This is a genomic window from Negativicoccus succinicivorans (genome assembly GCF_014207605.1).
Classification (GTDB): Bacteria; Bacillota; Negativicutes; order Veillonellales; family Negativicoccaceae; genus Negativicoccus; species Negativicoccus succinicivorans.
Genome location: NZ_JACHHI010000004.1, coordinates 1 through 87,287, shown reverse-complemented (window position 1 = coordinate 87,287; position 87,287 = coordinate 1). Strand labels below are relative to the sequence as shown.

Sequence of the window (87,287 nt, the reverse complement as noted above, 5' to 3'; positions counted from 1 at the left end):
CCAAGGAATAAACGCCCTCTGCTTTTGCCATGTATCCTAATGCTGTCGCCCGATTCGCGCTTGCCTTTGCCTTGTCGCCCGCCGCCAAGGAAAATTTACCGCTCGCATCAGCAAAGGCGCCCACTGCCGTAGCAGATTCTCCCGTCGCGTTGGCAGCGGCACCGAAAGCAGATGCATTCGCGGCGCCGGCAACGGTATTGCTTCCTGCCGCTATCGCATCCCTTCCGCTCGCATTGGCCGCCACGCCGAAAGCGCTCGACTGATCACCGACCGCTTGCGCAGATGCGCCGAAAGCGGCTGCGCCTTTTGCAGTTGACTTTGCACCTTTTCCCGCCGCCAAGGTATAATCGCCGACCGCTTTTGCATAGGGTCCTACCGCCGTAGCATATTTTCCCGTCGCATTGGTCATCACGCCGAAGGCGTTCGCGTATTTACCGTCCGTTTTAGCCCAGGGCCCTACCGCCGCCGAGAAATCTCCCTGCGCGCCTGCAGACGGTCCGACTGCTATCGAAGCGGCACCTTTAGCGCCGTCACTTTCCCAGTTCGTCCCTGCGGGTTTGGCGCTGTTATTGGCATTAACCGAGAAGTAGGGAATTTTTTTATCCGGTGCCGCCGGCGGCGTCGCGGGATCTTCCGCGTAGGCGAGACCGCCCGCGGACAACAAAGACAAGATCATCGCGGCCAGCACCGCTTTGTTGCGGCAACCGGAAGTTTTGCCGAGATTTTTCGCCATTTCCGATACCACGGAACAACTGTTTTTACTCTTGTTCCAAATGACTTCGTATATTCTGTTCATAAGTACAGCCCTCTCCTGATTATAATAAAAAGATAATAACGGGTACTTCTTGCCTTAATGTTATCCCCCTATTTTATTTTCTTCTTATTGATTTGTCTTTGAACTCGTAAAATTTGATCGGCGCAGTTGTTCATTTTTTTACAATACGTGAAATCCGACTTTTCTTTTTCCGTACGCGCCGCTGACGCTTTTTCTGGCGAACGGGGCCGGCTGACCGAGCGGGTTCTTTTTATTTTCCCATGGGCAGGTGCCGGCTGACGATATGCACGAGATGATGTAATAAAAATCTTTTGACTTGTATTTTTTCCATAGAAAAAACCTCAAGTTTTTTTATTTCCTTGAGGTTTTTCCATAATCGGCGATGCCGCGTTTATGAAATTTTATTTCGCTTGCTTTTCTTCATTCACACGGACGCGTTCGATCACCGGTTGTCCGTCGTCATCTTTCGTGACGACATCAACACGGATTCGCGCCAGTTCGGGAGCGAATTCTTTGACCGCGCGGGCATCGAGGCTTACGCCCTTAGACAGTGCTCTGTAAAGCATGGCGGCGAATTCGTAACGCGTCATGCTGCGGTCTCCGGCAAAGTTGCCGTCCGGATAACCTTCGATAATGCCTTGTTCGCAAAGTCCTTTGACATATTCATAGGCCCAATGATTTTCCGGTACGTCCGGGAACATGGCGGCTTGCGCATCCGCGCCTGTCAGCGCGCCGATGAAGCCTTGCAGCTTCGCCATCTGCGCTTCCATTTCCGCCATGCGTTGTTGCATATCCAGCATATCTTTCGCCATCGCGACTCGAGATGTCGATACGTTGTTGCCCTGGCCGAGTTTTACGGAAACGCCCGCGTTCACCATGTTTTCACCGCCGCCGAACGAACCGCCGACGCTGAACATGGTGTCTTCATTCGGACGGTAGTACGCGCCGATAGCGACGGCGTTCGCGCCGCTGTAGTTGCCGTAGCCGGCCGCGAAGTCCCATTTGTCATCCGGATCGAAATCCAGCGGATGGAGAGCGGCAAGCGCAGCTGCGCCCGCGCCGACTCTGTCGACTCGGTTGCCCAGTTCTCCGATACGACCACCCATGTCGTAAATGTTATTTTCCAACTTGGTGATGTTGGTCGTATTGGCGTCGACCTGCTTGTCCAAGACGGTCAGGTTCTGACTTGCCGTGTTTTCGGCTTTGATGTAGTTACCGTCTTTTTCAATTCTTGTTTCGTTGTAAACGGTGCCGCCCGTGACAATGCCTTTATTGTCTTTCTCGACCTTACCGTCCGTCTTGACGTTCAGCTTGTATTCGTTGCTGCCGTCTGCTTGCGCTTTGGCTTCTACGGTCACGGTGTCACTGTCCACGATGGTGTTTCGCGTGTCCGTCACGTTGCCTACAAAGTCGGCAAGGTCTACATAATAGGTCGCCTTGTCATTTCGCGTGAATGTCAGTTTCTTGGTCGTCGCGTCATACGTGCCGCCGGTCGTGTACGTGTTGGTAGCCGAAAGTGTGTAGGTGCCGTTTCCCTTGTCCGGTTTTACTGTGATATTATCGCCCGCTTTGATCTTCGTCTTAGTCTTCGCGATTTCCTCTACTGCTCTCAGTTGCGCTACGTTGACCGCATCGGTATTGTCCGTACCCGCGGCTACGCCTGTAATCTGACGGGTCGCATCAGCATTTCCTACCGAAACGGCCGCCAAATCTCCTTTTACCGTAGCTTTTACACCTGCATCTTCATGGAGATATACTTTTTCTGCATCCGCTTTTTCACGGTTCGCCACGGAGTCGCTCCCGAGAGCTACGCCGCTCGCGACGGTGGTGTTGGCGTTATGTCCGATGACGGTGGCGTCTTTGACGTTGGTTTCCGCGCTTTCATCCGCCGAGCCGAGAACGATGCTTCCGTCCGCTCCCGTCAGTTTTCTCTTGTCGCCGAGAAGAACGGCGCCGGTCGTGTCTTTCACTTCATTATCCGAGCCGATCATGGTGACATGGGTGACATTTTCCGCTTTATTTTTGAAACCGTCCACGAGGTTATAGGTGCTTACCTTATCCTCGGTTCCCGTGAGAGTATTATTGACGCCCATAATCTGAGACGCCATGGTGTAGTCCGCGGTATTGCCGCCGCCGACCACCATGGTCGAGCCGCCGGACTCGCTGTCAATAGTCATTTTGCGGAGCTTTTCGATCATTTCGTCCGGCGTAGCTGCGCCGCTACTAAAGCTGTCGGGCAGTCCGGATATGTACTTATTCGAATTGGTCACTTTATTGCCCGCGCCGAAAATCAAAGTACCGTTCGTATTTTCCGTCATATTGGCGAGACCGACAATGCTGTTGGCAATGCCTGCCTCATTGCCATGTCCTTTGGACTGGATCGTATTCAAAGAGCCGACGACGGTGGAGCCGAAATTTTGTGTTGTAGAGCCGCCGGTGCTGATGGAATAAGCGCCGATCATCGTGCCGAAAACACCTTTATTAAAGGTATTCGTACCCACCGTAGTCTGATTAACGTAGTTCGCTTCCCCATTCGTTTTATCCGTGATATCGACGCCGCCCATCTTGCCCAAGTAGGTATGCGCGCCGATCTGGATACTGCCCGTGCGGGCGTAAGAGTAAGCGCCGATAGCAATTCCTGTCGCGGACCGTTGCGGATCATTCAGTGTGCCAAAACCTAAGAGTCTTTCCTGCCTTCCGCCACCGTTGAGAACATACGCGTTCTTGCCGATCGCCACGCCGCCGGACAATTTCGTATTCGATGCTACTCCGGCACCATCACCGATCGCCACGGTGCTTAACGAATCGGCGCTCGCGCCATGACCGATCGCCACGGCGTTTGTACCCGTCGCGAGGGCATTGTGTCCGATCACTGTGACATCTTCTACTTTGATTTCTTGAAGGGTATCGGAAACACCGAGCACGACGCTGCCATTGGCTTTCGTTAATTTTCTTTTATCACCGAAAACGAGCGCATTCTTCGTATCGGTGACTTGGTTTTCCGAGCCGATAACAGATACATGGCTGATGTTTGTGCCCACATTTTTAAAACCGTTAAGAAGATTGTAGTCACTTGCGGTATTTTCCGTGCCGGTCAGTGTATTATTGACACCCATCAGCTGGGAGGCCTTGGCATAATTCGCCTTATTTCCCCCGCCGATAGCGAGAACGGCGCCACCGCCATTGGAAGATTTTACGGTCTTGCGAAGCGTATCCGCGAAATCCTTGGCGGAAGCTCCACCGCCCGCAATTCCGGAAAGCGCGCCTATCGAATTTTCAATTTCATTCCCGGCGCCAAAAATCAGCGCGCCATTCGCGTTATTCGTTCTGTTCGCAATGCCCACCACACTGTTGGCGATCCCGGATAAATTGGATGATGAACTCGCGGATTCGATGCTGTTGAGCGAGCCTACAATACTGGCGCCCATATTTTGCGTACCATAGGGTGACCACTTACTGCCATCGTATTTTCCGGAAATAATCGAATACGTCCCGAGGACGGAAGAAAACGCGCCCTGATTATAGCTGTTCGCGCCGATTGTCGTGGCATTAATGTTGATGTTTTTGGATTTTACGTTTTGCACCTTGGAGCCGTCGACGTCTGTATCTCCCAGTTTGCCTATGTATTTATGGTCGCCGATCATGGTGCTGCCGGAGCGGGCATACGCGTTCTGGCCGATGGCGATGCTGCTCGCCCACTTTGTCTCATCTTGCTGATTAAATTTGAAATTTTTTTCCTGATTGCCATACAGATTTTCGACAAAGGCGTTCTTGCCGATGGCAATACTGCCTTCCTGATGGACATAATCATCAATTTGCACATGATCGCCAATGGCGACAGCCCCGTTTTTGCCGTCATTATTCCGTAACGAAATACCATTGCCGATTTTGACATTCTGGTTGCCCGATTCGACAAAGGTCGTCACTCCGTCAAGCTCCGCGTATGCCACGCCGGGAATGAAGCCCAACGCAAGAACCGTCATGACGGCCGCGATGGATTTTCTTTGCCGACTTGAGATCGCTTTCCCGTAACCTCTGGCGATTTCAGATGTCACTACCCAAGCGCCCCTTACTTTACTCCAAACAAGCTTGTAGATTTTATTCATGTTTTTCTCCTATACTTTTCTGAATGCGTTCCAAATAACCATTCTGTCCGATAGAAAATGAACCTTCCGGGGGATTTCCCGATATGCTTTCTTGCATACTTTATCGTCTTAGAGTAAGCACTTCCTTTCAGAAAAACTTGCGCTTGCTTGGAAGTTGTGACTATTTCCACCATCTGCCAAGTCCGGCATGCATTTTTGAGATCCTGACATATAACTATGACTCTATATACAAATCTTTCTTATTTGTATTATAGATGTATTACAGGTTAATTACCCCCCCCTATCTCTATATAAATTTCGCATGTTATATATGATTTTAATGCATTGGTACGTGAGCATGCATTCTAAGCGCTGACAGAATTTGAGGGATCCGCCTTTGTGATAACGGATGCCCGTTTTTGTAGTCGAAAGAATAAAAAAAGAACCTCTTAACAGATTCCTTGTGTTTTATTCTTTATAAAAACAGTTTTCTAAATCTAAAACTTATGGTATTCTAATCACAAATGGTTTTGTCAGATGCCATGGTTGATTCTGCAAAAAATACACGCGGCATTCGCGACAAAAACGGAAAGCGTTACCAGAAAGGGGTGCTACTATGGATGAAAACAACCGAAAGTCGGAGCAGGTAAACGAGGAAGTTCATTCTTCAGTAATGGATGATGTCTCCGCGAAAGAGACCGAATCGCAGGCAGAACCGGTAGAGGAACGTATCATCGAAAGGACGACGATCATCAAAGAAGTCCCTGTGAACAAAGGTGTAAATCGGGTAGTGTATATCTTGTTAGCTTTTTTCTTCGGCACGCTAGGAGTGCATCGCTTTTATGCGGGGCATGCTTTCGCCGGAATATGCTATCTTCTTTGCAGCATCATCGGCTGGAGTCTGACGTGGTTCTTAGGAATCGGCTTTATTATATTGGGCATTGAACTGATATTTTGTCTGTATGACATCGTGCGGGCCGCTTTCGCATCCGCAGATGCGAACGGCCAGATCCATGTATAAGCCGACATACCGATTTAATGGGTACGGTTCAGGTGCATGTTTTTCTTTTCTTTAGCTTTTTCAAATGATCAATAACGGAACACGAAAAAGACCGTGAATGTGCGTTCACGGTCTTTTTGTTTCGCGGAATAATCCGCATCCTCTTTGATTAACCTTTTTTCTAAGCTGCGTGTTCTTCAAGCTTCTGTTTGATCGCTTTGAACTTATTCAGATGCACTTCGTGGCTAAAGTTTTCTGTCAATATTTCATACGAGGCATCAAAAAATTTCTTGACATCTTTTTTAGCGCTCATCCCCGCCATCATATAAATGATATAAATGCCCTGTAAAATCGCCTTGGTCACCATCGGATCTCCACCGGAGTAGGAAATAATCTGGCTGAATGCAAGGTATAACTCATCTTTGACAGAATAACTTTGGTAGATTATTTTGGTATCTTCACCTTCTTTGAGAACTATAAATTGATTATCTGTGGCCAAGAGCTTCCCCAGCAACGATGACATTTTATTGATACATGTAATCGCGGTATTGGGATCATTTATCCCGGGGCTCAACGCCATGTTCGCAATTTCGGTAAGTTTGACAATGCCCTGATGATAGTCTTCTTCTTCATTGTTGTACATGTTTATTAAAAACAATGCACTGATTTTTTCTTTCAGCTCTTCCGTTTTTTCAGTATTTAATTCCCCTTGAAAAATTTTTAAATCGCCCAAGGATTCGCCTTCGGCTGCGTATTCACTAATTCTCTTATCGATGACCAGCTCCGCTTTGATCCCTTTAAGCTCTTTTAAAATATCATCCTCATTTATTTTGAACAGATACCCCGAACTCCCTGCTACGATAGGGATCTCGGTTGCTTGTTCATCTTCTTTATAATGTTCCGCCTTTTTTCTGAGTTCTACCTGTTCGTCAATAAGCTTGTCACAGTCAGCATAGACCGCTTCGATAATATTTGAAATTTTAATGTTATCGATAACCTGTTTGGAAAACGTGATAAACCCCATCATTGCAATGATTAGATACGCGATCCCGAAACTTCCGGCAACGACACGTTGATCCGGTCCGAGGCCTTGTAAAAGCAAAATACTGATCGCGGAATAAAAGAAGCCGCTGACAAATACACCGTATAAACCGATTACTCCCGTTCTGTCGATAAACGCCTGCAGCATTCGCGGCGATATGCTGCTGCTGTATTTGTTGAGCACAGTAACGATAATGGTAAAACAAAAAATGCTGATGGTTAAAAATACACCCGAGATGTTCGAAAGAAAATCAACAGACACTTCCACCGACAGCAGTAACGACCTCGGGATATAGGATTTCATGAAAGGATATCTGAGATCAAAAACCCAAGTGATTAAAAGAAGCAATAACGTCCAAATGATAAACTTTGACATCTTTAAAAGGTTTTTTTGATTAAAAAACCACATCCTGATTTCAGATACCATGTTTTCCTCCCGCAGTAAAGCATTTTTTATCATCATTATCTTATCATATCTGCTTACATTTTATCCCGATCTCCTTACGATCAATAAAGAAACACGAAAAAAGACCGTGAATGTATTCACGGCCTTTTTATTTGAGGTAAGTACTTTGAAACTATGACTCAAATTATTCCCGTTCTTCTTTTCCAAATGTACGACATATCTCAAACCATTCAAAATACTACACTCTGTTTTTTTAGAGTATCACTAAATCCACCTAATTATAGGACGTTTTCAAATTTCTAGTCCCGTCCCAGTCCCAGTACCGGAAGAAAATTCGTACCTCACTAATATACCGACAACACCCTTTAGTTGTGAATAGAATGGCTGAAATAATCTTCAGCTAAATAAACCAAGGCATAAAATGAGGAACTAAATCATTCATATTTTGTACTTTTCCTAAACAATATTCAAAGTGTTTTTTATTTCTATTTTCTGATATATATTTAAACAGATCATCTTTTGTCTCAAAGTAGTTCTCTTCATATATAAATAATGGAGGTATCTTTGCTTCTTCCGGATTGTTAACAAATAATAATAGCGATAGCAAACCATCACAATATCCCAGATTGTAGAACGCTTGATCGTAATTTTCTTCTGACATACGCTTTTCATAATAACTCTCGTATGATTGAATCTTAGGCTGAAAGTAACCAGGAATCAAATATTCTCCATTACTTCTATGCGCAACACACCTCTCTAAAGCATGTATAAATGCATCTTGATAAGCTATTGATAATAGTAATTCAGGAAAATCTTTAATCTCGTTTCGATAAGTATTTGATTCAAAAAGCTTAATATGCTCTTTTTTAATGAAACACAAAAGTTCTTCTGCATAATCATAAATATCACTTGAAACAAGTCGACCTTCTGCTATTAATATATTGTTTAATTGGTGAATAAAATATGTTCCATCAGTAATAATGGGGATTACTCTTGAGTCTACATTTACTTTCCATTTTTCATCAATTGTGACTAAATAAAATTGATTGCTAAAATCCCCCATCTTTTCGGTTAATATATCTAACAACCTATTAAGATCCTCATCTCCAAAGGAAAAACCAATAAAGACAACAGTACTACTTGCCAGAATAGTTTTTAGCCTATCTCCTATTAATTCGCTAGAAAGTCTACTATATGATTTCTCATAATCCTTTTCGGTAGCTACTATTGACCCAACATTATTAATTGATCCATGTATTTTAAATACTCTTTTTTTAAACACATTCCACAAAGTAACATCAGTATCATTAATTACGGGAGTACAATCACAATAATCTTCAAAATATGTATCCCAATTTGTTGTAATTATCGTTTCAATGAAAGGATTTGCAGCAACTTCTCTATGAAAACTAGTAGCTGCATTTAATAATTGAGGAAAAGAATCTATGAAATCAAATTTTTCTTTAATTTTATTTAGCAATTTCCTACGACCATTGGGAAATGTATCAATATATAAACTCATTAGCCTAGAAAAACTGGTGTCTAAATCAACTTTCTTATTTGTCTTATCTTCTATCTCACATAAAATACTTGTGTAAAATGATTCAGGAAAAACAGATTTTGACTCTGTGCTTATACCTGCACCACAAAAAAGAACTAAATTGTTTTTCAAAACGGACTCAATAATCTCTTTAGGCATATCAAAATTTTTATTATTTTTACAAATCATACATTCACAAGGTTCATACACATTCAAACTTTATCCTCCTATTCTCTTCATTTCCATCAATTTTATAAAAATACTAGTGACAATTTTTTACTAACTTTCTTCTATTTACTAGTCCTACTCCCACTTTTCTTTTTTTTTACCATTAGTAAAAATATCCCTTCTAAAACATCTATCTATTACCATTATCTTTTACTATTTTATTAATGAAATAATCATCTTCATGAATTTTAATATCTTTGAAAAATACTCTTTTTTCACCTTTTGAAAGGCCACTACTAATCATCTTTAAAATTTGCCTTTCTTCCCATTTATCTGCGCGATAATAGTAATCTCTAATTTCAAGCAATTCTCCTCTCGATAGCTTTCCATCTAAAGCCTCCAATAATGCTCTCCCAATATAATCTCCTGAATTTCTCTTCAAATTTCTAAACGAATTTAACAAAATTTCTTTATTTTCAAGTAAATGAGTAGAATATATTCGCACTAAATACACTTGAATATATTCTGGTACGTCCACATCTGTCATCCATTCCTCAAAATCATTTTGAATTTTAATTAAATATTCCTTACAAATACCTTCACATTTTATTACAGTATCAATAAAATAAGGTATAAATTGAGGAAACTTTTTTATTATATTAGGAAGTTCCGTCAATCTTCTGTATTCTTCTTTTGCAATTATAGTACGCATAATTGTTGTAATCGCTTTTTCTTCAATAAGCATGCTATTATTAGCATCATTAATAAGCTCATTCAAGTCATTCTCTTTTAATTTTTCAATTTCTGCGTTAGATAATTTTCTAAATTTGCTAGGAATCAGACCTGAATAACCTCTTATTATTTTAGGAAGATTTGGCTGCTTATCATCAACTTCGTCAAAAGTAACATCATTTTGAGCATTATTCACATCACTACTAAGATTTTGTTTGTTATAGTTTGAAATATCTTTAACTTTAGTTTTTTGAGTGTTTAAAAACATACCTTCTTTGCTTAATTTTAAAGTTAATAAAGCAAGATTACTGTGAGCTTCAAATGCGTTTTTAGCAAAAATCCTATAATCATCCACAAATCGGCAGAAATCAATTCCTTTTGAAAAAAGATAGTTATCTACTTCGATTAAAGCAACCTCTGCAAGTATCCTTGAAGCATTAGAACCAACTGGTAACCCATAAGAATCTCTATTTGCCCAGTACAATAACAATTCATTAATTAAAGATATTATATCAACATCAATCTTTGGATTAGATCTTAGAATAGATTCAATTCTATGAATATTTAATCTATCATAAAAATTTGATATGTCACACTCCACTATAACTTTATTCTTAGTATATTTGCTTTTTTCCAAGGTTCTTTGTCTAAAGGCAGTGTAATGAAATTTGCCATCAAAAAGTTTACCTTTAAAACTTCCAAATCTATAAGAAAAAACTCTATTTTTACTCTTGTTTATTCTCATTTTTTCTATCTCGTCAGCAATACTAATTACCAATGTCAAATATACAATTTCATCATAAATGTCAATTAAAGCACATTTCCTATAATCTGACAAACTCTTCTTTGGCACCAATACATGCCCTAATTTATGAACTTTTAGCTCTGAAAATTTATTTTTTTGAATATTCGAGCAAACCATACTGCATAATTCTTCTCTTACTTCCTCATCTTTTAGATAATCAATTTCAAAAGCTCGATTAAACAATTCTACATCTGTCGTTCCTTCATACAAAATGTTGTCTATAGCTCTAAAACAGGATTTTCGTAATATCGCTTTCTTTAACATATCCTTCTAAAAAACCTCCTCTATAACACCCAACTACTGTCATTCTTTTAAATCCTAATTCATTATAAAATTTTTTAGTCCAATAAATATCAAAAACTGATAATTCAGGAATCATTCTATTAAAATCTATATTCCTCCTCGACAAATAAAATTCACTATTTGTTACTTAAAATTATTATTTCTTCCCTTCTAATTTTTTAATACTACTATCACCAAGCTTTTTAAGTGACATCAATTGTGTTCTAGCAAGTTTTCTAAGTTCTATCATTCTTTCTTTTTGTTCCATTCCTTTGCTAATAAGAACGGCATTGTAGCTTTCTATATTTGCAAGCACCAATAACTCATTAATACTTGCATAGTCTCTCATATTTCCTTTTAGGTCAGGATTTTCTTCACGCCAATCTTTAGCGGTTCTATTAAATAATGCTACATTTAACATATCCGCTTCACTAGCATACTTGAATGATAATTGTTCACTGGTCAAATCTTTAAGTAAGCATTCTTTAATTGCATCTGTGTGGATTTTATAATTAATCTTTGATATTTCTCGATGCAGATTCCAAGTTAATGATAATTTTGAGTTTTCATCTTCTTTTAGTCTTTTATAATCTTGAATAATATATAGCTTAAATTCTGGAGAAAGCCAAGACGCAAATTCCATCGCTATATCATAATGAGCATAAGTTCCACCATATCTACCAGATTTTGAGACTATTCCAATAGCTCCAGTAGATTCTATCCATTTACTTGGTGTCATTGTAAATCTATTTAAACCTGCTTCATTTCTAAACGTGTCGAATTGCACACGGTTAAAATTTGGATTATTAAGTGTTTCCCATAATCCTATAAATTCAAGCGTGTTTCTATTTCTCATCCAGTTTTGGATTACAAATCTTGGATCATCTGTGTTTTTATACTTTGCTATATCCGTTAAGCTTATATAATCATTTTTAAAATCTTCAGTATAAACTTGAATTGAAAATCCCTTAGCAGAAATTTGCTCTTTATTTATTTTTGACAATTTACTCCCTCCTTACACTAGTGTACTCCTTACAATAGTCATTATATAATCATTACTCTAAGCAGCACACCAACTATTAATTTTCCGAGTTTTAAGCTTTGGTAGAAATCTTGAGCTCCTCATATTTACATAACTATTTGTCTCCATCTATATTATGACATGAAACCCTCAAAAAAATCCTATAGTATTATTAATGATTGCAGACACTATCTTTTCAATCTATTCAGGCGGATTGTTAATCGCATTAACCGAAAAATTTATACTTTGAAAATTTATTTAGATACTTTTTACCATTGTTATATTATTGTATCGTGTTCCATCCTTCAAAATAAACGCTTCCGGTATTTCTCTCACTTTGACGAATCCTAATTTTTCATAAAGAATCTGACCTCTTTTATTACCTGAGAAATAGTGCAGTTCAATTTGGGTAAGTCCCCATTCCTTAGCATAGTCTTCAAGACAAAGGAGCATCTTCTTTCCTATTCTTAGGTTCCAAAATTCTTTCAGAACTGTAACAGCGACATTTCCTCGATGACGCATTTTCAATTTTTTTGATCTTGAAATCTGAACACTTGCAATCAATCTTCCATCAAACTCAGCTATAATCATTAGAATATCTTCAGATTCATTAAAACTTTTTATCATCTTCTCTTCCTGTTCAACAGTCAAAGTTATTTCTTCTGGATAAGAGTATAAAAAGTTAGATTCTCCCATAACGGTTTTCAAATATTCAATAGTTTCTGCAGCGTCTTTTACTTGAATTTCTCTAATTTCGCAAATCCTACCATCTTTCATTTCAAAACTTACTGGTATGTATTTCATATTTATACCTCACTTATTTTTTTTGTAATATTTTCTTCTTCCTAAATCATTTTACAAATGTGTGTAAAAATCATTCAATCCTTATTTTTATTTTTTGTTTCTACTAATATAAATAATCTATCATTTTCAAATCTTATATCTAAGTATTGATGGTTTGTGTCTGTATCTCCTTTTTAGTAATCTTTTATATTTTTCCCAACTGTTTTAAGTGCTTGAACATAACTAAATTCCCCTGATTCAGTATTGCCGATCTGATACATGTTACCTATTTTTTGAATTATTTCGTATCTATTCATTTAATTACCTCACATAATCCATAATGTCTTCAACCTTACACTCGAGAACATAACAAATCTTTGCTATTGTTTCCAAGTCAATTCTCTTAACCTTGTTATTGCAATAAGAATTAAGTTGCGTCCTTTGAAGATTTGCTTCTTTTTCCAATTTATTTTTGCTTATATTTTTCTCTTCTAAAACTTGGTCTATTTTAAAAATAATTTTGCCAAAGTTTTGCATAAATTTCTCTCCCTTGTCATTTTAAAAATCGGCATTTCATTTGAATATATTATATCATATTTTAAAAACTTCTTACAGGTCTAAGATTTTTTAGATAAATTCTATTTAGTTTTTTTAATAACAGGGAATGTATATCCCATATCTCTTTTGCCAAGTTTCTATTTTTTCTCTCATATAATCTATATCTTTCTTGTAAATGACTCCCGTTGTATTAGTTGCTTTTGCAATCTGGTTTATATTATTTGTTGCATTTGAAAGCAACCATTGGAGATTTCTAAATGGTTCTAGATCTACAATATAAATTTCTTTTTCTTCATTTGTTAAATATATTTTTAGTTGATTTTTTTAATTTATTTTATACTAGATGTCGCTTTTGATTGTACAACCTATCAAATAAAAAAGACCATAACGCTTAAGTTACGGTCTAATTTTTTGTCCAAATGTAAACCACTTGGAACTATTATTCAATTTATTCTTTTTTACAAATGTTCCCATTTTAATCCCAGTTACAGTTTTTCATCTTCTGTAACAGTTGATTTTACAAGGTTTTTTAGTTTTTTGCGACTATTCCCACTCGATCGTCGCCGGGGGTTTGCCGGTGATGTCGTAGACAACTCGGTTGATGCCTTCGACTTCATTGACGATGCGGTTGGATACGATGTCAAGGACTTCGTACGGGATGCGGGCCCATTCGGCGGTCATGAAGTCGGTGGTGGTGACGCCGCGCAGCGCGAGCGTGTACGCGTAGGTGCGGCTGTCGCCCATGACGCCGACCGAACGATTCGAGGTGAGTACGGCGAAATATTGGTTCACTTTGCGATCCCAGCCGGCATTTTTGATTTCTTCCCGCCAAATGGCGTCGGCTTCCCGCAAGGTGTCGAGTTTTTCTTTGGTGACTTCGCCCATGATGCGGATGCCCAAGCCGGGCCCCGGGAAGGGTTGCCGCCAGACGAGGTAATCGGCGAGGCCGAGTTCTTCACCGAGCGCGCGCACTTCATCTTTGAAGAGGTCGCGCAACGGTTCGATCAGGCCTTTGAAGTCGACAACGGCCGGAAGGCCGCCGACGTTGTGATGGCTTTTGATGACCGCGGCGTTGCCGGTGCCGCTTTCCACGACGTCAGGATAAATGGTGCCCTGCGCGAGGTAGTCGACTTGACCGATTTTGCGTCCTTCTTCTTCAAATACGCGGATAAATTCTTCCCCGATGGTTTTGCGTTTTTGTTCCGGATCGGTAATGCCTTTTAAACGTGCGAGGAAACGATCGGCGGCGTTGACGCGGATGAAGTGCATGCCGCTGTCGGCAAAGGCGGCTTCGACTTCGTCGCCTTCATTTTTACGCATCAAGCCGTGATCGACGAAGATGCAGGTAAGTTGCGAGCCGACCGCGCGCGATAAAAGCTGCGCGCAAACGGACGAATCGACACCGCCCGAAAGGGCGAGCAATACTTTGCCGTCGCCGACGGTGTCGCGAATTTCTTGAATGGCCGTCTCGGCGAAATGTTCCATCGTCCAGTCGCCGCGGCAACCGCAGACGTCTAAAATGAACGAGCGCAGCATCTGCATGCCCTCTTTGGAGTGGTTGACTTCCGGATGGAATTGCACGCCGTACAGTTTACGACGGGTATCCGCCACCGCCGCGACCGGCGTGTGCGCGGTTTTGCCGATGACTTCAAAGCCGGTCGGCGGCTCTTCCACGTAGTCGCCGTGGCTCATCCACACATCGGTTTCCGCGGAAACGTTGGCGAAGATATCGCCGTCCGCCAATTTCTGCACTTTGGCATAGCCGTATTCACGGGTAATCGGCCGTTTGACGTCGCCGCCGAGTTCCCGACACATCCACTGCATGCCGTAGCAAATGCCGAAGATCGGGATGCCCGCTTCAAAAATGCGGGAGTCAAGTCGCGGCGCGCCGTCTTCGTAAACGCTCGCCGGTCCGCCCGTAAAGATAATGCCTTGCGGTTTTTCCGCCAATATCTCGTCCAAGTCGCGCGTATAGGAAACAATTTTCGAATATACGCCGCATTCACGCACGCGGCGCGCAATCAGCTGAGCGTACTGCCCGCCGAAATCAACGATGATAATTCGTTCTGTCGGTACCATATGAATCTCCTCTAATACATAGTTATTTTACTGTTTTATTATAGCATGACGCACGTCGCGTATACGACTGTCGCGTCAACGGAACGCGGGGTTGCTTTTCGCCTCATGCAGTCGACGGCGCCTTGTATTGCGCTCAGCGACATCCCGATACCAGGCGATCAGCAACGGTACCGCCCGATACGTTTCGCGCGCGACGCCATGCACGGTGCCGCGGCCTTTTTTATATTGATACGTTTTCCAGCGAACGAGGTAGCGCTTTCCCAAGTGATCCATCGCAAGCGCCAGTAATGTGTGCCGCCGCAACCGCTCCGGCTCGGTCAAGGCCAACGGCGCGTCCTGATCGGGCAGGTAAATTTCCCAAATGGCGGGATCCGCCCAAGCGGATTGACTGTCGCGGTAACCGTCAAAATATTGAAATTCGACGGTCGGACGAAATTCAAGCGGCCCCAAGTTACGATGAAAATCGTATTCGCGAATAGCGCGCCGCAAGGGCAGGCGTTCGCAAATTTGCGCCGTATACGCCGCGTCATTGACCGCGCGATGCGCGTCGTCCGCCATCGCCACGCCCATGTACTCGGCCGCGCGCGCCAAGCCGTACTGCTCGTAAGTGTCCAAGCAGTAGCGACCGAAAATTTTTTGCGCATCGTACCAAGGTTTGAGCCACGTCCGCGGCAAATGATGCAGACGCAGGTTTTCCGCCAGCACCTGTCGATCGGAGGTCCCCCATGAAAGCAACAACGCGTCGTCGCCGCACCAGCGGTTAAATTCCGTCATGACGGTTTTGAAATCGTCTTCCTCCTGCAGCATCTCCCAGGTAATCCCCGTCAATCGCTTGACGTGCGGATGCATACGGCGCAGAAAACTCGGCTTCACCAAGCGATCGAAGCGATCGCTCAAGTCGCCGTCGCCCGTCATGCGAACCGCGCCGATCTCGATGATTTCGCCGGAAAGCGGAAACCCGATCTCGTTTTGCATCGCCAGCTGGTACGGTACGATTTCGTTCCATTCCAAGTCGAAGATAATGCAGTTCATGCGTCGTTCTCGCGTTCAAAATCCTTGTACAAAAGACTCGGCTGAATGCCTTCATTATGCTGGTATTTGCCGCTCTTGTACGGCTCGTAGTCGCCTTCGATCAAATGGTAATAAATTTGGCAAAGTTCCACGTTGGAGTAAATTTTGATCGGCTGCACGCAAAACATTTCCAGCGTCCAATACCCCGCGAAACCGACGTCGCCGAAACCTGCTGTCACATGGATAAAAAGTCCCAGCCGGCCGACCGACGAACGCCCTTCGAGCATCGGCACAAGTCCTTCCGTGCGGGTGTATTCCGCCGTACGCCCCAAGTAAAGCCGCTGCGGTTCCAACCACAAACCGTCGTCGGGGATCACAATGCGATGCGCGGTATTTTTCTTTTTCATATCGAGCTTCGGTTCATCATAAACGAGCAATTCGTTCGCCAAGCTCAAATTGTAACTGTTCGGGTTCAATTTTCGCGGATCGAACGGATCGATAAAAATATTTTTGCCCAGTCGCCGCTCGATTTCTTTTCCGGATAAGATCACTTTTGCCCCACCTTGCCGCTATACAACTCTTTCATGCGCCAGATTTGCGCCGCCACTTTGTCCGCGCGCCGCGCGCCGACCGGCAAACGCCACCATTCGACCACGCTTTCCGCCCGCGGGCTGTAGCCGCGACAGACGACGTAACGCTTTTTCGCATTCTCGTGTTCACCGTCGATAAAAGGCTGCACATTCACTTCATAGATATAATTCCAGGGAATTAAAATATTGCTCGCCAGCAACTTCGCTCCCTTACTGTCCAAGCGCAACAGCTTGGTCGGGAAAAAGTAGCCGTACAGGCAATACAAAAAGGCGATCGCACACGCCGCGACAAAAATTTCACTGCCGCGCACTTTCATGATCTGCCAAACCGCGACCGAGACGGCCGTCACAAATGCGAACGCGCCCATTTTCTGCAAATAATCCCGCTTGTCTTCACGAATAAAAACCGGTTTCATGCGCACACCCTTTCTTCTTTTGATGTCTTTTATTATACCTTTTATCGCCCGCCCCAACAACCGCCCGCGCGCTTTCAAGGAAACGCGGATCATGTTATAATTTGGAGATATGAAGGAGTGACAGTATGAACTTTACGCAAGAAATCAACCGTCGCCGTACGTTTGCCATTATTTCGCATCCGGATGCCGGTAAAACGACGCTGACGGAAAAATTATTACTTTACGGCGGCGCGATCCACCTCGCCGGTTCGGTCAAGGCTCGCAAAACGGCGCGGCACGCCGTTTCCGACTGGATGGAAATCGAAAAGCAGCGCGGCATCTCGGTCACGAGTTCCGTTTTGCAATTCGATTACGAAGGACACCGCGTCAATATTTTGGATACGCCGGGTCACCAGGACTTTTCGGAGGATACGTATCGCACATTGATGGCGGCGGACAGCGCCGTCATGCTGATCGACGTGGCGAAAGGCGTCGAAGCGCAGACGGAAAAACTCTTCCGCGTATGCGCGGATCGCGGGATTCCGATTTTTACTTTTGTCAACAAAATCGACCACTTCGGACGCAATCCGTACGACCTGATGTCCGAGCTTGAATCGATGCTCGGTATTCGCGCCTGCCCCATGAATTGGCCGGTCGGCATCAACGGCAAATACCAGGGCATCTACGAACGCGAAACGGATACCGTGCACGTGTTTGAACGCTCGGGCGATCATGGTCAGAACAAACTCGCCGTGACCAGCGGCAAGCGCACCGCGCCTGAAATTCAAGCGTTGCTCAGCGAGGACGTGCTCGCTCAACTGGAAGAAGATATTGAGCTTTTAGACGTCGCGGGAGATCCGTTCGACGCGGAAAAAATCGCGCACGGCAAGCTGACCCCGCTCTACTTCGGCAGCGCGATGACGAATTTCGGCGTGCAGCCGTTTCTCGAAAGCTTTTTGAAAATGGCCCCCGCGCCGGCGCCGCGTCGGGCGCTGGAGGAAACCGTCTCACCGCAAAATGAAGATTTCTCCGCTTTCGTCTTTAAAATCCAGGCGAACATGGACCCGAAACATCACGATCGCATCGTCTTCATGCGTATTTGTTCGGGACAGTTTGAAAAAGGCATGAGCGTCTTGCATCGGCAGTCGGGCAAAACGATCCGCCTGACCCAGCCGCAGCAATTTTTGGCGACGGAACGCACCATTATCGAATCCGCCTATCCCGGCGATATCATCGGCGTATTTGATCCGGGCACGATGGGCGTCGGCGATACCTTGTGCGATCCGAAACACGTCGTCACCTTCGCCGATTTTCCGGTATTTCCGCCGGAACTTTTCGCGCGCGTCGCGCCGAAAGACAGCCTGAAGCGTAAACAATTCTTAAAGGGAATGCGCCAACTGTCGCAGGAAGGCGCGATTCAAATTTACACGCAGGGCGAAGGCCGTGAATCCTTTATCATCGGCGCCGTCGGTCAATTGCAATGGGACGTGCTGCAGTATCGTCTGCAAAACGAATACAACGTCACGGTGGAGCTGATTCCTCTCCCCTACAGCGTCGCGCGTTGGGCGCTGAACGCTACGCCGGAAGACCTCACCGGGCTCGGCACGTCGATGATCGTCTACGACAACAAGCAACGTCCGGTCATTTTGCTCGCCAATGAATGGCAAACGAATTGGCTCACCGAACGCAATCCGGGCGTGACTTTTGTAGCGTCGCCCCCGATCGTCACTGTGGATCAGGAAGAAAAATAAAAAAGAGTCGCTTGACTCTTTTTTTATTGCGCCCCTTTTCCCGCGGGAAACCGCCGTATATTTCAACAAAAAATCCGTAAACCGAAGTTTACGGATTTTTGATTTGGTGGAGATAAGCGGGATCGAACCGCTGACCTCTTGAATGCCATTCAAGCGCTCTCCCAGCTGAGCTATACCCCCATGTGTAACGCTCATAGTATACAGAAATCATGTCTTTTTGTCAAGATTGCATGACAAAGTAAAACCCCGCGGTAGGACGGCCGCGGGGAAAAGGGTGGTGGACCACCAGGGGTTCGAACCCTGGACACCCTGATTAAGAGTCAGGTGCTCTGCCAGCTGAGCTAGTGGTCCATGACAAAGTATATTATATTACGCAGGGCGCCTTTTGTAAAGAAATAATTTAGCACCTCGCGCACCGTAGCAGGTATTTCGGCCTTGCTTTTTCGCATTGCCGGTCTTTTTCACGCCGCAGCGCGCCAGTCATATAACGCTTTGCCTATCGCATTGTTTCTCGCCAATGACTGCTTTCAACCCCTCTTTCTCGTATTTATGCGCCGCCACCGACCGCGTTTTCGTTTAGTTGATGCTTTTGGCTCACGCTCACGTTGATAGAAAAATCATGAACAAAAGATACAAGATCGGTTGGTGCAGTAAATAAATCGGTAATGTATGCCGGCCGAGCAACGCCAAGATCGGAAAATTCGTCGTGACGAGTTTTGAAAGCTGTCCCTTCGCGGCGCCATGACGAAATAAAAAGTATCCGTTCAAAAATAAAAATATCCACGGAAACAAGGGGAAATAATCAAGCGACTGAAACTGCGGATCCGGCAAACCGAAGTACGTTGCTATCATTCCGCTGTACCAATATTCCGGCAGCGCAATCGAAAACAAGAACGCGTTGCCCAATATGCCGTCAGCTACTTGAAATGTCAGCGCAAAGAACAGGGCGCTGAGCCACCAACCTGCTTGGGCGGGAACGCGACGCAGCAGAGGCAACAGCCAACTTGTCAGCAGCATGCACGAACCGATGCAGGTCAAAATGCCGAACCAAATCGCCATCTCCGGCCATACCCACAGCGTCGTCAGAGTCACCAAGGCGCCCGCCAACAGGATAGTAATGGCGCGTCGTAACGGTCGCTTACCGATACCGACCACAAATCCCGAAAGCCAAATAAAGGACCAGCAGATGGCTTGTTGCCAAATGACCAGTGGCGCGCTGAAAAGTAAATCCAAGCGTTGCGGGGTCCCGAAAAAAAGAAGATCCCACACGGCATGGTAGACGATCATATTCACAAGCCAAAACCCGCGCCAACTGTCCAATTTTCCATACCGAAGCATGCGCCGCCCTCCTTGGTTTTTATTTTAGCACGATCATCCGTAGCGTCGGTCGAAAAAGCAGATAATAAAAAGCACCTCCGCGTTAGCAAAGGTGTTTTTTGTATGGTGTCCCAGGAGGGATTCGAACCCCCGGCCCACGGCTTAGAAGGCCGTTGCTCTATCCAACTGAGCTACTGGGACGAATGGTCGGAGCAGCAGGATTTGAACCTGCGACCCCCTGATCCCAAATCAGGTGCGCTACCAAACTGCGCTATGCCCCGAGTCTGCGGTATAACAGGGTAATTTTATCAGTTTTGTCAAGACGTGTCAATTCTGCGCTTTCTGCACACGCTTGCCGCGGAACATGTATAAGACCGCGCCGAAACATAGCCAACCGCATAAAATCAACCACTCGACCCAAGTCAACGCGGCGGGGCTGCCCGGTACCACCAGCAGCGCAATCACGGCGCCGCCGGCGAGAACGCCCGCGCCGATGCCGACTTTTCCGCCCGGCACTTTGTACGGCCGCGGCAAGTCCGGCTCGAGATCACGCAGACGGTAGCAAGCCATCGTCACCATGGTGCACGGCACGATAAAGGCCAAGGCCGCGACTTCGGTGAGCGGCAACAGCATGCTGTAACCCAGAAACGGTCCGATGACGGTCAATACCGCGAGTAAAATATTGGCCGCTTTCGGCGTGCCCGATTTCGGATCGACATGCGCGAAGACGGCGGGCAGTTGCCCTTTGCGTCCCATCGCCAGCATGATGCGGGCCGTCGCCGAAAAAAGCGAATTCATCGGTCCGAGCGGTCCGATCGTCGCAATGGTGAGCATGACCACATACAGATAAAAGTGGATCGATTGTAAACTGGAGAGCGCCGGGATCGGCATTTTGACAAATTCCGTCCACGGTAAAATCGTACTGAAGGCATAAATGCAAACGAGGTAAAACACGCAGGAAGCCAACAGCGCCCAGCTGATGACGCGGCCGAATTGGTGCCAGTCGAGATCTTCATGCGCTTCTTCCGCCTGGTCGGGAATCGTATCCAGACCAGTGTAGAAAAACGGCGTCAATACGAGCACCGCGGCGAGACCCGTCCAAAAATTCGTTCCGTTGGTCGCCGCCGCGGGACCGGTCACGACTTCAAACCACGGCAAAAAATTTTGCGGACTGCCTTTAAAGAAGGAGACCGCCATCGCCACGCACATGCCGAAGAGCAGCGTGCGCGTTAAAAAGGTCTGCAGACGCGCCATTTGCAGTGAGCCGCGAAAGTTTTGCCAGATGACGTAGCCGGAAAACAGCAAGGCGATCAACACCGGATACAGATAGACGTCCGACCCCATGATCGTATACAGCTTATATGCGCGTAAAACCGGGAAAATTTCGGCGACAAGTTGCGTTATGATCGTTGCCACGGCCAATGATTCCCAAGGGCATAAAACGCCGTCTCCGAACGCGAGCAACCAACCGGCGACAAAGGACGCCTTGCTGCCGAACGCGCGTTCAATGTATTCGACAATACCGCCCGAGATAGGAATGGCGGAGGTAAGTTCCCCAAATACCGCCGCGATCGGCAAAAGCGTCAGCGCGCCCAGCAAAAAGGCCAACATAGCCGCCAGCGGGCCGCCGCCGACAATGACCCAATCGCCTACCATCAAAATCCAGCCGGTACCGACAATCGCGCCGAAGCCGATATTAAAATAATGCGAAACGGTCAGCGTCTTTTTTACATGTCCTGTTTCCGCGGTTTTCATTGTTTCCTCCTGCGGGCATGCGCCAGCTGTTCCGGCATATCGTTGCCCAAATAAATTTCCGCAATAATCCAAGCGACAAAATCATCCACCGGTTCCGGCGGCGTCTGCCATGATGTCGGAATCAGTTTGCGCCAGCCTTGCCGCGGAGTGTACCGCCAGTAACGGATTTTTCCCATTTCCGTAGTATAGCTTTCATCGACTGTCGTATAGCCGATTTCATGCTCTTGCGCCAACCGCGCTAAAATATGTCCGATTTCTTTACTGCGCGTGCCGTTGCCGCTGACGATTTGCGTGATCGGATACTGCTGAAAAACGGTTTGGCAGAACGGCACCAAATCGTTTGTCGGAACAATTTCTTTATGTATCAGCTCAGCGTCTTCACGGACAACCGCTGTTCCCGTTTTCGCCGAACCCGGATCAATGGCTAAAATCATACTTCCTCTTTTTCCCACAAAAATCCCCGCCGCAGCGGGGATGAATTATTTATTTCGCAGTGACGATAATATCGATTCGCACAGGCCCTTCCGTATAAATGTCCTGTTTGGCCACGGCACGGAGATTGACGTCGCCCCCCTTAGCCGCGATTTCCTGAATGGTATTAAACAACTGCAATCCGTCCACCTGACCGACGGTGCCCGTCAACGGATCCGGCAAGACGCCTTTTTGCGTCGCGTGCTGATTGACATCCTGCAGGAATTGCAACACGCGCATTTCGACATTGGCGCGACCGTTGTAGGCGGAAAGGTCCGTTGCATACACCGTTTCGCCTTGCCGATACAACAGCAGATCGTCATGAATGACAAAGTCGACCCAGGCGGGTTCGCCATAGATGATGTTGCCCGCCGCCACAACGCGAACCAGTTTTTTCTGCGCGGAATTCTGTAACTCCGCCGATGCTTTCTCCAATGTCGCCGGCAGCACGCGAATGAGCGTGGTGTCTTCCTGCGTATTAAGCTGTTTTTGCAGCCGCCGGTTCGTATCATTCAACACATTCGCCAAGACCTGCCGCGCCTGATCGGCGTTCAAGTGGCTTTCGACAACGGCGCTGGAAAGTATCTGACCGACACGGAAGATGACTTGCCCTTCCCGCAGGCTGACGATATTGGTGCGTAAACGTTCCGCTTCCGCATCGAGTTTCTGAATATTTTCGGTCAGTTCGCCGCGCATCGTTTCCAATTGGGCGATTTCTTCGGCGGAGGCATGCACATCGGCCTGCGCTTTACGATACGCATCTTCCACCACTTGCAGTTGCGCGCGCATGTAGCTTTCCTGTTCCTGCGCCAGCGCCAGTTGCGTATTCGTTTCGCGCACGCGTTCGGTCATGTGATTATATTCCGTAGTCTGTTCCGCCAGTTGCGCTTTACTGCGTTCCAATTCAGCATTCTTTTGCTGCACTTCGCTGCCCAAACGGCTCAGTTCGCCCTGCAACTGTTCCATACCGAAAAGCGCCGTCCGAACGTTCTCGGAAAGAGCGCTGAGAACGCCGATCGTCATCGCGGCGATCATGATACCGGTGAGTACCGTAACCAAAATCGACGTGTGTTTCGGTCGCATGCCGAAGAGAGAAATTCTTTTTTTACCGACCTTACTGCCGATTTTATCGCCCAAGAAAGCGATCAAACCGCCCATGACGGCCAGCACGCAAAAGATTAAAATGCCGATTTCCATACCTGCTCCTTTATCGTGAGGCGCGCCGGATCAAGATGACTCCTGCCACGGCCGCCAATATATTCGGCAACCAAACCGCCACCGCCGGCGCGAACACATGTCCCTCGCCCAGCGCAGCGGTAAATGTCATTAACGCATAGTAGATGAAAATAACAATGACGCTCAGTCCGAAACCGAGGGACGATGAAGAACGCTGCCGCTGCACACCGAGCGGCGCGCCGATCAACGCAAATACAAAACTGGCGAAGGGTAATGAAAACCGCTGGTGCAGTTCCATTTGCAGGCGTGTCGTATCGACGTACGCCGCTTCAAACGCCTGTATCTGCTGCGTCAATTCACGAATCGTCATCGTTTCCGGCTTTTTCTTTACTTCCGTCACCTGCGTCGGTGTCGTCGTGAACGGCAAGACCTGTTCTTCAAAATGCAGCATGCGATCGACGCCGTCGCCGCCCGAAATATCGTAAACAGTGCCGTTGGATACTATCCAATGACCGTCTTGCCAACGCGCCTCGGGCGCGTTTTCAATCCGCACCAGCTGATTGTTTTGGAATTCCTGAATGGTAATCGTCTGCAAAACTTCGCGTTTATCATCGTACTTACGCGCGTACAGCAAATGCCCGATCGAGTCATCGTTGACGTCTTTCAAAACGATGTGTTCATGCACCTGCGGTTTGACGTTATTCTTGATTTCGTGATCAATGGTGTATTCGTACGCGTATGTGGCGGCCGGCACAACGTATTCATTAAATAATACCGTCGCCATGCTGATGACCAAACTCAACGCGATAATCGGCGCGATAAGACGTGTGAAGCTTTGCCCCGCCGTGCGCATGACGATGAGCTCGCTGCTGCCCGATGTTCGCGCGACGGCCATTAACGCCCCCAGCAAAACCGACATCGGGAAGGTGTAGACAATAATCTTCGGCAAGGCCAGGAAAAATACCTTGGTGACCGCCCAGACGGAAGCCCCGTAAGAAGTCAAAAGCTGCGCGATACGGAACAGCAAGTCAGCGCCGATGAAGATCGCGGTAAACGCGGCGACACCAAATAAAAAAGGCGCGACAAACTCCCGTAACATGTATTTATCTAAAATCCGCATACGTATCTCCTGCTCTTGCTCCTTTTATCTTATCACATTTTTCCACAGCGTTTAGGTTAAGCGGAAATTCTCACCAAGATAAAACTTGCGCGCCAACGGATGTTCCGCCACCGTATTGGCATCGCCTTCAAGAAGAATTTTTCCTTCATTCAAAATGTAAGCGTGATCCACAATCGCCAAGGTCTCACGCACATTATGATCGGTAATCAGCACGCCGATATCGCGCTCCCGCAAATGGGAAATGACGGATTGAATATCCGCGACCGCGATGGGATCGACGCCCGCAAACGGCTCATCGAGCAAAATAAATTGCGGATCATGGCACAAACAGCGCGCAATTTCCACGCGCCGACGCTCCCCGCCGGAAAGTTGGCTGCCCAACCGCGTTTCCACGCGTTCAAGGCCGAATTCTTTCAGCAACGCGTTCGCCCGTTCATCGCGTTCCTTCGGCGTCAAATCCTCCCGCGTTTGCAAGATCGCCAAGAGGTTGTCACGCACGCTGAGCTTACGAAAAACAGATGCTTCCTGCGGCAAATAGCCGATGCCGTACCGCGCCCGTTTATGAATCGGCTCCCGCGTAATATCCGTGTCATCGACCGTAATCGTGCCGCTGTCCGGACGCACGATACCGACCATCATATAAAAGGTGGTGGTTTTACCCGCTCCGTTAGGCCCCAGCAGGCCGACCGCTTTGCCGCGTTCGACATGAACGCTGACGCCGTCGACCACGCGGCGCTTCTGGTAGGATTTCGTGAGATTATGAGTAGCGAGCCGCATCTTATCGCCCGCCGCTGATGACGAGCGTGCTGCGCCCCTTCGTTTCGACCGCCTGCTCTTTCAAGCGTACTTCCAGCGCCGGCCCGTTCAATGTGTTACCGTTCTGCACCGCATGCGCGTTACCCGTGAGCACGGCGAAACCGTCATCCGCGCCCGGCGTTTGCGTGTACGTGATCGCATCCGCCGTGGCTGCAAACGCCTGCGCCGGATGCGAAAGGCTGACTCCGCCCGTGCCGATCATGCGAATTTCATTCACATAGGCTTCGACGTGGCCCGCCGTCATTTCCGTACCCGGTACGGCCAAGTACGCATTGCCGTCAATCGTGCCGTAACCGTCCGACGGACGATAGGTGACAGTGGTTCCGCGCAAGGTGCGGTCATCCGCATGCATTTCCACGCCGCCCGACGCCGCCAGCGATTGATCGGCATAGGCCGTCACCGTGGCCGCGGTGAGCGAAGTCGCGCCGTCGACATAGGAAACGCCGCCGGACAGTGTCGCGCTTTGATCGGCAAAATGGTAAATGCCCTCGGCGCCGGTCATTTCCGCCGTGCCGCGCGTAATCACGACATTTCCCTTCGCCTGTGCCGTATCCTCATTGCCGTTATACGTCAGCGTATCCGCCGTAATCGTAGTATCGACCGCGCCGACGCTCCATGTCGTCATGACAAAAAGCGCAAGCGCCGTTGTTTTTATCCATCGTTTATTCATTGCGCTTCATCCCCCTTCACGAGCCGCACGTTGCCGCTTACCGTGGCCTGTCGCAACGCGCGATCGGCGACCAAATTGTCGCCGGTGAGTACCATGCCGTTCCGCTCAAGACGAATGCCGTCCGTCGCGGTGAGTTTACCGGTGCCGCCATCGTACAAAAGATTATTGACTTTGACATAGGTATCGTTATCGCTGCGAATTTCGACGCTTCCCATCAGCCGCACCGTTTTTTGTATATTATCGACTTCGCCTTTTTTTGCCTGGACATGAATTTGATGCGGACCGTCGCTGAATAACGCTTCCGCTTCTTCCAGGTACAAGACGCGCGTCTTTGGATTCATCATGATACGCTTGGCGGACAGTTTCCAAATCAATTCGCCATTTTCTTCCTGGTGAAGATCCGCGCCTTTAAATTCGACCAAGGCGGTCTCCTGATCCGAAGCCGGTTCCGGTCCGACGCCGAAAAAAGCGTACCAAATACCGCCGGCAAACAGCAACAGCGCGCCGATCGCCAACAGCCACCATTTCGGTTGTTTCATCATCGCACCGCCTCGTCTCCCCGATACCGTCGCATTTGTTCCGGCTCCGTCCACCAACGCCGCTGGACCCACAACCATTCCGGCGGGTAGCGGAGAATAAAATCTTCTATTTCCCGCGTACAACGCTGCATTAAACGGTCGACATCCGCTTGCTCGTCACCCGTGTCTTCATAGTAAAAGGGCTCGCCGATATGGATCACATGCCCGCTCAGATCTTCGCGGCGGCGAATAAACAACGGCACAATCGGCGATTTAAACCGACGCGCGAACACGGCCGGCCCCTCTACCGCGGACGAAACGCGATTCAAAAACATCACCGGCACGCCGTTGACATCGCCGTCTTTATCGGCTAAAAAGCCGAGAATTTTTTTGCGTTTGATCGCTCTTGCGGCGCCGATGATTTCGGAACCGCCGCTATGAAATACATCCAGTCCCGCCATCGTGCGGAAACGATTTAAAAGCGCCGTCACCGTGTCATTGGGCTGCCGTTTCGCAATCGTGGTGGTGGGAAATCCCGCCAGCGCAAGTCCCGCTCCGAGCCACTCCCAGTTGCCGATATGCGCCGTCAGACCGATCACGCCGCGTTGCTCCGCAAGCGCGGCATGCAAACGCTCGGGATGATCCATCGTAATATAACGTTCTAAATGCTCCCGTTCCGCCACGAGCCGCGGCGTATAAAGCACTTCGAGCGCCGTCATGCCGAGATGTTCAAAATGTTGCTGCAGTAACGGTTCGGCTTCTTCACGCGTGAGCGAAAGTCCGGTCATCATTTGGGAAAGCGCGCGATCACGCGGTTTTTTCAAGCGTTGTAAAACGGTCGGACCCAGCCAACGGCCGATCGCCAAAACACGTTCATAACGCATTTGGCAAAGCATTCGGCTCATCGTGTTCCAAAAAGTATACTCCGCGTTCACAGCCATCGTCCCTTCGTCCTTATACCGATTCTTCGCTGGACTGGTTTTTGTAAAATTGCACCAGTTCATCCCAACGGCCCTGTGCTTTCAGAACCATTTCAATCCATTCGCGCGCGGCGCCGTCACCGCCGTTGCGACTGGCAATCCAGTCGGCGCAATCCTGCACTTCCAACGCGGCATCGGCCGGCGCCGCCGCGAAGCCGACGCGCGCCAGCACGCCGAGATCATTCAAATCATCGCCCATGTAACCGATTTCTTCCCAGCTCCATCCTTCTTCCGCGATGATTTGGGAAAGCTCGGCCACTTTATTCTGCACGCCTTGCCGGCAAAACGCCACTTTCAGCTCTTCCCCGCGATGTTGCGTAATCTTGGAACTGCGGCCCGTGAGCAAGGCAATTTTCAATCCCGCGTACGGCGCCAGCGCCATCGCCAGGCCGTCACGAACCGAAAACGATTTCGCGAGCTCGCCGTCGTTGCCGATCTCGATCGTCGCCGGCGTCAGTGTGCCGTCGACATCAAATACTAAGAGCTTCAGTTTCTTGATATCCGCCATTATACTACCCCCTGCCGTAATAAATCGGTCAGATGCACCATGCCGATCGGCTGCGACGCGTCGCCGACCACCGGTAATACGGTAATCGGTCGCGGCTCATGACTCTGCATGACATGCAAGGCCTGCGCCGCTAGTTTTTCAGACGTAATAACATGCGGATCACGCGTCATAATTTCAGCCACCGAAACCTGTAATACTTCGGTTCCTTTTTCCAGCGCCCGACGAATATCGCCGTCGGTCACCAGACCCACCAATGCGCCCTGTTCATCAACGACTGATGTGGCACCGAGGCCTTTGGCCGTCATTTCAAAAAGCGCGTTTTGCACGGTTGTCGTCAAGACCACGACAGGGTTCTGTTCCTCTTTATGCATGATGTCAGCGACCGTCAACAAAAGTTTGCGCCCGAGTGATCCGCCCGGATGAAACAGCGCGAACCGATCCGCGGTGAAACCGTGCATTTCCATTAAGGCGATCGCCAACGCATCCCCTACCGCCAAGGCGACGGTGGTGCTGGTTGTCGGCGCCAAACCCAGCGGGCAGGCTTCCTCTTCCACGCTGACATCCAAAGTGATATCGGCGCGTTTTCCCAAGGTCGACCCGGGATTGCCGACGACGGCAATCAAGCGCGCGCCGATTCTGCGCAATGACGGCAAAATGCCGATGATCTCTCCGGTCTCGCCACTGTTGGAAAGCGCAAGCACCACATCATCTTCCGTTACCATGCCCAAGTCGCCGTGGATCGCCTCCGCGGGATGCAGAAAGAAGGACGGCGTGCCGGTGCTGGCCAGCGTCGCGGAAATTTTACGCGCGATATGTCCGGATTTCCCCATGCCGGTGACGACGATGCGCCCCGCGGCGTCATTCATCATGCGTACCGCCTCGGCAAACGACTCGTCCCACCGCGAGGCCAAGGCTAAAATGCCGGCCGCTTCCGTGCGCAGAACATGTTCCATCGTCGTTTGAATGGTCATCGTATTTCACTCCGTTTGACAATTTCAAAAATCGCTTTAAGATCGGTCAATAAGGCTTCCAAGTCGTCCAGGCGCAGCATGTTCGGTCCGTCGGAAAGAGCTTCGTCAGGATTGTCATGCACTTCCATGAAGAAACCGTCCGCTCCCGCCGCGGCTGCCGCCCGCGCGAGATACGGCACGAATTCGCGCTGCCCGCTCGAATGCGTACCCGCGCCGCCCGGCAACTGCACGCTGTGCGTCGCGTCAAAGATCACGGGGTAGCCCCATTGCTGCATGATCGGAAAGCCGCGCATATCCACGACCAGGTTGTGATAGCCGAAGCTTGCGCCGCGTTCCGTCAGCAACAGATTTTCATTGCCGGCTTCCTGCATTTTATGAAGCACGTTTTCCATGTCTTCCGGCGCCATGAACTGCCCTTTTTTGACGTTGACCGGCTTACCCGTCTTAGCCGCGCCGTAAACTAAATCCGTCTGCCGCGATAAAAACGCGGGAATTTGTAAAATATCCAAGACCTGCGCCGCCGGTTCCAGTTGCTCCACCGAATGGATGTCCGACAGGATCGGTACGCGCAGTTCCTCTTTCAGCTGCGCGAGAATCGCTAAACCTTTTTCCAGCCCGGGGCCGCGAAACGATTGGTACGAGGAGCGGTTCGCTTTGTCAAACGAAGCCTTGAAAATGTAATCAATGCCCAGTTTGGCGCAAATATCTCGGCAGGTTTCGCCGATTTTTTTGGTCCGTTCGTATTCTTCAATGACGCAAGGCCCGGCGATTAAAAACAGCCGACTTCCATCCAAGCGTAAATTACCGATCGTTACCGGTTTCATTTTGCTGTCCTCCTTCAAAATAAGCGCGCGCGCGCAGGAGATCTTCCAGTGTATCGATCCCGATTAACTTCTTCGTGGTTTCAATGACGCCGATCCGATAACCGTGTTCCAGCGCCCGCAACTGCTCCAACGACTCCGCTTCTTCGAGCGGTGTAGCCGGCAGATCGGCAAAGCGCAACAAAAAATCGCGGCGATACGCATAAATGCCGATATGTTTGCGCGGCTGATATTTATTTTCATGGCGCGGGTACGGAATGAGCGAGCGGGAAAAATAAATCGCTTCCCCCCGCAAATTGGTGACCAGTTTGACCGCATTCGGATTTTGCCAATCCTCTTGCGCCAGCGGCGCCGACACCGTCGCCATGGACCATTCCTCGGCCGCGGCCAGACGTGTCGCCAACTGATCAATCAGATCCGGCGCGATCAGCGGTTCATCGCCCTGTACATTGACGATGATTTCGCAGTCGTCCAGCTGCTGCGCCACTTCCGCCAGTCGATCCGTCCCCGTGGCATGGTCGCGACGCGTCAAAACCGCCGTGCCGCCAAATTCTTCCACCACTTTTTGAATCCGCTCGTCGTCCGTCGCGACAATCACCGCAGCGGGCACGTTCGCTTTTTTCGCCTGCTCATAGACGCGCTCAATCAACGGTTTGCCGGCAATATCCAATAGCGGCTTACCCGGCAAGCGGGTCGAGCCGTAACGCGCCGGAATAATACAGGCGGTTTTTATCGACCGGTTTCCCATTCGTCCTCCATGTGTTCCCAAAACTCATTTTCGCCCGCCGTCGCCGTCAGTTCCATCGGCAGGACATACCAGAATGATTCACGAAGCTGCAATACCTGTAATTTTACTGCATCTTTTTCGCTGACAATAATCCCCTGCGCTCCCGCTTTCATGGCGGTTCCTTCCGCGTGGCGAATATCGTCCTGCGTATACATGTGGTGGTCCGGGAGCCGCAAATGATCATGCGCGACCAAGCCCGCGGCCGCCACCGTCGCTTCAAAGGAAGCGGGATTACCGAGAGCGCATAATGTAATGAAACGGCGCGGCAGTGCTTCCTGCTCCGCGGTTTCGCCATTCCGCCACTGCGCATAGCGTACCGGCTGCAAGGGGCGATGCTCCGTCCAAAGCAGCGGCACATGCGCGCGGAAATGCTCCAACACGCCCGCTATTTTCTCCCGTTCCGCCTCGGTTACCAGATCACTTTTGGTGACCACATACGCATCCGCACGTTCCAAATGCTCCAACGGCTCCCGCAATAATCCGCGCGGCAACACGCGTCCGTTGCTGAACGGATTGGTGGCATCAATCAAGACGATATCGTAATCGCGTCGCAAGGGCCAATGCTGAAATCCGTCATCGAGCAAAATGACTGTCGGATGCAATAATTTTTCGACCTGCGCGCCGATCACGGCGCGGTTTTTGCCGACCGCCACAATGACCCCCGGCAGAGTTCGCGCCAAAAGGTAAGGCTCGTCTCCCGCCTGCTCGGCATTGAGCAGAATCTCGGCGCCGTTGCTGACAATCGCGCCGGTATTTTCACTCGCGCCGCGGTAACCGCGACTTAAAATCGCGACCCGCTCGCCCGCTTTTTGCAAGCGCCGCGCCATGTACTGCACAAACGGCGTTTTGCCGGTGCCGCCCGCCACAATATTGCCTACGCTGATGGTATAGGCATGCAAACGATGTTGTTTAAGGTGCCCCGCTTCATACATGGATGCCCAAAAATTAACGCTCCAGGAGTAGATTCGCTCCACTCCGCCTAAGGTCGTCAATAATGCGCGATCACCGATCGACTTCGGTCCGTTTTTAAAAAGTTCCGTTGCTTTACGCTCTATGCTCACTGCGTTCGGCTCCTTTCCAATGAAGCGGATCCCGTTCGGTTAACGCGCAAAAAGCATCCACATTGCGCTTGGTCGCGCCTTGATTTTCTTCCACTAATCGTAACGCGGCCGCCCCCATTTGCGCAAGTCGCTGCGGCTCGGACAAAAGGCGCAGCAAATCGCGCGTGAGATTTTCCGCGCTCGTCATTCGGCAAGCGCCTTCGCTATGCAACAGGGCGAAAATATCTTTGAAATTGAACATATGCGGTCCCACTAAAATGGGTTTGCCGTGCGCCGCCGGTTCCAATATATTGTGGCCGCCGACTTTGACAAAGCTGCCGCCGACGATCACGATATCCGCCAAACTGTAAATGCGTCCGAGTTCGCCGATCGTATCCAGCACGAGTACGGACACCGGCGCGTCCGTTTCGGCATGGTATTCCGTACGCCGCGCGCCGACGAAACCGTATTTTTGCACCAATTGCAATACCTTGGCCGCCTCCGGAATCTGCCGCGGCGCCAAGATCAATTTCGCGTCGGGATACTGCCGCCGCACGTCGCCGAAGCTCGCCAGCAAAATTTCATATTCGCCTTCATGAAACGAACCCGCCACGATGACCGGATGCGCCTCGCCGATACCGAATTCATGACGCAGTTCGTCGCGTTCCGCCGGAGTGACTTCGGCATATGTCTGATCATACTTGGTATTTCCCGTCACCTGGACACGCTCGGGGTCCGCGCCCATTTCTTCAATGTAGCGGGCGTCCGTGTGGGATTGCATGCAGAACCAGCGAATTTGCGCCAGCATGCGGCGGGTAAAACCTAAAATCAGGCGGTACCGTTTCATGCTGCGGTCACTGATTCGACCGTTGACCATCATGACCGGAATTTCATTTTTTTCCGCCACTTGCAAAAAGTTCGGCCAAAGTTCCGTTTCCACCAAGAGGATCGCTTTCGGCTTGACGATATTGACGATGCGCTCCGTAATGATCGGTAAATCCACCGGGAAAAAAATGTGCGCATCCGCTTCGGGAATAATCCGTTCCGCCATGCGGTGACCGGTCGCGGTGACGACCGACACAATCACGGTCTCTTCCGGCAGACGCTGCTTTAATTCGCGCACAATGGGACTGGCCGCCACAATCTCGCCGACGGAGGCCGCATGCACCCAAATGCCGTGGCAGTTTTCAATGCTCGTCAGTACCGGCTGAGGCATGACGCCCGCGCTCTGCCGTAAGCGGTCATAAAACCCTTCTTCAAAGAGCAGGCGATAGATCAATACCGGCACCAGCAACAGCCAATACAGCACCAGACAAATATTGTAGAACCAGTACATACTATTTCTCGTCTCCCTGTAAGCGTAACGTGTAAAGGTTGTAGTACATACCGTGCAGCGCCAATAAGGATTGATGCGTGCCGCTTTCCACAATGCGGCCGCGATCAATCACTAAAATGTGATCGGCATCCTGAATCGTCGTCAGCCGGTGCGCGATAATAAACGCGGTGCGACCGATCATCAGACGTTCCAGCGCCGCCTGTACCAGCTGTTCGCTTTCCGTATCCAAAGCGGACGTGGCTTCATCTAAAATAAGAATCCGCGGATCTTTCAAAAGCGCCCGCGCGATCGCGATGCGTTGCCGCTGACCGCCGGAAAGCACGAGCCCCCGATCGCCGATCGGCGTTTGCAACCCCTGCGGCAGCTGGCGGACAAACTCTTCCGCATTGGCGGCGCGTACCGCCGCCTCCACTTCTTCCGCCGTCGCGTCTAAGCGACCGTAGCGAATGTTTTCTTCAATCGTCGTATTGAAAAGAGCGGTATCCTGCGGCACGATGCCGATCTGCTCACGCAATGACGCCAACGTCACATCGCGGATATCATGTCCGTCAATTTTGATCGCGCCTGCCGTCACATCGTAAAAGCGCGGGATCAGGTTGGCGATCGTCGATTTTCCCGAACCGCTCGGTCCGACCAACGCGATTTTTTGGCCCGGCTCGGCATGAAAACTGATGCCGGACAGTACTTCTTTGGAGGGTTCATACTGAAAATGAACCGCGTCAAAAACCACATCGCCGCGCAGTACGGGAAGCGCGATCGCATCGGCTTTTTCGCGAATGTCCGGCGTTTCGTCCAGCAACGCGAACACGCGCTCACCGGCTGCCATCGAACGCTGAATATCGCCGTAAAGCGCGCTTAAACGCCGCACCGGATTGGCTAAATTAATGGCGTAAATCAAAAACGCGATCAGTTCACCGGCGGTCAATTCCCCGTCGATAACGCTCCAACCGCCGTACCAAATAATCGCGGTGACGGCAATCGCCGCGATAAATTCGACGATCGGGGAAAGCTGGCTCGACTGCCGCGCCGCTTTCATCGCCGCGCCGAAACTCGCCTGATTGATCTGACGGAAACGGGCGATTTCATAATCTTCACGGAAAAACGATTTAACTACGCGAATACCGCCGATCGTTTCCTGCAGATGCGAAGTCACATCGGCGATGCGTTCCTGCATCATATGGCCGCTTTTTTTCAGTTTTCGACCAAAATATTTGATGGTGATGCTGACCAACGGAACAATAATGATGCAAAGTAACGTCAGCCGCCAATGTAAAATCACCATGCCGACCAGCGAGCCGATCAGGATAACGCTTTCCTTGACAATGTTGACGAAATTATCGACAATCGCGGTCTGCAGCGCGCCGATATCATTCGTCAGGCGGCTCATCAGGCTGCCGGTTTTGCGCGTATCAAAGAAACGCAACGATAAACGTTGCACCCGCGCGTAGACTTCATTGCGGATATCAATAATCACGCGGTTCGCGATGTAACTCATCAGGTAGCCCTGTATATAGGAAAACACGCCGCGCAGGAAAAAGAGCACCAAGATGCCGAGCGCGATCCAGTTCAATGCCACCAAGTTTTTCGCGGCCAGTACGTCGTCAATGATGTTACGAATGATCCACGGCACGGCAAGCGTGGTAAGCGCTCCCAAAATCATGGCCAGGATGGCCGCTACCCCGCGCCGCCAGTACGGCACTACGTAATGTAATAAACGTGCGTAATCAGTCATTATTTTCCTCAGCGATTCGTATGATAAGGTCAGCCACACGACCGACCGCGCCGGGCGCGCCCAATTTTTCTCGCACCATGGCTAAATCGTCCCGCAGGCGACGAGATGCTTCCTCATCCCGCCACCATGACGCCACCGCGTGCGCCAAGTTTTCGGGCGTGACATCCTGCTGCAAAAATTCCGGGATCACTTCCCGCCCGGCCACAATATTCGGCAAACCGATATGCGGGGTTTGCAAGACCCGCCGACCGAGCCAATAGGTAAGCGGCGCCACTTTATAGCAAAGCACGGTCGGCAATCCGAGCAGCGCGGTTTCCAAGGTCACCGTTCCGGAGGCGGCCAATGCGGCATCGCATACCGTCATCAAATCATGCAGATGCGACGTCGTCATTTGAATATCCAATTCGGTCTCGGCCAAAAGCGGCGCAAGCTCCGCCTCGGAAATCGTGCTCGCGCGCGGCAACCAACATTGGAGCGGAAATTCTTTCGCCAAAAGCTCCGCGGCGGTCAGCATGGTCGGCAGCAGACTTTGCACCTCCTGCCGACGACTCCCCGGCAACAGCAACAGTTGCTTTTTGGCGGGATCCATTTGAAAATAAGCGCGGGTTTCATCCTGCGACCATTCCGGCCGCACCAAATCCACCAGCGGATGACCCACAAATTCTACGCGAGCGCCGTCTTCCCGATACAACGGCACATCCATCGGAAAAATAGAGGCCACCGCCGCCGTATCCCGCGCAATTGCTTTGCCCCGCGACCGATGCCAAGCCCAAATCGTCGGAGCGATATAGTAGACCACCGGAATACCGAGCTCTTTTTTGACGGCTTGCGCGAGCTTCATATTAAAGCCCGGATAATCCACGCAGACGACCACATCCGGCTGCTGGCGGCGAATGGCTTCCACCAGTTCCGAACGCAACCGAAAGAAAAACGGTAATTTGCGAATAATTTCCGCAATCCCGATCACCCCCAGGTCCGCGATATCATGCACGACCGTCACGCCGGCGGCGCGCATTTCCGCGCCGCCCATCCCCTGCATTTCAAGCGCGGGAACGCGCTCTTTGAGCGCGCGAGCGACGGCGGCCGCATGTAAATCTCCGGAGGCCTCACCGGCCGAAAAAAATACTTTCATCGGGACAACGACTCCGCGGAAACAGCGCAGATCGCCACGCCTTTTTGATCGGCGAGCGCGATGACTTCTTCCTGCTCCACAAATAAAGTGCGTTGCGCCTCAATCGCAAGCACCGCGCCCTTGTGTTCCAGAAGCGAATGCAATGTTGTCAAACCGATCGCGGGCACGTCAAAACGCACGTCCTGTTGCGGTTTCGCCGTTTTAACGACCACCGCGCCCTGACGCGCCAATGCGCAGCCGCGCATAATGCAGGCATCCGTGCCTTCGATCGCTTCAATCGCCATCGCGGCTTGGCGCGCGACGACAACCGTCTGGCCGATATCGAGCGCCCCGATCTGTTTGGCCAACGCGAAACCGAAGCGGATATCATCCCACTCCGCCGCGGTCGGCTGCCGTTTCGTGAACACTTGCGGCGCCGGCATCAACGGCGTGAGATAGCGCGTCTGATCCAAAACGGTGACGCCGATGTCCGCCAATTCGTCAACCAATGCCAGCATAATCGTATCATCTTTACGATCCCGTACCCGCCGCAAAAATTGCAGCGCGCGCCAATCCGGGATGCCTAAATTACCATATAAAATTTCTTTGGTGACTTTGCCGAGCATCGTCGCCTCAGTCACGCCTTCCCGTTGCAGCGTTTTCAGTATCGAACCCAGTTTCGTGATTTTAATCTGATAAAACTGATCTGACTCTTGCGCCAACTCCGGTTCTACCGCATCGACGACGGCAATCGTCACGACACGTTCCCCCAAGCGCTTCGCCTCGCGCAAAAACGTCACCGGCAATTTGCCGATCCCCGCCAACAAACCGACTGTCGCCATAAACTCCCCCTTTTAACTTAGTTTATTTTATCACATTTAGCCCCGCAATATGTGATTGCTGCGACAATACGGGCCATCCGTCGCGAATCCTCAGAAAACTTTCATCCGCGCATACAGTTTTCCGTGACGCACGGGCCATATGTGCGTTACCCGTTCTATACATCGCTCCATTTTGCGCAATAAAAAACCACCTCGGCATCTGCGTCGGTGGTCTTTATTAGAAACCCGCAAAAGTTCCCTTTTTAAGCTCCTTAAGAATAGTATCTTCTCCGAGCTCTTTTAAGCGAGCCTCGGCCCTCTCTTCTTCGTTTCCAAATTTCAGATCTGCCATACAAGTAGCAATTAAGCGCCGTACCTCGTCCTCGTTTCTTTTGTCTTTTATCCAGCCGTCCGGAATATAACACATTATTTACCACCAACCCTCCGCAGTGCACACGCCAACTTGTTACCTAAAACCATAGTAAATAAGTTGTTTTTATTATCTCTGATACATTTATCATACTGCGCATAATAATCCCTTGGCAACCGCATGCGATCATCGTGTTCTAAATAAGCTTTTCATTCCTTCTCAAGTTCTTCATACGCAAATGCCCTTTCGTTTGTTCTATTCATAGCGTCTTGTCAATTTGCACAAGGAAAAACCGCCTCGACATCTGCGTCGGTGGTCAGTTAGTATATGATTTCCGGCATATCCGGATTCGGTGGCGTGTTATCAAGCGGAACGCCCGTCCTAATAGCATCTCGCAGTTTCTTCGTCGCGTCACTCAAGTCTGTTAATTTCTCAGGGATCGGCTCTCCCAATATCACATAATCCAGCGCCCCTGCCCCAAACTTCTCACGATACTCCTGTTTTGCTTGTATCATTTGCTCAATGCTTTCTTGCCACGCACTACTAACTACACGCACCACAGTATCACCCCTTTATCAAAAGCCTCTTGAAACCATTAATAATAAACGTCTAACGATAAATAGCCCATTTCGTACACGTCTTTACCCTCTGCAACACATTTGTTTATCATTTCTATCACTTCATCATCTGGTATGTCCATTAGTAATGGAATGGTTGGGGATGTGTCCTCAAAGTCTCATCATATAATTTTATCGCCTCTTCAACTTCTTTCTTCATTTACCTCACTCCCCTTACTACTTCCATTTTTAACCATCTTGACCTGTCCTACCGCGCAACTTTTCTTCTATTCCTCATGCTTCATATTCGGCACGGTTACGCTTTTTCCTTTTTGAGTACATGCCACACGCGCCCCGTCATGAGTAAATCCGCATTATCATGCGGCAGTGGCGCAGACTCATCCTCTATCTTTCGCCGCCGTTTATTCGACAAATAAAAAACGCCCGCGGTCGCGGGCGTTACTTTTTCTATTCGCGGCGCACACGGCAAATACCGCGCTCGCAATTACGCAGGAAGCGTAACATGTGTTCCACTTCTTCGGACGCGTCCAATTCGTGTTCCATTTCAGAAATCGCTTCCGAAAGGCGCAGATTGGAACGATATAAAAGTCGGTACGCGCGTTTCAAGTCGCGTTTGACGTCGGCGGAAATACCGCTACGCGCCATGCCGACACTGTTCAGTCCGACAACGCGCGCCGGATTACCGTCCGCGATCACGAACGGCGGCACATCCTGAACTACTTTGGTCATAGCGCCGATCATGCAGTTACGACCGATTTTCACAAACTGATGAACACCGGCCATACCGCCGATGACAGCGCGGTCTTCGACGACTACATGGCCCGCCAGACCTGCGAAGCTGCTGATCACTACATGGTTACCCACATTGCAGTTATGCGCGACATGCGTATACGCCTGCAAAAGGCAATGCGAACCGACGTGCGTTTCCTGTCCTTCACCGGTCGCGCGGCTGACGGTCACGAATTCGCGAATGTCCGTATAATCGCCGATGGAGGTCGTGCTGCGTTCCCCTTCGAATTTCAAATCCTGCGGATCGCTGCCGATCGAGGCGCCGGGGTAAATGTGGCAATATTTGCCGATCGTGGTGTACGGATGAATGACGACATGCGCATCAATACGCGTGCCTTCTCCGATCACCGTATCCGCGCCGATCACGGCGTACGGTCCGATTTCTACGTTACTGTGCAGAACCGCGCTCGGATCGACTACCGCCGTTTCGTGAATATTCGGTTCATGCTTTTCTACAAGTTGTAATCCCATACTATCTCTCCCGCTATTTGCTATGTAAACTGTATGAATCAATTCAGTTTTATCGTTTATTTTATAATCCGTATTCCGGACAAATATATAACTGCCATTTTACGCTTTCTCGTGCCATTAGCGATGTCTAGAATGGGAATTCAATAAATTGCTCACTTTTTTGACTCAATTCATGCTTTTTGATCGGCTTGATCGTCTTTCTTGGGTGAAAGATAAAACATGAATTCGCCTTGCACCGCCAGCTCGTCGCCCACATATCCGCGGCAGGCGATTTTTCCTACATTTCCTTTGATTTTCAATATTTCGATTTCGCTGCGGAAGGTATCTCCCGGCCGCACCGACAAACGAAAGCGAACTTTATCCATCCCGGTGAACATCGGCGTCATGCCGCGATGCTCTTCCGGATATAACAGAGCTACGCCGGCGACTTGCGCCATGGCTTCACATAAAAGCACGCCCGGCATAATCGGATTTCCGGGAAAATGTCCTTGAAAATACGGATCGTTCATGGTCACATTTTTGATGCCGACGGCGCGTTTCATCGGTTCCAATTCTAACATACGATCCACCAGCAACATGGGGTAACGATGCGGCAAAATTTCCATAATTTCAGTAACTTCAAGTTTCATACCGGATCCTCCTTTGCGACCGACTCGACCAAACGGCGAGCCAGCTCCGTATTCAGTTGATGACCGGACTTGCGCGCAATGATATGCGCTTTCAACGGCCCCGCCAAGGCCAGATCACCGATCACATCGAGAATCTTGTGGCGCACTACTTCATCCGGATACCGCAATTCGGAAAGCACTTCCGTCGGCGAATACACCACGGCGTTTTCCAGCGTCCCGCCGCGTCCCAGCCCCATCTTACGCAGTTGCTCCAGCTCTTCCGTAAAACCGATCGTGCGCGCCCGCATAATGCTGTTACGGTAATTTTCCGTCGTGATTTCAATATCCATCGCCTGCAGCCGCAGTAACGGATGGTCTTCTTTTTCGGCCAGGAAGGTAACGCGAAAACCGTCATACGGCAACGCGACAATAAATCGATCATTCGGCGTATCGTACACGCCGACACTTTTTGTCACGGGTAAATAGCGGCGTTCCGCGTCCTGCGTCACAATACCCGCTTCATCCAACAGGCCCACGAATACCGCCGCGCTGCCGTCGCCGACCGGCGGTTCTACCGAGTCCAGTTCCACGATGATATTATCGATCTCCAGCGCCCGAATCGCGCTCAGGACATGCTCGACGGTAGTCACCATGACCGCTCCGTTTTCGAGTGTCGTCGCCCGCATCGTATTCGTCACATAACGAATCTGCGCGGCGACCGTATCATTTTCCGAGATGTCCGTGCGGCGAAACCGAATCCCGCTATCCGCCGGCGCGGGAACAAACGAAAGCCGCACCGGTTGCCCAGAGTGCAAACCGATCCCCGAGTAGGTCACTTTTTTGGCGATTGTCTGTTGTAAACTCATCCGGACTCCTTGCGTTGTAAATTTTAATAATTAACAAATTAGCCTATTTATTAAGTATAACGAAAAACAACTTCGGAAACAAGTTCCAGGGCAAAGAAAAAGTTCCGCCGAAGCGGAACTTTTTACGCGTGTTCGACTTGCTCCCAGGCCGCTTTGAGTTTGGTCGCAATGCCCGGCATCTTCGCTTTGGTGACCGCGCACACCGCCAAACGCACACCGGCTTTCAACGGTACGGGGAAAATATTATCCCGGTTCATCAGCGCGCACACCGCTTTCGAATCACGGCTCGGCACGCTCAGGAAAAAGCCGGCGCGATACGGTAAAACCGGCAGTTCCACCTCCGCCGCTTCCTGCATGAAGAGCGCGGCGCGATCACGGATAAGCGCGAAGTATTCCGCCTGTTCCGCTTGGAACTGTTCTAAAAGTTTCGCGTCCTGACTGATGGTAACCAGCGTTTTCATGCCGGCCCGATTGATATTCGACCAGGTCGCCCGACCGGTATATTGATTGATGTCTTTAAATTCCTGCGCGATTTGCGGCGAAGACGTGATGCCGATCATCGCGCCGATACGCTGTCCGTACATGGTAAATCCTTTGGACATGCTGTAGCAAACGACTACGAGCAAATTTTCCGGCAAATTCTCGAAATGACGGAAAAAGCTCCGCGACGTTTCTTCATCGCCCGCAAAATCCAGGTACGACACATCGACGAGGAGGATCACATGTTTCTCCGGACGCGCCGCGACTTCTTTCAGCGTTCCCAACGCCTGCTGCCAGTCTTCGTCGGAAAGGCTGTAACCAGTCGGATTATGCGCCGGCGTGTTCAAAATCACGAGCACCTGATCCTGACGCGCCGCGATCGCTTCCACATGCTGCGCGAAATCGTCCTGATTCCATTGCAGATCATCGGTAAACAGGCGGAAGGTGCGAAGTTTGCGACCGTTGTCATTGCAAAGCACGCTGTACGCGCCCCAGTACCAGTCGCTGGTCAACACTTCATCGCCCCACTCGGTGTAATTATGAATGGTGTTGTGAATGCCGCCGGTGCCGCCGGCCGTGGCCACCGCCGCGATCTCCGCCGCGGGTCGGTACGCGCCGAAGCAACGGTTCTGCACTTCGGTAAGGAAATCCGGCAGACCCGCGATCGGCGCGTACTGAATCACGTCACGCATCGAAAGGCCGCGGTATACTTTCTCTACCGTCGGCAGGCACACCAACTCTTCATTCTCGTCCAAAATCGCGCCGATGGTCGCGTTGGTTACTTTTTCTTCACCATATTTCTGCGCCGCTTTGACCGCCGCATCATTGGCGCCGAAAATCACATCATTCGCCTTTTTCCCATAGGCTTGCGGTGCTGCTACACTTATCGTCATGACTATCCCTCGCTTCCTTCAAATTGCCTAATCTTCATTCTCGTCCAAAATCGCGCCGATGGTCGCGTTGGTTACTTTTTCTTTACCATATTTCTGCGCCGCTTTGACCGCCGCATCATTGGCGCCGAAAATCACATCATTCGCCTTTTTCCCATAGGCTTGCGGTGCTGCTACACTTATCGTCATGACTATCCCTCGCTTCCTTCAAATTGCCTATTATTATAGCACACTTGTCCGCATGCGATGCATTTTGAGCGGAGTAAAGCGGGTCCTGCGCGCTTGTTTCCAGACGATGCATTTCGGCGCAAAAAAACAGCCGTCTTAGTAAGGCGGCTGTTTTTTTATTTCGTTACGACGTGGGAAACGTCGCCGTCGTTCGTCACATCGTCAGCGCTTTGCGTTTTTCCGGTTTCCGCCGCGTCGGGTTGCTTTTTCGGTAAGGTTACCGTAATCGCGGTGCCCTCCTTCGGCTGACTCGTCAAGGCCAATTCGCCATGGTGCAAGGCGACGATATGTTTGACAATCGCCAAGCCCAAACCGGAACCGCCGGTCTCTTTCGAGCGACTTTGTTCCACGCGATAAAAACGTTCAAAAATATAGTTCTGTTGTTCAATGGGAATACCGACACCGGTATCTTTTACCGTCAATGTAACGTCGTCTTCGCCGTCTCGGATGGTCACATCCACGCTGCCGCCTTCGCGATTATATTTGACCGCGTTATCCGCCAAATTCAAGACGAGCTCAAAGAGCAGACGGGCGTCGCCGAAAACGTAGCCCCGATCACCGTGCAGCTGCATCCGAATGTTCTTTTTCTCGGACTGCATTTCCAAAAGATCGGTCACTTGCTCGGCAATGTAGTGAAGCGACACATTTTGCCATTGATACGGTTCATTCGCCTCTTCAATGCGTGACAGACGCATGATGTTTTGAATGAGTCCCAGCAGACGATTTGATTCCTGAATCATCCGCCGCGCAAAGTTCTTCACTTCGTCGGCATTATGATACATGCCGTTCAAAAGCAGTTCGGCGTAGCCGCGAATCGAAGTGAGCGGCGTATTCAATTCATGCGAAACATTCGCCGAAAATTCGCGACGACGTTGTTCCGCCAAGGCGGTTTCCGTCACATCGCGAACGACCAGCAATACGGTAAAGTCATCATTACTGCTTTCCGTGCGGCGGGCGCGCACGCGATAGATCCGCTCGCACAAAGTAAGCTCGGTGGACGATTCGCCGGTTTTCATGGCGTCCTGAATGCAGGTCAGCCACGCGGAGCTCTGATCCAACGCGGCCGCGCTTTGGCCGTGCACATCGCTTGTTAATTGGAAGATCTTGGCCGTGACATTGTTGTAGTCCAAGATGGATTGTCCGCGATCCAGCAAAATGACGCCTTCCGTAAGCGTATCCATCATGTGACGGGTGCGGCTACGCTCGTCATTAATTTCATCAATATAATGCGAAATGTTTTCCTGCTGCGCACGTGTTCTCGCTAAGATGGGATCGAGTTCCGGCACGCCGAGCATATAAGGCACCGGTTGCCCAGAGATCATCGCATCGACCGCTTCCCCCGCCTGACGCAAAGGTTGCAAAAGATGCCGCGTCAAGTAACCGGCCAGGAAGAAGCAAGCGATCAGGATGACCGCCAGTACACCTAAAACGCCCGGTAACGCGCGTTGCATAATCGCCAATAAGCTGCCGCGATCCACCGCTGTACGCAGGATGGAGCCGTCGTCCAAGCGCAGCGCATAGTACGAAGTTTCCCGCGCCAACGTACCGGATTCCCGGCGGCTCGCGCCTTCGCCGTGGGCCAAGGCTGCCTTGACTTCTTCGCGTTCCAGATGATTTTCCATTTGGTCCGCGTTGTAAGCCGATTCAAAACGTACTTTGCCGGACGCATCGATCCAAGTTACGCGCGTCATGCCGTCAATACCGGCCACCGATGCCGCCAGCCAGTCGACCGGTACCGGTTGATTGCGCATGCCGTCCGCCAATACGGTCGTAACCTGTTGGAGATGCATTTCCGCTTCTTTACGGACGCCGGAATAGTAGAACCACATGCTTGCCAGTAAAGTCAACAGCACCGCTACGATGCTGATGCTTACCAACGCGGAGTAGATGCTTTTTTTCATCGTTCTTCACCCAGTTTGTAGCCGACACCGCGTATCGTTTGAATCATGCTTCCCGCGTCGCCAAGTTTTTGGCGCAAGCTCATAATATGCATGTCGACCGTACGACTTTCAATGAAATGCGTAATTTCCCAAACGTGTTCCATAATCTGTTCGCGGGAAAGAACGATTTCTTTATTCAGCAACAGGTACGCGAGCAATTCAAATTCCTTGGCCGTGAGCGTCACGTCTTCGCCGTCCACCTGCACGCGGTAGCGTTTACGATCCAAGCGAATCGGTCCGCATTCATACACATCTCCCGCGAATGCGCGGTAGCCCTGGCGTCGTAATACGGCGCGCACGCGGGAAATCATTTCCATAATCCCGAACGGTTTGCGAATGTAATCGTCCGCGCCGATATCGAGACCTGTGATGACATCATATTCCGCGCTCTTGGCCGTCACTAAAATCACCATGACGCCATCGTACGCCGCATGGCTCCGTAATTTGCGCAAAATAGTTAAGCCGTCGTCGCCGGGCAACATAATATCGAGCAATACCAGATCCGGTACTTTTTCTTCCAGCGCCGCAAACAATTCTTCGCCCGACTCGAATTTGCCGACTTCATACTGCTGGCTCTCCAGCGCATACACCATGAGGTCACGAATATTTTCATCGTCTTCTACACAATAAATTAAGGCCATAGATTTTCACTCCCGCCGATCACCGATGGCAAATAAAACCCATTCCGCGGAGGACGCGGCGTGGTCGCCGATCTTCTCCAAGAATTTTCCCATCAACAATGCATCGGGCAGCAAGGGGTCCGGCGAGTCGCCTTCCCGCAATTCTTGAATGATTTCTTCGCGCAGCTTGCGAAACAGCTGATCGACAATGGCATCCCGATCAATCGTGCTCTGCGCCAGGTCCGTATCAAAGCGGACCAGCGAGCGCAACGCGCTGTGCAACATGTCGCGCCCTTCGGCAAGCATATCTTCCAAAATATCCCATGCCGGGTCCGAACGCATTTCACTTTCGTCGGCAAGTTCCACCAACGCGCCGGCGAGTTCCCCGATACGTTTAATATGGGACGCCATTTTAAAGATCGCCGACACCAGTCGGAAATCAGACGCCAACGGCTGTTCGCTTGCCAAAAGCCGCAAACAGTTTTCCTCCAGCTTGCGTTTGGCGGAAACGATACGACGCACGGCCTCATCGACTTCCTTGTACGGAACGCTGTCGCCGTCTTGGAAAATAGTCGATGCCATTTGCAACACATCATCCGTCCAGCTGCCGACCGTAATGATGTCGTTACGCAACTCGTTGAGTTCGCGTTCTAATCGGATTCTGACCACAATATACCTCGCTTTTATTATACCAAGTCGAACGTTTTTCCGTTCAACCGAAACGTCCGGTTACATAATCTTCCGTGCGCTGTTCCTTGGGGTTCGTAAAGATGACATCCGTCGCATCTTTTTCAATGACTTCACCCAACAGGAAAAACGCCGTCGAGTCTGAGCAACGCGCCGCCTGTTGCATATTGTGCGTAACCAGGACGATGGTGTATTGCTGTTTCAATTCTTCAATCAGGTTTTCGATTTTCAATGTGGAAATCGGATCGAGCGCGGACGTCGGTTCATCCATGAGAATGACTTCGGGATCGACCGCAATCGCGCGAGCGATGCAAATACGTTGCTGTTGCCCGCCGGAAAGAGCGAGCGCGCTTTCATGCAGACGGTCGCTGACTTCCTCCCAAATGGAAGCCTGTTTCAAACTGCGTTCCACCGTTTCATCCAAAATCGATTTCTTTTTGATCCCCATCGATTTCAGCGCAAACGTGATGTTATCATAAATGCTCATCGGGAACGGGTTCGGCTTTTGGAATACCATCCCGATCTGCCTGCGCAGTTGATTGACATCGTGCACATCAAATACATTTTGCCCGCGATACAATACTTCGCCGGTGATCCGGCAGCCTTCAATCAAATCATTCATACGGTTAAGAACGCGCAAGAATGTCGACTTGCCGCAACCCGACGGTCCGATCAACGCGGTGATCGAGCGTTCTTCAATCTCCATATTGACATCAAAGAGCGCTTGTTTTTCCCCATAATAGAGGTTTAAGTTGTTCACTTTAAAAGCCAAGTCGGACATCTATTTTCTCCATTTATTCATGACGAGCGAGGAAATCTCGTTCATCAAAACTACGACTACAATCAAGATAACGCCGGTGGCGTACGCTTTGTCCGTGTGAATCCCTTCACTGGAAAGCGCGTACATGTGAATCGCCATCGTTCGTCCGGAGTGCATCAGGTTGCTCGGAATCTCCGGTACGGTGCCGATCGTGTACATCAATGCGACCGTTTCGCCGACGATACGGCCGATCGCCAAGATGACGCCTGCGACAATCCCGCGGCCGGCTACCGGCAAAATAATTTTCAAAATGGTGTCCCGTTTACCTACGCCCAAGCCGTAGCTGCCTTCGCGCAAACCGGTCGGTACGGTCAAAAGAGCTTCTTCCGTTGTCTTGATGACAAAGGGAAGCACGAGGATCGTCATTGTCAAAATACCGGAAATCAAAGAGTATCCCAGCTGCAAGAAAATAACGAAAAACAAAAAACCGAATAAACCGTACACGATGGAAGGAATACCGGCGAGCGTTTCGCTGGCCATCCGAACCCATTTTACCAACCACGAGTCGCGTTGCGCGTATTCCGTCATATATACGGCGGTGCCTACGCCCAGCGGTATCGCCAAAAGCAATGTACCGACGGTCAGGTAAATCGTCGTGATCAATGCCGGAAAGAGCGAAACGTTGGATGTATTGTACTTATAAGCAAACAGATCGGCGGTCACAAACGGAATACCGTTCCAAAGGATGTGTACCAGCAAGTACACCAAAACACTCATCGTGAGCGCAATGCCCAGCCAAACGGCGACCTGTACGATCCATTCATAGACGCCGCGCGGTTCCCCACGACGTTGGCTCATGATTTAACCAGCCTTTCACGTAAAAACAGGAACAGCGTATTCAACAGCAAAATCATAATAAACAAAATCGCGCCGGTCGCGATCAACGCTTCCCTGTGCATGTCTGCCGCGTAACCCATTTCCAAAACGACATTGGCCGTCAAAGTACGCGTCCCGTCCCAAAGTGACGACGGAATAATCGCCTGGTTACCCGCGACCATGATAACGGCCATCGTTTCACCGACTGCGCGGCCGATCCCCAAGACAAACGACGCCAAGATACCGCCGGAAGCCGCCGGCACCATGATCCCGACCACGGTGCGTTCGTGGGTCAAACCCAACGCGCGGCCGCCTTCATAGTAACGGTCCGGTACCGTGGAAAGCGCTGATTCGCTGACCGAAATAATCGTCGGTAAAATCATGATGGCAAGCAATAACGCCGCCGTAAACACGCTGTTGCCGTTGCCGCCTAAATACTCGCGAACCATCGGCACCATGACGACCATCCCGAAGAAACCGTAGACGATCGAAGGGATACCGGCCAATAATAAAACTAACGAACGTAGGACACGCCGCCACTTTTCCGGTGCAAAAAAAGAAAGGCAGACGGCTGCCGCCAAGGCAACCGGTCCGCCCATCAAAATCGCACCGAGAGTGACCAGCATACTGCCAATGATCATCGGGAAAATCCCGTATGTGGGCGGTACGTCCGTCGGGCGCCAACTTGTTCCCAAAAGGAAATCGCGCAAACCGATGGTAAACATCGGCGGAATTCCTTTGGCAAAGATAAAGAGCCCGATGAGGAAGACGCATATGATGGACATTGCCGCCATCACATGCACCGTCCAACTCATCAACTTTTCACTTATCTGCGAATTCATCCGCTCACTCCCGCTTCTTACCGGCAGATGTTATTTCGCATCCTGCCATTTCGTAATTTTGCCAATGTAAACGTCACGAACAGAATCCGCTTTAATGTTTTCTACGCTGTTCGCTTTGTTGACCACAACTGCCAAACCGTCTTTGGCAATAACGTTACCGTCTACTTTACCTTTTTCGCTGTCTTTCAATTCACGCGATGCCATACCGAGGTCGGCCGTGCCGCTGATCGCCGATTGAACACCGGTCGTCGAGTCGCTCTGCTGAACTTCGACTTTCAGGTTCGGGTTGGCTTTCTGATAGGCTTCCGCCAGTTTTTCCATGACCGGAGTTACCGAAGACGAACCTGCGCATACGATTTTGCCGGACTGGTTCGCCGGAGTGTACGCCGCCGGAGCTTGATCCACCGCGATGTAGCCGTTGTCGGTAACGATCTTCTGGCCTTCTTTACTGTGGATAAATTTCAGGAAGTCTTGCGCTTGCGGCGTCAGACCTTTTTCTTTGTTGATGACGACGTTGAACGGACGAGCCAATTTGTATTGGCCGTTCATAACGTTCGCCGGGGTTGCTTCCACGCCGTCAACTTTCAAGGCTTTTACGGTATCGTTCAACGAACCGAGGGAAATGTAGCCGAGCGCATACGCGTCATTCGCTACGCTGGTCATCATGACGTTGGTGCTGTTCGTAATCTGCGCGGAGCTCAAAGTACGGTCGACTTTCTTACCGTTTTCTTTGACTTCAATACCCAACAATTCAATGAACGCGCCACGCGTACCGGAACCGTCTTCACGGGAAATAACGTGAATATCTTTGGCCAAATCAAAAGCCGCTTTGTCGCCGCCGGATTTGGAGCCGGAACCGCCACCGCAACCCGCAATTGCTAATGCCATTACTACACTGACTGCTGCCAAACCCAAACGTTTGCCTTGTTTCATCTTTTTCGTTCCTCCTTTGGAATCGATACGAATTGGTATAACTGCATAATAGCGGAAGACTGTCAAAAGACTACACAGCATTTGTAAATAAATTGTAAAAACAAAGTTTTTGTAAGCTGCATTGAAAATAAATCGCACAAATTCTTCTTTTCCCTTTAAGAAGTCCTTTATTTACAATGCTTGCGCATCTTCAAAACGTCACGATAAATCATTTTAATATTTTTACACTTTTACAGGCGTATCATTTTATCGTGTTTTTATATTTCCCACCGCGGCTTCCGACAGCGGATCGGCATCTCCCGATTTTTGTCCGAATACGTTTCGCAAACATAATGTTGTAAAAGCGGACAAAAAAGAGCGGTGCTCACCGCTCTTTTTTATACCCATTTTTGATTGTCTTCTTTCGTCTGCAGTTGCTGCTGCTTTTCGTGTTTCTCCGCCCGCAAAAACGCGTGCACGGCTTCGGCGGCTTTCCGATTCATGCCGGGCACGGCCGCCAATGCTTCGACATCGGCCGCGCGCATCGCGTCCAAATTCGGAAACGCCTGCCATAGCGCCTGACGACGTTTCGGACCGATGCCGTCGATATGATCCAAGATGGATTGGAAATTTCGTTTGCTGCGCAATTTACGATGGTACGTAATCGCGAACCGATGGGCTTCATCACGCACCGTCTGCAATAACTGCAGCGCCGGTAACCGATGATCCAGCACAATCGGTTCGTTGCTGTACTCGGTAAAAATCTCTTCGATCCGTTCCGCCAGAGCTATGACCGGTGTTTGGACGCCGCACTCGCGAATAACGGGCAACGCCGCATGCAACTGTCCTTTACCGCCGTCAATAACGATCAGATCCGGCAACGGCCAATCGGGATGATTGCCGTAACGGCGCGCCATGATTTCACGCATGGAGGCGAAATCATCCGGCTTGCCCTGTACGGTTTTCAATTTGAATTTACGATATTCGCTGCCGGTCGGTTTGCCGTCGATCAAAACACTCATGGAGGCGACGGTCTCCGCGCCCTGAATATGACTGATATCAAAACACTCAATGCGTTCGGGTAAATTGGGCAGATCCAAAATTTCCGCGAGATCGCGCACGGCGCCGCTTTGCTTATCCACCGTGTGCTGCCATTGCAGTTCTTTATCCGCGAGGTACTTCGCGGCATTGTCCTGCGCCATATCTTTCAAGCCGCGTCGAAAACCGCGTTGCGGCACGGCGATTTTCACCTGCGAGCCCCGCTCCGCCGTCAGCCATTCACCGAGCAATTCGGCGTCGGCCGGCAAAAACGGCACGGCCACTTCTTTCGGCACGCGGTCCGCGCTGCCGGTGTAATAATTTTTGATAAATCCGGCCAATACTTCCGCATCGCTTTCACCGTATGAGCCGCTGACCATATAGTTTTCTTTGCCGATCACTTTGCCGGCGCGGACAAGTAAAATGACGACACCCACTTTATCCGCCGTGCGGGCGACGCCGATCATATCCAAGTTGCCGGCGGCGGCCACGATATTTTGCCGTTCCTGCACGCTCTTCAAAGCGGCGATACGGTCCCGGTAACGGGCCGCTTCCTCATAGCGCATCGCCGCGGCCGCCTCTTTCATGCTGTCTTCCCAACGGTGCAGCCACTGCCGATTTTTACCTTCAAAAATATCGCAGACTTCCTGCGCCATTTGATGGTACGCGGCTTGTTCCACCCAGCCCATGCAGGGCGCCTGGCAGCGTTTCAAATGGTATTGCAGGCAGGGTCGTCGTACTTTCATTGATCGACAGGTCCGCAAGGGGTAAATCTGCCGCAAGGTTTTCAATGTCCGCGCCACCGAGCCGACGTCGGTAAACGGTCCCAGGTACCGCGCGCCGTCACGCACCAGCCGCCGCGTCATAAAGACGCGCGGATAATCTTCCTGCAACGTGATTTTGATGTACGGATACGTTTTATCATCCCGCAGTAGGATATTGTATTTCGGATGCAAGCGTTTAATCAAATTGCATTCGAGAATGAGCGCTTCGAGTTCCGTCTTGGTCAGAATAAAGTCGACATCTTCGGCATGGTTCATCATGGCATTCACTTTGGGACTGTTCTTGCTTTCTTCCCGCACGTAGGAACGCACGCGGCTTCGTAAATTCACCGCTTTGCCGACGTAGATGACTTTACCGAACCGATCTTTCCACTGGTAGACCCCGGGTGTGGTCGGCAAGGCGTCGAGCTTGGTTTGGATCCGCTCATTCACTTGCCGCATGACGATCCTCCACCTGACCGAGTTTTTGCGCCCGTTCCAGCAATGGCGCTAAATAATGACCCGTGTATGACTCCGGCACGGCCGCCACTTCTTCCGGCGTGCCGGTCGCCACGATCGTACCGCCGCCCGAGCCGCCTTCCGGTCCCAAGTCAATAATATGATCGGCGCATTTGATCACATCTAAATTGTGCTCGATGATCACCACGGTATCGCCTTCATCCACAATTCTCTGCAAGACATCCATCAGTTTGTGAATATCCGCCACATGCAATCCGGTGGTCGGTTCATCCAGAAGGTAGAGCGTCTTGCCGGTACTGCGTTTCGCCAGCTCCGTCGCCAATTTGACACGCTGCGCTTCCCCGCCGGAAAGCGTGGTCGCCGGCTGACCGAGACGAATGTACCCGAGTCCCACGTCCTGAATCGTTTGCAGTTTTCGGACAATGGCCGGATGATTGGCAAAAAATTCGACCGCTTCATCCACCGTCATATTGAGCACATCGGAAATATTTTTGCCTTTATATTTCACTTCCAGCGTTTCACGATTATAGCGCGCGCCGTGACAGACTTCGCAGGGCACGTACACGTCGGGCAGGAAATGCATTTCAATTTTAATGATGCCGTCGCCTTTGCAGGCCTCGCACCGACCGCCGCTCATATTGAAGCTGAAACGCCCCGGCTTATAGCCGCGCAACTTCGCTTCCGGCGTTTGGCTGTACAATTCACGAATCGGCGTGAAAACGCCGGTATACGTCACCGGATTGGAACGCGGCGTGCGTCCGATCGGCTGCTGGTTGATATCGATAATTTTGTCGATATTTTTCGCGCCGGTAATGCTTTTATACGTGCCGGTACGGTGGTATTTACGATACAGACCGTTGGCCAATCCTTTGTAAAGAATCTCGTTCACCAGCGTACTTTTACCCGAACCGGATACCCCGGTCACGACCGTAAGGCAGCCCAAGGGAAACGTCACATCAATATTCTGTAAGTTGTGTTCACTCGCGCCGCGGACCACAAGTTTTTTGCCGTTGCCTTTGCGGCGTTGCGCCGGTACGGGAATGTAACGCTTACCCGCGAGGTATTGTCCGGTCAGCGATTGCGGCGTTTGCAAAATGGTTTTTAAATCCCCCTGCGCGACAATTTGACCGCCGTATTCACCGGCTCCCGGACCGATATCGACGATGTGGTCCGCCGCGCGGATGGTATCTTCATCATGCTCGACGACGATCAGGCTGTTGCCCAAATCGCGCAGTCCTTTCAAGGTCGCCAGCAAGCGATCATTATCGCGCTGGTGCAGACCGATCGAAGGTTCGTCCAAAATGTAAAGCACGCCGACGAGACCCGAGCCGATCTGCGTCGCCAGACGAATCCGCTGCGCCTCCCCGCCGGACAGCGTGCCCGATGAGCGGGCCAGCGTCAAATACCCCAAGCCCACATCATAAAGGAAACCGATGCGCGCATTGAGTTCTTTCACAATTTGGTGGGCAATGATCATTTCTTTTTCCGTCAGTTCGAGTTCGTTCAAAAAATCGCGAATCTCCGCAATCGAAAGGCAGGTCAGCTCATGAATGTTCAAGCCGCCGACCTTGAACGCCAACACTTCCGGTTTGAGGCGCGCGCCCTGACATTCCGTACAGGGAACCTCCGTCATGTAGCGTTCCATTTCCTGCCGCTGACTGTCCGAGAAGGCGTCGCGATGGCGACGTTTCACCATGGGAACGACACCTTCAAACGCTCGATCATAGCTCTTGACTTCGCCGCGCATATTTTCATAACGGAAACGGAATTTTTTGGACGTGCCGTCGCGCAAATAGCGCTTGCCCTCCGCCGGTAAATCACTGTAAGAATTATCCAACGTCAGACCGTACGATTTCAGGAACGGCACGAGCTGCACCATGAACCATGAGTTACGGTTCGTGGAAAGCGCTTGCACCGCGCCGTCTTTGAACGGCAAATCGGGATCCGGTACGATCAGACTGAAATCCGGTTCCAGGCTCGCGCCCAGACCCGTGCAAACGGGACACGCTCCCATCGGATTATTAAAGGAAAAAAGCCGAGGTTCCGGTTCCGGCAAGGAGATCCCGCAATCCGGACAGGCGAAATGCTGACTGAACACATATTGCTCTCCGTCCACCACCTGCGCGTACACGACGCCTTCCCCCAAACCGAGCGCCGTTTCGAGCGAGCCGGCCAAACGCTGCGCCAAGCCTTCGCGCGCGATCAGTCGATCGACCACCACCTCGATGACGTGTTTACGATTTTTCTCCAAATCAATCTCTTCATCGAGACTCCGCACTTCACCGTCGACGCGTACACGCGCATAGCCTTCTTTACGCAAGCGCTCCAGCGTCTTTTTATGCGTGCCTTTTTGCGCCCGAACGACCGGCGCCAGTAAGAGAAAGCGCGTGCCTTCCGGTAAAGCTAAAATGGCATCCGTAATCTGTTCGACCGTCTGTTGCGTGATCGGCTTGCCGCAATGCGGGCAAAACGGTCGACCTACCCGCGCGTACAAAAGACGCAAGTAGTCGTAGATCTCAGTCACCGTGCCGACCGTCGAACGCGGGTTGCGGCTGGTCGTTTTCTGATCGATCGAAATGGCCGGCGAAAGTCCCGCGATATAATCGACATCTGGCTTATCCATCTGCCCGAGAAACTGCCGCGCATACGCGGATAAAGACTCCACATAACGGCGCTGGCCTTCCGCGTAAATAGTGTCAAACGCGAGGGAGGACTTGCCGCTGCCGGAAAGTCCTGTGAAAACAATAAATTTATCCCGCGGCAGACGCAAATCAATATTTTGCAAATTATGTTGACGCGCCCCGCGAATGATCATTTCTTCTTTCATAGCGCTCCTTTATTCAGCGATGACGACGCGGTTTTTTCTTCATCGCGCGCATCTTATCCCGTGCCTGCGAACCGAACCGATCCGCCCATTCCTGGCGCAAACGCCCGAGTTCATCGCGGCATTGCGCCGCTTTCTCAAACTCCAAATCTTTCGCCGCTTGGCGCATGGCCTTTTCCGTCTCCACAATGCGGGCATGCAGGCTTTCATCGGTCGCTTCGCTCATATCGGCGTCATATTCCTTGCGCCAATCCGTTTCCGCCACCTTAGTCAGGGAAATTAAATCTTTCACTTCTTTAATAATGGTCTTCGGTGTAATATCGTGTTCCGTATTATACGCCTCTTGTATTTCGCGGCGGCGTTTTGTTTCTTCCATCGCGCGCGCCATCGAGTCCGTGACATGATCCGCGTATAAAATGACATGCCCCTTGGCGTTACGGGCCGCCCGCCCGATCGTCTGGATCAAGCTGGTATCGGAACGCAAAAAGCCTTCCTTATCCGCGTCCAAAATCGCGACGAGAGAAACTTCCGGCATATCCAATCCTTCGCGCAGCAGGTTGATGCCGACCAGCACATCAAATACACCGGCGCGCAGATCGCGAATAATCTCCGCCCTTTCGATGGTGGCGATATCACTGTGCAGGTAGCGCACTTTGACATCCATTTCTTTGAGAAAATCCGTCAAATCTTCCGCCATCTTTTTCGTAAGCGTGGTAATCATCACGCGCTCATTGTCTTTCACGCGCGCGCGGATTTCGCCCAACAGATCATCCATCTGACCGCGAATCGGTCGCACTTCCACCGACGGATCCAACAGACCCGTGGGACGAATAATCTGCTCGGCCATATTCGTTTGTACCGACATTTCATACGGACCGGGCGTCGCCGAAATATAGACGATCTGATTGATCCGTTCGACAAACTCATCAAACATCAACGGTCGGTTGTCCGCCGCCGAAGGCAGACGAAAACCGTAGTCGATCAACGATAATTTACGGGAACGGTCACCGGCGTACATGCCGCGCAATTGCGGCACCGTGACATGCGATTCGTCGACCATGATTAAAAAATCATCGGGGAAATAATCCAGCAGCGTATACGGCGCTTCACCGGGCGCCCTGCCCGAGAGATGCCGCGAGTAATTTTCGATGCCCGAGCAGTATCCGATCTCCCGAATCATTTCCAAATCGTAACGGGTGCGCTGCTCCAAACGTTGCGCTTCCAATAATTTATTTTCCGATTGCAATACCGCCAATCGTTCATCCAGTTCCGCTTCGATGGAGTGCAACGCGCGCTCCATTTTCGCGCCGGTCGTGACGTAATGGCTCGCCGGATAAATCGCGACATGCGTACGCTCGGCGATCACTTCGCCCGTGAGCGTATCGATTTCCGTCAAGCGATCAATCTCATCACCGAACATCTCGATGCGGATGATCTGCTCCGACTCGCCGACCGGAAACACTTCGATCGTATCACCGCGCACGCGAAACGTGCCGCGGACTAAATTCATATCATTGCGTGTGTATTGAATATCCACCAACTTGCGCAGAATTTCCTCTTGCGGCTTCACCTGACCTTTACGCAGGGACGCCACCATCTCCGTATAATCCTCCGGATCGCCCAAGCCGTAAATGCAGGAAACCGACGCGACAATAATCACGTCACGGCGCTCGAATAAACTCATCGTTGCCGAGTGACGCAACTTATCGATCTCATCATTGATCGACGCGTCTTTTTCAATATAAGTATCCGTTGACGGAATATAGGATTCCGGCTGGTAGTAATCGTAGTAACTGACAAAGTAAGCCACTTCATTATCGGGGAAAAACGCTTGAAACTCGCTCGCCAACTGCGCCGCGAGCGTTTTATTCGGCGCGATGATTAAGGTCGGTTTTTGCACCTCTTCAATCACTTTCGCCATCGTATACGTCTTGCCGGTGCCGGTAGCTCCCAGCAGCACCTGCGCCCAATGACCGTCACGAATCCCCTGCGCCAAATCCGCGATCGCTTGCGGCTGATCGCCCATCGGCTGAAACGGAGCGTGGACTTTGAACGGAACGGGCGTACCGCTGTATGTTCTTTTTAAATGCTTCATAGTACCCCCTGTATATGCGTATTTCTCATATAATTATTATATCATATCTAAAAAATTCTATATTATTTCCTGAGCATGTTCCATGCGTAATAAGCACATCCGATAAATTATTCGCTACCCCGTTTTGACACACAAAAAAAGTCTCGCGATCACGAGACTTTCATTTTCATGGTGCGCCTAGCAGGAATCGAACCTGCGCACCCGGTTCCGGAGTTTTAAATCATGGTTTTGTTGCTTTTTCTAAGTTTATTAATTTACCACAAAGCGCCATAAATAAGCGTTTTGTCTGAATTTCTGCTTTGATAAACTTGGCCTATTATTGCTAAATTTATAGAGTCAATAGAGTTATTGGGCTCAAAATTGGGCTCAATAACTACTTGCTCTTGGTAATTTTCTCATAGACATTTTTGATGAATCCTTGCTTTTCTGTTTCTTTCCAAAAATAATAGTTCACCAAAAGCAACATAAGCCAAACGAACAAATAAGCAAGTACCGCCGGAATACTTGCACCACCGTAAGACCACGTTACCGGCGAAAAGGGATAATTCCGAGCACGAGCTTCTGATACTAGCGCAGTATACAACAATGTGCCCAAAAACATATGTGTCGATAAAGCTAGCAAAAATGATGCCGCCATCATCGTTATTTTACTTGCTTTTTTAGGCGATTCCTTTCTTTCTATTTGCTTTTTTAGCCACAATAGCGCTATCGGAATCATTCCGATAAAAATGTACCGACTCTTTTCATCCAAACAAACAGCAATAATACTATTCCATACTGTTGACCATTTTTCCGGTAAAAGCCCGATCCAAAGCGGATTCGGCTGTAATTCAAATACATTTACCTGGAGCACACCCCCCAGTAACAATAACAATGATAGCGAAAAATATATCTTACTGTAATCACGCAAAACGGTATTCCTATTTCCCGTTTTAGAGTACTTGTTTATTTCTCTATATACATCTGGAATCAAAATTCCCCAAAACCAGGCTAGCAAAAATATTACTCCGATATTCGGTAAAGCATCTGAACACACAATCCATGCGAAAACGCCTTCTGTTTCATTGATCGCAACAAGCGTTTGAAAGTATATCAAAACAATTGCTTCAATAGCACTTAAAAGAAAGATTTTAGTCCCCCAAAAAGTGTGCTTCTCCCAAAACTCCAAAAGCACATTCGGCAAAAATCTTGATAAATAAATTATCACACCTGTTAAACAAAGCAATCCTAATACCCGAGCCGTTGACCATGCTAACATCATCTTCATATAGAGAGAAACGGAAAAGAGCTCAAGTCCGAATAACAAGAAAAAACAAGCCATAAAGCACAATGCTATCGGTCGCCCTTTACTCATTTTCTTCTCAGCGAAATACCACCCCGCCAACAATATATGCAATACACTGAAAAGCAGAAAAACTACATATTGTATCGGTCCATATTTAGGATCAAGATAACATGCATAATCCGCCCAAACTAAGTTTGCCAGCACCGCATATATTCCCCATACTATGCTTGAAACAACCACATATATATCCCACAATGCTCTGCGACATTTAGTTCTATACATTGGCATCACCGCCCGTTCCCGAACTGATTCTTCAATTGATTCCACCACTGATTCCATCCATCAATAACATAGGATACTTTGTTTCCTGTGGACTCAAATGGAAAAAGCATAGTAATCTGATTTATACAATCACCTGTATGTTTATGTTTCCTCTTGCGGTGGATATCGGTTTACTCATTCCACATTTTATCGTTTTCAATTAACTCTTTTAGTTTTTCCAAATTCTCTCTGTTGTATTCAATATCTTGATAGGCATAATAATCCTGGTGCTCTTCCTCAATCTTTACCGGCAAATTAACCACATCGTCTAACTTCCAATTATGCAGAAACGAAACATAACACTGGCGATAATCCGTACGAATCCAGTCTTTTATTGTCCATTCGTCATCAAAAAACGGGTGATACCCACCGGAGCCCCACGGATACATCCAAAGAAGCTTTATATCTTTTCCCGATGTCGATACCCAGTACGGATGGTCACTGTATTTAGAAACCACTCGTCCTTTTCTGTCCAGAATATAGGTGCCGTCTTCTCGCCGGACTAAAAATTGCGACTCATTCAGAACTCCTACCGTATATCCATCTATGTGGATTTTTTCACCGGAAGTGTAGAACACATCATTTTTTTTATTTACCCAACCAATAATGTGATTATCTACAGATAACACACGAGTAATGTCATCTTTAACAGTTATCTGTTTCTCTATGATTCCTTTCCTGTTGAGCCAATAAAATGATGATGTTTTATCGTCAACATACTGCCACACTAAGTAGCCTGTTTCTGTCTCGTACAAATCGAAGTCGTCGGATGCATCAATATTGATTTGCTGTTTTTCCACAGCATTTTTACACGTAACCAAAAATAAATCATTTTCGTCATTTTTAGTTAGCATAATTAGTGCCCCGTCATAATTGAATATCGGTCCCGTGAGCAATGCGCCCCTGTTGATTTTTATTCTGACATAATCCGCCAAATCATTCGGATTCAAAAATGTAAAATGATAATATGGATCTCTTACCGTCGGATCATAAGCAATGATCGTTCCACTATATTTATACTGTCTTACATGATACATGTGAACGCATTTCCATACGCCTAATCCCATGAGTATGACAATGAGGCCTAAGCATATCCGCTTAATTACACTGCGAGTAAGTAATCTCATACCAATCACTCTCCTATCCTCGAAACCAAGCCGGTTCCGTGATATTTTCGATAATCTTCTTTCAAAATATTTTCACTTCGGAAGGGGAAACCACCATGCGCAAAAGCCGTAGCGTTTGTGCCGCCGGCGACATCCTTATTTGATAGTGCTATTTACCCCATCATACAATATGGGGAGAATTTTTGGGGGAAAATAAATACATTCGCATGCCGATTTATATTTTCCGCGGAGTTTGCGCGCATAAAAAAGACCTTAGAAATCAATCTAGGGTCTTTTTATTTACGCATCGGTATGAGCTTCGTCAGCATGCGGGGTTATAGTACATGTCTCAGTTATTATCTCGATCAGCGTCTGTCAAAGTTCTTTGTTTTTGCTTTTTTAATATCCTTTTCTCAAAGAAATGTTTTACATACGGCTCCAGTATTCCGCCCCACCATGCGGATACTAATAAAAAGAAGCCAAAGAAACATAAATTTGCGATAAATGCATGTTCCCAATTGCTTAATTCATGAATTTGCCAAAAACGTTCGTATTCAGAGATGAGAAATAAATACATTATTGCCGATACTATTGCCAGTCCGTGCATAAACAAAAGCCACGAAGACTGTATCGTTATAACTATCCAATATGCAATCATGATAATTAGCCAGAGAAAAACAGAAGAATAAAGCCGATATTTTCTATTTCCCCGTGTTTTGGAAAATGCCAAAAAGTGAAATGCCGCTAACCACCCTAATCCTATTGCAAGCATAATTATGAAATTTTCTTCATTGCTCATCCCGCCATGCGGAGTTTGTATGTCCAACCAAGATGACACATACACTATCAACACAAATGAAACCGCTATCAGCAATATTCGTATAACTCTATTCATCGTAATCATAATCAAATCCTACGGCCTCAATGTTCCGGCAAATTTCAATTTCTCTTTTGTTGTTTCAATCGGAATAGATACTTTCCAAGCAATCGGTTCCACACCTAAGACAGCTCCTACCTTATTCATTCCATCTACGTTTTTATTGTAGTCTATCAGATCCATAAAAGTGATTAGAAATGAATATTTTTCCTGTCCGTCACGCTCCACAATTTGGCTGGTTACAATCACTTGCGCTCCGTTAATTGCATACTCATGATCTTTGGTATCATTGATAAATATTCCACCACTTTTTTGCGTTAAATTTTCCGTAACTTGTTTTGTGGAAAGATCGGAAGTAATAAATAAATACATTATTACCGATCGGTTCTTGTGTCGCCAGTAGTAGTGCGTGTCGGCGACGTTTTGTCCCGTGGTGAGTCCGATGTCTCGTGCGGCAAGTAGTTAAAACTTACCGTACAATAAAAATCGCACTTACTAACAAAATTATAAAAATCCCGTTTAGTATTAAAACCCAGCCCATAACATCCTTTGTCTTGCCTTTAAAAAACCTATTAGGATATCCCTTCAGCGCTGCATACCCCGTTGCACAAGAACTAAATCCAAAAATAAAAGTTATGATGAAGACTGATAAAGAGGTAGGCTTTTCAATAAACAACACCAACGTCATTGCTATTAAAAAAGATCCTCCTCCTAAACGCCACCATATTACCGCCTCTTCACATTGTTTTGTTTTTCTCCATTCTTTAAAAAACATAACCACTAAACATACTATCGCTGTTGTCACAAGAAGTTTTCCACCGTCAATAATCACCATATCAACCTACCTCAAAAAACTTCTTTCTAGATATACGCTGTGCTGCTTAGGACAACATTTCCTAATATCCAGGCACAAAAAGATATTCCAACCATTTCATTCTTGTCCAAATATCATTATAAACGATAGATATAATTACCTGTTTTTTGTTTTCTACATGGTCAATATCGATAATAAACTCTTCATTGTACAATCTTGCGGTTCTCAAACGCTCATTGCAAGAATAAACAGTCCATCCTTGTTCTTGTAAATCGGACAGAAAAGAATCAAATAAAAACAATTCATCAGCATCATCAAAACATACAGTCAAAAACAATGCGGGAAGTTTATTAACATGCCCAAAATACGTCGCCCGACCATGAAAAGGCTCTGCTAAGCCTATGGTCCTCTGCTCTAAATAATATGTACGTTCTTCCACGATGTCTTTGTTTACAATTCCATAAACAATGCCACCAAAAAAATTAACCACGAAAGCAAACAACACAGCTCCCAATATATACCAATACCATTTGAGACAGATTTTCCGTATCTGTTGAAAAGCCGTTTTCAAAACATTCTTAATGGGATTCATTGATACTTTCGAAATTTTTTCGTCTTTAAACACTTTTCTTCGTTCTCCGACAGATACTTGTAAAAAATAAAACCTAAAAGAAAGTCTTTATATCCATGCCCTTCTATTTTGGACTTGAACCGCATCTGATTGGCGGATTCCCAAATCGTAGATGCTAACTGCCGCTTATCTATAGAGAGCTCCCATCTATTTACCTAGTCTATTTGCGGCTCAATACCGCGTCTTTGAAGGAACCGTCTTAAATTATACTGCTCGTCATATTCACATTTAACGCTGGCCAAGCAAGGTGCTTCCCTGTATGTTTATGTTTCCTCTTTCGGTGGATATCGGTTTACTCATTCCACATTGTATCGTTTTCGATTAACTCTTTTAATTTTTCCAAATTCTCTCTGTTGTATTCAATATCTTGATAACGAAAATAAGCCTGCCATCTTCCTTCAATTTTTTCAGGTAAGTTAACCACATCGTCCAACTTTCGATTATACAGAAACGGAACATAACATTGTCGATAGTCGGTACGAATCCAGTCTTTTATTGTCCATTCATCATCAAAAAACTCTTGATACCCTCCGGAGCCCCTCGGATACATGCAAAGAATATTTATATCTTCTCCCGATGCCGATACCCAATATGGATGATCACTGTATTTAGAAACCACTCGTCCTTTTCTGTCCAGAATATAGGTGCCGTCTTTTCGTGGGACTAAAAATTGCGACTCATTCAGGGCTCCTACATCAAACCCGTCTATATGGATTTTTTCTCCGGAAGTGTAGAACACATCATTTTTTTTGTTTACCCAACCAATAAAATGATCCCCTGCAAATAATCTTTTCGATATTTCATCTTTAACACTTGATGTTTGCACTTGCTTTTTTTCATCTATCCAATGCAAAAGTGTGGTCTTGTCCTCTAACTTTTGCCATACTAAATGTCCTCTTTCTGCTTTATATAAACCGACGCGACCTGCTTTCCCTATTTTTATTGAGTCTTTTTTCGAGTCCGCATCATACTTTGTCAAGTACAAATTGTTATCACTGTCTTTAGTTGCTATAAATAAAGTTCCGTTTTTCCCTAATGACGGTGCCGATACAAAAGTTTTATCGTTCGTTGTTATCCGCACATAGTCTCTAAAATCGTTTGGATTCATAAATGTAAACGTAGAACAATCTTCGTCTTCTCCTTCTTCAATAGTAGAATTTGCAGAAATAATCGTTCCACTATATTTATACTGTTTTACATGATACATGTGAACACATTTCCATACGCCTAATCCCATGAGTATGACAATAAGGCCTAAGCATATCCGCTTAATTACACTGCGAGTAAGTAATCTCATACCGATCACTCTCCTATCCTCGAAACCAAGCCGGTTCCGTGATATTTTCGATAATCTTCTTTCAAAATATTATTCACTTCATAAGGGGAAACCGCCATCCGCAAAAGCCGTAGCGTTTGTGCCGCCGGCGACATCCTTATTTGATAGTGCTATTTATCCCATCATACAATATGGGGGGGATTTTGGGGGAAAATAAATACATTCGCATGCCGATTTATATTTTTCCGCGGAATTTGCGCGCATAAAAAAGACCTTAGAAATCAATCTAAGATCTTTTTATATACGCATCGGCATGATCTTCGTCAACATGCGGGTTTATAACATATGTTTCAACGATTGTTTCGATCAACGTCTATTGCGGTTCTTTATTTTTGCTTTTTTATATCCTTTTCTCAGAGAACCTTTTTATATACGTCTCCAATATTCCGCCAAACCATGTAGCCAACAACAGATAATAACCTTCAAAACAGACGCTCAATAATAAAATATTTCCCCAACGTCTTAATTCATAAATTGACCCAAAGTATTCATAATAAATAAATACATACATAATAGCTGGTATTATACCAATGCCCAACACTTACTAAACCCAATAACGAAACCAAATCATTTTTGTCCAAACTTCATTGTATGTTATCCCAATAATCCCTTTCTTCTTTTTTTCCTCATAACAAAAATCAACGACAAAAACATCATTATAAAACTTCATTTTTTGACCCTTTGTATCACAAAAAGAAATGCGCCACCCATCATCCGTCACTTTTTTGCAAATCTCCGCCAAATGAATTTGATTGCTCGGAATATCAAAATATACATTAACAATTATTGCCGGTAGCGATTTCACATTACCGAATGTAACATTTTGACCTCCTATCTCCTTAGCCAATCCAGCCCCTGTTTGCTCCAAATAATTAACACGCTGTTCTACCAGATCTTTTTCTATTCTTCCATAAACAAATCCCCCCACTAAGTGAAAGAAAAACATGACTGCAAGCAATAAAAATACACACCAATAACATTTCGTCCACGCTTTTCTAGCCCATAGCCCCCCTATACTCAAGACATTCTTAAAGCATTTCATAAATATCACTCATCCGTTTATATGTTCTTTTAAATACTTCATAGCACCCATGTTTGCGTATGTATCATGTAATTATATATTACTCCCTGATCATGTGTCACGTCTAATAAGCATGTCATACAGTTGCTTCGTCGCCCGTTTTGACATACAAAAAAAGTCTCGTGGTCACGAGACTTTCATTTTTATGGTGCGCCTAGCAGGAATCGAACCTGCGCACCCAGTTCCGGAGTTTTAAATCATGGTTTTGTTATTTTTTCTAAGCTTACTAATTTACCACAAAGAGCCATAAATAAGCGTTTTGCCGCGCTTTGGTCAACGGTCCTTGCCGTAAATCGCTACTTTTGTGTACGGCTTTTACGATGAGATCTGTTTGTTGCCCGAGCAGTGTGCGTCCCTGTATGTTTATATGTTTCCTCTCAATTATTGTTTTAACAATTCAATAATTTCATCCTGGGCCTGTCTGCCCTCCCTAAAAAATCTAGCCAAGGGATAGCAGTGACACATTCCTTTACCTACAATGATTTCGTATGGAGCTTTGTATTTTTCCATTGCTTTTTTAAATTCCTCCGCAAAGGCATAGAGGCATTCATTTTCGCCGTAATAAAAATATGTTTTCGGAAAGTCGGTAAAATCTCCCACAGTTCCGTCAAGCATATATTCAGGCAGATCTTTATCGCCTTTTGTAATTTCCCTTGCCGTTTTAAAATATGTAGGTTCAATTATTATGTCTTTGTGATTAAGTGCATTTACTCTTGCCCAAATCTCTTTATTTTCTTTTAGATTTACATCGGGTATGCCGCCCGGTGATACTGAAATTATTTTGCCGGGCATTTTAACAGGTCTTCCAATTGCATTGTTGTGCAAAAATATTCCAAGAGCCAGGGCAGCTCCTGATGAAAATCCCAGGACACTTATGTTTTCCGCCTTATAACTTTCTGTCATCAGCCTATAGGTTTCAAATGAAACTTCGTATGTCTTATCTATCTTTACATCTTCCGAGCAAAGTGGATAGAATAAAAACCAAACATCTTTGCCGGTTTGTTCCATTATTCTTTCCGACAAAGCAAAATCCAATTTGTCCGGTTGTGTAATCATTCCTCCACCGAAGAGATATAGCACCGCTCCGTCTGTAGTACCCTCATTCTTTTGATAGGATATAAGCCTGTATCCCATAACGTCTCTTACAATGAGATAGTAATTTTTTCTCTCGGCTCTTTTCCTCGCCTTATCTAAATCAAATACCGTCTTTGAGTTTTTTCCCTTTGCATACTCAAGCATCTCTTCTTTGTTCTTTAAAAACACTTTTTTGACACCGGCAAGTCTTACTATTGTCGATGCAATGTTATATGCAACGCTCATTTCACCCCTCCGATTGATACTCAATTAATCTCAATTCCCAAAATTTAACATCTATAGATAATCCTTGTAACTGGGTTCATTCTCTATTGCCTGAAATAAAATAAAGAATGCTACGGATCATTTTCTGGATGGCCTCCGCCAGTATTTTTTCTTACTTACTATATATGGAGCAAGAAAGGTAAGGGAGAACATCTCATTGTATGCCATCGGGTTATCATTGCTTATATCATCTGCTTCTTCTATTAATTTTCTAGAGTTTTTTACGGTAATTATATAGATTTTTATTTTCTCCCAATGAGCAAAGTTGAACCTGCAAGGCATAAAAACATAGCTTCTCTATGTCCGACAAACATTCCATTGGTCGTGTCAATTAGTTTTATATCTTCGTATCCTTCAGCTTTCAATTTTTCGATAAATTTTTCTATGTTTCCATAATTTGATTTCTTTATCAAGTCATGTATAACAAAAACGCCGCCTTTTTTAAGTACGCGAAAAGTTTCTAATAGAAGCTTCTGTTTATTATGTCCAATTATATTGTGATAAACATAGTTGCTAGTCACTACATCGAAGCTCTCATCTTCAAATGGAAGCTTGACCGCATTGCCATTTTCAAAGCTCACATTTGTTACTCCCTCAGCCCTCGCATTGTCCTGGCAGAGCTTCTTTGAAAATTCACCCTTATATCCCCCGCTCCATACGTCACAACCCACCATGGTCGCTTTTGGATTTCTTTTTGCACATGCTATGGTAAGTGCACCGCTGCCACATCCTACATCAAGTCCAACTCCACCATCCGGTATCTCAACATACTCTGCGACACCTTCTATAATAGTTTTGGCGAGTTTTCTCTTACCCTTGTAATCAAAAGTTCGATACATATGAGAAAGCATGATTGAAAAGAATAAAAGTATCAAGGCTGCAAGTCCCAAAATAATTCCCCAGATAGTCCTTTGCCTTCCTTGAAGAATGAGGTCACTTGCACCAAATAAGATGAATAAAATAAGACATACAATACTTTCAGCAATCTTAGCCTTCAACAATCTTTTAGGAACCCAGTTTTTGTAGTCAGCTTTTGTCTTGTTATCAATAAAATTTGATTGTTTCATAAAAATTTCTCCTGTAAATAATAATTTTAATCTTTTGCCTTATAAGCTTATAAATTCACATTAGTATAGTTTATCAATAAGCTTAGGTAGTAAATAAAATATATTAAGTTAAACCAACCACCGCGAATAATCATGTGCAATCCCTTTGGCAATCTCCCGGCAAGAGGAGTGAGAGTCAAAAGAAATATAGGTGTAAATAGAGCTTGCCATATTGGAAATACTGTGAATCCAAATAAAATTATCAATGTTGTTCCTATGTTTGCTATAGCCATAGTTCCAAAAACCATTTTTGCTTGAAATTTTAAAAATTTTAAAAATTCATCAAAGGCTCCCTTGTTTTCGTATCTTGATAAAAGGCCTAAGTAGGCACATTGAATATGATAAGAGCCTCCCAGTATCATGCCAAAAATATTTATTAAAAATACAAAGCACGCAAGACTTAAATAATTTTCTTGACATGATAAAACAATATGAAAAAAACCAATACTATATATAAAGGCAGATATTGGACCTAAAAGACCACCAAGGTATAATCTTTTTGTGCTAACATTTTTCATTATGCCAATAATGCTATTTATAGTATCTTTGCCATCGTAATCATTTGGATCATAATATAAAATCATGTCTCCCAAAAACATCAAGAATGAACCCAAGAGACCTATTAAGATACATTTGTTTAAGGTCATAAGTCTAACTCCTTTTTATATTAAATGATATTTATTATCATTATAATTATAGCATCTAACATAACACAGATTCCTTTCAATTATATGATTTACTGCGTTAAACTAAATAAAAAATAAAGGCAGTCCAAAGACTGCCTTTATTTTTTATCATATTGGAATAATCTATACCACTTTCAGGTTCTTCGAAATAGACAAATGGAGAGTCCCTATACATAACAGATGCTATTGCAAGTCTTTGCTTCTGTCCTCCTAATAAATAAATTCTTCTGCCATTTTTGTCTTTACTATTAAATTCTTGTAAACCTTTGATTTTTGTAAAAGCTCTTCATGGTCACCTTGGCTTTCTACTCTTCCGTTTTCAAGAACTACTATCTTGTCTGCATTTTCTATGGACTTCATTCTGTGTGAAATAATGACAACTGTCTTATCTTTAATTAAATTACTTAATGACTCTTGAATTTTTTTCTCGTTGTCAACATCAAGGCTTGCTGTAATTTCGTCTAATATCAATATCGGTGCATCTTTTAAGAAGGCTCTGGCTATAGATAACCTTTGTCTTTCTCCGCCTGATAGCTCAGCACCGTTTTCACCGATAACTGTATCAAAACCCTTATCCATTTTTTCTATAAAATCTGTGCAATTGGCAAGCTCTGCTGCTTTTATAACTTCTTCGTCACTTGCATCTTGCTTTCCAATCCTAATATTTTCCATGACGCTTTGATTAAAAAGAACCACATCTTGGAAAACTATTGAGACCTTATCAAAAAGAGATTCTGTTGATATTTCTTTTATATCTTTGCCATCAATTAAGATTTGTCCATCGTCATAATCATAAAGTCTTGATATGAGTTTCAAGATAGTTGTTTTACCGCATCCACTTGCTCCCACCAAAGCAGTTACCTCTCCTTGCTTAGCTTTAAAATTTATTCCATTTAAAACTTTTGCGTCTTTATTGTAAGAAAATTCAACATCTTTTAGATCAATATCAAATTTTTTCAAATTATAGTCTTCGCCCTCTTGTAATTCTTGATTTTGAATTTCTTTAAGTCTTTCAATCTTTGGCGTTAAATAAAATATCTCCATCATGCCCTCTTTAGATGCATCTAGAGAGTCTTTTATCTTCATAGCCGCTAGTAAATATCCTATAAGGTAGAGAGGACTTATCTCTTTATTAATAATTAGATTTACCCCAACAAGTATTACGACAGCAAGGGAAATAAAGCTAAATATTGAAGATATAGACATAGTTAAAATAAGTCCTATTTCTGTCTTTAAGTGGACTTTTTCACTTTTATCCATTTTTTCATACAGCTTTTCTTTCATTTCCTCTGACAAGCCATAGGCTTTAATCTCCATTTGCATTTCGATATTTTCTTGAAAACTTTCAGAGTTTTCTCTTAAGGCGTCATAATATCTTTTCTCTCCCTTAACTGAATGTTTTTTAGATAAGGGTATAAATATAAAACTTAGAATCGTTGGAATAATTACAGCTAAACCCATCTTGACATTGCCTACTAGCATCATGATGGATATTAGTGGGAAGAAAAGTGCCATGCCGCCCACTTTTGGTATTGCATGGCTCATTGCATGCTCTATACCTTCAATATCAGCCATAATTGTTTGTGAGAGATCGGAAATATCATGCTTAGAAAAGTATGATAGAGGTAGTTTTGATAAATTCTCTGCTGTTCTTACCCTTAAATCTGCACTTTCTTGATATGTTGTGCTATATAATTTATCGTATTCGATAGAAAGCAAAATATACATTGCTATCAAAGTCAAAACCGAGAATGCTAGATAAAATCCCTTGCTTTTGTCAATATTCTCCAAAACTTCTTGCGCAAAAATCATTAGTAATATGGCAGGAAGCATGGTTATACAATAAACCAAAAATGAGGACAGTGTTGCTTTAGTTAAATTCTTCGCTCCTTTATCTGTAAGAGCAAATCTTTTTTTATAAAACTCCTTCATTTAAAACTCTCCATTCATTCGCACTGTTAAAGAGCTCTTGCAGTCTCTTATACCTTGTATCTCTTGACATTAATTCTTTGTCAGAACCTCTTTCTATAATTTTTCCATTACCCATTACAAGAATTTCATCTACATCTTTAATTGTAGAAAGTCTATGAGCAATCATGATAACTGTTTTATCCTTCATAAGGTTCTTGAAAGCTTTTTGCAATTCAAACTCGTTATCCGGGTCAATCGATGCTGATGCTTCATCCATAATAATAATTTTGGAATCCTTCAAAATTGCTCTTGCAATTGCAATTCTTTGTTTTTCTCCCCCGGATAAATAAACTCCTTTTGAGCCTATGATTGTATTTTCTCTATCCGAGAATTTGTCCAATATCAAATCGCATCCTGCTAATTTTAAGGCTTTCATAACATCATCTCTTGTTGCATCTTTATTGGCCAAAGCTACATTGTCATAAATGCTCTTCTTAAACAGTTTCGAATCTTGGAAAACAAATGAGATAGCTTTAATTAAGGCTTCGTCAGAATATTCAGATATTGGTATGCCGCCTATCTTTATGCTTCCTTCATTAACATTGTAAAAACCTGATATAAGTTTTGCTACTGTTGATTTGCCTGATCCGGAGGAACCGACAAGTGCATAGGACTTCCCTTCTTCTAATTTAAAGGATAAATTTTCAATGACAGCTTTATCATTATAAGCAAAGCTAACATTATCAAACTCTATATTATAGTTTTTGAAATTTTTAAGATTGCCGTGCTCCAATTTGTCTTTTTGCATATCCTTGTATAGAGCCTCTAAAGTATCTACTGCATAATTGCCTTGAGAGATGTACAAGGAGTACCACATCATTCTCATAAATGAAACAAAGAGAACTCCTGATAAAAATAAAATCATGATAAGCTCAAGTAATATCATCTTGGCGCTGCCTAAGCTAGTCATAAAATAAACTATAGGTATAATTAAAATTGCAATTAATCCAAAGAATAACCATTGATACAAAACATAAGGCTTTTTACAAGACAGTGAATAATCGTAAGCATACTTTGAATAATCTTTTATCGCCTTATAAAAGCTTTTAAATGACTCTACATTTGCTCTAAATATTTTTACAACTTGCATTCCTCTAACGTATTCAACGGTCTCGGCACTTAGTTTAGATAGAGCTTCCTGGTATATCTTCATAAATTTTTGCTCGCCCATCATTGCCCCTAAAATTAAGCAACCAATTATTGTAAGAGCAAGTAAAGTGATGCCAACTCTTATACTTACTATAAAGCCAAGTACAAGCACAAGCACGGGTGTAATTATTGCCTGAGAGCTATCAGGAATCATGTGAGCTACAACCTGATGAGTTTGTGCGGCATTGTCATCAATGATCTTTCTTATTTGACCGGATGGATTTAAATCAAAGAACCTAAAGCTTGCGTTCTCTAAACCATCAATTCCTCTTTTTCTTAAATTTGTTTCAAGCCTAAATCCCAATAAATGGGAAAAAGCTCCTGAAGCAAAATAAAATATTGCTCCTGCTGTTAATATAAGAGCAGATTTTATTGCTAAATTTTCTGCTCCGGATAAATCTGTATGGATAATTAAATTGTCTAAAAATCTGTAAATTAAATAGTATCCATATACTGTAATTACTGCAGATATAACAGAAAAAATTATAGCGAAAAATCCAAGATATTTTTTGTCTTGTACATAAGCAAATAGCTTTTTATAAATCTTCATAATATTATCTCCCTTTTCTTTGATATCCCGTTTAGATATAAATTTGCTTTGTTGATAGTAATTATCATTGCCTTTTTATTGTACATCGGGTATGATTACTAATACAATGGCTTGTCGAATTTAGGGCTAATTGGAATATTGTCTAAAGGGGATAGTGTGTTATGACTTATTATGATTTTGTAAAAGATTATATGAAGGTAGATGAATGTAAAAACAATAGAAAATATTCAAGTGCCGGACATACATTTTGTTGGAGCAAAAATAATTCAACTCATGCAGAAGGGCTTTATTGGTTTTATGAAGGAGATGGCTTCATTATTGATGTCCACGATTTTTATATCAGAGAAGAAGTTATTCAAAATAGTACTTATAGTATGTCAGACTATGTTTCAATCTATTCAAGCTACATCGTCAGCGCAAATGGCGAGAAATTTAGTCCTTATCAAACTTTGACTGCAAACTCTTTATGCACTCTTGATTTTGATAATATAAGAGATGACTTCCTGTTTTTATTACACGAGAATTCATATTATCTTTCTGTTTCTATAGGCTTTAAAAGAGAACTTTTGGAAAAGCACCTATCATCCATTAATATTGATCCAGAATCTTTTTATTCGACCTTACTTCAAACGAATCAAATTATACTTACAAAGTCTTTAGAAAAAGTAGCAATGGAAATATTAAATTGTAAGATGGACGCTCCTGCCGCTGATTTTTTCTTAAAAGCCAAAGCAAATGAATGGATAAGTATAGTAATAGATACCTACTTAAATAGAAAAAAATATAAAATTGAAATTGATGATGATAAAGCACTTGAAGATGTAGCAAGATTCTTAGACGATCATTTCACCATGAATGTAAATCAGGAAACCCTTGAAAAAATTTCTAAGATGAGCGGGACTAAATTAAAAAACTTGTTCAAAGAAAAATATGGTCAAGGCATTACAGAATACACCCAAAGAAAAAGAATGAATATGGCTGAGACTCTTCTCTTAAATACCAAACTTCCTATAAAGGAAATAGCTGAATCTGTCGGATACACATCTCATAGCAAATTTTCCATTTATTACAAAAGATATAAGGGAAAACTTCCTAGTGAAGTCCGTAATCTAGCTTGCGAACATCTCAATTTAAAATGCGATTGCTGTAATTAAGATAAATTTTTTTATACGCCTTTATCTTTTATGAGTTTATATATATTTGTATAGGTGTGTATAAATTTGATAAAAAATTAACAAAAAAATAAAGACAGTCCGAGACTGCCGATATTTATCTTTCTATACCTTTGCTATGATCTTTCTTATTTGACTTAGCTTTATCATCCGTCTTAAAGCTTTCTATTTGCCCTAATATGGACTTTTTATCCTTGTCTTGACTCTTTACCTGTTCTTTTACTTTTAAGAGCTTAGAAGACAAAAAGAGATATTATATTAAAACAATATTTCTCCGGTACTGGGGCTGGGACGGGACTAAAAATTTGAAAACGTCCTATAATTAGGTGAATTTAGTGATATTAGAAAAAATAGAATATGGTATTTTGAATGGTTTGAGATATATCGGACGTTTGGAAAAGAAAAGGGGGAATAATATATAGTGTTTTTCAAAGAATTTGAAATAAATTAGGCTCAAATTGGGCTCAAACATAAAAAAAGGCTTCTCGAATTTTCGAGAGGCCTTTATTATGCTGGTGCGCCTAGCAGGAATCGAACCTGCGCACCCGGTTCCGGAGACCGGTGCTCTATCCCCTGAGCTATAGGCGCATTACTAAAATAGTATACCATAACGCCGCCGCAGCGCCAAGATTTTTTTATTTTCTCTGTACCGAATTCTGACAAAGTAATTTGCTTACGGCGCGCGTTTCGGTATGCCGAATACAACGTAAGGCGGTAATAAAAAAAGATCGTGCAGGCGCACGATCTTTTTTTCATTATACCAACTCGATGATTGCCATCGGAGCGGCGTCCCCTTTACGGGGGCTGATTTTCAGCACGCGTGTGTAACCGCCTTCACGGTCAGCGTACTTTTCAGCAATTTCGCCGAACAGTTTGGATACAATCCCTTCATCCATGATGAAAGCTAAAGCTTGACGACGGGCATGTAAATCACCACGTTTGCCGAGCGTAATCATCTGATCCGCTACGCGCCGCAGTTCTTTTGCTTTCGTTTCCGTCGTTTCAATGCGTTCATGCTGGAGCAGGGAGGTCACCATGTTGCGCAACAACGCTTTACGTGCTGCGGTATTGCGTCCCAACTTGCTGTAGGCCATTTTTTTCCTCCTCTATTCGTCCTTTTGTTTCAAGGTCAAACCGTGACCGTCATATTCGGTCAGGCGTTCTTTGATTTCTTCAATCGATTTTTTACCCAAGTTGCGTACTTTCGTTAAGTCATCTTCGGTCTTTTTGAGCAAGTCCGCAAGCGTATTGATATTGGCGCGTTTCAGGCAGTTGAAGGCCCGAACGGAAAGTTCCAATTCTTCAATACGGATCGATTCGAAATCAATTTCCGGTTCCGTCGCCGTTTCCTCTTCGTTGTCGAAGTTCGTGCTGACAGCGATGAGGTCACGGTCGGTCGCGATATTTTGGAAATGACGCAGGTACATGACCAGGATGGTCGCTGCTTTCGCTACGGCGTCCTTGGCTCCAATCGAGCCGTCAGTGGTCAGTTCCAATGTCATTTTATCGTAGTCGAGTTCGTTGCCGACGCGGGTATCTTCTACTTTGTAGTTCGCCCGTAAAATCGGCGAGAAAATCGAATCGATCGGGATGACGCCGATCGCGTCATCTTCTCTCTTGTTCTTCGTCGCCGGCACATAGCCGTGACCGCGATCAATGGTAAGCGTCATTACCACATGAGCATCGTTGTCGAGTGTGGCAATGTGCAGATCGCTGTTCAAGATTTCCAATTCCGACGGAACGACGATGTCGCCGGCCGTGAATTGGCCTTCTTTTTCTATATCGACCCGGACTTCTAACGGAAATTCCGCTTCGCTGTGTGCTTTAAAGCACACTTTTTTGAGGTTCAGGATGATATCGGTCACGTCTTCCCGGACACCGGGGATGGTGGAGAATTCGTGCAATACGCCATCGATTTTAATGGAGGTAATGGCGACGCCGTCCAATGAGGACAGCAAAACGCGCCGCAAGCTGTTACCCAAGGTAATGCCGTAACCGCGATCCAGCGGTTCACAAACAAATTTACCGTACCGTTCGTCAGCCGACAGTTCGACTGTTTCGATGTCAAAATTCTTCTCTTCTATCATGCGGTAAACCTCCTCCTATACAACTGACACCACCCAAAAGAGACGCTCAGACACGTCTGCGTTTCGGGGGGCGGCAACCGTTATGGGGAATCGGTGTTACGTCCTTAATCATGTTGACATCAAGGCCCGCTGCTTGCAGCGCACGGATCGCGGCTTCACGGCCGGATCCCGGACCCTTTACATATACTTCTACTTCCCGCAAGCCTTGTTCCATCGCTGCTTTAGCTGCCTGTTCAGCGGCCATTTGCGCAGCAAAGGGAGTGCTTTTACGAGATCCGCGGAAACCTAATCCGCCGGCAGAAGCCCAGGAAAGGGTGTTGCCGTTCGTATCGGTAATCGTTACGATCGTGTTATTGAAGGTCGAGCGGATGTGTGCAGCCCCCGACTCTACGTGTTTCTTTTCTTTACGTTTGGTTCTTGCTTTAGCCAACTTAAGTCCCCTCCTTTACTTCTTATTTCTTTTTACCGGCAATGGTCTTCTTCGGACCTTTGCGTGTACGGGCATTCGTTTTCGTGCGTTGACCGTTGACCGGCAATCCTGCACGGTGACGGCGACCACGATACGAATTGATTTCCACTAAACGTTTAATATTAAGCGATTCTTCACGACGCAGATCGCCTTCTACTTTATATTCGTCCAAAGCTTCACGCAGTTTCGCAACTTCATCTTCAGTGAGGTCGCGGACCCGCGTATCCGGATTTACACCGGTCTTTTCCAATACCTTTTTGGAAAGAGTGAGGCCGATACCATAAATATAGGTTAAGCCAATCTCAACGCGCTTATCACGGGGTAAGTCTACACCGGCTATACGTGCCATCTACTCTCCACCTCCTATTCTTATCCTTGACGTTGTTTATGTTTCGGGTTTTCGCAAATGACCATGACACGGCCTTTGCGTTTAATAATTTTGCATTTATCGCAAACCTTTTTTACGGACGGTCTGACTTTCATGTTGAACCTCCTTTAACAGGGTCTTACTTGAAGCGATAGGTGATCCGGCCCCGATTTAAATCGTACGGAGTCAATTCCAAAGTGACTCGGTCACCCGGAAGGATACGGATAAAATTCATCCGCATTTTACCGGATACATGCGCCAGAACAATGTGGCTGTTTTCAAGCTTCACTTTGAACATGGCGTTCGGTAACGCTTCAACGACTTTACCCTCTACTTCAATGACATCTTCCTTGCTCATCAAAGCCTCCTTTTTGCAGTGCAGCTTTTGCTTGGGTAATCGCGGCGCGGATTTCTTCATCCCGCCACGGCGAATGAGGATGCGTGCGGCGATAGGCCGCATCCGAATCGGCGGCGACGCGTATGCGCACATGTCGACGATTCTTTGTTTTGGGCTGTGCAACCGGACGTTTGCGTCCGTCGGCAAGCTCCACATACGAGGCATCATGACAACGCAGTACCACGAACCATTGTCCCCGTTCGCGTCCGGCAGTCGCCTCAACGATAGTGCCGGGAGAGAGCGGTCTGGTTTCGGTCATGAGCGCTCCGTCAAAATGCGGGGGCCGTCGTCGGTAATCGCAATCGTATGCTCAAAGTGAGCGGACGGTTTGCGATCCTTGGTTACGACAGTCCAGCCGTCTTTTAAAGTGCGCACCTGTGCGGTGCCGAGATTGATCATCGGCTCGATACAAAGAATCATCCCCGCCTCCAGCCGATCGCCGGTGTGCGGAGTGCCGTAATTCGGTACTTCCGGTTCCGCATGCATTTCGGTGCCGATACCGTGTCCGACGTATTCTTTAACTACGCCGTAATGGTACGGCTCGACAAACGCCGAGACCGCGTGACCGATATCACCGACATGGTTGCCGACTACGGCAGCGGCGATGCCTGCTGCGAGCGCCCCCTGCGTGACGTCCAAAAGCTGTTGCGTTTTCGGACTGATCTCGCCAACCGGCACTGTCATCGCAGTATCGCCCATAAATCCGTCTTTGGTAACCACCAAATCCAGACTGACGATATCTCCCTCTTTGAGAATCACTCGTTTGGAGGGGATGCCATGCACTACGCCTTCATTCACCGAAATACAAACCGAGCCCGGAAATCCGTAATACCCTTTGCATTCAGGAATGGCTCCTTGCTGAACAATGTATTCTTCCGCTATTTGATCCAGTTCCCAGGTAGAAATACCGGGAACCGCTTTACTGGCGAGCAGTTGCAATGTCTGCGCGGCGATTTTGCCGGCAGCGGCAATGCGCTCGATCTCGCGGGCGGATCGCAGAATGATCATTGTCCGTCCTTCTTTTCCAAAGCGGTAACGATGTCTTTGAAGACGTCTTCCATATCCTGCAGCCCGTCAATTTCTACATAATGTCCGTTGTTTTTGTAGTAATCGATCAAGGGCTTGGTCTGTTGTCCGTAGACGGCTAAACGTTCTTTGACGACCGCTTCCTGATCGTCGTCACGTTGGTACAACTCGCCACCGTCTTTATCGCAGACACCGGCTTTTTGCGGCGGATTAAACGCTTTATGATACGTCGCACCACATGTGCGGCAAATCAGCCGACCGCTGGTGCGGCGGACCAATTCTTCATTCGGAACCGCAATATTGATAATGCCGTCCAGCGTGATATTAAGTTCACGCAGAATCGCATCCAACGCTACCGCCTGTGCCGTCGTACGCGGGAAACCGTCCAAGATGAAGCCGTCACGCGCATCCGGTTGCGCCAAGCGCTCGCGAACAATGCCGATCGTCACTTCATCGGGTACCAGCGTACCGTTATCCATATGTTTTTTTGCTTCCAAACCGAGCGGCGTACCGTTTTTTACGGCCGCGCGGAACATATCGCCCGTCGAAATTTGAGGAATCCCATACTTTTCGATGAGTCGTTCCGCTTGCGTACCTTTACCGGCGCCGGGCGGTCCCATTAACAAAATGTACATCGTTCCCATCTCCTTACTTCATGAAACCTTCATAATGACGCGTAATCATCATCGATTCAATTTGTTTCATTGTATCCAGGGCGACACCTACCACGATCAAGAGAGCCGTCCCACCAAAGTATACACCTTGAATGCCGGTGATGTTTCCCAAAATGTTGGGAAGTACTGCCACAAACGCCAGGAAAAATGCGCCGGCGAGTGTGATCCGCGTCAATACGCGATCCAAGTAATCAGCGGTCGGTTTACCCGGACGGATGCCGGGAACAAAGCCACCGTACTTTTTCATATTATCGGCAATATCCGTAATATTGACAGAGATCGCCGTGTAGAAGTAGGTAAAGAAAATAATCAAAATCGCATACAGTACGGTATTTAATACCGTTCCCCAAGTAAAGAGATTCGCCATCTCTTTGACCCACGGGACATTGATGAATTGTGCCAGGGTGATCGGCAACATCAAAATCGACGATGCGAAAATGATGGGAATAACACCGGCCTGATTGACTTTCAAAGGCAAGTGTGAAGAGTGTCCGCCATACATTTTACGACCGACAACTCGTTTGGAATACTGAACGGGAATGCGACGCGCACCCTGCGTTACCGCGACAACAATCACGATCATCACAATCGCGATTAAAGCGAACAAACCGGCTTGGAAAAAGTTGATGGTACCGGTCCGTAAGTATTCCATAATGACCTGGATGCCGGCCGGCATCCGTGCCACGATACCGGCAAAGATGATTAACGAAATGCCGTTGCCGACACCTTTTTCCGTAATCTGTTCACCAACCCACATCAGGAAACAGGTTCCCGCGGTCAGTGTCAGTGTAATCATCAATACCGCTAAATAGCTATTATCGACCAATGCTTGATTGGCGCGTAAACCGTAGGCCATACCGAAGGCTTGGATCAAAGCCAAGACTACAGTACCGTAACGGGTTACTTTCTGAATTTTTTTAAAGCCGTCCTGGCCGTCTTTTTTCCACTCTTCAAAAACAGGTACAACCGCCGTCAACAACTGCATGATAATCGATGCGTTGATGTACGGGGTAATACTCATCGCGAAAATGGAAAACTTACTCAAGGCACCGCCGGCAAATAAATCCAAAAAACCGAACAGGCTGCCGCTCGAAAAAAGATGTTCGATCACCGAGGCGTCAACGCCCGGTACCGGAATATGAATCCCGGCGCGGAACACCATAAACATAACGAACGTATAAATCAGTCGGTTCCGTAATTCGGAAATCTGAAATATGTTCGAAAGTTTTTCGAGCATTAGAGCACCTCGACTTTACCGCCGGCTGCTTCGATTTTTTCCTGCGCCGTCTTTGTAAAACCGTGCGCTTTGACAGTAACCGCTTTGTCCAGTTCGCCGTTACCGAGGATACGTACTCCATCGCGTACATTCTTCAGGATGCCTTTTTCAATCAAGCTGACCGGATCGACAACGTCGCCCGCTTCAAACCGATTGAGTTGGCTGATATTCACTTCTGCATAGTTTTTAGCGTGAATATTCGTAAAACCGCGCTTCGGCAACCGACGATACAACGGCATCTGGCCGCCTTCAAAGCCCGGACGAACACCGCCGCCCGAACGCGAGTAAAGACCTTTCGTACCACGCGTGGAGGTTTTGCCCATGCCGCTTCCGAGACCGCGACCAACACGGCGACGTGCTTTGCGAGAACCCTCGTTGGGGCTCAGTTCATGAAGTTTCATGTTTGCACCTCCTTATTCTGCGTCTGTAACTTCCACCAAGTGACGTACTCGGTGAATCATGCCTTCAATTTGCGGGGTCAATTCCTGGGTGACGACGGAATTCGTCTTCTTCAATCCCAGTGCTTTGACCGTCTGTCGCTGCGTCTGGTTCGAACCGATCAGACTTTTCTTCAATTGAATCTGAACTTTCTTAGCCATCATCCGCCTCCTTAGTTATACAATTCTTCGACGGATTTGCCGCGCAACGCCGCAATATCTTCCGCGCGTTTGAGATCCAGCAAACCGTTGATAGTCGCTTTGACCATGTTCATCGGGTTTGCCGAACCAATCGATTTCGTTAAAATATTTCGTACCCCGGCGAGTTCCAAGACCACACGCACAGGACCGCCGGCGATAACGCCGGTACCTTCTGCGGCCGGTTTCAAGAAAACGCGGCCCGCACCGCAAATGCCTGTGACGGCATACGGGATCGTACCGTTTTTCAAGTGAACTGCAACCATGTTTTTCTTCGCATCTGCTACGCCTTTGCGGATCGCTTCGGGAACTTCTTTTGCTTTTCCCATGCCCGCGCCAACGTTACCTTTACCGTCGCCTACAACGACGAGAGCGCTGAAGGAAAAACGGGTACCGCCTTTAACAACTTTCGCTACGCGATTGATAAAGACGACCTTCTCTTGCAGATCCGATTCTTTCTTTTCAAATCTTGCCATCTACCGTTTCCTCCTTTGCTTAGAATGTCAAGCCGCCCTCACGGGCACCTTCTGCTAACGCCGCAATACGACCGTGATAAATCTGGCCGCCGCGGTCAAAGACTACTTCTTTCACGCCTTTTTCCTGCGCGCGTTTGGCGATCAGTTCACCAACCGCTTTCGCCGCTTCGACGTTCCCGCCGTAGGCATGAGCTTCTTTCACTTCCGCATCCAGAGAACTTGCCGCTACCAAAGTAGTACCTTTGGTATCGTCAATAATCTGCGCGTAAATGTTAGCAAGGCTGCGATAGACATTCAAGCGAGGACGTTCGGCCGTGCCGGCAATATGCCGACGCAAACGAGCATGACGGCGTTGACGTGCTTTATTTCGTAAATTGTTACGCAACTTGTCCACTCCCTTCCGAACTATTTCGCACCGGTCTTGCCGGCTTTACGACGTACGTGTTCACCTTCGTAGCGAACACCTTTGCCTTTATACGGCTCCGGTTTACGCCAGTCGCGAATTTCTGCAGCGACTTGGCCGACGACTTCTTTATCCGCACCTTTGACGATGATTTTCGTCGGTTCCGGGGTTTCAAATTCGATCCCCGCCGGCGGTTCCATGATGACAGGGTGCGAAAAACCGAGTGTCAAGTTCAAGTTTTTACCTTTCATCGCGGCACGATAGCCGACGCCAACGATTTCAAGCGTCTTCGAGTAGCCTTTCGTAACACCGATCACCATGTTGTTGATCAGCGAACGGGTCAGACCGTGCAACGATTTATGTTCTTTGTCATCCGACGGACGCGTAACTTTCACTTCGTCTGCGGTGACTTCCACCTGCATTGACTGCGGCAGTTTGTGGGACAATGTACCCTTCGGTCCTTTGACAGTGAGGGTATGTCCGTCCAAGGTGATGTCCACTCCGTTCGGAATGGCAATCGGTTGATTCCCAATACGTGACATGCGTTACCTCCTCACTTACCAGACGTAAGCGATAACTTCGCCGCCAAGACCAGCCTGACGGGCTTTACGATCGCTCATTACGCCTTTGGACGTCGAAATTACTGCAATTCCCAAACCACCGAGAACGCGGGGTAATTCGTCCTTCTTTGCATACACTTTCAAGCCGGGTTTCGAAATACGTTTGAGACCCGTGATTACTTTTTCTTTATTCGCGCCATATTTCAATGTGACGCGCAATACCGGATGGCCTTCTTCTTCCACAGTTTCATATCCGTGGATGTAGCCTTCTTGGGCCAGAATGTCCAGTATAGCAGCTTTCTTTTTCGAAGCGGGCATATCCACTTTCGCGTGCAGCGCCGAGTTGGCGTTGCGAATGCGCGTTAACATATCCGCAATCGGATCGGTCATTCCCATATTAGTTTACCTCCTCCCACGGACAATCGTTACCAGCTGGCTTTTTTCACGCCAGGGATTTCACCTTCATATGCCAAATCGCGGAAAACGATTCGACTCACGCCGAACTTACGCATGTAACCATGCGGACGTCCGGTCAGAAGGCACCGATTGTGCAAGCGTGTCGGGGAAGCATCCTTGGGGAGTTTGCTCAACGCTGCATAGTCGCCTTTCGCTTTCAGCTCGGCGCGTTTTGCCGCGTATTTTTCCACCATTTTACGGCGTTTCTTTTCACGTTCAATCATGGACTTTTTCGCCATTATACTTCCTCCTTTGTCTTATTTTTTAAACGGCATACCGAAGGCACGCAAAAGTTCACGCGCTTCTTCGTCAGTCTTCGCGCTGGTCACCATAATGATGTCCATGCCGCGTACTTGGTCAATTTTATCGTAGTCGATTTCCGGGAAAATCAATTGTTCCTTAATGCCCAAACTGTAGTTGCCGCGACCGTCAAAGCTGGTCGCGCGCACGCCACGAAAGTCGCGGACGCGAGGAATCGCAATATTGATCAATTTATCCAGGAATTCGTACATTTTTTCGCCGCGCAGCGTAACTTTGCAGCCGATCGGCATGTTTTCACGAATTTTGAAGTTCGCAATGGATTTTTTCGCACGCGTAATGATCGGTTTCTGACCGGCGATCGCCGTCAGGTCGTTCACCGCGGCATCCAATGCTTTGGAGTTCGCAACGGCTTCACCGACACCGATGTTGATGACGATTTTTTCCAATTTCGGAATTTCCATTACGTTTTTATAGTTGAATTTTTCACGCAGATCATTTTTGATCTGGGAATTGTAGAAATCTTTTAAACGAGACACCGAATTCGTCCTCCTTTCGTATTATTTTACGTTGTCGATAATCGAGTCGCTTTTAACGGTCGCACGAACGTAGCTGCCGTCTTTTTGCTGTACTTTTTTAATGCGGCTCGGTTCTTTGGTCTTCGGATCGATGACCATGACGTTGGAGACATGAATCGGTGCTTCTTTCGTGATAATGCCTCCTTGCGGATTGGCCTGGTTCGGCTTGGTGTGCCGTTTGACTTGGTTCAGACCTTCCACAATGACGCGATCTTTGGCCGGCTGTGCGGCAATGATTTTACCCGTTTTGCCTTTGTCTTTGCCGGCAATGATCATGACGGTATCACCGGTTTTGACTTGCAGTTTACGTTTGCTCATATCCGCACCTCCTTACAGTACTTCCGGTGCGAGCGAAATAATCTTCATGAAGTTCTTATCACGAAGCTCACGAGCTACCGGTCCAAAAATACGAGTCCCACGCGGGCTCTTATCATCTTTAATAATAACGGCTGCATTTTCGTCAAAGCGAATGTAGGAGCCATCGTTGCGACGTAAACCTTTCTTCGTACGAACGACTACGGCCTTAACCACTTCACCTTTCTTGACAACGCCACCGGGTGATGCATCTTTTACCGAAGCAACGATTACATCACCGATATTCGCGTAGCGCCGGAATGATCCTCCCAGTACCTTGATGCACAAGATGTCTTTGGCGCCCGTGTTATCAGCCACGTTTAAGCGAGTTTCTTGCTGTATCATCGTGTTCCTCCTCTTTCTACCGAATTATTCGGCACGGGCAATAATCTTCGTTACACGCCAGCATTTATCTTTCGAAATCGGGCGCGTTTCGACGATGCGCACGGTATCACCGACTTTGCATTCGTTGTTTTCGTCGTGCGCTTTATACCGCTTCGTCGATGTGAGCGGCTTATTGTATTTTTTGTGCGGCACTTTACGATCTACAGCAACAACAACGGTTTTGTCCATTTTGTCACTGACGACTTTGCCGACACGTGATTTGCGTACGTTTCTTTCTTCCACCACGGTTCCTCCTTTACGATTTACGCTTACGCTTTCAATTCTGCTTCCCGCTGCACGGTTTTAATCCGGGCAATGGTTTTCTTCACTTCACGCAAACGCATCGGATTTTCCAACTGGCCGGTCGCATGCTGAAAACGGAGGTTGAATAATTCTTCCTTCAGACCGGCGATTTTTTCGTTCATTTCCTCGGCGGACAAATTCCGAATTTCTTGTACCTTCATTAGTTGTCACCTGCCACTTCTTCTTCGCCCTTGACGACAAACTTCGTTTTGATCGGAAGTTTATGCGAGGCCAATCGCATCGCTTCTTTAGCGATTTCCGGTGTGACGCCTGCCATTTCAAACATCACACGGCCCGGGCGGACAACAGAAACCCAATATTCCGGAGCGCCTTTACCTTTACCCATACGAGTTTCGGCAGGTTTCTTGGAAACCGGCTTATCCGGGAAAATTTTGATCCACACTTGGCCGCCACGTTTGATGTAGCGCGTCATGGCAATACGAGCTGCTTCGATTTGCCGGTTGGTAATCCAAGCCGGTTCCAAGGCAACTAAACCAAATTCGCCGTGGGATACTTTATTACCGCGGTGCGCTCTGCCTTTCATACGACCGCGAAATTGTTTACGATATTTTACACGCTTCGGGATTAGCATTAGGCTTCGCTCCTTTCTGCGTTGTTCGGTTGCCGATCGTTGTCACGACGTTCGCCGCGTTCGTTGCGGCCGCCGCGATGGCCTCGACGGTTGTTACGGCGATCGCCTGTGCGACGTTCTTTACCGCCACGGTTTTCGCGTACATTTTCGTCTTTATTGACCATTTCGCCCGGCATAATTTCGCCTTTATAAATCCATACTTTGACACCGATCGCACCATAGGTGGTCTGTGCCGTTGCCACACCGTAGTCGATGTTGGCGCGCAATGTGTGCAGCGGAATCGATCCTTCATGGTAGCCTTCCGAACGGGCAATTTCTGCGCCGCCCAAACGACCGCCCAAAAGAACCTTAATTCCTTTAGCGCCGAACCGCATCGTACGGCCGACTGCCTGTTTCATAGCACGGCGGAACGCAATACGGCGTTCCAGCTGAGATGCGATATTTTCCGCAACCAAGGTTGCGTCCAGTTCCGCACTCTTAACTTCTTTAATATTGACATCCACTTCCTGCGTCGTGAAACGAGACATGGCTTTTTTGATGTCTTCGATACCGGCGCCGCCGCGACCAATAACCATGCCCGGTTTTGCCGCATAGATCGTTAATTTAATGCGCTTTAACGTGCGTTCGATTTCAATACGCGAGATGCCCGCGATGAAGAGATGTTTCTTCAGGAAGCGACGAATCTTCGTATCTTCAATCAAAAGCTTTGCATAATCTTTTTCTGCATACCATTTGGTATCCCAATCTTTGATGATGCCAACACGCATTCCATGGGGATTTACTTTCTGACCCACACCATTTCCCTCCTTTATTCTCTTTCGGATACTTTCACGGTCAATTGACTCGTGCGTTTGAAAATGCTGAATGCCTGTCCCCGGCTGCGCGGGTGAATCCGTTTCAGAGTCGGACCGGCATCGACAAAGGCTGTCGATACATACAGTTTATCTACATTTAAATCATGATTATTTTCTGCATTTGCCATCGCGCTGCGCAGAGTCTTTTCAACCACTTTCGAGGCGCGTTTCGGCGTGTGCGCAAGAATTGCCAATGCTTCACCGCAGTTTTTACCGCGAATCAGGTCAACGACAATGCGTACTTTACGAGGCGAAATGCGGATGTTGTTAGTAAATGCTCTTACTTCCATTTTCTCCTCCTTATTGCAATTCCGTCGCTTTGTCGCTCTTGTTGTGACCGCGGAACAAACGGGTCGGTGCAAATTCACCGAGCTTATGGCCGACCATATCTTCCGTAATATAGACCGGCACGTGTTTACGGCCGTCATGGACAGCGATCGTGTGACCGACAAAGTCCGGCAAGATGGTCGAAGCCCGGGACCAAGTTTTGACTACTTTTTTCTCATCCGAAGCGTTCATTGCAGCGATCTTCTTTTCCAAGTGATCCGCAACAAACGGTCCTTTTTTTATTGATCTGGACACTCTTGTTTCCCCTTCCTTCCATTACTTGCGTCGATTGACGATCATCCGACTGGATGCTTTTTTCTTATTACGCGTCTTCACGCCGTAAGCCGGTTTACCCCACGGAGTAACCGGACGTTTACGTCCGACCGGGGACTTACCTTCACCACCGCCATGCGGATGGTCGTTCGGGTTCATAACAACGCCGCGGTTCGCCGGGCGTTTGCCCAACCAACGATTACGACCGGCTTTACCGATAGTAATGTTTTCGTGTTCGGCATTGCCTACGACACCGACGGTCGCACGGCAGTCTACCAAGACACGGCGAACTTCGCCGCTCGGCAGACGCAGTAACGCGTATTTGCCTTCTTTCGCCATCAGCTGCGCTGAGGCGCCGGCGCTGCGGACCATCTGGCCGCCCTTGCCGATTTTCAGTTCGATGTTGTGGACCTGGGTACCGATCGGGATATTCACCAGCGGCAATGCGTTGCCCACTTTGATATCGGATTCCGGACCGCTTTCCACCATGTCGCCGACTTTCAAGCCCTGCGGCGCCAAGATATAACGTTTTTCACCGTCCGCATAGTTCAACAGAGCAATGAAGCAGGTGCGGTTCGGATCGTATTCGATCGCCGCAACTTTTGCCGGTACATTATCTTTCGTACGTTTGAAGTCAATCAAACGGTACCGACGTTTATGGCCGCCGCCCTGATGGCGAACGGTCATCTTTCCCGTATTGTTTCGGCCGCCTTTTCTGGTCACCGGCGCCAGAAGCGATTTTTCCGGTTCTGCTTTGGTGACTCCTTCGAAGGCCGATACGGTCATAAACCGACGCCCGGGGGTGTACGGTTTGAATGATTTGTAAGCCATTATAGTGCCTCCTTAAATCAGACGCTTACACGCCTTCGAACAATTCGATCGTTTCGCCCTCTTTAAGCGTGACGATTGCTTTTTTCCAATCGCTGCGCTTACCTTCGAAACGGCCCATGCGTTTTTTCTTGCCTTCCACTCGCATAGTGCTTACCGCGGCGACTTTCACATTGAAAATTTCTTCAACTGCATCACGAATCTGGTATTTGTTGGCATTGAGGGGCACTTTGAAGGTGTATTTACCTTCCGCCATTAATGCCGTAGATTTTTCCGTAACAATCGGTTTGATTAAAATATCGCGTGCATTCATTATGCCAGCACCTCCTCGAGCTGTTTGACAGCGCCCTCGGTGATGAAGAGTTTAGTGTAATGCACGATATCATAGATATTGAGTGCGGTGACAGGCATCGCCTTGACGCCTTGAATGTTGCGTGCGCAACGTTCCAAAATGGCGTCCCCTTCCGTAATGATGAGCGCTTTATCGTTGCCGATTTCAAAGTTATTGAGCAAGTTCAATACTTCCTTCGTTTTCGGCTGCGCTAATTCGATCTGATTGACGACAAACACGTCATCGTTGGCGACTTTGTAGCTCAACGCGGATTTGATCGCTAAACGTCTTTGTTTCCGCGGCATCGCTTTCACATAGCTGCGCGGCTGCGGTCCGAAAATAGTACCGCCGCCGACCCACAACGGGGAACGGATGCTACCTACACGTGCCCGGCCGGTTCCTTTCTGACGCCACGGTTTTTTACCGCCGCCACGAACCATGCCGCGCGTTTTTGTCGCATGCGTACCTAAACGTTCGTTCGCCTGCTGGCGTACAATCGCCGCATGGATTACCGCTTCGTTGTAATCCACAGCAAATACGCTGTCTTGCAATTCTATTTCGCCGGCTTTCGCGCCGGTCATTTCATAGAGTGTTACTTTCGGCATTTATATATCCTCCCTTCCGACTTATTTGTTCGGTTTCACCGTGCTGCGAACCATAACTAAACTTCCCTTGGCTCCGGGGATACCGCCTTTGATCAATAAGATATTGCGGTCGGTGTCCACACGAACCACTTCCAGACGCTGCACAGTCGATTGATTACCGCCCATTTGTCCCGGGAGTTTTTTGCCTTTTAATACAATACCGCCGCCACCGGATGTCATGGCTCCCATGGAACCCGGTTCGCGGTGCGATTTGGAGCCGTGAGATTCCGGTCCACGCGAAAAGTTATGGCGTTTGATGCCACCAGCGAAGCCTTTGCCTTTGCTGGTACCAATCACGTCCACCAGATCTCCCGCTGCGAATATATCCGCTGCCAGAGTTTGGCCGACCGTGTAATCGCCTGCTTCTTGTAAGCGCAGTTCACGGAGATATTTGACCGGGGTAACGCCCGCTTTGTCAAACTGCCCCTGCATCGGTTTGGTCAAATGTTTTTCTTTGATGTCGCCGTAGCCCAGCTGAATCGCCTGGTAGCCGTCGGTTTCATCGGTCTTTACGCGTACAACAACGCTCGGTGTCGCTTCGACAACGGTCACCGGAACGAGCTGTCCTGCTTCAGTGAAGACTTGCGTCATTCCTAACTTTTTTCCCAAAATAGCTTTCGACATGTTCGCACCTCCTTTTATAATTTGATTTCAATATTGACGCCGGCCGGCAATTCCAACCGCATCAACGCGTCCGCCGTTTTGCTCGACGGTTCCAAAATATCGATCAGGCGCTTATGAGTGCGCATCTCGAATTGTTCGCGGCTGTCTTTATTAACGTGCGGCGAACGCAAAATAGTATAGATCGCTTTTTCCGTCGGCAACGGAATCGGGCCCGAAACGATCGCACCGGTACGGTGAGCGGCTTCGACAATTTTCGCAGCGCTCTGATCCAATGCTTTGTGATCGTAGGCTTTTAAGCGAATCCGGATTTTCTGTTCTTTCGACATAACTGTTTCCTCCTAGCGTCCATTTCTCTGAATGGGCTAACTCCATAGGAATTTCCCCGCCACAGGCGGGCCACCTCCTACTTCTTAGCTGGGCCGGCAAGAGAGCGGTTACCTCAACCGCTCTTTCGCCTGCTCTTGTAAACTTATTTTTCGATGGCGCTGACAACGCCCGCGCCGACGGTGTGACCGCCTTCACGAATCGCGAAACGCAAACCTTCTTCGATCGCGATCGGCGTGATCAGTTCGATTTTCAT

The 87,287-nt window shown here is 47.5% G+C and carries 95 protein-coding genes, 5 tRNA genes and 1 pseudogene; 3 read left to right on the top strand and 98 right to left on the bottom strand.

Features of this window, described 5'->3' with window-relative positions:
• Both HNR45_RS05170 and HNR45_RS05165 read right to left on the bottom strand, forming a co-directional pair.
• Positions 1–796 (bottom strand): ESPR-type extended signal peptide-containing protein (locus HNR45_RS05170; protein WP_260399138.1); only part of this gene is annotated, 796 nt, incomplete at its 3' end.
• A 380-nt stretch (positions 797–1,176) separates the two neighbouring features.
• Entirely contained in the window at positions 1,177–4,881 is a 3,705-nt protein-coding gene (locus HNR45_RS05165) for an ESPR-type extended signal peptide-containing protein (protein WP_159822283.1), read from the bottom strand.
• Between the two features lie 595 nt (positions 4,882–5,476).
• On the opposite strand from HNR45_RS05165, the gene HNR45_RS05160 reads away from it, so the two are divergent.
• A complete protein-coding gene (locus tag HNR45_RS05160) occupies positions 5,477–5,881 on the top strand; it encodes a TM2 domain-containing protein (RefSeq protein ID WP_200841486.1) in 405 nt (134 codons plus the stop codon).
• Positions 5,882–6,041: 160 nt separating this feature from the next.
• Here HNR45_RS05160 and HNR45_RS05155 read toward each other — a convergent pair whose 3' ends face one another.
• From HNR45_RS05155 to HNR45_RS05105, 11 genes and pseudogenes are all read right to left on the bottom strand, one after another.
• On the bottom strand, positions 6,042–7,328 hold the full coding sequence (locus HNR45_RS05155) for a DUF2254 family protein (RefSeq protein ID WP_159822285.1): 1,287 nt from the start codon (positions 7,326–7,328) through the stop codon (positions 6,042–6,044).
• 379 nt (positions 7,329–7,707) lie between these two features.
• A complete protein-coding gene (locus tag HNR45_RS05150; protein WP_235020584.1) occupies positions 7,708–9,057 on the bottom strand; it encodes an SIR2 family protein in 1,350 nt (449 codons plus the stop codon).
• 148 nt (positions 9,058–9,205) lie between these two features.
• Positions 9,206–10,816 carry an RNA-directed DNA polymerase gene (locus tag HNR45_RS05145; protein WP_159822289.1) on the bottom strand — a complete coding sequence of 537 codons (1,611 nt, stop codon included), beginning with the start codon at positions 10,814–10,816 and terminating at the stop codon, positions 9,206–9,208.
• Positions 10,817–10,991: 175 nt separating this feature from the next.
• Positions 10,992–11,837 (bottom strand): KilA-N domain-containing protein, encoded by an 846-nt coding sequence (locus tag HNR45_RS05140; RefSeq protein ID WP_159822291.1) that lies wholly within the window; start codon positions 11,835–11,837, stop codon positions 10,992–10,994.
• A gap of 276 nt (positions 11,838–12,113) precedes the next feature.
• The gene (locus HNR45_RS05135; protein ID WP_159822293.1) at positions 12,114–12,659 is read right to left on the bottom strand and encodes a GNAT family N-acetyltransferase; all 546 of its coding nucleotides are present in this window, start codon (positions 12,657–12,659) and stop codon (positions 12,114–12,116) included.
• Positions 12,660–12,959: 300 nt separating this feature from the next.
• The gene (locus HNR45_RS05130) at positions 12,960–13,175 is read right to left on the bottom strand and encodes a helix-turn-helix domain-containing protein (RefSeq protein WP_061101759.1); all 216 of its coding nucleotides are present in this window, start codon (positions 13,173–13,175) and stop codon (positions 12,960–12,962) included.
• Between the two features lie 61 nt (positions 13,176–13,236).
• Positions 13,237–13,505 (bottom strand): annotated as a pseudogene (locus tag HNR45_RS05125) (plasmid mobilization relaxosome protein MobC).
• Positions 13,506–13,739: 234 nt separating this feature from the next.
• Positions 13,740–15,275 carry a glutamine-hydrolyzing GMP synthase gene (gene guaA, locus HNR45_RS05120; protein WP_159822295.1) on the bottom strand — a complete coding sequence of 512 codons (1,536 nt, stop codon included), beginning with the start codon at positions 15,273–15,275 and terminating at the stop codon, positions 13,740–13,742.
• A 75-nt stretch (positions 15,276–15,350) separates the two neighbouring features.
• Complete coding sequence (locus HNR45_RS05115; protein ID WP_159822297.1) at positions 15,351–16,307, bottom strand: 3'-5' exonuclease; 957 nt, start codon at positions 16,305–16,307, stop codon at positions 15,351–15,353.
• Positions 16,304–16,837: a dCTP deaminase gene (dcd, locus tag HNR45_RS05110; RefSeq protein ID WP_159822299.1), complete on the bottom strand. Its 534-nt coding sequence runs from the start codon at positions 16,835–16,837 to the stop codon at positions 16,304–16,306. Before dcd ends, HNR45_RS05115 begins: the two co-directional genes overlap by 4 nt.
• On the bottom strand, positions 16,834–17,292 hold the full coding sequence (locus HNR45_RS05105; RefSeq protein ID WP_159822301.1) for a hypothetical protein: 459 nt from the start codon (positions 17,290–17,292) through the stop codon (positions 16,834–16,836). The genes dcd and HNR45_RS05105 overlap by 4 nt, the downstream gene beginning before the upstream one ends.
• 125 nt (positions 17,293–17,417) lie before the next feature.
• Here HNR45_RS05105 and HNR45_RS05100 point away from each other — a divergent pair, with 125 nt between their 5' ends.
• Positions 17,418–19,022 carry a peptide chain release factor 3 gene (locus HNR45_RS05100; RefSeq protein WP_159822303.1) on the top strand — a complete coding sequence of 535 codons (1,605 nt, stop codon included), beginning with the start codon at positions 17,418–17,420 and terminating at the stop codon, positions 19,020–19,022.
• Between the two features lie 104 nt (positions 19,023–19,126).
• On the opposite strand, the gene HNR45_RS05095 is transcribed toward HNR45_RS05100, so the two are convergent.
• The 52 genes from HNR45_RS05095 to HNR45_RS04835 form a co-directional block, all read right to left on the bottom strand.
• A tRNA-Ala gene (locus tag HNR45_RS05095) sits at positions 19,127–19,202 on the bottom strand.
• Positions 19,203–19,297: 95 nt separating this feature from the next.
• Positions 19,298–19,373: transfer RNA gene (locus tag HNR45_RS05090), tRNA-Lys, on the bottom strand.
• Between the two features lie 249 nt (positions 19,374–19,622).
• Positions 19,623–20,360 carry a heparan-alpha-glucosaminide N-acetyltransferase domain-containing protein gene (locus tag HNR45_RS05085; protein WP_159822305.1) on the bottom strand — a complete coding sequence of 246 codons (738 nt, stop codon included), beginning with the start codon at positions 20,358–20,360 and terminating at the stop codon, positions 19,623–19,625.
• A 103-nt stretch (positions 20,361–20,463) separates the two neighbouring features.
• Positions 20,464–20,540: transfer RNA gene (locus HNR45_RS05080), tRNA-Arg, on the bottom strand.
• Between the two features lie 3 nt (positions 20,541–20,543).
• Positions 20,544–20,620: transfer RNA gene (locus HNR45_RS05075), tRNA-Pro, on the bottom strand.
• Between the two features lie 46 nt (positions 20,621–20,666).
• A complete protein-coding gene (locus tag HNR45_RS05070; protein ID WP_159822307.1) occupies positions 20,667–22,094 on the bottom strand; it encodes an APC family permease in 1,428 nt (475 codons plus the stop codon).
• A complete protein-coding gene (locus HNR45_RS05065) occupies positions 22,091–22,528 on the bottom strand; it encodes a RuvC family protein (protein WP_034436679.1) in 438 nt (145 codons plus the stop codon). The genes HNR45_RS05070 and HNR45_RS05065 overlap by 4 nt, the downstream gene beginning before the upstream one ends.
• Before the next feature lie 49 nt (positions 22,529–22,577).
• A complete protein-coding gene (locus HNR45_RS05060; protein ID WP_159822309.1) occupies positions 22,578–23,762 on the bottom strand; it encodes a DUF3084 domain-containing protein in 1,185 nt (394 codons plus the stop codon).
• A gap of 10 nt (positions 23,763–23,772) precedes the next feature.
• The gene (locus HNR45_RS05055) at positions 23,773–24,861 is read right to left on the bottom strand and encodes an LptF/LptG family permease (protein ID WP_159822311.1); all 1,089 of its coding nucleotides are present in this window, start codon (positions 24,859–24,861) and stop codon (positions 23,773–23,775) included.
• Positions 24,862–24,912: 51 nt separating this feature from the next.
• Positions 24,913–25,638, bottom strand: a complete 726-nt coding sequence (lptB, locus tag HNR45_RS05050) for an LPS export ABC transporter ATP-binding protein (RefSeq protein ID WP_159822313.1) — start codon at positions 25,636–25,638, stop codon at positions 24,913–24,915.
• Between the two features lies 1 nt (position 25,639).
• Entirely contained in the window at positions 25,640–26,347 is a 708-nt protein-coding gene (locus tag HNR45_RS05045) for an LptA/OstA family protein (protein WP_159822315.1), read from the bottom strand.
• The gene (gene lptC / locus HNR45_RS05040; RefSeq protein ID WP_159822317.1) at positions 26,344–26,889 is read right to left on the bottom strand and encodes an LPS export ABC transporter periplasmic protein LptC; all 546 of its coding nucleotides are present in this window, start codon (positions 26,887–26,889) and stop codon (positions 26,344–26,346) included. Before lptC ends, HNR45_RS05045 begins: the two co-directional genes overlap by 4 nt.
• Complete coding sequence (locus HNR45_RS05035) at positions 26,886–27,806, bottom strand: lysophospholipid acyltransferase family protein (RefSeq protein WP_159822319.1); 921 nt, start codon at positions 27,804–27,806, stop codon at positions 26,886–26,888. Before HNR45_RS05035 ends, lptC begins: the two co-directional genes overlap by 4 nt.
• 13 nt (positions 27,807–27,819) lie before the next feature.
• Positions 27,820–28,353 carry a KdsC family phosphatase gene (locus HNR45_RS05030; protein ID WP_034436694.1) on the bottom strand — a complete coding sequence of 178 codons (534 nt, stop codon included), beginning with the start codon at positions 28,351–28,353 and terminating at the stop codon, positions 27,820–27,822.
• Complete coding sequence (locus tag HNR45_RS05025; protein WP_159822321.1) at positions 28,353–29,324, bottom strand: KpsF/GutQ family sugar-phosphate isomerase; 972 nt, start codon at positions 29,322–29,324, stop codon at positions 28,353–28,355. The genes HNR45_RS05030 and HNR45_RS05025 overlap by 1 nt, the downstream gene beginning before the upstream one ends.
• A complete protein-coding gene (kdsA, locus tag HNR45_RS05020) occupies positions 29,321–30,148 on the bottom strand; it encodes a 3-deoxy-8-phosphooctulonate synthase (RefSeq protein ID WP_159822323.1) in 828 nt (275 codons plus the stop codon). Before kdsA ends, HNR45_RS05025 begins: the two co-directional genes overlap by 4 nt.
• Positions 30,126–30,878, bottom strand: coding sequence for a 3-deoxy-manno-octulosonate cytidylyltransferase (kdsB, locus tag HNR45_RS05015; protein ID WP_159822437.1), 753 nt, complete (start codon positions 30,876–30,878; stop codon positions 30,126–30,128). The genes kdsA and kdsB overlap by 23 nt, the downstream gene beginning before the upstream one ends.
• Complete coding sequence (lpxK, locus tag HNR45_RS05010) at positions 30,875–31,993, bottom strand: tetraacyldisaccharide 4'-kinase (RefSeq protein ID WP_159822325.1); 1,119 nt, start codon at positions 31,991–31,993, stop codon at positions 30,875–30,877. The genes kdsB and lpxK overlap by 4 nt, the downstream gene beginning before the upstream one ends.
• Positions 31,977–33,308, bottom strand: a complete 1,332-nt coding sequence (locus HNR45_RS05005) for a 3-deoxy-D-manno-octulosonic acid transferase (protein WP_159822327.1) — start codon at positions 33,306–33,308, stop codon at positions 31,977–31,979. Before HNR45_RS05005 ends, lpxK begins: the two co-directional genes overlap by 17 nt.
• Before the next feature lies 1 nt (position 33,309).
• Entirely contained in the window at positions 33,310–35,040 is a 1,731-nt protein-coding gene (msbA, locus tag HNR45_RS05000; RefSeq protein ID WP_159822329.1) for a lipid A export permease/ATP-binding protein MsbA, read from the bottom strand.
• The gene (gene lpxB, locus HNR45_RS04995; protein WP_159822331.1) at positions 35,033–36,172 is read right to left on the bottom strand and encodes a lipid-A-disaccharide synthase; all 1,140 of its coding nucleotides are present in this window, start codon (positions 36,170–36,172) and stop codon (positions 35,033–35,035) included. The genes msbA and lpxB overlap by 8 nt, the downstream gene beginning before the upstream one ends.
• Positions 36,169–36,993: an LpxI family protein gene (locus HNR45_RS04990; RefSeq protein ID WP_159822333.1), complete on the bottom strand. Its 825-nt coding sequence runs from the start codon at positions 36,991–36,993 to the stop codon at positions 36,169–36,171. The genes lpxB and HNR45_RS04990 overlap by 4 nt, the downstream gene beginning before the upstream one ends.
• 669 nt (positions 36,994–37,662) lie before the next feature.
• Positions 37,663–37,857, bottom strand: a complete 195-nt coding sequence (locus tag HNR45_RS04980; RefSeq protein WP_159822335.1) for a hypothetical protein — start codon at positions 37,855–37,857, stop codon at positions 37,663–37,665.
• Between the two features lie 510 nt (positions 37,858–38,367).
• Entirely contained in the window at positions 38,368–39,180 is an 813-nt protein-coding gene (lpxA, locus tag HNR45_RS04975; RefSeq protein WP_024047904.1) for an acyl-ACP--UDP-N-acetylglucosamine O-acyltransferase, read from the bottom strand.
• 170 nt (positions 39,181–39,350) lie between these two features.
• A complete protein-coding gene (gene fabZ, locus HNR45_RS04970) occupies positions 39,351–39,809 on the bottom strand; it encodes a 3-hydroxyacyl-ACP dehydratase FabZ (protein WP_159822337.1) in 459 nt (152 codons plus the stop codon).
• Positions 39,806–40,654: a UDP-3-O-acyl-N-acetylglucosamine deacetylase gene (gene lpxC, locus HNR45_RS04965; RefSeq protein ID WP_159822339.1), complete on the bottom strand. Its 849-nt coding sequence runs from the start codon at positions 40,652–40,654 to the stop codon at positions 39,806–39,808. The genes fabZ and lpxC overlap by 4 nt, the downstream gene beginning before the upstream one ends.
• Positions 40,655–40,776: 122 nt before the next feature.
• On the bottom strand, positions 40,777–42,027 hold the full coding sequence (locus tag HNR45_RS04960) for a pyridoxal phosphate-dependent aminotransferase (protein ID WP_184327559.1): 1,251 nt from the start codon (positions 42,025–42,027) through the stop codon (positions 40,777–40,779).
• 27 nt (positions 42,028–42,054) lie between these two features.
• Positions 42,055–42,213 (bottom strand): hypothetical protein, encoded by a 159-nt coding sequence (locus HNR45_RS04955; protein WP_221417807.1) that lies wholly within the window; start codon positions 42,211–42,213, stop codon positions 42,055–42,057.
• Positions 42,214–42,368: 155 nt separating this feature from the next.
• Positions 42,369–44,153, bottom strand: a complete 1,785-nt coding sequence (locus tag HNR45_RS04950; RefSeq protein ID WP_159822343.1) for a sensor histidine kinase — start codon at positions 44,151–44,153, stop codon at positions 42,369–42,371.
• Entirely contained in the window at positions 44,150–44,833 is a 684-nt protein-coding gene (locus HNR45_RS04945) for a response regulator transcription factor (RefSeq protein ID WP_159822345.1), read from the bottom strand. Before HNR45_RS04945 ends, HNR45_RS04950 begins: the two co-directional genes overlap by 4 nt.
• A gap of 6 nt (positions 44,834–44,839) precedes the next feature.
• The gene (locus HNR45_RS04940; RefSeq protein ID WP_159822347.1) at positions 44,840–45,481 is read right to left on the bottom strand and encodes a phosphate signaling complex PhoU family protein; all 642 of its coding nucleotides are present in this window, start codon (positions 45,479–45,481) and stop codon (positions 44,840–44,842) included.
• A gap of 43 nt (positions 45,482–45,524) precedes the next feature.
• Positions 45,525–46,280, bottom strand: coding sequence for a phosphate ABC transporter ATP-binding protein PstB (gene pstB, locus HNR45_RS04935; RefSeq protein ID WP_159822349.1), 756 nt, complete (start codon positions 46,278–46,280; stop codon positions 45,525–45,527).
• Entirely contained in the window at positions 46,281–47,117 is an 837-nt protein-coding gene (gene pstA / locus HNR45_RS04930; protein ID WP_159822351.1) for a phosphate ABC transporter permease PstA, read from the bottom strand. It lies immediately after the preceding gene.
• A complete protein-coding gene (pstC, locus tag HNR45_RS04925; protein ID WP_159822353.1) occupies positions 47,114–47,977 on the bottom strand; it encodes a phosphate ABC transporter permease subunit PstC in 864 nt (287 codons plus the stop codon). The genes pstA and pstC overlap by 4 nt, the downstream gene beginning before the upstream one ends.
• 30 nt (positions 47,978–48,007) lie before the next feature.
• Positions 48,008–48,910 carry a substrate-binding domain-containing protein gene (locus tag HNR45_RS04920; protein WP_159822355.1) on the bottom strand — a complete coding sequence of 301 codons (903 nt, stop codon included), beginning with the start codon at positions 48,908–48,910 and terminating at the stop codon, positions 48,008–48,010.
• Between the two features lie 377 nt (positions 48,911–49,287).
• On the bottom strand, positions 49,288–51,150 hold the full coding sequence (gene uvrC / locus HNR45_RS04915; RefSeq protein WP_159822357.1) for an excinuclease ABC subunit UvrC: 1,863 nt from the start codon (positions 51,148–51,150) through the stop codon (positions 49,288–49,290).
• A complete protein-coding gene (gene uvrA, locus HNR45_RS04910; protein WP_159822359.1) occupies positions 51,134–53,995 on the bottom strand; it encodes an excinuclease ABC subunit UvrA in 2,862 nt (953 codons plus the stop codon). Before uvrA ends, uvrC begins: the two co-directional genes overlap by 17 nt.
• Before the next feature lie 13 nt (positions 53,996–54,008).
• Positions 54,009–56,087, bottom strand: coding sequence for an excinuclease ABC subunit UvrB (gene uvrB / locus HNR45_RS04905; RefSeq protein WP_159822361.1), 2,079 nt, complete (start codon positions 56,085–56,087; stop codon positions 54,009–54,011).
• A gap of 373 nt (positions 56,088–56,460) precedes the next feature.
• A complete protein-coding gene (locus HNR45_RS04900) occupies positions 56,461–57,699 on the bottom strand; it encodes a hypothetical protein (RefSeq protein ID WP_159822363.1) in 1,239 nt (412 codons plus the stop codon).
• Positions 57,700–57,824: 125 nt separating this feature from the next.
• Positions 57,825–58,820 carry a hypothetical protein gene (locus HNR45_RS04895; protein ID WP_159822365.1) on the bottom strand — a complete coding sequence of 332 codons (996 nt, stop codon included), beginning with the start codon at positions 58,818–58,820 and terminating at the stop codon, positions 57,825–57,827.
• A gap of 328 nt (positions 58,821–59,148) precedes the next feature.
• The gene (locus HNR45_RS04890) at positions 59,149–59,703 is read right to left on the bottom strand and encodes a hypothetical protein (RefSeq protein ID WP_024048593.1); all 555 of its coding nucleotides are present in this window, start codon (positions 59,701–59,703) and stop codon (positions 59,149–59,151) included.
• Between the two features lie 9 nt (positions 59,704–59,712).
• The gene (locus tag HNR45_RS04885; protein WP_024048592.1) at positions 59,713–60,048 is read right to left on the bottom strand and encodes a hypothetical protein; all 336 of its coding nucleotides are present in this window, start codon (positions 60,046–60,048) and stop codon (positions 59,713–59,715) included.
• A 97-nt stretch (positions 60,049–60,145) separates the two neighbouring features.
• Positions 60,146–60,511: a hypothetical protein gene (locus HNR45_RS04880; RefSeq protein WP_024048591.1), complete on the bottom strand. Its 366-nt coding sequence runs from the start codon at positions 60,509–60,511 to the stop codon at positions 60,146–60,148.
• A 61-nt stretch (positions 60,512–60,572) separates the two neighbouring features.
• Positions 60,573–61,115, bottom strand: a complete 543-nt coding sequence (locus tag HNR45_RS04875; protein ID WP_024048590.1) for a hypothetical protein — start codon at positions 61,113–61,115, stop codon at positions 60,573–60,575.
• Positions 61,079–61,207, bottom strand: coding sequence for a type I restriction-modification system subunit M N-terminal domain-containing protein (locus HNR45_RS04870; protein WP_221417806.1), 129 nt, complete (start codon positions 61,205–61,207; stop codon positions 61,079–61,081). Before HNR45_RS04870 ends, HNR45_RS04875 begins: the two co-directional genes overlap by 37 nt.
• 206 nt (positions 61,208–61,413) lie before the next feature.
• Positions 61,414–62,418: a hypothetical protein gene (locus tag HNR45_RS04865; RefSeq protein ID WP_159822367.1), complete on the bottom strand. Its 1,005-nt coding sequence runs from the start codon at positions 62,416–62,418 to the stop codon at positions 61,414–61,416.
• A 583-nt stretch (positions 62,419–63,001) separates the two neighbouring features.
• On the bottom strand, positions 63,002–63,499 hold the full coding sequence (locus HNR45_RS04860) for a hypothetical protein (RefSeq protein ID WP_159822370.1): 498 nt from the start codon (positions 63,497–63,499) through the stop codon (positions 63,002–63,004).
• 420 nt (positions 63,500–63,919) lie between these two features.
• Entirely contained in the window at positions 63,920–64,858 is a 939-nt protein-coding gene (locus tag HNR45_RS04855) for an alpha/beta hydrolase (protein WP_159822372.1), read from the bottom strand.
• 281 nt (positions 64,859–65,139) lie between these two features.
• On the bottom strand, positions 65,140–65,964 hold the full coding sequence (locus tag HNR45_RS04850) for a class I SAM-dependent methyltransferase (protein WP_159822374.1): 825 nt from the start codon (positions 65,962–65,964) through the stop codon (positions 65,140–65,142).
• A 47-nt stretch (positions 65,965–66,011) separates the two neighbouring features.
• Positions 66,012–66,650, bottom strand: a complete 639-nt coding sequence (locus tag HNR45_RS04845; protein WP_159822376.1) for a DUF6796 family protein — start codon at positions 66,648–66,650, stop codon at positions 66,012–66,014.
• Between the two features lie 249 nt (positions 66,651–66,899).
• Entirely contained in the window at positions 66,900–68,621 is a 1,722-nt protein-coding gene (locus HNR45_RS04840) for an ABC transporter ATP-binding protein (RefSeq protein ID WP_159822378.1), read from the bottom strand.
• Positions 68,605–70,359: an ABC transporter ATP-binding protein gene (locus HNR45_RS04835; protein WP_159822380.1), complete on the bottom strand. Its 1,755-nt coding sequence runs from the start codon at positions 70,357–70,359 to the stop codon at positions 68,605–68,607. Before HNR45_RS04835 ends, HNR45_RS04840 begins: the two co-directional genes overlap by 17 nt.
• Before the next feature lie 161 nt (positions 70,360–70,520).
• Here HNR45_RS04835 and HNR45_RS04830 point away from each other — a divergent pair, with 161 nt between their 5' ends.
• Positions 70,521–71,513: a helix-turn-helix domain-containing protein gene (locus HNR45_RS04830; protein ID WP_159822382.1), complete on the top strand. Its 993-nt coding sequence runs from the start codon at positions 70,521–70,523 to the stop codon at positions 71,511–71,513.
• A 531-nt stretch (positions 71,514–72,044) separates the two neighbouring features.
• Here HNR45_RS04830 and HNR45_RS04825 read toward each other — a convergent pair.
• From HNR45_RS04825 to HNR45_RS04665, 33 genes are all read right to left on the bottom strand, one after another.
• Positions 72,045–72,119 (bottom strand) — tRNA-Arg (locus HNR45_RS04825).
• Between the two features lie 167 nt (positions 72,120–72,286).
• Positions 72,287–72,625: a 50S ribosomal protein L17 gene (gene rplQ / locus HNR45_RS04820; RefSeq protein WP_159822384.1), complete on the bottom strand. Its 339-nt coding sequence runs from the start codon at positions 72,623–72,625 to the stop codon at positions 72,287–72,289.
• 12 nt (positions 72,626–72,637) lie between these two features.
• The gene (locus HNR45_RS04815; RefSeq protein ID WP_024048911.1) at positions 72,638–73,618 is read right to left on the bottom strand and encodes a DNA-directed RNA polymerase subunit alpha; all 981 of its coding nucleotides are present in this window, start codon (positions 73,616–73,618) and stop codon (positions 72,638–72,640) included.
• 46 nt (positions 73,619–73,664) lie between these two features.
• Entirely contained in the window at positions 73,665–74,048 is a 384-nt protein-coding gene (gene rpsK, locus HNR45_RS04810) for a 30S ribosomal protein S11 (protein WP_024048910.1), read from the bottom strand.
• 22 nt (positions 74,049–74,070) lie between these two features.
• A complete protein-coding gene (rpsM, locus tag HNR45_RS04805) occupies positions 74,071–74,436 on the bottom strand; it encodes a 30S ribosomal protein S13 (RefSeq protein WP_024048909.1) in 366 nt (121 codons plus the stop codon).
• A gap of 20 nt (positions 74,437–74,456) precedes the next feature.
• On the bottom strand, positions 74,457–74,570 hold the full coding sequence (gene rpmJ / locus HNR45_RS04800; protein ID WP_024048908.1) for a 50S ribosomal protein L36: 114 nt from the start codon (positions 74,568–74,570) through the stop codon (positions 74,457–74,459).
• Positions 74,571–74,593: 23 nt separating this feature from the next.
• A complete protein-coding gene (gene infA, locus HNR45_RS04795) occupies positions 74,594–74,812 on the bottom strand; it encodes a translation initiation factor IF-1 (protein WP_024048907.1) in 219 nt (72 codons plus the stop codon).
• Complete coding sequence (locus HNR45_RS04790; RefSeq protein WP_034440250.1) at positions 74,790–75,110, bottom strand: KOW domain-containing RNA-binding protein; 321 nt, start codon at positions 75,108–75,110, stop codon at positions 74,790–74,792. The genes infA and HNR45_RS04790 overlap by 23 nt, the downstream gene beginning before the upstream one ends.
• Complete coding sequence (map, locus tag HNR45_RS04785; protein WP_024048905.1) at positions 75,107–75,859, bottom strand: type I methionyl aminopeptidase; 753 nt, start codon at positions 75,857–75,859, stop codon at positions 75,107–75,109. Before map ends, HNR45_RS04790 begins: the two co-directional genes overlap by 4 nt.
• Complete coding sequence (locus HNR45_RS04780; RefSeq protein ID WP_024048904.1) at positions 75,856–76,512, bottom strand: adenylate kinase; 657 nt, start codon at positions 76,510–76,512, stop codon at positions 75,856–75,858. The genes map and HNR45_RS04780 overlap by 4 nt, the downstream gene beginning before the upstream one ends.
• Before the next feature lie 13 nt (positions 76,513–76,525).
• Positions 76,526–77,788 carry a preprotein translocase subunit SecY gene (gene secY, locus HNR45_RS04775; protein WP_024048903.1) on the bottom strand — a complete coding sequence of 421 codons (1,263 nt, stop codon included), beginning with the start codon at positions 77,786–77,788 and terminating at the stop codon, positions 76,526–76,528.
• The gene (gene rplO, locus HNR45_RS04770; RefSeq protein ID WP_024048902.1) at positions 77,788–78,228 is read right to left on the bottom strand and encodes a 50S ribosomal protein L15; all 441 of its coding nucleotides are present in this window, start codon (positions 78,226–78,228) and stop codon (positions 77,788–77,790) included. Before rplO ends, secY begins: the two co-directional genes overlap by 1 nt.
• Positions 78,229–78,240: 12 nt before the next feature.
• The gene (gene rpmD, locus HNR45_RS04765) at positions 78,241–78,426 is read right to left on the bottom strand and encodes a 50S ribosomal protein L30 (RefSeq protein WP_024048901.1); all 186 of its coding nucleotides are present in this window, start codon (positions 78,424–78,426) and stop codon (positions 78,241–78,243) included.
• Between the two features lie 11 nt (positions 78,427–78,437).
• Positions 78,438–78,938: a 30S ribosomal protein S5 gene (gene rpsE / locus HNR45_RS04760; RefSeq protein WP_024048900.1), complete on the bottom strand. Its 501-nt coding sequence runs from the start codon at positions 78,936–78,938 to the stop codon at positions 78,438–78,440.
• A gap of 19 nt (positions 78,939–78,957) precedes the next feature.
• Positions 78,958–79,332 (bottom strand): 50S ribosomal protein L18, encoded by a 375-nt coding sequence (gene rplR / locus HNR45_RS04755; protein WP_200841487.1) that lies wholly within the window; start codon positions 79,330–79,332, stop codon positions 78,958–78,960.
• Positions 79,333–79,343: 11 nt separating this feature from the next.
• Positions 79,344–79,883, bottom strand: coding sequence for a 50S ribosomal protein L6 (rplF, locus tag HNR45_RS04750; protein ID WP_024048898.1), 540 nt, complete (start codon positions 79,881–79,883; stop codon positions 79,344–79,346).
• Between the two features lie 15 nt (positions 79,884–79,898).
• Positions 79,899–80,297 (bottom strand): 30S ribosomal protein S8, encoded by a 399-nt coding sequence (gene rpsH, locus HNR45_RS04745; protein ID WP_024048897.1) that lies wholly within the window; start codon positions 80,295–80,297, stop codon positions 79,899–79,901.
• Between the two features lie 29 nt (positions 80,298–80,326).
• Positions 80,327–80,596 (bottom strand): 30S ribosomal protein S14, encoded by a 270-nt coding sequence (rpsN, locus tag HNR45_RS04740; RefSeq protein ID WP_024048896.1) that lies wholly within the window; start codon positions 80,594–80,596, stop codon positions 80,327–80,329.
• An 18-nt stretch (positions 80,597–80,614) separates the two neighbouring features.
• Positions 80,615–81,154 (bottom strand): 50S ribosomal protein L5, encoded by a 540-nt coding sequence (gene rplE / locus HNR45_RS04735; protein WP_024048895.1) that lies wholly within the window; start codon positions 81,152–81,154, stop codon positions 80,615–80,617.
• A 21-nt stretch (positions 81,155–81,175) separates the two neighbouring features.
• A complete protein-coding gene (gene rplX / locus HNR45_RS04730; RefSeq protein ID WP_024048894.1) occupies positions 81,176–81,511 on the bottom strand; it encodes a 50S ribosomal protein L24 in 336 nt (111 codons plus the stop codon).
• Between the two features lie 12 nt (positions 81,512–81,523).
• The gene (rplN, locus tag HNR45_RS04725; protein ID WP_024048893.1) at positions 81,524–81,892 is read right to left on the bottom strand and encodes a 50S ribosomal protein L14; all 369 of its coding nucleotides are present in this window, start codon (positions 81,890–81,892) and stop codon (positions 81,524–81,526) included.
• Positions 81,893–81,916: 24 nt separating this feature from the next.
• Positions 81,917–82,177, bottom strand: coding sequence for a 30S ribosomal protein S17 (rpsQ, locus tag HNR45_RS04720; RefSeq protein WP_024048892.1), 261 nt, complete (start codon positions 82,175–82,177; stop codon positions 81,917–81,919).
• Positions 82,178–82,200: 23 nt separating this feature from the next.
• Positions 82,201–82,395, bottom strand: coding sequence for a 50S ribosomal protein L29 (gene rpmC, locus HNR45_RS04715; RefSeq protein ID WP_024048891.1), 195 nt, complete (start codon positions 82,393–82,395; stop codon positions 82,201–82,203).
• The gene (rplP, locus tag HNR45_RS04710; protein ID WP_024048890.1) at positions 82,395–82,826 is read right to left on the bottom strand and encodes a 50S ribosomal protein L16; all 432 of its coding nucleotides are present in this window, start codon (positions 82,824–82,826) and stop codon (positions 82,395–82,397) included. Before rplP ends, rpmC begins: the two co-directional genes overlap by 1 nt.
• Positions 82,826–83,620 carry a 30S ribosomal protein S3 gene (gene rpsC, locus HNR45_RS04705; protein ID WP_024048889.1) on the bottom strand — a complete coding sequence of 265 codons (795 nt, stop codon included), beginning with the start codon at positions 83,618–83,620 and terminating at the stop codon, positions 82,826–82,828. The genes rplP and rpsC overlap by 1 nt, the downstream gene beginning before the upstream one ends.
• 14 nt (positions 83,621–83,634) lie before the next feature.
• Complete coding sequence (gene rplV, locus HNR45_RS04700) at positions 83,635–83,970, bottom strand: 50S ribosomal protein L22 (protein WP_024048888.1); 336 nt, start codon at positions 83,968–83,970, stop codon at positions 83,635–83,637.
• A gap of 10 nt (positions 83,971–83,980) precedes the next feature.
• Complete coding sequence (rpsS, locus tag HNR45_RS04695) at positions 83,981–84,262, bottom strand: 30S ribosomal protein S19 (RefSeq protein WP_034440247.1); 282 nt, start codon at positions 84,260–84,262, stop codon at positions 83,981–83,983.
• Positions 84,263–84,283: 21 nt separating this feature from the next.
• The gene (rplB, locus tag HNR45_RS04690; protein WP_024048886.1) at positions 84,284–85,111 is read right to left on the bottom strand and encodes a 50S ribosomal protein L2; all 828 of its coding nucleotides are present in this window, start codon (positions 85,109–85,111) and stop codon (positions 84,284–84,286) included.
• A gap of 25 nt (positions 85,112–85,136) precedes the next feature.
• On the bottom strand, positions 85,137–85,421 hold the full coding sequence (gene rplW, locus HNR45_RS04685; RefSeq protein WP_034440242.1) for a 50S ribosomal protein L23: 285 nt from the start codon (positions 85,419–85,421) through the stop codon (positions 85,137–85,139).
• Entirely contained in the window at positions 85,421–86,044 is a 624-nt protein-coding gene (gene rplD / locus HNR45_RS04680) for a 50S ribosomal protein L4 (RefSeq protein ID WP_024048884.1), read from the bottom strand. Before rplD ends, rplW begins: the two co-directional genes overlap by 1 nt.
• Before the next feature lie 21 nt (positions 86,045–86,065).
• Complete coding sequence (gene rplC, locus HNR45_RS04675; protein ID WP_024048883.1) at positions 86,066–86,707, bottom strand: 50S ribosomal protein L3; 642 nt, start codon at positions 86,705–86,707, stop codon at positions 86,066–86,068.
• A 14-nt stretch (positions 86,708–86,721) separates the two neighbouring features.
• Positions 86,722–87,033 (bottom strand): 30S ribosomal protein S10, encoded by a 312-nt coding sequence (rpsJ, locus tag HNR45_RS04670; protein WP_024048882.1) that lies wholly within the window; start codon positions 87,031–87,033, stop codon positions 86,722–86,724.
• 143 nt (positions 87,034–87,176) lie between these two features.
• The coding region (locus HNR45_RS04665; protein WP_221417810.1) for an EF-Tu C-terminal domain-related protein at positions 87,177–87,287 on the bottom strand (111 nt) is incomplete at its 5' end.

Excerpts from the sequence above, each read along its gene's own strand:
- HNR45_RS05165 (WP_159822283.1), bottom strand. The coding sequence starts at position 4,881 with ATGAATAAAATCTACAAGCTTGTTTGGAGTAAAGTAAGGGGCGCTTGG.
- HNR45_RS05160 (WP_200841486.1), top strand. The coding sequence starts at position 5,477 with ATGGATGAAAACAACCGAAAGTCGGAGCAGGTAAACGAGGAAGTTCAT.
- HNR45_RS05155 (WP_159822285.1), bottom strand. The coding sequence starts at position 7,328 with ATGGTATCTGAAATCAGGATGTGGTTTTTTAATCAAAAAAACCTTTTA.
- HNR45_RS05145 (WP_159822289.1), bottom strand. The coding sequence starts at position 10,816 with ATGTTAAAGAAAGCGATATTACGAAAATCCTGTTTTAGAGCTATAGAC.
- HNR45_RS05135 (WP_159822293.1), bottom strand. The coding sequence starts at position 12,659 with ATGAAATACATACCAGTAAGTTTTGAAATGAAAGATGGTAGGATTTGC.
- HNR45_RS05130 (WP_061101759.1), bottom strand. The coding sequence starts at position 13,175 with ATGCAAAACTTTGGCAAAATTATTTTTAAAATAGACCAAGTTTTAGAA.
- guaA (WP_159822295.1), bottom strand. The coding sequence starts at position 15,275 with ATGGTACCGACAGAACGAATTATCATCGTTGATTTCGGCGGGCAGTAC.
- HNR45_RS05115 (WP_159822297.1), bottom strand. The coding sequence starts at position 16,307 with ATGAACTGCATTATCTTCGACTTGGAATGGAACGAAATCGTACCGTAC.
- HNR45_RS05105 (WP_159822301.1), bottom strand. The coding sequence starts at position 17,292 with ATGAAACCGGTTTTTATTCGTGAAGACAAGCGGGATTATTTGCAGAAA.
- HNR45_RS05100 (WP_159822303.1), top strand. The coding sequence starts at position 17,418 with ATGAACTTTACGCAAGAAATCAACCGTCGCCGTACGTTTGCCATTATT.
- HNR45_RS05085 (WP_159822305.1), bottom strand. The coding sequence starts at position 20,360 with ATGCTTCGGTATGGAAAATTGGACAGTTGGCGCGGGTTTTGGCTTGTG.
- HNR45_RS05070 (WP_159822307.1), bottom strand. The coding sequence starts at position 22,094 with ATGAAAACCGCGGAAACAGGACATGTAAAAAAGACGCTGACCGTTTCG.
- HNR45_RS05065 (WP_034436679.1), bottom strand. The coding sequence starts at position 22,528 with ATGATTTTAGCCATTGATCCGGGTTCGGCGAAAACGGGAACAGCGGTT.
- HNR45_RS05060 (WP_159822309.1), bottom strand. The coding sequence starts at position 23,762 with ATGGAAATCGGCATTTTAATCTTTTGCGTGCTGGCCGTCATGGGCGGT.
- HNR45_RS05055 (WP_159822311.1), bottom strand. The coding sequence starts at position 24,861 with ATGCGGATTTTAGATAAATACATGTTACGGGAGTTTGTCGCGCCTTTT.
- lptB (WP_159822313.1), bottom strand. The coding sequence starts at position 25,638 with ATGCGGCTCGCTACTCATAATCTCACGAAATCCTACCAGAAGCGCCGC.
- HNR45_RS05045 (WP_159822315.1), bottom strand. The coding sequence starts at position 26,347 with ATGAATAAACGATGGATAAAAACAACGGCGCTTGCGCTTTTTGTCATG.
- lptC (WP_159822317.1), bottom strand. The coding sequence starts at position 26,889 with ATGATGAAACAACCGAAATGGTGGCTGTTGGCGATCGGCGCGCTGTTG.
- HNR45_RS05035 (WP_159822319.1), bottom strand. The coding sequence starts at position 27,806 with ATGGCTGTGAACGCGGAGTATACTTTTTGGAACACGATGAGCCGAATG.
- HNR45_RS05030 (WP_034436694.1), bottom strand. The coding sequence starts at position 28,353 with ATGGCGGATATCAAGAAACTGAAGCTCTTAGTATTTGATGTCGACGGC.
- HNR45_RS05025 (WP_159822321.1), bottom strand. The coding sequence starts at position 29,324 with ATGACCATTCAAACGACGATGGAACATGTTCTGCGCACGGAAGCGGCC.
- kdsA (WP_159822323.1), bottom strand. The coding sequence starts at position 30,148 with ATGAAACCGGTAACGATCGGTAATTTACGCTTGGATGGAAGTCGGCTG.
- HNR45_RS05005 (WP_159822327.1), bottom strand. The coding sequence starts at position 33,308 with ATGTACTGGTTCTACAATATTTGTCTGGTGCTGTATTGGCTGTTGCTG.
- msbA (WP_159822329.1), bottom strand. The coding sequence starts at position 35,040 with ATGACTGATTACGCACGTTTATTACATTACGTAGTGCCGTACTGGCGG.
- lpxB (WP_159822331.1), bottom strand. The coding sequence starts at position 36,172 with ATGAAAGTATTTTTTTCGGCCGGTGAGGCCTCCGGAGATTTACATGCG.
- HNR45_RS04990 (WP_159822333.1), bottom strand. The coding sequence starts at position 36,993 with ATGGCGACAGTCGGTTTGTTGGCGGGGATCGGCAAATTGCCGGTGACG.
- HNR45_RS04980 (WP_159822335.1), bottom strand. The coding sequence starts at position 37,857 with ATGATACAAGCAAAACAGGAGTATCGTGAGAAGTTTGGGGCAGGGGCG.
- lpxA (WP_024047904.1), bottom strand. The coding sequence starts at position 39,180 with ATGGGATTACAACTTGTAGAAAAGCATGAACCGAATATTCACGAAACG.
- fabZ (WP_159822337.1), bottom strand. The coding sequence starts at position 39,809 with ATGAAACTTGAAGTTACTGAAATTATGGAAATTTTGCCGCATCGTTAC.
- lpxC (WP_159822339.1), bottom strand. The coding sequence starts at position 40,654 with ATGAGTTTACAACAGACAATCGCCAAAAAAGTGACCTACTCGGGGATC.
- HNR45_RS04960 (WP_184327559.1), bottom strand. The coding sequence starts at position 42,027 with ATGACGATAAGTGTAGCAGCACCGCAAGCCTATGGGAAAAAGGCGAAT.
- HNR45_RS04955 (WP_221417807.1), bottom strand. The coding sequence starts at position 42,213 with ATGACGATAAGTGTAGCAGCACCGCAAGCCTATGGGAAAAAGGCGAAT.
- HNR45_RS04950 (WP_159822343.1), bottom strand. The coding sequence starts at position 44,153 with ATGAAAAAAAGCATCTACTCCGCGTTGGTAAGCATCAGCATCGTAGCG.
- HNR45_RS04945 (WP_159822345.1), bottom strand. The coding sequence starts at position 44,833 with ATGGCCTTAATTTATTGTGTAGAAGACGATGAAAATATTCGTGACCTC.
- pstB (WP_159822349.1), bottom strand. The coding sequence starts at position 46,280 with ATGTCCGACTTGGCTTTTAAAGTGAACAACTTAAACCTCTATTATGGG.
- pstA (WP_159822351.1), bottom strand. The coding sequence starts at position 47,117 with ATGAGCCAACGTCGTGGGGAACCGCGCGGCGTCTATGAATGGATCGTA.
- pstC (WP_159822353.1), bottom strand. The coding sequence starts at position 47,977 with ATGAATTCGCAGATAAGTGAAAAGTTGATGAGTTGGACGGTGCATGTG.
- HNR45_RS04920 (WP_159822355.1), bottom strand. The coding sequence starts at position 48,910 with ATGAAACAAGGCAAACGTTTGGGTTTGGCAGCAGTCAGTGTAGTAATG.
- uvrC (WP_159822357.1), bottom strand. The coding sequence starts at position 51,150 with ATGCGGCAAGTGAATGAGCGGATCCAAACCAAGCTCGACGCCTTGCCG.
- uvrA (WP_159822359.1), bottom strand. The coding sequence starts at position 53,995 with ATGAAAGAAGAAATGATCATTCGCGGGGCGCGTCAACATAATTTGCAA.
- uvrB (WP_159822361.1), bottom strand. The coding sequence starts at position 56,087 with ATGAAGCATTTAAAAAGAACATACAGCGGTACGCCCGTTCCGTTCAAA.
- HNR45_RS04895 (WP_159822365.1), bottom strand. The coding sequence starts at position 58,820 with ATGAGATTACTTACTCGCAGTGTAATTAAGCGGATATGCTTAGGCCTC.
- HNR45_RS04890 (WP_024048593.1), bottom strand. The coding sequence starts at position 59,703 with ATGATTACGATGAATAGAGTTATACGAATATTGCTGATAGCGGTTTCA.
- HNR45_RS04885 (WP_024048592.1), bottom strand. The coding sequence starts at position 60,048 with ATGTATTTATTTATTACTTCCGATCTTTCCACAAAACAAGTTACGGAA.
- HNR45_RS04880 (WP_024048591.1), bottom strand. The coding sequence starts at position 60,511 with ATGGTGATTATTGACGGTGGAAAACTTCTTGTGACAACAGCGATAGTA.
- HNR45_RS04870 (WP_221417806.1), bottom strand. The coding sequence starts at position 61,207 with ATGCGGTTCAAGTCCAAAATAGAAGGGCATGGATATAAAGACTTTCTT.
- HNR45_RS04865 (WP_159822367.1), bottom strand. The coding sequence starts at position 62,418 with ATGAGATTACTTACTCGCAGTGTAATTAAGCGGATATGCTTAGGCCTT.
- HNR45_RS04860 (WP_159822370.1), bottom strand. The coding sequence starts at position 63,499 with ATGAAATGCTTTAAGAATGTCTTGAGTATAGGGGGGCTATGGGCTAGA.
- HNR45_RS04855 (WP_159822372.1), bottom strand. The coding sequence starts at position 64,858 with ATGAGCGTTGCATATAACATTGCATCGACAATAGTAAGACTTGCCGGT.
- HNR45_RS04850 (WP_159822374.1), bottom strand. The coding sequence starts at position 65,964 with ATGAAACAATCAAATTTTATTGATAACAAGACAAAAGCTGACTACAAA.
- HNR45_RS04845 (WP_159822376.1), bottom strand. The coding sequence starts at position 66,650 with ATGACCTTAAACAAATGTATCTTAATAGGTCTCTTGGGTTCATTCTTG.
- HNR45_RS04840 (WP_159822378.1), bottom strand. The coding sequence starts at position 68,621 with ATGAAGGAGTTTTATAAAAAAAGATTTGCTCTTACAGATAAAGGAGCG.
- HNR45_RS04835 (WP_159822380.1), bottom strand. The coding sequence starts at position 70,359 with ATGAAGATTTATAAAAAGCTATTTGCTTATGTACAAGACAAAAAATAT.
- HNR45_RS04830 (WP_159822382.1), top strand. The coding sequence starts at position 70,521 with ATGACTTATTATGATTTTGTAAAAGATTATATGAAGGTAGATGAATGT.
- rplQ (WP_159822384.1), bottom strand. The coding sequence starts at position 72,625 with ATGGCCTACAGCAAGTTGGGACGCAATACCGCAGCACGTAAAGCGTTG.
- HNR45_RS04815 (WP_024048911.1), bottom strand. The coding sequence starts at position 73,618 with ATGATAGAAGAGAAGAATTTTGACATCGAAACAGTCGAACTGTCGGCT.
- rpsM (WP_024048909.1), bottom strand. The coding sequence starts at position 74,436 with ATGGCACGTATAGCCGGTGTAGACTTACCCCGTGATAAGCGCGTTGAG.
- rpmJ (WP_024048908.1), bottom strand. The coding sequence starts at position 74,570 with ATGAAAGTCAGACCGTCCGTAAAAAAGGTTTGCGATAAATGCAAAATT.
- infA (WP_024048907.1), bottom strand. The coding sequence starts at position 74,812 with ATGAGCAAGGAAGATGTCATTGAAGTAGAGGGTAAAGTCGTTGAAGCG.
- HNR45_RS04790 (WP_034440250.1), bottom strand. The coding sequence starts at position 75,110 with ATGACCGAAACCAGACCGCTCTCTCCCGGCACTATCGTTGAGGCGACT.
- map (WP_024048905.1), bottom strand. The coding sequence starts at position 75,859 with ATGATCATTCTGCGATCCGCCCGCGAGATCGAGCGCATTGCCGCTGCC.
- HNR45_RS04780 (WP_024048904.1), bottom strand. The coding sequence starts at position 76,512 with ATGTACATTTTGTTAATGGGACCGCCCGGCGCCGGTAAAGGTACGCAA.
- secY (WP_024048903.1), bottom strand. The coding sequence starts at position 77,788 with ATGCTCGAAAAACTTTCGAACATATTTCAGATTTCCGAATTACGGAAC.
- rplO (WP_024048902.1), bottom strand. The coding sequence starts at position 78,228 with ATGAAACTTCATGAACTGAGCCCCAACGAGGGTTCTCGCAAAGCACGT.
- rpmD (WP_024048901.1), bottom strand. The coding sequence starts at position 78,426 with ATGGCTAAGAAAGTTCAGATTCAATTGAAGAAAAGTCTGATCGGTTCG.
- rpsE (WP_024048900.1), bottom strand. The coding sequence starts at position 78,938 with ATGGCAAGATTTGAAAAGAAAGAATCGGATCTGCAAGAGAAGGTCGTC.
- rplF (WP_024048898.1), bottom strand. The coding sequence starts at position 79,883 with ATGTCACGTATTGGGAATCAACCGATTGCCATTCCGAACGGAGTGGAC.
- rpsH (WP_024048897.1), bottom strand. The coding sequence starts at position 80,297 with ATGGGAATGACCGATCCGATTGCGGATATGTTAACGCGCATTCGCAAC.
- rpsN (WP_024048896.1), bottom strand. The coding sequence starts at position 80,596 with ATGGCGAAAAAGTCCATGATTGAACGTGAAAAGAAACGCCGTAAAATG.
- rplX (WP_024048894.1), bottom strand. The coding sequence starts at position 81,511 with ATGAGCAAACGTAAACTGCAAGTCAAAACCGGTGATACCGTCATGATC.
- rplN (WP_024048893.1), bottom strand. The coding sequence starts at position 81,892 with ATGATACAGCAAGAAACTCGCTTAAACGTGGCTGATAACACGGGCGCC.
- rpmC (WP_024048891.1), bottom strand. The coding sequence starts at position 82,395 with ATGAAGGTACAAGAAATTCGGAATTTGTCCGCCGAGGAAATGAACGAA.
- rplP (WP_024048890.1), bottom strand. The coding sequence starts at position 82,826 with ATGCTAATCCCGAAGCGTGTAAAATATCGTAAACAATTTCGCGGTCGT.
- rplV (WP_024048888.1), bottom strand. The coding sequence starts at position 83,970 with ATGGAAGTAAGAGCATTTACTAACAACATCCGCATTTCGCCTCGTAAA.
- rplB (WP_024048886.1), bottom strand. The coding sequence starts at position 85,111 with ATGGCTTACAAATCATTCAAACCGTACACCCCCGGGCGTCGGTTTATG.
- rplW (WP_034440242.1), bottom strand. The coding sequence starts at position 85,421 with ATGAATGCACGCGATATTTTAATCAAACCGATTGTTACGGAAAAATCT.
- rplD (WP_024048884.1), bottom strand. The coding sequence starts at position 86,044 with ATGCCGAAAGTAACACTCTATGAAATGACCGGCGCGAAAGCCGGCGAA.
- rplC (WP_024048883.1), bottom strand. The coding sequence starts at position 86,707 with ATGTCGAAAGCTATTTTGGGAAAAAAGTTAGGAATGACGCAAGTCTTC.
- rpsJ (WP_024048882.1), bottom strand. The coding sequence starts at position 87,033 with ATGTCGAAAGAACAGAAAATCCGGATTCGCTTAAAAGCCTACGATCAC.